A 111,507-nucleotide genomic window follows, 5' to 3' on the forward strand; every position below is an offset into this window, starting at 1 on the left:
GGATTCCAAAACAATGCTCCGCGCATTTTTATTTAATGCGCAAAAAATGCGCGCTGAAATGCTTCGGATAATTGTTTTGGGATTTTGTTACCGGGCTTTCGCAGTTCTCACTGCTGCTCCGTGGCAACCTCGAAAACATTACACGTCCCGGCGCACCCGTGCAAATCGGCGGGCGATGAGCCGGCGGCCGGCTCTCCCCGGGAAGACCAGTGGCCGGTCAAAGCGCCTCCGGTCGTACGCCCCGAGGCCGGGGGGCGCCGTCCTTTCTGGGGTAGGTTTTAGGCATACCTAGCCAACTGTTCTGAGGGGACAGCATGCCGCGATGCATTCCGGAGCGGCCCGAGTTCGGGCCGGAGAGGCACGCCGAACGGGACGTGTGGGAGGCGCTGGTGCGCCAGCTTCCCCCGGATGCCATCCTCATGCACTCGGTGAACCTGAACGAAAACGGGCGGGAACGCGAAATCGACCTGCTGGTGTTGTGGCCCCAGGTCGGGGTTGCGGCCATTGAGGTCAAGGGCGGGCGGGTCAGCTTCGAGGCCGGACGCTGGTACCAGCAAAGCAACGGAACCAAGCACCAACTCCAGGATCCGGTGACCCAGGTCCAGGACGCCCGGCACATGCTACAGCGATATCTCGGGGTCAATCTCGGACCGCGCAATGAAGGCCGTTTCGCCCATCTGCTGGCCTTCCCGTACACGCCGGTGCCGAGCGGCTGGGACATTCCCGGCTGCAGCCGCTCCATGATTATCGACCGCGACGATCTGGGCCGGGCCGCGGAAGCCATCCGCGGCGCCCTCAATGTCTACGGCGACGGCGAAGGCGACATCGACCAGGATGCACTGGACCGGATGGCGACCGAAGTTCTGCGGGATCTGCCCGGTGCCCTCGGACCGCAGGCGGTAGCCGCCGAACATGAAGCCCGCTCGGAGCAGCTAACCCGGGACCAGAGCAGGATCCTGGACCTGCTCCGCTACCAGAAGCGCGCCAAGATCATCGGTGGGGCGGGCAGCGGCAAGACGTGGCTGGCGCTGGAGTTGTCCCGGCGGCTGGCCGGACAGGGCAAGCGGGTGGCGCTGCTGTGCTTCGGCCGGGGCCTGGCCCGCTACTTCACCCAGGTCACCGGCAGTTGGAAGGCCAGCGAGCGTCCCGCGCACGTAGGCATGTTCCACGACCTGCCGCTTCGTTGGGGCGTCCACCATCCGCTGGACCCGCGCATGCTCACGGACGACTACTACAACCGCCGCCTGCCGCGCACCCTCATGCACCGTGCCCGCCGCCAGGACCGGTCCGAACTGTTCGACGTGATCGTGGTGGATGAGGGGCAGGACTTCGAGTCCATCTGGTGGGAAGCGATCCTGCTGTGCCTGAAGGACCCGGCGGAGGGCGGCCTCTTCGTCTTTTCCGATGACAGCCAGCGGATCTTCGACCGCAAGGGCAACCCGCCTATCGCCGCCGACCCGTTTGTGCTGGGCGAAAACATCCGCAATACCAAGCAGATCGCCGCCCTGTGCGGCTCCCTCTCCGAAGAACTGACCACACCCCGCGGGCTTTCCGGCGCCAAGGTACGCCTGGTCGAGGCCGCGGTGGCCGAGGTCATCGACCGCGCCGACGACGTCGTCGCGCACCTGACCGAGGCCGAAGGCTGGGCGCCGGGCCAGGTGGCGCTGCTGACCACCAAGCGCCGGCACCCCGAGCAGCTGCGGATCCTCGACCAGCGTGGCTGGGATGGCTACTGGAACTCCTACTTCAATGACGACGCCGTGATGTACGGCAACGTGCTCGGGTTCAAGGGGCTGGAACGTACCGTCGTGGTACTGGCGGTCAACGGCTTCGCGGACCCGGCACGCGCGCGCGAGGTGCTGTATGCCGGCCTGTCCCGGGCCCGCAGCCAGCTGGTGGTCGTTGGCCCGCGGCAGCTGCTCGAGGAGGTGGGCGGACCCGGCGTCGCCTACCGGCTGGACGAGGCCGAACGCTGGGATCCGCCCCGCCGCTAGGACAGGGCGGCCGGACCTCGCGTCAGGATGGGCCGCCGCGGAATGTTCAGCGGCCGGTGAACTCCGGCTTCTGCTTGGCCACAAATGCCTTGGTCCCGATCCGGGCGTCCTCGGTGCCCGCGGCGCGGCCGAAGGCCGCCCGTTCAACCAACAGGCCGTCCGGCGTCGGCAGTCCTGTGGCGGCATCAATCGTGCGCTTGGCGTTGGCGACGGCGGCCGGGGACTTGGCTGCGATCTCGCGGCAGGTGGCCGCGGCGGCGTCGAGCATGTCGTCCTTGCTCGCGAACACCGCGTTCACCAGGCCGATCCGGTGTGCCTCCCGGGCATCAACCGCGCGGCCGGTGTAGATCAGTTCCTTGGCCAGGCCCGGGCCCACCCGCTGCGGCAGCCGGACGGTGCCGCCGAAGCCGGGAATCAGCCCCAGCGAAACCTCGGGCAGGCCGAACCTGGCATTCTCCGTGGCATAGATGAAGTCGCAGGCCAGCGCCAGCTCCAGGCCGCCGCCGAGGGCGTAACCGTTCACGCAGCCGATGACCGGCAGGTCGAGGGTCTCCAGCGTGCGGGTGAAGTCCTGCATGGCCGCACTGTGCGCTTCGGCTTCCTCCGGCGTCATCTCCGCCAGTTCCCGGATGTCCGCGCCGGCCGCGAACGCCTTTTCCCCGGATCCGGTGATCAGGATGCTGCGCACCTCGGCGCCTTCGTCGGAACGCACATCGGCCACGAACTGCCACAGGTCGGCGATGACCTGCCGGTTCAGGGCGTTCAGCGCGTCCGGACGGTTGATGACCACCGTCGCCAGCTCGCCCAAGCATTCAAGGGTAATGGTCTCGTAGCTCTTCTCCACGGCTGCCCTCTCACGGTTCGGTCCTGAATTCCTCCATCATGCCATGGCGCGGCCCTGCAGCAGGGCGACGGCGTCGGCCACCTGCTGCCGGCCGCCGGCCACATACCAGTGGTAGCCGTTGACCGGAACGACGGCGGTGTCCCCGCCGGCCGCTTCCACCAGCGCCTTGCCGGGCAGCCAGTCCCATTCGGGCAGCCCCTGCTGGAACCAGACGCCGAAGATGCCCGCCGACGTCGCTGCCAGCTCGCAGGACGCCGAGCCCCAGCTGCGGTAGGTCGCCGCCCCCAGCACCGCGTTCTGGTAGGGCTCGGCTGCGACGGCGTCACGCAGGTAGGTGTGGTGCAGGTAGACGGAGGCGCAGCTCTGCGCCAGCGGAGCCGAGGCCGCCGGACCGGCAGGTTGCCCGTTCCGCGTGGTCGGCCGGCCCGGCCCGCCCAGCCAGAGCGCGTCCTCGGCCGGGTGGTACACGGCGCCCAGCAGCACGCCGTCGTCGTCCTTCAGGGCCAGGGCCGCGCACCAGTAGCTGCCGCCGGTAAGGAAGTTGTAGGTGCCGTCCACCGGATCGATCACCCAGGTCCGTCCCGAGGTGCCCGCGTGGCTGGAGCCCTCTTCGCCGAGAACCGAGTCCTCTGGACGCAGCCGGCGCAGGGTGTCTACCACGAGCCGCTCGGCAGCATGGTCGGCGGCGGTGACCACATCCGAAATGCTGGTCTTCTCCTCGAAGGTGGTGACATCGGCGCGCATCCGGGCAGCCGTCGTGCCGGCGGCACGGACGAGCCAGGCGGCCAGGTCGGCGTCGTCGAGGGTGTCCGGGGCGGTCTGGTCCGGGGCAATAGGGCTGGTCATGACCCCAGCCTAGCCGCCGAGGGACCCGGTCCGAGCTTGCGAGGTAAGAGAGCAGCAGGGGTCCCCGCGCGCGGAGCGTTGTGGGGCGGCTGCGAACGGGGAGGCGGCTTGGCGCTAACGTTCGCCGCCTGCCCCGCGCGCCGCCTGCCTACCGGCGGTGCTCGGGATTCGGATTCTCGGGGTTGGACAGATCCCAGTTGGTGGTGACGTTGCCGTAGGCCGGGATGCCCCCGGCGTCCTTGAGCCGGCGCGCGGTGTGGAGCATGTTCCAGGCGGCGAAGACGGTGTTACGGGTGGTCCAGTGGTTGGCCGCGCCGCGGTTGTCGTCCAGGTAGGACGGTCCCGGACCGGCCTCGCCGGTCCAGTACGAATCGGCCTGCGGCGGAATGGTGAACCCGATGTGGGAGAGCGCATAGAGCATCTGCGCCGCGCAATGTTTGCCGCCGTCCTCGTTGCCGGTGACCAGGACGCCCCCGACCTTGCCGTAATAGGACCATTGGCCGGCGGCATTGAGCTCGCCGGACCAGCCGTACAGGCGCTCGATCATCAGCCGGGTCATCGAGGCCTGGTCCCCGAGCCAGATCGGCGTGGCCAGCACCACGATGTCGGCGGGCTCGACCAGCATCCGGTAGATGTCCGGGAAATCGTCCCGCTCCCAGCCGTGGTCCCGCATGTCCGGATACACGCCCGGCGGGATCACATGGTCCACCGTGCGCACCACATCCACCCGCACTCCCACCCCGGCCATGACATGGCGGCTGATGTCGATCAGCCCTTCGGTGTGGCTGCGTTCGGGCGAGCGTTTCAACGTGCCGTTGAGGAACACCGCCCGCAGGTCCGAAAAACCCGTGGTGTTGGCTGCGATCTCGGCATCGATGAAGGCCTGGACGGACGGGGGAAGCATGCGGGGAGTCCTTTCCTGGCAGGGCCGCGGTAGCGGTGGCAGAACACTGCCGAGTCCATGGTCCTGCATCCGCAGAGGATGCGGTAGGGACGGTGCAGCCGGCGTGGCCATTCGCACAGTGCAGCCGGATCCCGGCAGTGTCACAGCACATACCGGGCCCGCCGGCGGCCCGATACGGTTCACCTAGGACCGGTCCCCAAGGGCGCGGCGTGCATCACGAAAGGCAGCATTCATGGAAACCCCCTGCTCCGAGGACTGGAACCTGCTCGCGGGAAGGCACGTCCAGATCCGGAAGGACGGCCACCTCATCCGCACCGGACGCGTCGATACCGTGACCCGGGCGGCCAATGCGCTCTGGCTGGAAGGCCACGGTGCCCAGCTGCGGACGCTATTCGAAAAGGCAGAGGGCTACACCGCGTGGCCGGTACCCGAGGAGCAGGAGCGTTCCGGCCGCTGACCGGCAGCCGGCCCGGCGAGCGGCCGGCGGACTTAGCCAACTCATAACCGGTCCACATCTTCCGCCCACACTCGGTCCCCAGACTGGCTGTGTGCCACCCGCCCGGCGGGTGGCATCCAACTGATGGCGAAGGGGCCCATTATGAAGGCACACAGCAAGCCACGCTTCCGGCATTCGGCACAGTTTCCCTGGTTTGTCCTGGCTGTGGCCATCGTCCTGGCCACCCTCGCCGCTGCCGTCGCGGTATGGTTCACCCGGATAGAACCGATGCCCCAACAGTTCCTCGGCAGGCTCTGAGGACCGGGACGGGGCCCTTGCGCCGCCGGCGTGCCACGCAAGGGCCCCGTCTGCCCGCTCCTGCGGGGCGCTCCCGCCGCGCGGGCCGCGCCGGTAGTATCGAGTCATCTGGCCTCCGGGCGGGTTCGCCGGACCGGGGGCCGGCCAACGCCAGCTTCGAGCCGTGAAAACGAGGCATTCGATGCAGAATGTCAGCGTCCCGCCCCCGCCCGCCAGGCCGCCGCGCCGGTGGGCGTCTCCTCGGCTGCGCCGTCCGGCCGGCTGGCCGCTGCGCACCAAGCTGCTGGTGGCAACCTTGGCCCTGCTGGCCGCCATGTCCGCCACCGTGGGCCTCGTCGGCTACGGAGCCATGCGGGTCTATCTGTCCGCGCAGCTGGACCAGCAGCTGCAGGAGGCCTCCAACCGGGCCATCCGCTTCGGCCTGGTGTACCGCGGCGCGGACCGGAGCTCCCCGGACCTGCTCGCGGCCCCGGCCCAGGGCGCCGGCACCCTCAACGCCCGGATCCAGGACGGCGAGGTGGACCGTGCCGGGCTGCTGACTCCCGAGGGCCGCCGGCAGGACCTGCCCGCCCGGGACCGGCAGCTGCTGAACGGCTTGACAGTGGGTGGACCGCCGATCGACCGCACGCTTTCCGTGGGTGTCTACCGGCTGATTGCCCGACTGGACGAGGATGACGAGGACACCATTGTCACCGGCCTCCCGCTGGCGGGAATGGACCGGACCCTGTCGTCGCTGACGACGACGACGGCGGCCGTTTCGCTGGCCGGGCTGGCTGCCACCGGGCTGCTGGGCATGGTCATCATCCGGCGGACGCTGCGTCCGCTGGAGGACCTGTCCGCGGTGGCCACCCGGGTCTCGCGGCTGCCCTTGGACCAGGGCGATGTCGCGCTGTCCGTGCGCGTCCCGCCTGCCACGGCCCTGCCTGCCACGGAAGTCGGCCGCCTCGGCCATGCCTTTAACCTCATGCTGGACAACGTGGCCGGGGCCCTCGCGGCCCGTCGGCAGATCGAGACCAGGCTCCGCCGGTTTGTCGCGGATGCCAGCCACGAACTCCGCACGCCGCTGGCCACGATCCGGGGGTACGCAGAGCTCATCAGGTTCACCCAGCCGCTGGCCCCGGACGGCCGGGTGTACCTGGAGCGGGTCGAGTCCGAGTCGCAGCGGATGACGGCGCTGGTGGAGGACCTGCTGCTGCTGGCGCGGCTGGACGAAGGACACCTGCCGCAGGAGGAGGACTTGGACCTAACCCAGCTGGTAGTCGAAACCGTCAGCGATGCCCAGGCTGCCGCGCCGACCCACACGTGGCGGGTGGAGTTGCCGGACGACCCGGTGACCGTACGGGGGGATGAAAGCCAGCTGCGGCAGGTGATGATCAATCTGCTGGCCAATGCCCACCGGCACACCGGCCCCGGAACCACGGTCCTGACGGCACTGCGTACGGAACCCGGCGCCGGCGCCGTCGTCACCGTAACCGATGACGGCCCGGGGATCCCGGCGGACCTGGTGGACCGGGTGTTCTCCCGCTTCACGCAGGCGGACCCGGCCCGCTCGGACAGCGGCACCCATGGGCTGGGGCTGTCCATCGCCGAGGCGATTGTAAGCGCCCACGGTGGCAGCATCGGCGTCAGCAGCAGACCCGGCCGCACCGAATTCACCGTCCAGCTGCCCGGCACCGAATCCGCGTGCCAGCCCGCGCCCGTGCCGGATACGCTATGAACACGAGGACCGCACCCTGGGCCCGGCGACCGGCCTCCCGACGGCGGAAGGAACGCACATGACCGAGCCTCCGGCACGTGCCTTGACCGATAACCTGCCCCGGCTGCGGCGTCCGGACGGCACGCCGATCCGCGCGCTGGTGGTGGACGACGAGCCCAAGCTGACCGAGCTGGTCAGCCTGGGCCTGCGGCTGGCCGGCTGGGAGGTGGCCACCGCCGCCGAGGGCGGCACGGCGCTGCAGCGGGCGCGCGATTTCCGCCCGGACGTCCTGGTGCTCGACATCATGATGCCCGGGATCGACGGCGTCGAGGTCCTGGGCCGGATCCGCTCGTTCGCGCCGAAGGTGCCCGCGCTCTTCCTCACGGCCAAGGACGCAGTCCCGGACCGCATCCTCGGCCTCTCGGCGGGGGCGGACGACTACGTCACCAAGCCCTTCAGCCTGGAGGAGGTCCTGCTGCGGCTGCACCGGCTGGTCCAGCGCTCCGGCGCCGCCGCGGAGTCCTCGGTGCTGATGGTCGGGGACCTGGTGCTGAATCCGGACACCCACGAAGTATCCCGCGGGGGAACCCCGGTCCAGCTGACCGCGACGCAGTTCGAACTGCTCAGGTACCTGATGGAGAACGAGCGCCACGTGCTCAGCAAGGCCCAGATCCTGGACCGGGTCTGGGCCTACGACTTCGGCGGGCAGTCCAACATCGTGGAGCTGTACATCTCCTACCTGCGCAAGAAGATCGACGCCGGCCGCGAGCCGATGATCCATACGGTCCGCGGGGCCGGCTACATCCTCAAGCCGGCCGACTGATCCCCCGGGCCGGGCATCGCTGTTGATCTTGGGCCGCAGCGGTGCCTATGGTCGAAATAGTCATCCGCTGCATTCGCACACCGCCGCGACTACAGGAGGCCGGCATGCCAGGCAAGAAGAATCCCAGCGTCAAGGACGAAGAACTCTACGAGAAGCTGCGCGACGAGGGCAATTCCAAGCAGAAATCCGCCCGGATCGCCAACGCTGCCGCACGGGACAGCCGCAGCGAGGTCGGCGAGCGGGGCGGCGAGTCCGGCAGCTACGAGGACTGGACCGTTGACGAACTGAAGAAGCGGGCCAAGGAGATCGGCCTGACCGGCTACTCGGATAAGAAGAAAAGCGAACTGATCGAGGCCCTGCGCAATTCCTGAGCCCCGGGCCGCTCGGCGCCGGGCAGGCGCGGATCAGCGGCGGCCGCGCCGCGGGCCGCGGCCCTTGGCGCCCCGCCCGGAGCTGCCCGGCTTTCCCTTTCCGGAAGCCGCGCCGCCGCGGCCTTGGCCGCCTTTCGCCGCGGCGCCCTTGCCCGGCCGGCCCGGAGCGGCGCCGTCGTTCCCGGCACGCTTGCCGCCCTTCTGCTGCTCCTGCTGCACCGAGGGCTGGCGGGAGCTGTGGGCGGTCCGGCCCCGGACGATGCCGATGAATTCCTCGATGGTCTCGTCGGTGCGCTCAGTCAGCCAGGCCAGGCCGATCTGTGTCTGCTCGGCCCCGGCCACCGGCTTGTAGACCACGTCCTTGCGGTTGTAGAGCCGGGCCACGGACATGGGCAGGATCATCACTCCGGCGCCGGAGGCCACCACCTCGATGCCCGTCTTGGCACCGCCCATGGCCTCGGGGTCCAGGAAGTTCTCCCCCGCCAACTCGGACAGCGGGACCTCGTCGTCATACAGGGCGACGTCGTGCTCCTTGGGCGCCACCACCACCGGCAGTTCCTTGTACAGCGGGATCAGGCTCAGGCCCTCGCGCTCTACCGGCAGGCGCACGAAGCTCAGGTCCGCCCGGCCGTCGCGCAGGACCTGCAGCTGTTCGGCCTCGGTGCACTGGAAGACCGTCAGCGGGATGTCCGGCAGCCGCTCCTCCCACCTCCGGGTCCATTTCCCGGGGGTGACGCCGGGGACAAATCCCACCGACAGGGACCGCGCCGTGCGATGTTCCTGGTCCATCAGTTCCTCCGGCTTCGGGTACCGGGCAGTTCACCGGCACGTCATCACCTTAACGCAGGCAGCCGGCGCCGGTGGGCTACCGGGTTCAGGGCGGGGCTCCCGGCAAGAGAGCAGCCCGAGGTCCCCCTGCTGAGCTTGCGAAGCACGGGGCAGGCGGCGACCGCTACGCTTGTTCCATGACAAGCGAGAAGTCCTCCCAGTCCATGAAGCCGGCCACGGCCGCCAAGAAGCTGGGCATTTACCTGCCTGCCGCTCCGCAGGAATTCCAGGACAATCCGGTCTCGCGTGCCGAATTCAACGAGCTGCAGTCCAACCCGCCGGCCTGGCTGTCCGAGCTGCGGCGCAACGGCCCGCACCCGCGTCCGGAGGTTGCGCGCAAGCTCAATGTCTCGATCGGCGGGCTCGCCCGCGGCGGTGTCAGCGAGGCGCTGACGACGGCGGAGATCACCGAACTGCTGCAGAACCCGCCGGAGTGGCTGGTCGCCGAGCGGGCCACCCAGGCCGCCGTGCGCGCCGAGGCCAAGCGTCTGAGGGACAAGGACAAGGCCGCTAAGAAGACCGCCCGGTAACCGCGGGCCGGCGGCGGTTCCGCGTCAGTCCTGGTGGAGCTGGACGAGGTTGCCGCAGCCGTCGTCGAGCACCGCGGCCACGGCCCCGGACGGATCCGGAGCCGGCTCGGCGGTGAACTTCACGCCCAGTCCGGACAGGCGCTCATACTCGGCCTGCACATCGGGGACCCCGAAGACAATGGCAGGCAGCCCGGCGTCGTACACGCCCTGCCGGTAGGCTTCGCCCAGCGGATTGTCGCTGGGCTCGAGCAGCAGGCCGGCCCCCGGTGCCTCGTCCGGGGACTTCACGATGTAAAGGTTGTAGTCGGGCATCGCCATCAGCTCCTCGAAGCCCAGGATCTGGGTATAGAAGGTGAAGGCTTCGGCGGGGTCCTTGACGTGGATGCTGCACATCTTGATTCGCATGCCTTGCACCCTACCGGGTGCCGCCGACTATTTATGCGGCATGTGCCGGAAACGCCGGAACAGCAGCGCGGCGGCGGTGAACAGGCACAGGGCCCACCAGATGATGACGATCCGGTAGGCGCCGTCCCCGCCGATGCCCATGATGGCCCAGCTGCCCAGGGACACGGCCAGCGCCAGCACCAGGTAGATGCGGGTGCGATGCAGCCAGACATACGGCAGGAAGTGGGCACCGCCCACGGCGGCGAAGGTGGCCGGCACCAGCGCGGGGTTCGACTGGTACATCATGATGGACGCGGGCAGGGCGACCATCTGCACCATCGCCAGCTGGACCGACAACGAGCGCAGCGGATGGTCGGCTGCCATCGGCCCGCTGCCCAGCCTGCGCTCCAGCGCGAACGCAATCGGCAGCGCGGCGCCACCCTGGAACAGCACGACGAGCACCGCAATCTCCAACGGCAGGAAGAAGGACAGCACCGCCGCGGCGGAGATGGTCAGCCCGAAGGCCAGCAGCCAGGCGCTTCCCAAGGCGGCGGTGCCGGATGCGGTAGTGCGGGCCTCGTCCACGGTCCAGTCCCGTGCAGTCTGTGTGGTCATCACAGGATTCAACCAAAAGAATGCATTGTTTTACAGGGCTGCGCCACAGTCCCGGCGTGATCTTGCCCACAGTTCCGGCCCGGTGCGGAAAGGTCCGCCCAGGGGTTCCCGTTTGATCCGTCCGACCTGGCGCGCCGGACCGGAGCCCGCACTGCTAGAGTGACTCCCGGTCGGCGGCTCCGCACGGCGCAGGACCGGAAGACGGGGGAAAACCCCCGCAGGAGCGGGGGTACACCGGATTCCGGCCGCCCCGGAACCACGGGAAGCTGAATCCATGACAACCATCCTTGCGCCCGGCACCCCCGGCACTGCCGCGCCGGCTCCCCCACTTCCGGCCTACCGCTTCCTGTCCGGCTTCTTCCAGCGGCGGACCTGGTCCGCCTTCCTCTACCACTGGTGTTCGCTGGTTCTGGCGTCCCTGGGGCTGGCCTACGCCGTCACCACCGTCTCGCTCGGGGCCTCGCTGGCCGTGACCGTGGTCGGCCTGGCTGTTCCGGCAGCCCTCATCGCCGGCGCCCGGTCCTGGGGAAGCCTGCAGCGTGCGCTGTGCCGGTCTCTGCTTGGCACCCCGGTGGCCGATCCGGTGCCCTTCCGGCGCCGGCCGGGATTCACCGGCTTCATCCGCAGCGGCCTGGCCGACGCGGCGGGCTGGCGCGCCATCGCCCATCAGGCTTTGTCCTTCGTGACCTCGGTGACCGGGGCGACCGTGAGCATTGCCTTCTTCTTCGCCGGCCTGGGTGCCATGACCCACTGGTTCTGGTACCAGTTCCTGCCCCCGCAGCAGGCTTCGGACGGCTCGTGGCACCGCGGCAGCCAGCTCGGGCCGGATGTCTTTGTCGACACCCCGCCGCTGCAGCTGGCCTACGCGGGCCTCGGCGCCCTGCTGTTCTTTTTCCTCTGGCCGGCCCTGAACCACGCCTTCGCCCGGCTCCAGGCGGCGCTGGCCGCCGGGCTGCTCGGACCCACCGCCGCCAGCCTGCGGGTCAGGGACCTGGAGCGCTCGCGCAGCCGCACCGTCGAGGAGTCCGACGCGAAGCTGCGCCGGATCGAGCGTGACCTGCACGACGGCACCCAGGCCCAGCTCGTCGCCATCGCGATGAAGGTCGGGGACGCCAAGGAACGCCTGGCCGGCGAGGCTGCGTCCCCGGCGGTCATGGCCCTGCTGGAAAGCGCCCACGGCACGGCCAAGGACGCCCTCGTGGACCTGCGCGACCTGGCCCGCGGCATCCATCCACCGGTGCTGAACGACGGGCTGGAGACCGCCTTGGAAACCCTGGCGGCCAACGCGGCCATCCGCACCTCGCTGATCTGCTCGCTGCCCGTGCGCCCGTCGCCCGCGGTGGAAGCCATCGCCTACTTCTGCGTCATGGAACTGGTGACCAACGCCGTCAAGCACGCCCACGCGCATCAGGTGCGGATCAGCGTGAAGTCCGATGGCGGCCGGCTGCGGGTGCGGGTCGGCGACGACGGGCGCGGCGGCGCCGCCGTTGCCACCGCGGTCGACGGCCACCGTTCCGGGCTGGCCGGACTCGCGGAGCGGGTGGCGGCGGTGGACGGCGCGCTGGCCATCGACTCGCCCCGCGGCGGCCCCACCACCGTGAGCATCGACCTGCCGCTGGCCATGGATCCGGCCGCATGAGGATTGCCATCGCCGAAGACTCGGCCATCCTGCGGGCCGGGCTGGTCGAACTGCTCACCGGCCGCGGGCACGACGTGACCGCGGCGGTGGGCGATGCGCCCTCCCTGCTCGCCGCGGTGACCGAGCAGGAACCCGAGGTGGTCATCCTGGACAACCGGATGCCTCCGACCCACACGAACGAGGGCGTCCGGGCCGCGCTCACACTCAGGCAGCGGCACCCGGACGTCAGCGTGCTGGTGTTCTCCCAGTATGTGGAGACGCGCTACGCCGCCGACCTGTTCGCCAACCACCCCGCCGGCGTCGGCTACCTGCTGAAGGACCGGGTAGCGGAGGTAGGCACCTTCGTGCAGGCGCTCGAGCGGGTACGGCAGGGCGAAACCGTACTGGATCCGGAGGTGGTCGCCCAGCTCATGGGGGCTTCCCGGCAGCGGGACGGTATCGCCGCACTGACGGCCCGCGAACGCGAGGTGCTGGAGCTGATGGCCCAGGGCCGGACCAATGCCGGTATCGCCGAAGCGCTGTTCCTTTCTCCCGGAGCGGTGGAGAAGAACGTGACCTCCATCTTTGCCAAGCTGCAGCTGGCCCCGGCGCCGAACGACCACCGGCGGGTGCTGGCAGTGCTGAAGTACCTCCAGGTATGAGGCGCGGGGCCGGAATATCGTCCCACCGGATGACGCGGCCCGCCGGTGCCGCTCCGTACAGTCGGTAGCGAGGGGTCCGGCGCACCAGCGCCACCTGCCCCAACAGGATCCAAGCCGCAGCGGAAGGAGGCCCCCGTGCCGTTGGACCATGTCTTCTGGCTCGGCGGAGCCGTGTTCGGAGCGGTGTTTGCACTGTTGCTGGCCTCCGGAAGCCTGGTGAGCATGCTCCGCAGCGACGGCCGCGGCCGCCGTGCCCGGGCGGCCTGGGCCGCCGTCATCGTCCTGCTTCCGGTCCTCGGGCCGGTGCTGTGGCTGGCCGTGGCCGGCGGCCGGGCGCCGTCCCCGGAGGCGGCGGACGGCGGCCCCGCCGACGCTCCTATAACACCGGGCATCCAACTGATGCAGTCCGTGGTTCCGGACTAAATCCGGCCGCGGTGGGTACCTGCCTCGTCGGAGGTTCCCGCAGAAGCGGCAGTCCGGGTTCCTGGCCGTGCGGTCCATGGTGGTACTTTCGGTTTACCTGCGCCGGCGCGGCTCGCCCGGATCCAAGCCGGTCGGCGCGGCCCATGAGGACCAACATTGGAGGGCAGAGGCAGCAATGTGCGGACGTTTCGTAATGGCCCGGGCGACGGCGGACCTCGTCTCGGCCTTCGGCGTCGACGACGTCGCCGGTCCGGAGGTACGCCCGTCCTGGAACATCGCCCCGACCCAGCGCGTGCGCCTGGTCACCGAGCGGCTGGATCCGGAAACCGGGGAACTGACCCGGCTGCTGGAGACCGCCCGCTGGGGCCTGGTCCCGGTCTGGGCCAAGTCCGCCTCCGTCGGGGCGCGGATGATCAACGCGCGCGTGGAAACCGTGACGGAGAAGCCGTCCTTCCGTGCCGCGGCGGTCAAGCGGCGGGCACTGGTGCCGGCCGAGGGCTACTACGAGTGGCAGAAGACCGGGGCGGGGAAGATCCCGCACTACCTGACCTCCGAGGACGGCAGCCTGCTCGCCTTCGCCGGCCTGTACGAGTTTTGGAAGGACCCGGAACTGCCCGAGGAGGCCGAGGAGCAGTGGTTGATGAGCTGCACGATCATCACCACCAGCGCCACGGACGCCCTAGGCCACATCCACGACCGCACCCCGCTGATCGTGCCGCCGGACCTGCAGGCTGACTGGCTGGACCCGCACCTGGCCGACAAGCACGACGTCCGGCAACTGCTCGATGCCATGCCCGAGCCGCGTCTGGTCCCCCGCATAGTCTCGGCCGCCGTCGGCTCGGTGCGTAACAACGGCCCGGAACTCATCGAGCCGGCCGGATAGATCCGGGACTGGTTTCCACCGCCGGCTGGATTCCTGCGGGACAACGAAAAAGGACCCCGACGATCCGTAGATCTCCGGGGTCCTGCTGCGTGCGCGAGGGGGGATTTGAACCCCCACGCCCTTTCGGACACTGGCACCTGAAGCCAGCGCGTCTGCCGTTCCGCCACTCGCGCATTCGTCCGTCCGATCGGTTTCCCTCTCGAACAGCGAGATCAATACTAGCCTTAAACCGCCCAAAAAACCTAAACGGGACCGAACCCCAAGGTGAACCGGTGGAAAATCCGCGGAATTCCGCGGTTTCCTGGGCATCGGGGCCGCAGCCGGAGTGGCCGTCCGGGCGGCGTTGCCGCTGTGACCTTTGCCACTTGCCGCCCGCGGCCGCAACTTTCCGCGGTGCGCAGGCGTTTCCGATTAGGGCCTTTTGGAGATCCCCCAAGTAGTATCGATAGGGACTTAACATCCCCGGCGCGTGCCTATCCATGCGCCGGAACCACGAAAGCCAGCGAGAGGAGGCAGCCGGTGGGCCTGTTGGATAACGTCGAACGCGGAATCGAGAAAATGGTCCGCAGCGCCTTCTCGGCCGGCGGCAAGGGACAGGTCCAGCCGGTGGAGATCGCCAGCCGCCTGCGCCGCGAACTGGACAATCGTTCCATGGCCCTGGACGAGGACCGCACCCTAGCCCCCAATGTCTTCACGGTCCGGCTGAGCGATTCCGACTACGCGCTGGCGGAGCAGTGGGGACCGACGCTGGCGGAGGAACTGTGCGACGTGGCCATCCGGCATGTCAACAGCCAGAAGTACACCCTCCAAGGGCCCGTACGCGTCTCCTTCGTGCGTGACAAGGACCTGCGCGGCGGCGAATTCGAACTGGACTCCTCCGTGGAAAAATCCGGCTCGCCGTCCCCGCGGACATCCCGCCCCGCCGCGCCGGCGCGCCAGCCGGTCCGGCTGACCCCGGTGCTGGAAATTGACGGCCAGCGCTACTCGCTCAATGCCCCCTCCATCATTCTGGGCCGTTCCTCCGAGGCGGACATCCTGATCGAGGATCCGGGCGTTTCCCGGCGCCATCTGGAGATCCGCACCGTCAACGGCATCACCAGCGCCGTCGACCTGGGTTCAACCAATGGAAGCTACGTCAACGGGGCACGGGTGGAAGGACAGGAAGAACTCCAGGATGGTTCAGTGATCACGATGGGCCGCACCCGCATTACATTCCGCCTGATGCCGCCGGCGAACGGCGGGCAGTAATGAGCGATCTTGTCGTCACGGCCCTGCGTTTCGGGTTCCTGATCCTGCTGTGGATCATGATCCTGGGCATTGTCACCGCCATGCGGCGGGACCTGGTGATCGGCAACCGGACCAAGACCGGAACCCCCAGCGCCCGGCAGGTGCGCCGGCATCCGGAACTGGCGGACGAGCAGCCGCCGGCCCAGCGCATCCAGGCCCGCAAGCTGGTGGTCGTCGAGGGTCCGCTGGCCGGCACCACTCTGGACCTGGCCGCGAGCCCGATCCTGCTCGGCCGCGCCCAGGAGGCCACCCTGGTCCTGGAAGACGACTATGCTTCCGGCCGGCATGCCCGCCTGTTTCCGCAGGGCAGCCGGTGGTTCATCGAGGACCTCGGGTCCACCAACGGGACCTTTCTGGGCGACACCCAGCTGACCCGCGCCCTGCCGGTGGAACCCGGCGCACCCATCCGGATCGGTAAGACGGTCATTGAGTTGAGGCCGTAGGGATGACATTGATCCTGCGCTACGCGGCGCGGTCGGATGTCGGCAAGGCACGTTCCAAAAATGATGATTCGGCCTATGCGGGGCAGCACCTTGCCGTCGTCGCCGACGGCATGGGGGGCCACGCCGGCGGCGACGTCGCCTCCGCGTCCACCGTGCTGGATCTGGTCCATCTGGACAAGCCCGAGCATGAGGATCCGGCCAACGTCCTGGCGGACGAAATCCAGGCGGCCAATTCCATCCTCTCCGAACTGGTCAAGACCAGCCCGAAGCTGGCCGGGATGGGCACCACGGTCACCGCGCTGCTGCTGCACGACGACGTCTTCGAATTCGCACACATCGGGGATTCCCGCGCCTACCGGCTGAAGAACGGCGTCTTCGAACAGGTCAGCCGGGACCACACGTTTGTCCAGCGCCTGATCGACGAGGGCCGCCTGCGCCCCGAAGAGGCCGCCGTCCATCCGCACCGCAATGTCTTGATGCGCGTGCTCGGCGATGTCGACGCCAGCCCGGAACTGGACCTGGCCACCCATCCCGCCGAGGAAGGCGAACGCTGGCTGCTCTGCTCGGACGGCCTGGACGCCGTTGTCCCCGACCATGTCATCGGACAGGTGATGCGCCACTCGGCCAGCCTGCAGGACACCGTGGACAAACTCGTGGAGCTGACCCTCAACGGCGGTGCCCCGGACAACGTCACGGTGGTGGCCATCGAGGTGGCCGAGGCGGAAGCAACGCCCACCACCGCCCCGGTCGCGGTGGCAGCGGAACCGGCCGAACCGGTCATCACCGCTTCCAAGCCTGCACCGGCAGCCACCGCAGCCCAGCGGGCGGATGGGGTGGTGCCTGCGGCCGCCGATCCAGTCTTGGTCGAGGCACCCGAGGAGTCCGAGGAGGAACAGTTCCGCGCGGCCGCCATCCGCGGCGACCTGTCTACCCGGCCGCACGTGCTCGTCGGCGCCGCCGCCCTGGCCACCGAGACCGGGCAGATTCCCATTGTCACCAAACGAACGAACGAACGCCGCGCCGCCGCCCTGCTCACCCACAAGGCCCCGGAACGGGAACCGGGCGAGGGCGAGGCTGCACCGGTTGCGCCGAGGCGCCGCCGCTGGCTGGTTCCGGCCTTCCTCGCGGTCATGGCGCTGCTGCTGGCGACGGTCATGTGGTTCGGCTACCTCTGGACGCAAACCCAGTACTACGTCAGCCAGGTGGACGGGCGCGTCGCGATCTTCAACGGCGTCTCGCAGAACCTCGGCCCTCTCCCGCTCTCACACGTCGACAAGGTATACAACATCCCACTGCAGAGCCTGCCCGCTTATACCCAGCAGCGCCTGACTTCCGGCTTGGCCGCGCGGGACCTGGGCCACGCCGAACAAATAGTGGAGGAACTGCGCGTCTCCAGCCAGGTCTGCCCGCCGTCGCCGACGGCAGCTCCCGGCACCGCCTCCGCAACAGCCAGCAAACCGGCCGCCACCGGCACGGCGCCGGCCACGGCCAAGCCCACGGCGACGGCCAAGCCCACGGCGACATCCAAGCCGACCGCGGCTGCCACGGCTACCGGCACCCGTCCGGCCACCCCCGGGCAGTCCGCCGCCGCCGTACCGCCCGAATGCCTAGGTGCTTCCAATGAGTGACATCCTGACCACCCCCAAGTCGCGCCGCAATGCGGAGCTGCTGCTGCTGATCCTGGCCCTTGCCGTAGGTGTGGGCGCCAATGCCCTGGCCGGCCTGGACCAGGACAAGGGCTTCAGCCGGGACTTCTATGTCCAGAGCCTGACCCTGGCCATCCTGGTTCTCGCAGTCCATGTGGTCCTGCGCTTCCGCGCGAAATATGCCGATCCGGTAATGCTTCCGATCGTGGCCGTGCTGAACGGCCTCGGGCTGGCCATGATCCAGCGGCTCGACGTCGCGATGGACCCGCCGACCACCGCGGCCGCCCGCCAGTTGATGTGGACCGGGATCGCCGCTGCCGTCGCCATCGCGGTGATTTTGCTGCTGAAGGACCACCGGGTACTGCGCCGGTTCACGTATATATCGCTGATCATCAGCGCGGCGCTGCTGATCCTGCCGCTGTTGCCCGGCGTCGGTATGGAGCTCAACGGGGCGCGGATCTGGGTAAACCTCGGCTTCGCCACCTTCCAGCCCGGCGAGATCGCCAAGATCACCCTCGCTATATTCTTTGCGGGGTATCTATCTACCAACCGGGACCTGATCCTGCTGGCAGGCAAGAAGATCGGCCCGCTGCAGCTGCCGCGCTGGCGCGACATGGGACCGATGCTGGCGGCCTGGCTGGTCAGCATCGGCGTGCTCATCTTCCAGCGCGACCTCGGCTCCGCCATCCTCTTCTTCGGCATGTTCATGGCCATGATCTACGTGGCCACCAGCCGGGTCAGCTGGGTGCTGATCGGCCTGGTCATGATCGCGGTCGGCGGCTTCATGGCGTTCAAGCTCTTCCCGCACGTGACCGCCCGGATCGACGGCTGGCTCAACGCCTTCGACCCCGACGTGTACAACCGGGCCGGTGGCAGCCACCAGATCGTCCAAGGCCTCTTCGGCCTGGCCAGCGGCGGGCTGACCGGTACCGGCCTCGGACAGGGCCGGCCGGACCTGGTCACGTTTGCCAACAGCGACATGATCATCACCGCGCTGGGCGAGGAACTGGGCCTGATCGGTGTTTCAGCCATCGTCCTGCTCTACCTGCTGCTGGTCTCGCGGGGCATCCGGACCGCGCTGGGCACCCGCGACGCCTTCGGCAAGCTGCTGGCGACCGGTCTGTCCTTCACCCTGGCCCTGCAGTGCTTCGTGGTGATCGGCGGGGTGACCCGCCTGATTCCGCTCACCGGCCTGACGACGCCGTTCATGGCCGCGGGTGGTTCCTCGCTGCTGGCCAACTGGCTGATCGTGGCCCTGCTGCTGCTGATTTCGCATGCGGCCCGGCGGCCCGCACCGCCGGCCGGCCTGGCCGGAACCCACCCGCCGGCCGGGCGGCCAGGCCGGCGGCGGGACAGCGAACAGGCGCGGCTGGCAGCCGGAGCAGGAGAGGGTGAACAGCGATGAACCAGGCAATCCGCAGCACCTGGATGGTGGCCGTGGCCATGTTTGCGCTGCTCTTTGGCGCGCTGACGGTGGTCCAGTTCTTCCAGGCCGACAACCTCAATGCCAACGACTGGAACAGCCGCACCCTCTACAAGGACTTCGACATCAACCGCGGCGCCATCCTGGTCGGCGGGGACCCGATCGCCGAGTCCGTGCCGTCCTCCGACGGCTTTGCGTTCCAGCGCAAATACACCGACGCCGAGCTGTACGCCCCGCTGACCGGCTTCTACTCCTTGGTCTACGGCGCCACCCAGCTCGAATCGGCGATGAACGACCAGCTCTCCGGCAGCGGCAACGAACTGCTCTACGACCGGATCGTCAGGCTCTTCTCCGGTGCGCAGGTCGAGGGTGCCTCCGTCGAGCTGACCATCGACCCCAAGCTGCAGCAGCTGGCCTGGGACCTGCTGCCGGACGGAGTCAAGGGATCCATCGTGGTGATGGAGCCGAAGACCGGAAACATCCTGGCCATGGTGTCCAAGCCCAGCTTCGATCCGAACAAGCTGGCGGGCCACAGTTCCGAAAAGGTCGTGTCCAACATGGCCAACCTCGAGGAGGTACCCGGGCTCTCCCCGTTCCTGAACCCGGCCACCGAGTCCCTGGTGGCACCGGGCTCGGTCTTCAAGCTGGTCGACACCGCGGCCGCCTTGGAATCGGGCAAGTACAACGCCGACAGCGTGCTGGACAATCCGGCGGAACTGAAGCTGCCGGGCACCAACGTATCGCTGCCCAACTATGTCAACGGCGGCTGCAGCGCCCGGACGAAGGCAGACTTCTCCTTCGCCCTGGAGCAGTCCTGCAACACCCCGTTCGCGCAGATTGCCTGGGACCTGGGCGAGGACGCCATCGCGAAGCAGGCGGAGAAGTTCGGCTTCGGCCAGTCCTTCAACATTCCAGTCAATGTGACCGCCAGCCAGTTCCCGACCGGCATGAGCAAGGACCTGCTGGCCCAGGCGGCGATCGGCCAGTACGACGTGCGGGTCACCCCGCTGCAGGTGGCGATGATGACCAGCGCCATCGCCAACGACGGCAAGCTGATGAAGCCGAACCTGATCCGCACCGTGCGGGCCCCGGACCTGCGCGTGCTGCAGAGCCCGAAGCCCGAGCAGCTGCAGCAGTCGCTGTCCGCTGACCATGCCCGGCAGATCTCCCAGTGGATGGTCAACGCTGTGGACCGCGGCATCGCGCGCAACGCGGCCATTCCGGGCGTGCAGGTGGCGGGCAAGACCGGCACCGCCGAACTGCTGGCCGGCAGTGCCGGCAACAACTCGTGGTTCACCGGCTTCGCGCCGGCCGATAACCCCCAAGCGGTGGTCTCCATCGTGATCCAGGATGTCGATCTTCCCACCGGCTCCCAACTGACCAGTCCGAACGCTAAGCAACTCCTGGAGGCGGTGTTGAATAAGTGAGGCCTACATCGGGTATCACATTAGGCGGCAGATACCAGCTCACCGACCGTATCGCCATCGGCGGCATGGGCGAGGTCTGGAAGGCCCGGGACCAGGTGCTGGGCCGCATCATCGCCATCAAGATCCTCAAGGAGGAGTACACCGGCGACCCGGGCTTCCTGAACCGCTTCCGTGCCGAAGCCCGCCACACGGCGCTGCTGAACCACAACGGCATCGCCAATGTCTTCGACTATGGCGAGGAAGCCGGCTCGGCCTACCTGGTCATGGAGCTGGTGCCGGGCCAGCCGCTCTCGGCGATTATCGAACGTGAACGCGTGCTGTCCCCGGACCGGACGATGTCGCTGGTCGCGCAGACCGCACGGGCGCTGGAAATCGCCCACCAGCAGGGACTGGTGCACCGTGACGTGAAGCCGGGGAACCTGCTGATTACCCCGGAGGGCCGGGTCAAGATCACCGACTTCGGCATTGCCCGGCTGGCGGACCAGGTGCCGCTGACGGCCACCGGACAGGTGATGGGCACCGCCCAGTACCTGGCGCCCGAGCAGGCCACCGGGCAGACGGCCACCGGGCAGAGCGATATCTACTCCCTGGGCGTCATTGCCTACGAGTGCCTCTCCGGTACCCGGCCGTTCTCGGGGGAGTCGCAGATCGCCATCGCCCTGGCCCAGGTCAACGACACCCCGCCGCCGCTGCCCGAGTCCCTGCCGCATTCGGTCCGTGCCCTGGTGATGTCCATGCTGTCCAAGGATCCGGCGGACCGCCCGGCCACGGCCGAGAAGCTGGCCGAGGCCGCCGATGCGATCCGCTCCGGCGACGTCCGGGCCGCCGAGGCGGCCGTCCCAGGCATGCTCCTGTTCGGCGGCGGTGAAGCGCCCACCGGGGCGATGACCGCCGTGACGCAAACCGTGCCGCGGGAGGAGCGCACGCAGGCCTTCGGCGCCCAGGCCACCGCCACCCGGGCCATGAGCCCCGGCACCTCCCAGCTGCCGCTGATCCCTGCCACGGACGACGACGGCGCCAAGTCGCTGGCCGCCGAGCGCGCCTGGAGCGATGACGACGTCGACGAAGCGCAGGCGCCCCCGCCGCGGCCGCCGGCCCAGCCGCGCCGCCGCGGCCGCAGCCCCTGGACCTGGCCGCTGGTCGGGCTCATCCTGCTCGTCGTCTTCGCCGTGCTGGGGGCCTGGCTGCTGCCCACCCTCATCCCGCTGGGCGGCAGCAATCCCGCCTCGACGCCGGCGCGCAGCACCAGCGCCTCGCCGCGCGCGACCTTCACGAGCTCCACCCCGGAGCAGACCCAAACCGCCGAACAGACCCCGCAGACCAAGACGATCGAACTGGCCGCCGCCACCTACCAGGGCCGGCCGTACAACGACGTCAAGGCCGAACTCGAGTCTCTGGGCTTCCAGGTCAAGGGCCGCGCGGTTCAGGACCAGGCCGCCGAAGGCCTGGTCCTGAACATCAACCCGCGGGGACAGGTCGAGGAGGGCGCGACCATTACCGTCACCTACTCCGAGGGTCCCGGCACGGTCACCGTCCCGGGCGGGCTCGTCGGCGCCAACGAAGGCCGCGTGCAGGCCGCCCTGTACAGGGCCGGGCTCCAGCCGCAGAACCTCGGCGCGGAACCCGACGATTCCCCGGTCGGCACGGTCATCCGGCTGGAACCGGGGGAGGGTAGCGAGGTTCAACCCGGCGCCACCGTGGGCTACGTTGTCTCGTCCGGACCGGAGGAGCAGTCAAGCACACCGCCGGCAGAACCGACGGCACCGGCCGAACCGACGCAGACCGGCAAGCCCACCGACGGCCCCGGCAAGACCCCGCCCGGCAACGGCTAACCAAGTAACGACATCGTGGAAGGAGCGCAGCCTGTGAACTCGCCGCAGGTCCTCAACGGGCGTTACGAAGTGGGCGAACTGATCGGCCGCGGTGGTATGGCCGATGTCTACCTCGGCCGTGACACCCGGCTAGGGCGGTCCGTGGCGATCAAGCAGCTGCGTCCGGATCTGGCCCGCGACCCAATGTTCCAGTCGCGCTTCCGCCGCGAAGCCCAGGCCGTGGCCGGGCTGAACCATCCGGCGATCGTGGCCGTCTACGACACCGGCGAGCACGAGGTCCCGGGCGGCTACGACATCACCGCGCCGTTCATCGTGATGGAATACGTCAGCGGCCACACGCTGCGTGAACTGATCCGGTCCGGCGACGTGACTGGCGACCAGGCGGTGGACTACGCGCTCGGGATCCTGTCCGCGCTCGAATACAGCCACCGCTCGGGCATCGTCCACCGGGACATCAAGCCCGCCAACGTGATGGTGACCCCGCGCGGGGACGTGAAGGTCATGGACTTCGGCATCGCCCGGGCACTGGCCGACTCGGCCGCCACGATGACCCAGACCCAGGCCATCCTGGGCACCGCCCAGTACCTCTCACCGGAACAGGCCCGGGGCGAGGCCGTGGACGCCCGCAGCGACCTGTATTCGGCCGCCTGCCTGCTGTACGAAATGCTGGCCGGCCGGCCCCCGTTCGTCGGCGACAGCCCGGTGTCGGTGGCCTACCAGCATGTGCGCGAACTGCCCGACCCGCCGAGCCGGCACAACCCCCAGGTCAGCTCCGCGCTGGATTCGGTGCTGGCCCGGGCCCTGCAGAAGGACAAGGCCGACCGGTTCCAGGACGCCGCGGCTTTCAGCTCGGCCCTGCGCGCCGCCCGCACCGGGATGCCGGTGCCGGACGCCGACGCCGGAGCAACCCAGGCGATGCCCGCCCAGCCGCCGGCCACCACGCCGCTCGGCACCTCCGGTCCCGCTGTCCTGGCGGCGTCCCGCCCCTGGAGCCCGGTGGCGGAGCAGACCCAGCCGGACGACTATGTGGACGGGGAGGATGACGAGGATCCCTACGCGGCCGCGACGGACCCGGAGACGGACACCGGCTCGCTGCAGCAGGCCTCGTTCCCCCGCAGCGGCGAGGACTTCGACGACGCCCGGCGGACCCGGCGGCGAGCCTGGATTGTGACGCTGATCGTGGCCCTGTTCCTGGTGCTCGGGGCGGGCGCCTTCTTCCTCGTCAATGTGATCCAGGCGAACGCCCGGCCGCAGCTGGTGGCAGTCCCGGCAGTGGCCGGGATGGACCAGACCCAGGCGTCCAATGCCATTTGGGACGCCGGACTGCGGCCGATGACCGTCCAGGAATACAGCGACGACGTCGACTCCGGCACGGCCATCCGTTCGCAGCCTGGCACCGGCGAGCAGGCTGCCGTGGGCAGCAACGTCAACATCTACATTTCGCGCGGACGCGAGTTCATCACCCTGCCCAAGGACCTCGGCGGCAAGACCGAGGGGGAGGTACGCGACCGGCTGCGCCAGCTCGGCCTGGTACCTGGCACCTCCGAGCCGGCCAACAGTGCCGACCTGCCCCCGGGCAGCGTCGTATCGCTCGATCCTGCACCCGGGCAGCAGGTCCGCACCGGATCCACCGTGGACCTGATGATCTCCAACGGCAAGGTCACCGTGCCGCAACTGCTGGACAAGTCCGAACAGGACGCCATCAAACTGCTGGAAGATCCTGCTGTGGCACTTCCGTACACGGTGCAGACGGTGGAAAATTCCGTGGTGGAACCCGGCACTGTGACCGCGCAAAGCCAGACCGCGGGAAGCGACGTCGAGCAGGGCACGCTGATTACCATCACGGTGGCAGTTGCGCCCGAGGAGAAGAAGGGCAAGAAGGAAAAGGCCAAGGATTCCCGCCCGACCTCCTCCACCTCGCCGTCACAGGGCGGCGGGGGCGACGGCGGCCAGTAACGACGCCGCCGCAGAGGGCTACTTGGTAATCAGCGGGCTCAGCTTGGCCGCCCGCTCCGCCACACCGGCCATTCCGAGGCTCTCCAGCCAGTTGCCCAGCATCAGGTAGCCACCCTCGGTCAGCACCGACTCCGGGTGGAACTGCACGCCCCACAACGGTGCGCTCCGGTGCTGCAGGCCCATGATCACGCCGCCGGCGGTCTCCGCGGTGATCTCCAGCTCTGCCGGAATGGTCTCCCGCACGGCGGCCAGCGAATGGTAGCGGGTGGCGGTGAAGGGGTTGGGAACGCCGTCGAAGACCTTTTCGCCGTGGTGGCTCACCAGCGAGGTTTTGCCGTGCATCAGCTCCGGGGCATGAGTCACGGTGCCGCCGTAAGCCTCGGCCAGGGCCTGATGGCCCAGGCAGACGCCGAGCATGGGTTTGGCATGTTCGCCGCACCAGCGGATCAGGTCAATGCAGATGCCCGCCTCCGCGGGGTTGCCCGGGCCGGGGGAGACGAGCACGCCGTCCCGCGCGGACGCCAGCTCAACCGCCTCGGCCAGCGTCACGTCGTCGTTGCGCACGACCGTGGTTTCGGCACCCAGCTGCTGCAGGTAGCCCACCAGCGTGTAGACGAAGCTGTCATAGTTGTCGACGACGAGGATACGGATGGAGTCGCTCATGGCTTGTCGATGGCACCAATCGGGAAGGGGATAAGTCCGGCCGGCGACGTCGCGGCCGCCGGATCCCGGGGCTGCGGCCATCAGGGCCTCATACAATCTTCCGCGCCGCGGCGGGTCCGGGCAAATGCGACAGGGCTATGGCAGATTCCGCCTTAGTGGCGCGGCCGGTGCCCGCGGCTGCGGTTGACTCCCACGTGGGCTCGGCGCGGGTCCCTCGGCGGATAGCGTCCACCCGCCTCCCCGTTCGCGGCCCACCCCAACACGCTTCGCGCGCCGGGGACCCCTGGCCGCTCTCTTGCCTCGCAAGCTCGGCGCGGGTCCCTCGGCGGATAGCGTCCACCCGCCTCCCACGCCTCGCAAGCTCGGCGCGGGTCCCTCGGCGGATAGACTGGCGGGGAGACAATGCCCCGTGCAAGGAGGACCAGTGCCCGAATCGAAGCCGCGCAAGAAGACCGAGCGCCGGCCGCAGGAGACGGTAGCCAAGGACTACAAGCCGAATCCGGTCTGGTACAAGCCGGTCATGTTCGGCCTGATGATCATTGGTCTGCTGTGGATCATCGTCTTCTACATCACGCAGGGCGTCTGGCCGCTTCCCGCTGCCGGTTCCTGGAACATCCTCATCGGCTTCGGCATCGCCATCGTCGGCTTCCTGATGACCACACGGTGGCGCTCCTAGGCGGCCGGCAGGCATGCATCGTACGCCCTGATCATCCCCGACGGCCCGCCGCGTCATAGCGGGTCATAAATCCGTTCTTCAGCCCGGGGAACCGACGACCCGGAGAGTGGGATCCTGGCGCGCATGCATTCCCGCCGCGGCACCAAGGCCGCGGCGGGAATGCCGCTCCCTACTTGGCGTCCGCCGCGGCGGCGATGACGGCCGCGGTGACCGCGGGGGCCACGCGCTCGTCCAGCGGGCTGGGAATGATGTAGTCCGGGCGCAGCCCGTCCTGCGCGGCGATGCCGGCGATTGCTTCGGCCGCGGCAACCTTCATCGCGGGGGTGATCCGCCGTGCCCCGGCGTCCAGGGCGCCGCGGAAGATGCCGGGGAACGCCAGCACATTGTTGATCTGGTTGGCAAAGTCGGACCGGCCGGTAGCCACGACCTTGGCGTATTTGTGCGCGATCTCCGGGTGGATTTCCGGGTCCGGGTTGGACAGCGCGAAGATCACCGCGTCCGCGGACATCTTTGCCAGCGTTTCTTCCGGAACGGTGCCCGAGGACACGCCAATGAATACGTCCGCCCCGTCCAGGGCCTGCGTGGTGCCGCCGGTGATCGAGCGCGGGTTGGTGCGTGCGGCGTAGGCGGCCTTGATCTCGGTCAGGTCGCCGCGGTCGGTGTGGATGATGCCGCGGGAATCGAGCAGGATCACGTCGGTGATGCCGGCGGCCAGCAGGATCTCGGCCACCGCGATGCCGGCGGCACCGGCGCCGGAGATGACCACCTTGAGCGAGGCCGCCTCGCGGCCGATGACCTTCGCGGCGTTGGTCAGCGCGGCCAGGACCACGACGGCGGTGCCGTGCTGGTCGTCGTGCATCACCGGCATGTCCAGGGCCTCGATCAGCTTCGCCTCGAGCTCGAAGCAGCGCGGGGCGGCGATATCCTCCAGGTTGACCGCCCCAAAGCTCGAGCGCAGCCGGACCAGGGTCTCGACGATCTCGTCCACGTCGGTGGTCTCGAGCACCAGCGGGATCGAGTCCAGCCCGCCGAACTTCTTGAACAGGGCTGCCTTGCCCTCCATCACCGGCAGCGACGCGGCGGCGCCGATGTTCCCCAGGCCCAGCACTGCGGTGCCGTCCGAAACCACCGCGACCAGGCGCGAGGCCCAGGTGTAGCGTTTGGCCAGCTCCGGGTCCAGGTTGATGGCCCGCGAGACCTGGGCAACCCCCGGGGTGTAGGCGATGGACAGATCGCGCTTGTCGTCCAGCGGTGCGGTCAGTCCGATCTGCAGCTTGCCGCCCTCATGCGCGGCGAAGATCTCCTCGTCGGTCAGTTCAATGGAGTTGGAATTGCCAGCTATGGCGGTCAAAGCATTCCTCATTTCAACATCGGGGCCCGTGGACAGGGCGTAGATACGGCCACGTAGCAGGAGAGGTCTTCTCCGCCCGGCAGCTGCAGGCTGTGCTGTTCAACAAAGGACCGGTCCGCGCACAATCAGGCCTGCTCGACCGCGGCGCGGCCAACCGGTGGCCATCCGACGTGCCCGGCTGGTCGAACCGGGTCCCGGACTCGTTAAATTACCGGACAATCCCTCCTCGCCGCAGGCATGTGTCCTGATCGGCGGCAATTGTGTCGCCCGGTTTGCGGACGCCGAACTTTGCACAGATGTTCACAGAGTTATCCACAGGTGTGTACAACTCGGAGTCGGAATCACGCAAAAACCCCTCGATCCCCGTGTTTCCGGACGAAGCACGATAAATCACACGCATGTAAGTTATCCACCCTGTGTATAAACACTGTGGATAACCCGACGTCCATGCGCCTGGCGGGCGTCCTCAACCGTCGGACCGCCGAAAAGGTGCGTTGAACCGGCCGTCAATCCGCGAAAACTCGTTCGCCGCTTCGCCCGGCCCACATCTGTCGGCCCCACACCGGCAACAGACGCAGCAAAGTCTGCAAATTGCCCGGGTCCACAGTTGTGCACACAGTTATCCACAGGCGTGGATAACTGTGTGTCTTTCACCGCACCAATCGCCGCCAGCATGCGGAAGTGCGTGGTCATGGGAGCGGATGACAGGCCTGTAAGTTTCCCACACTGTGCACAACCCCTGTGGAAAACCGGAGCCTTAATGTGAAACAGCCGCGAAAACTCGTGGTGAAAGGTTAAATAAAAGGCCGGTACCGGCCCGTCAACGGTGAACGGTTCCGGTCCCGGCCGGGACAGATTCTCCAGGGCCTGGGCCGCCGGCGGTTAGCCAGTAATGGAGACGAGCATGGAGCCGGCCCAGGTCAGCACGGCCAGCAGCACCGCGATCCCGCCCAGGCCAGCCCACTGGAGCTTCTGCTGGTTCCTTCCCCGGGGCGCATAGACAATCACTGCCGCAGCCAGCGCCCCCACCACGAGTCCGCCCAGGTGTGCCTGCCAGGAGATCCCCGGCATCAGGCTCACTGCCGCGTTGATGGCGATCAGCACAAGAATCCCACGCACGTCCTGCTTGCGCTGCAGCTGGATGATGAAGAGCGTGGCAAACAGGCCGAAGACGCCGCCGGAGGCACCGACCACGCCCTGGTTCCACTGGCCCAGCAGCAGTACCGCCACGGACCCGCCCCAGATCGACAGCAGGTAGACGGTGATGAACCGTGCCCTGCCCAGCAGGGGTTCAAGTACCTGGCCGAATACCCACAGGGCGTACATGTTGAAGGCGATGTGCAGCACAAAGCCCTGCGAATGCAGGAATCCCGCGGTAATCATCCGCCATGGCTCGAACGGCACACCGGGCAGCTGGGAGGTGTAGACGGGGGCGTAGATCAGATAGTCCGAGATGGCCGGCACCACCCACTGCAGGATGTAAAACACGACGCAGGTAATGATGATGCCGACGGTCACCACGGGCTGCCCGGACGTGGCGGCACCGAAGGCCGTCCGCGGCGTCTTGACTTTGGCAGCCAGCTCGTTCACACAGTCCACGCACTGGATGCCGACCGCGGCGCTGCGCTGGCATTCCGGGCAGGCAGGCCTGCCGCACCGCTGGCAGCGGACATAGGAGACTCGGTCCGGGTGCCGCGGGCACACGGGGGCTTCGGTGTGTGCAGGCTCTGCCGGAGCGCCGAACGACATCTGGATACTCCTGTGGATAGACAGATCCCCGCCCGGATGCCCGGGCGGGGATAGTGCTTGTGGCTAGAGCTGCTCGACGGTGATGCTCTGGATCACCACGTCCTCAAGCGGCTTGTCCCGCATGTCCGTGGCGACCGAATTGAGCTTGTCGACGACGGCGCGGGAGGCTTCGTCCGATACGTCGCCGAAGATCGTGTGCTTACCCTGGAGCCAGGTGGTGGGCGTCGTGGTGATAAAGAACTGGGAGCCGTTGGTGCCGCGGCCGCCGCGGATGCCGGCGTTGGCCATGGCCAGCTTGTACGGCTCGGTGAAGTCCAGATCCGGGTTGATTTCGTCGTCGAACTGGTAGCCCGGTCCGCCGATGCCCTGGCCCAGCGGGTCCCCGCCCTGGATCATGAAGTCCTTGATGATCCGGTGGAAGATGACCCCGTTGTACAGCGGCGCATTGGTCTCCTCGCCGGTTTCGGGGTGCTTCCAGGTGATTTCCCCGGTGGCCAGGCCCACAAAGTTCTTCACCGTCTTCGGCGCGTGGTTGCCGAAGAGGTTGACGACGATGTCGCCGTGGTTCGTATGGATGGTCGCTTTGGCGGTAGGAATTGCAGTCATGGCACCCATTGTTCCACGCAGCTGGGGCGGAAATGCCAGCCGCCGCCGGTTCCGCGCTCAGTGAAAATCGCGGATATTCGCGGACCGGCGTAGCAGCCCCCCGCCGCGCAAAGTAGGCTGAACCTGACTGTTGCCGTGCACGGGAGGTAGTTATGAAGAAGAATGAACGTCTGAACTACGACTTGGGAAACACGATGACCACAGCCAAGGACTGGGCGAGTCCCAAGGTGGAGGCGGCGTACCTGTGGGCGGAGAAGGGGATCGAGGCCGCGTCCCCGCGCGTTCAGGAGGCCGTCCGGCGGGCGTCCCACGAACTGTCGATGGGCGTGACCACGGTGACCCCGAAGATCCAGTTGGAACTGGAAAAGCTCGCCCCGAAAATCGCCCGTCTCATCGACGATGCCACCCCCAAGATCCAGGACACCTTGGACCGGGCGACACCGGCCCTTAATACGGCCAAGGAAAAGGTGGTGGGTGACTACATCCCCACGATTTCCACCAAGCTGGGGGCCACGGCCGAAACCGTCGCACGCAGCCTGGACAAGGCCACGGCCGCCGAGACCGCAGCGGCCGCCGCGGCGGCCGCCAAAGCACAGGCTGACGCTGCCCGCTCCGGCAAGAAGGGCAAGGGCTGGCTGATTGCCGGCATTGTCGGTGCCGCCGCCGCGGCCGGCGTAGCCGCCTGGCGAGCCTCCCGCCCCGTCGAGGACCCGTGGAAGACCCCGGTCCCGACGCCGGCCCCGGCCGCGGTCCCGACGCCGGCCGCAACCCCGACGTCCGCAGCCGGTCAGGCGTCTGCCGCTCCGGCAGCCGGGCAGGCAGCATCCCAGGTCTCGGGTGCCACACCGGCGGCGGAAGCCGCTGGCAAGGCCTCGGCCGAGTCAGCCACCGATGCCACCGCCCCCGATGCGCCCGGTACCGTCGGCAGCGGCAAGCACCTGGCCGGGGACACCGGCAAAGCCGGGGATGTGACGGCGGCGGAAGCCGCACTGGACGACGTTGCCCCGGAGAAGGCCGATGCGGAGAAGCCTGCCACGCGCAGGAACTCTCGCAAGGAGGGCCCGGCCGAAGACGCCGTCTGAGGACGATGAGGGGCGTTCCCGCCCCGCTGCCTTGAACCACGTGGGGGCCCGTCATCACGGGCCCCCACGTGTTTAACGGCTCGGCACCGTGCGTTAACGGTTCGGCCGCAAGCTGGCTGTTAGATTGAACCCGTGCAGCCTGCCATGCCAAGCGTCTCGATCGTGATTCCGGCCTACAACGAAGAGGCGGTCATCCGCCAGTGCATCCTTGCCGCCCTCTACCAGTCGGTGCCGGCCCTGGAAATCATCGTGGTGGACAACCGGTCCACTGACCGGACGGCGGAGCTGGTCGGCCTGATGCAGGAAGAATATCCGGAGGCACCGCTCGTCCTGCTCTCCCATGACGCCGAACAGGGCCTGATTCCCACCCGCAATTACGGACTGGATCATGCCACGGGAGATGTGCTGGGCAGGATCGATGCGGATTCGGTGCTGGAACCGGACTGGGTGGAGCAGGTCCAGCGCGGTTTCGCCGATCCCACGGTCATGGCAGCCACCGGCCCGGTGCTCTACTACGACATGCCGCTACGCCGCTTCGGGCTGCGGGCCGACGACCGGATTCGCCGCTTTGTGCTGAAGCTGGCCAGGAAGCAGTACCACTTCCTGTTCGGTTCCAACATGGCACTCCGCCGGGACGCCTGGGAGGCCATCCGGGCCGAGGTGTGCCGGGACGAGGCGGACGAGATGCACGAAGACCTCGACCTGTCGGTGCACCTGGCCGACCATGCGCTGAAGATCCTGTACCTTCCCGGCATGATCAGCGGCATGTCGGCGCGCCGGCTGGAGGACTCGCCCAAAGATTACCGGTACTACGTCACACGCTTTGACCGGACCTACCGGAACCACAAGATCCACCGGCGCGTACTGCGCGTGCCGATGCTGATCTTCATGGGCGTCTACTACCCGGCCAAGGTGCTGCGCAAGGTGCACCAGGTACGTACCGGACAGTTGATCCGCCGCGGCGGCATCTGAGCCGCGGCTCAGTCGGTGCCCAACGCCGCTTCGGCACCGCTGCCGCCGGTGTCCCGGCCACGGTTCTGGAACAGCACGACGACGGCGAGCCCGGCCAGGATCAAGGCCAGGCCCAGGTAGGTCACCCAGGGCAGGGTTTCGCCCAGGAACAAGGCGGCCAGCAACGCCGCGCCGGGGATCTCCAGCAGGATGATCATGGACACCACCAGCGGGCTGATCACCGCCAGCAGGTGGTTCAAGGCGGTATGCCCCACGAGCTGGGCCGCCAGGGTGACGCCCAGGATGCCGAGCCAGGCCTCCGTGGAGAAGCCCACCAGGGGCTGGCCAAAGCCCAGGCAGAGCACCAGCAGCAGGACGGCACACAGCCCGTAGCACAGGCCCGTGTAGCTCTGCGTGGACAGCGTGCGGCGCACCCGCCCGCCGGCCATGGTGTACAGCCCGGCGAGGGCCCCGCCCAGCAGCGCCAGGATGTCTCCGGTGACTGCGGCGGGGGACAGCCGCAGGTCGAATCCTGAGATCAGCATTGCGCCCATCAAGGCCAAGCCCAGCCCGGCCGCCACTGCCGGGGCGGTCCGGATCCCGCGCACACGGTTGAAGACGACAATCCAGGCAGACTGCAGGCAGACCAGGGCGGTCGCCGCGGCCACCGAGGTCAGCTGCAGCGCGGTGATGAAACAGGCGAAGTGCAGGGCCAGCGCCGTCGCGGCCACGGCGGTCCAGGTGCGGTCCGCCCTCGTCATCCGCTTCAGTTCCCCGCGCCGGGAAACCGCGGCCGGCACTCCCATCACGATGCCGCCCAGGCAGTTGCGCCAGAAGGCGATGGCCAGTGCGGGAGCGGCGGTGGCGGCCATGATCGGGCCAGATGCCGAGATCCCCAGTACTCCGGCGGTGGCGAGGACGAAGTTCACCAGCCCAGCCTAGCCGCCGAGGGCCCCGCCGCGAGCTTGCGAGCGGTGGGAGGCGGCTTGGCGCTAGCTGTACTGGTCCGGGAGGTTAGTGACACGGGGCGGGAAATGAGGCACTAAAGAGGACCTCCGGTGTTGTGTGGAGCTTGTCGAAGGCCTGCACACCCACCGGGAGGTCCCGTGTCCCACCCTAACTCTCCATTGTCCGAAACGGGCCGGCTGCGGCTGGCCCGATGCATCGTGAAGGATGGCTGGCCGCTGCGCCGGGCCGCCGAACGCTTCGGTGTCTCCACCGCCACTGCCGCGCGGTGGGCCCGGCGCTACCGGCAGCACGGCGAGGCCGGGATGGCCGGGCACAGCAGCAGGCCGCGTTCCTGCCCCCACCAAACCGGCAGGCGCACCGAACGCCGCGCTGTGGGGCTGCGCACCAGCAGGCGCTGGGGGCCGGCCAGGATTGCCTGGCACCTGCACCTGGCGCCCTCCACGGTCCGGCGGATCCTGGCCCGGTACGGCTGCCCGCCGCTGCGGTTCACCGACCCTGCCAGCGGCGCCCGGATCCGCTCCGGCCGCCAGGTGCGCCGGTACGAGTATCCGGCGCCCGGCGGGATGCTGCACGTGGACATCAAGAAGCTCGGGTCCATCCCCGACGGCGGCGGGCACAAGGTGCTGGGCAGGTCCGCAGGCGAACACAACCGCCGCAGCCGCAACCGGGCCCAGACCGGACGCCGCCTGCGCGGGCAGAAGCTCGGCTACGGATTCATCCACCACGCCCTCGACGACCACTCCCGCTACGCGTGTTCGGAGATCCTCGGGGACGAGACGAAGGAAACGGCCGCCGGATTCATGGCCCGCGCCTTGGCCCACTTCACGGCCCTGGGCGTGCGGGTCGAACGCGTCATGACCGACAACGGCTCCTGCTACCGCTCCCGGGACTTCGCCGCGGTGCTGCACGACGCAGGCGTCAGGCACTACCGCACCCGTCCCTACCGGCCCCAGACCAACGGCAAGGTCGAACGCTTCAACCGCATCCTGCTGGAGGAATGGGCCTACGCCCGGGCCTACGGCTCGGAAACCGAACGCCGGTCCCTCTACCCGGGCTTCCTGGAACACTACAATCAGCACAGGCCCCACACGGCACTGAAGGGAAAGGCGCCCGCCAGCCGTGTCACCAACCAACCGGCCTAGTACAGCTAGCGTTCGCCGCCTGCCCCGCACGGGAGGCGGTAGCATCGGTGCACCGGCTGCCGGGCCGGGGAAAGCGAGGCGGAAATGGATGCGCCGTTTCTGGGCGTCTACGTTGCGGCTGCCGGCATCGTCGTCAGTGCGGTGCTCAGCATCGTCGAAAGCCGCCGGCAGAGCCGCAGTGCGGCGGCCAGCGCCCTGCGGGCGGAGGCCGCCGGGCGGGTGAGCGACTACAACGCCCAGCGCATCATCTCCGCGCTGGAACGTCTTGCCGACAGCGCGGCAGGTTCGCGGCCGGCCGTCCTGTTTGAGCCGGTGCCGCGGGTGGTCTGGCAGTTGGCGCCGCGGGACGCCGGCTACGAACTCACCAATACCGGGACCGGGACCGCCGCCGACGTCCGTATCCGGCTGCCGGCGAGCCTGCCGGGCCGGACTCCGGCGGAGGCCCGTCCGGTGGCACCGGGGGAGTCCCTGGCCTTCACCGCTGCGCCGGACCGCCTCACCACCGATGCGACGGTAACCGTGGCCTGGCGTGACCCGGACGGCACCGACCGGGAATGGTTCTACCCGCTGCCACCGGCCGCCTGACCGGACCCCGGGCCGTGGCCGCCCAGGGCGGAAGAACCGTCAAGCACAGGTCTTCCGGCTACACAAGGCACGGATCGATTAAGCGCCGCCTTCCCAAGCTTTTCGCAAGAAGCAGTGGAAACACTGTGCCTGCATGGTGTTGTCACATCGGAAATCCCCCATCGGAAAAGAGCGTTCCATGACCGAGTCTGCGTCGTCCAACGCGGAGTTCCGCGGTTCGTGCACCCCTGCGAACGGCAGCGTCGGCCTGGATGAGTCCAGGACGGCCGTCACCGTGAAGAAACCGTGACCGCCGCTTCCACCACGGTTGAACCGTACTTCCGCCCCCGCGCGCCCGGCCCGCGCCGGGGGCCAGCCGTGGCAACCGTGGTCCTGGCGCTGTCGGCCTTCCTGGCCGGATGCTCGGCGCCCGCCGAATCCGGCCACCCGGGGCAGGATCCGATCGCCCGCACCGATGCGCCGGGCACTGGCACCCCGGCCTCGCGTCTGACGGCGGGCGCCGGCCTCTACAGTGCCTGCACCACCCCGGAAGCGGCAAAGGACGGCACGGGCCTTACCTCGGTTGCACTGGTCACCCAGGACGGACAGCTGGTCCTGGCCTTCACCTTCGTAAAACCGGTTGCCGGCAACCTGCGGCTCGAGTCGGCCTTCGGAGCCGGGCACGATCCGGCGGACACACCGGCCGCCGGGAAGTTCACCGTGCAGGTCAGTCTGGCGGACGGGCTGCCCAGCGAGGCTGTGGTCCGGACCCCCTCCGGCGCCTCAGTGGCGGCACGGACAGCGGACGTCGTCCACGTCGCCGGCAATCTGGTGCACGTCGACCTGCCCGGCGGGATCCTCACACCGTTGGGCGGCGAATGGCACTGGAGAGCCGCAGTCTCCAGCGCTACCGGAGCCGTCGCCTGCCCCGGGGCCGGCGACGGCTCCGGAGTCGTCACCGTTGGCTAGGCCTGCACAACCCGTGCCCCACGCCTTGGCCGGCGGGACAAATGCAAAAGCCGGTCTGCTGGATGGACCATCCAGCAGACCGGCTTCTTCCGGTGGAGGCAAGGGGACTCGAACCCCTAACCCCCTGCTTGCAAAGCAGGTGCGCTACCAATTGCGCCATGCCCCCGGGTTTGGTTCCGCGGTCCGGAGCGGACCTGCGGACTAGTCAACCATGTCGGTTGCCTTGCTCCAAGCGGATTTCTCCGCTTCAGATTCCTGCCACTTCTTGTAGATGGCCGCGCCGGCAACTACCGCAGCCAGTACGAGCAACTTCTTCACAATGTCCTCCTAGGACGTGTGGAAGACCGGGCAAGGAATTCCGTGGGCGTACCAGGACTTGAACCTGGGACCTCTTCGTTATCAGCGAAGCGCTCTAACCGCCTGAGCTATACGCCCCCTGCCCTGTTCGGGCCGAGATAAGACTCTACCGCACCGAGGGACCCATTTCAAAATCGGGCCTTCAAGGCAGGCGGTGCGCCCAAACACGGCCGTGACGCATATACAGGCAGGCCCCTCCTGCCGGTTGGCAGGAGGGGCCTGTGCCGCAACGAAGATCGGGGCAGGCTCCGGACTTTAGTCGTCCGTCAGGGTGACGCCGATGCCGCCGACAAGGGTGGCCGAGATGTTGTAGAGCACGGCGCACAGCATGGACAAGGCCGTCAGCAGGACCACGTTGACGACCGCAATGATGGTCGCGAAGGAGGCCACCTGTCCCAGCGAGGCGTAGCTGCGCAGGTCGAAGCCGCCGCCCTCGGAGCCGGCGATCTCGCTGAGCAGGTCGTTGACGCGGTTGAAGATGCCGGTGATGTCCAGCGTGGTCCACAGCACGATCGAGGCCACCACGGTCACGATGCCCAGGGCCACGGAGAGCAGGAAGGCCATCTTCAGCACGGACCAGGGGTCGACCTTGCTGATCAGCAGCCGGGCGCGGCGTGCCTTGGCTTTCGGGGCCGGCCTGACCAGGCCGGAGTTGCCGTTGGCCGGACGGGCGGCGGGACGCTGCCCCGGCTGCGCCGGCCGCTGGGCCGTCCCGTTCCGGGCCCCGGAACTGCCGGCCGTCGGCCGCTGGGTCGGTTTGGCCGGCGTGGCGGAGCGCTGCGTCCCGTTGCGCGGTGCCGTTGCCGGCTGCGGACGCGTACCCGATCGCGGTGTGTTGGGTGTACTCACTCGATACCTCCGTTATCCGGCGCCTGGGCCGCCGCCCCAGCCGGCTGCTGCGGTGCTGAAGACAACGGTACTTCATCGACCGGCTGCGGCGTAGGATCCTGGCCCGCCGCAGCCGCCCCGGCGTCGGGTTCGGCACCGCCGTCGGCGGTCTCCTCATCCTCCTCGCCCAGGTTGCGCTCGGTGTTCCGGGCGACGGCGATGATGCGGTCCTTCTTGTCCGGCTTGGCGAAGATGACGCCCATCGTGTCGCGGCCCTTGGCCGGGACACCGGCCACGGCGGACCGGACCACCTTGCCGCCTTCCATGACGACCAGGACCTCGTCCTCGTCCTGGACGATCAGGGCCCCGACCAGATGGCCGCGTTCCTCCTGGTACTTGCCGACCTTGATGCCCAGGCCGCCACGGCCCTGCACGCGGTACTCGTCCTCGGCGGTCCGCTTGGCGTAGCCGCCTTCGGTGACGATGAACACGAAGGATCCCTCGGTGACCACATCGGCGGCGAGCAACTCGTCGTCGTCGCGGAACTTCATGCCGGTCACGCCGGAGGTCGCCCGGCCCATCGGCCGCAGCGCCTCGTCCGTGGCGGTGAAGCGCAGCGACTGGCCGTGCCGGGAGACGAGCATCAGGTCGTCGGTCTCGGACACCAGCTGCGCGGAGACCAGTTCGTCGCCCTCGCGCAGGTTGATCGCGATCACGCCGGCGGAGCGGTTCGTGTCGTAGTCCTCCAGCCGGGTCTTCTTGACCAGGCCGTTGCGCGTGGCCAGCACCAGGTAGGGGGCCTGGTTGTAGTCGCGCAGGTCCAGCACCTGGGCGATGCGTTCGTCCGGCTGGAAGGCCAGCAGGTTGGCCACGTGCTGCCCCTTGGCGTCCCGGCCGGCTTCGGCCAGTTCGTACGCCTTGGCCCGGTAGACCCGGCCGAGGTTGGTGAAGAACAGCAGCCAATGGTGGGTGGTGGTGACGAAGAAGTGCTCGACGACGTCGTCACCGCGCAGCTGGGCACCCCTGATGCCCTTGCCGCCGCGCTGCTGGGACCGGTAGTTGTCGCTGCGGGTGCGCTTGACATAGCCGCCGCGCGTGATCGTGACGACCATTTCCTCTTCGGGGATGAGGTCCTCGACGCTCATGTCCCCGTCGTAGCCCATCATGATCTGGGTGCGGCGGTCGTCCCCGTACCGATCGGTGATCTCGGCGAGTTCCTCGCTGACAATGCCACGCTGGACTTCGTCCGAGGCCAGGATGCGGTTGTACTCGGCGATCTCGGTCTCAAGCTTGGCATGCTGGTCCTGGATCTTCTGCCGTTCCAGGGCGGCCAGCCGGCGCAGCTGCATGTCCAGGATGGCCTGGGCCTGGATCTCGTCGATGTCCAGCAGCTCGATCAACCCGTTGCGCGCATCCTCCACGGTGGGGGAGCGCCGGATCAGCGCGATGACCTCGTCCAGGGCGTCCAGCGCCTTGAGCAGGCCGCGCAGGATGTGCGCCGCTTCCTCGGCCTTGCGCAGCCGGTACCGGGTACGGCGGACGATGACGTCCAGCTGGTGGGTGACCCAGTGCCGCACGAAGGCGTCGAGGGTCAGGGTCCGAGGCACGCCGTCGACGAGGGCCAGCATGTTGGCCGCAAAGTTTTCCTGCAGCTGGGTGTGCTTGTAGAGGTTGTTCAGCACCACCTTGGCCACCGCGTCGCGCTTGAGCACGATCACCAGGCGCTGGCCGGTACGGCCGGAGGTCTCGTCGCGCATATCGGCGATGCCGCCGATCCTGCCGTCCTTGACCAGTTCGGCGATCTTGATGGCCAGATTGTCCGGGTTGGCCTGGTAGGGCAGCTCGGTCACCACCAGGCAGGTGCGGCCCTGGAGTTCCTCGACGTTGACCACCGCGCGCATCGTGATTGATCCGCGGCCGGTCCGGTAGGCGTCCTCGATGCCCTTGTGGCCGAGGATCTGGGCGCCGGTGGGGAAGTCCGGGCCCTTGATCCGCTGCAGCAGGGCCTCGAGCAGTTCCTCGCGGGTGGCCCCGGGGTTCTTCAGGTACCACTGGACGCCGTCGGCCACCTCGCGCAGGTTGTGCGGCGGAATGTTGGTGGCCATGCCGACGGCGATGCCGGAGGAGCCATTGACCAGAAGGTTCGGGAACCGGGCCGGCAGGACCGTGGGTTCCTGGTTCTTGCCGTCGTAGTTGTCCTGGAAATCGACGGTTTCCTCGTCGATGTCCCGGACCATCTCCATGGCCAGCGGGGCCATCTTGGTTTCGGTGTACCGCGGGGCCGCGGCGCCGTCGTTGCCGGGGGAGCCGAAGTTGCCCTGGCCCAGGGCCAGCGGGTAGCGCATGGTCCAGTCCTGGATCAGGCGCACCAGCGCATCGTAGATGGCCGAGTCGCCGTGCGGGTGGTACTGGCCCATGACCTCGCCGACCACGCGGGCGCACTTGTTGAAGGCCCGGTCCGGGCGGTAGCCGCCGTCGTACATCGCGTACAGCACGCGCCGGTGCACGGGCTTGAGCCCGTCGCGGATATCCGGCAGGGCGCGGCCTACGATCACGGCCATCGCGTAGTCCAGGTAGGACCGCTGCATCTCGGTCTGCAGGTCCACCTGCTCCACGCGGTCCGTCAGCACGCCGCCTTCCAGCACTGCGTCATCGGCCGGGTCCTCGGGCACCTCGGGCGTCTCTTCGTCGCTCATCGTTCAGTTCCTTCTAAATACGTCTTGGCCGATGCGGCCTGCGGCTGGCAGTGCGGGCTAGATGTCCAGGAAGCGGACATCCTTGGCATTCTGCTGGATGAACGTGCGGCGCGACTCCACGTCCTCGCCCATCAGCACGGAGAAGACCTGGTCCGCCGCGGCGGCGTCGTCCATGGTGACCTGCAGCAGGGTCCGGTTCTCCGGGTCCATGGTGGTGTCCCACAGTTCCGTGTAGTCCATCTCGCCCAGGCCCTTGTAGCGCTGGATGCCGTTTTCCTTGGGCAGGCGCTGGTTGTTGGCCAGGCCCTTGCGGATGACCTCGTCCCGTTCCCGGTCGCTGAACACGTAGTCATGGGCGTGGTTGGACCACTTGATCCGGTACAGCGGCGGCTGGGCGAGGTAGACGTAGCCGCTCTCGATCAGCGGGCGCATGTAACGGAAGAGCAGGGTCAGCAGCAGGGTGGTGATGTGCTGGCCGTCCACGTCGGCGTCGGCCATCAGCACGATCTTGTGGTACCGGGCCTTGTCGACGTCGAAATCCTCGCCGATGCCGGCGCCGAAGGCGGTGATCATGGCCTGGACCTCGGCGTTGCCCAGGGCGCGGTCCAGCCGCGCCCGCTCCACGTTCAGGATCTTGCCGCGCAGCGGCAGCACGGCCTGGGTCTCCGGGTTGCGCCCGCGCACCGCCGAACCGCCGGCCGAATCACCCTCCACGATGTAGATCTCGGACCGGGACGGGTCCTTGGAGGAGCAGTCCTTGAGCTTGCCGGGCATGCCGCCGGATTCCAGCAGCCCCTTGCGGCGGGTGGACTCGCGGGCCTTGCGGGCCGCCATCCGGGCCGCAGCGGCCTGGATGGACTTGCGGATCACGTCGCGGGCGGGGCCCGGGTTGCGCTCCAGCCAGTCGCCGAGCTCGTCGGTGACCACCCGCTGGACGAAGCCCTTGGCCTCGGAGTTGCCCAGCTTGGTCTTGGTCTGCCCCTCGAACTGGGGTTCGCCCAGCTTCATCGAGATCACCGCGGTCAGACCCTCGCGGATGTCCTCGCCGCTGAGGTTGTCCTCCTTGTCCTTCAGGAGGTTCTTGTCGCGCGCATACTTGTTGATCAACGTGGTCATGGCGGCGCGGAAGCCCTCTTCGTGGGTGCCGCCCTCATGGGTGTTGATGGTGTTGGCGTAGGTGTGGACGCTTTCCGAGTACGAGGTGGTCCACTGCAGCGCCACCTCCACCGAGAGCCGGCGTTCGCTGTCCTCGGACTCGAAGGCGATCACCTCGGGATGGACGACCTCCACCTTCTTGGAGGAGTTCAGGTGCTTGACGTAGTCGAGCAGGCCGTTGTCGTACTTGTAGACCACCCGGCGGTACTCCGGCGCGGGCTCCGCCTCGGGCGCGGGAGAGTCCAGGTCCTCGTCCTCGGTCTCCACCGGCCGGCGCTCGTCCGTCAGGATGATCTTCAGGCCCTTGTTCAGGAACGCCATCTGCTGGAAGCGGGCGCGCAGGGTCTCAAAGTCGAATTCGGTGGTCTCGAAGATCTCCGGGTCCGCCCAGAAGGTCTGGATGGTACCGGTGTCGCTGGTTTCGTCGCCGCGGCGCAGCTCGCCGACCGGATGGCCGCCGTTGGCGAAGGACTGGTACCAGGCGTAGCCCTGCCGGCGGACCTCGGTCTCGACCCGGCGGGACAGCGCGTTGACCACCGAAATGCCCACGCCGTGCAGGCCGCCGGAGACCGCGTAGCCGCTGCCGCCGAACTTGCCGCCGGCGTGCAGGATGGTCATGACCACCTCCACGGTGGGCTTGCCCTCGGTCGGGTGCAGGTCCACGGGGATGCCGCGGCCGTTGTCCGTCACCCGGACGCCACCGTCCGCCAGCAGGGTGACATCGATGGTGTCGCAGTACCCGGCCAGCGCCTCGTCGACCGAGTTGTCGACTACCTCGTAGACCAGGTGGTGCAGGCCGCGCGGGCCGGTGGACCCGATGTACATGCCGGGGCGCTTGCGGACGGCTTCAAGGCCTTCAAGGACCGTGATGTCGCCGGCGCCGTATTCCCCGCCAACCTTGCCGTTGCCGCGGGGGTCTCCACCGGCAGGTTCAAGCTCGTTGTCCATAGCCACAGTTGCCGCCGACTCCTCAATTCCGTGTTACATCCGAAGCGCCCTCCCGTCCGGACGAAGGCGCTGCGTGCTCAATTCTACCGTGCCGCGGGGCTCAATCCCGCCTGGACACCGCCTGACAGGCCAGAGAAGCATGGTTTCCGGCAATCACCGGGTACCGCATGGGACGCAGTATGTCCTCAGGCCTCCGCAGCGCCCTACGCGCCCTCTGCGCAGTCCGCCCCCGCGGCGCTAAGAGAAGCGCCAGGGGTCCCCGGCCCGAGCCTGCGAGGGACGGCGCAGGCGCTGAACGCTACCCGTAGGTATCCCGGGGACCGCGGCCGCCGGCGCTGCGCGGACCCTTGCGCCAGTTCGGCGCGGCCGGGGCGAGGACCTGGATTTTTGTGACCACCCCGCGGCCCAGGGCCTCGTCGAAGCGGGCCAGCAGGGCCGAGCTGAGCAGCCGCAGCTGGGTGGCCCAGGCGGTGGAATCGCAGCGGACCTGCACGGTGGTGTCCTGGAAGCTTTCCGGGCGGCAGTGCGCCGCGATGTCCGCACCGACCAGCTCGTCCCAGCGCGAAATCACCGAGCCGACCGCCACCGGCGAGTTCCAGCCGCGGTCCCGCACCAACCGGTTGAAGACCGTGCCCAGCCCCTGCGGATCCCGGCCGGAGTCGTATTTGGGCTGCGCCGCGCGGTTCCGGCCCCCGGCGCGGCCGTCGGCGGCCGGGGCACGACGCCGGCTGCCCGGCCGCAGGCGGACGTCGCCGCGCGCCGCGGCCGCTTCGCGCATCCGGTTGAGCATGGCCTGGGCGGCGTCGATGTCCTGGTCCTGGCCGGGTTCGGACTGGCCCGCTTCCTCTCCGGCCGGCTGCTCAGGCCGTTTGTCTGCCATCGCTGACGCCTCCGGGCACCACCGTGATCTGGCCGCCGCGCAGGCCGGCTGGAATGTCGTCGGCGACCGCCGCCGTGACCAGCACCTGCTCCGCCCCGGCAACGATGCCGGCGAGCTTGTCGCGGCGCTGGGTGTCCAGTTCGGCGAACACGTCGTCCAGGATCAGCACCGGGGTGGCGCCCGGTCCCTGCCCGTCCTCGCAGAGCACGTAGTACGAGGCCAGGCGCAGGGCCAGGGCCAGCGACCAGGTTTCCCCGTGCGAGGCGTAGCCCTTGGCCGGTGCCTGTCCGAGCCACAGCTCGAGCTCGTCCCGGTGCGGTCCCACCAGCGAAAGGCCGCGCTCCACTTCCCGCCGGCGCTGCCGGCGCAGCGCCTCGAGATACCGCTCCCGCAGCTGCTCCAGGTCCAGGTCCGCCAGCCCGCCGTCGCCGGGGGCTCCGGCCGCTTCCGGACCCTCCGGTTCGCCGTCGTCGGACAGTTGGCTCTCAAGCGTGGACCGGTAGACGGCTACGGCGGGCTTGGATCCGTCCGTCAGCGCCGCGTAGGCGCGGTCGATCCGCGGCTGGAGCAGCTGGACCAGCTCCAGCCGGGCCTTGACCAGGGCCGCTCCGGCCTGGGCCAGGTGGTGGTCCCAGACCTCGAGCGTGGCCTCGTGCGCGGAGGTGAACCGGCCGGCGGCCCGGGCCGACTTGAGCAGCGCGTTGCGCTGCTTGAGCACCCGCTCGTAGTCGCTGCGGGTCGCGGCGTGGTGCGGGATGAGGCTGGTCAGCAGTTCGTCCAGGAAGCGGCGCCGGCTGGAGGGGTCCCCCTTGACCAGGGCCAGGTCCTCCGGCGCGAACAGCACGGTGCGCAGGATGCCCAGGATTTCGCGGGCCCGCACCGGGTTGGCCCGGTTGATCCGGGCACGGTTGGCCTTGCCCGGGTTCAGTTCCAGTTCCAGCGAGGTGGTCTGCTGGCCGCGGACCACCCGTGCCCGGACCAGGGCCTGTCCGCTGCCGAAGCGCACCAGCGGTCCATCCGAACTGACCCGATGCGAGGACAGCGAGGCCAGGTAGCCGATGGCTTCGACAATGTTGGTCTTGCCGATCCCGTTGGCCCCGACGAAGACCGTGACGCCGGGACCCAGCGCGACATCCAGCTGCGGGTAAGTGCGGAAATCCGTCAGCGACAAATACTCGATAAACACCTGTGGTTACGCCGGACTTCCCTTAGCCCGCATGCCTGTCGACGGGCCGGCGCACCGCGTGGCCGCCGAACTGGTTGCGCAGCGCCGCCACCAGCTGCATCGCCGGGGAATCATCCTGCCGGGAACCGTAGCGGGCAAACAGCGCCGCGGTGATGACCGGCGCGGGCACCTCGTTGGCAATGGCCTCTTCCACGGTCCACCGGCCTTCGCCCGAGTCCTCGACGTAGCCGGCCACTTGGCTCAGGTCCGGATCCTCCTGCAGTGCCTTGACCGCCAGGTCCAGCAGCCAGGACCGGACGACGGTGCCTTTCTGCCAGGCCCGGAAAGTGCCGGGGACATCCTTGATGATGTCCTTGGCCTGGAGCAGTTCGTAGCCTTCGGCGTAGGCCTGCATCAGGCCGTATTCGATGCCGTTGTGGACCATTTTGGCGTAGTGCCCGGCCCCGACGTCGCCGACGTGGACGAAGCTTTCCTCCCGGGGCCCCTCCGGCCGCAGCGCGTCGAAGACCGGCAGGACGGCCTGGACGTGTTCCGCCGCTCCACCGGCCATCAGCCCGTATCCGTTGGCCAGGCCCCAGACACCGCCGGACACCCCGACGTCGATAAAACCGATGCCCCGGCCTGCAAGCAGGGCCTCGTGCCGCAGGTCCTCGGTGAACTTGGAGTTCCCGCCGTCGATCACCAGGTCCCCGGGCTGGAGCTTCCCGGCCAGTTCCGTGATGACCGAGTCCGTGGCGGCCCCGGCCGGGACCATCACCCAGACGATCCGGGGAGCCGGCAGTGCCGCGACGAATTCATCCAGCGAGGCGGCATCGCTGACCTCGGGGTTCCGGTCGAATCCGGTGACCTCGATGCCGGCGCTGCGCAGCCGCCCGCGCATGTTGAATCCCATCTTGCCCAACCCGATCAGGCCGATGTGCATCCGGACCACACCCTTCCACTGGTTCTCACGGCTGTTGGCAGGGACCGGATCCTACTGGTTGGGCAGGCGCACCGGCATCAGCAGGTAACGGTATTCGGGGCGGTCTTCACCGGTCAGGTCGTCCTGGCCGGTGAGCACCGCCGGCTTCGGCGGGGTGGTGAAGGAGAACCGCACGTACTTGGTGTCGAACGCGCTCAGGCCTTCGGAGAGGTAGTGCGGGTTGAAGGCGACGGTGATCTCGTCGCCGACCAGGGCCGCTTCCAGTGCTTCGGAGGCCTGGGCGTCTTCGCCGGTGCCGGCATCCAGGGTCAGCTGCCCGTCGGTGAAGGCCAGCCGGACCGGGGTGTTGCGCTCGGCCACCAGCGAGACACGGCGGACCGCCTCGACCAGCACCGAGGTTTCCACCGTCGCATGGATCGGCGTGTTTTCGGGGAACAGCGAACGGATCTTGGGGTAGTCCCCGTCCACCAGCAGGGAGGTGGTGCGCCGGCCGCCGCTTTCGAATCCGATCAGTTCGCTGTTCTCGGACAGGGCCAGGCTCAGTTCCCCGGACCCGCCGAGGGTCTTGGCCACTTCGCTCAGGGTCTTGGCCTTGACCAGCGCACTGGTGGAGATGCCCGGATTGCCCGGACGCCAGGGAAGCTCACGCAGCGCCAGCCGGTACCGGTCGGTGGACAGCAGCGTGATCAGCCCGTCCTCGATTTCCATCCGGACACCGGTCAGGATCGGCAGGGTGTCGTCCCGGCTGGCGGCAATGATGACCTGGCTGACGGCCTGGGCAAAGGCATCCCCGTCCACGACGCCGCTGGCTTCGGGCAGTGCCGGCAGCTCGGGATAGTCGGCCACCGGCATGGTGGCCAGATTGAAGCGGCTGCTGCGGCAGGTCAGGGTGACCTTGGATCCGTCGGTGCCGATTTCGACCGGTGCGGAGGGCAGGCTGCGGCAGATGTCGGCCAGGAGCCGGCCGGAGACCAGGATGGTGCCCTCCTCGGAGACGTCCGCGGCGATCTGCAGCCGGGCGGAGATCTCGTAATCAAAGCTGGCGATGCTGACCATGCCGCCTTCGGCCTTGATCAGCAGCCCGGAGAGCACCGGCACGGGTGGGCGAGGCGACAGGGACCGGGCTGTCCAGGTTACGGCTTCGGCCAGTACATCCCGGTCAACTCTGAACTTCACTGAAGGGTGCCGCCTTTCACAACGAACATGCCAAGGAAGGCCACCTGGGTCTTCAGCCGGCCCACCGCACGGCGTGCGGTGGGGCTGGTGAGTGCAGGTGACAACGATTCTTCCTGCAAGCTTAGCCGCCGTCAGGCGATTCTGACACCGGAACGCAGGCCGGGCGAGTGTTTGGGCCGGCGGACCGGAACGGGCCGTTTGTCCGAGGTTGGGTCTTGGACCTGATGTTATTTGGCAGGGTTCCAAGAATGGGATTCGTAGTGTTAATAACAGCTGTGGATTCTGTGGAAAACCTTCGCTCTTGCCGCCGCCGCGCGGAATCGGGCTGTTCACAAGCTGTGGGCTTTAAGCGGTTCCGCCGCCGCGGCCGTGTGGACAACTTTCCGGACAGTTTCGGCGATCCACAGGGGTACCCCCGTTTTCCTCCACAGGGTGCGGTTCTCCACTTAAGAATCCACAGAGTTATCCACACCTGTTAATTTTCCCGGCCCTGCGGTCCGGAAACGGCGGGCGGGCAGCACGGAAACAGGCAGCCCGTGGGCAAAGGAGGTGCCCCGGAGGGGGCGGAAGGGAAACCGGACGTCCGCCGCCGGCCGCGCGGCGTCAGTGTTCGCGCTGCTGCTGTTTGATCCGGTTGGTCAGCTCGGTGACCTGGTTGTAGATGGCACGCCGTTCGGCCATCAGCTCGCGGATCTTGCGGTCCGCGTGGATCACGGTGGTATGGTCCCGGCCGCCGAGCTCCTGGCCGATCTTGGGCAGCGACATGTCGGTCAGCTCGCGGCACAGGTACATGGCGATCTGGCGGGCGGTGACCAGGGTGCGGGTGCGGGACTTGCTCTTGAGTTCGTCCAGGCTCAGCTTGAAGTACGCGGCGGTCTGGCCCAGGATCGTCGCCGCCGTGATTTCCTCGGCGCCTTCGTCGGTGATCAGGTCCTTGAGCACTGTTTCGGCCAGCACCATGTCCACCGGCTGCCGGTTCAGGCTGGCGAAGGCGGTGACCCGGATCAGCGCGCCTTCGAGTTCGCGGATGTTGGTGGAGATTTTCGAAGCGATGTATTCCATCACCTCGTCCGGTACCAGCAGGCCTTCGTTCTGCGCCTTCTTGCGCAGGATGGCGATCCGGGTCTCCAGTTCCGGCGGCTGGATGTCGGTGAGCAGGCCCCATTCGAAGCGGGAGCGCATGCGTTCCTCGAAGCCGGAGAGCTGCTTGGGCGGCAGGTCCGAGGTGATGACCACCTGCTTGTTGTGGTTGTGCAGCGCGTTGAAGGTGTGGAAGAACTCCTCCTGCGTCGCATCCTTGTTGGCCAGGAACTGGATGTCGTCGATCAGCAGGATGTCCACATTGCGGTAGAGCTGCTTGAAGCTGGCGCCCTCGTCGTCGCGGATCGAGTTGATGAAGTCGTTGGTGAATTCCTCGGAATTGACGTACCGGACCCGGATGCCGTTGTACAGATGGCGGGCGTAGTGGCCGATGGCATGCAGCAGGTGGGTCTTGCCCAGCCCGGAGTCGCCGTAAATGAACAGCGGGTTGTAGGCCTTGGCCGGCGCCTCGGCGACCGCGACGGCGGCGGCGTGCGCGAAGCGGTTGGAGGAACCGATGACAAAGGTGTCGAAAACATACTTTGGATTCAGTCGGCCGAATTCCTGCGACGTGCTTGGCGGGGCGGGCTGGGGCCTGACATCGTGCCGGATTTCGGGCGGCGCGGGCACCGGCTCGGACACCGGCTCCTGCTCCACATGGGCAGCCAGGTCCGCATCCACGCTGAAGGCACAGAGGATCTCGTCCTGGTAGACCTCGCGCAGGGCATCCTGGAGCGGATCCTTCAGCTGCTGGGACTGGAAGACCTCGCGGGTGAGCTCGTTGGGCACGGCCACCAGAAGGGTGGTGCCGATCAGCCCCTTGGCCTGGGCCAGGACGAGGAAGCCCCGCTGGCGCGGGGTCACCCGGTCGTCGCGTTCGAGGGTTCGGACCACCTTGCGCCAGGAACTTCCGACGTCGTTAATCTGGTCCGTATCCACCAAAACCCCTCAATAGCTCTTGCAACCCTGGCTGAGCCAAGGACCGGGCGTGTTGCGGGCCCGATCATCTGTCTTCGTCCACAGAGTTATGCACAGTCCGTGGATAAAGTGCCCCTGCCAAGGGTAGAGGAAGAATCCCGGAGAATACAGCCGGGCGGCGGGCCGTGGGGCGTCCCGGCAGGCTACCGGAGTGTTAGTCTGGGCGAGGGTTGTCCACAGGAAATCTTCGGTTGTGGATGGCGTTTTTCCTTTGGCCGGTTTGACGGGCGACGTCGGTAGCCCCTACCGTTATGTAGTCCACCGTGTCTGCCTTGTGCATTCCTGCATGCCTGCAGGGGAATGAACGAATCCCCGTGGCCATGACCGGAACGTACCGGGCCGGCACCTCATAGAGCGTCCGCCTGTGCCTTCAGCAACGGGTTCAGGCGCATCTTTCGATCGTCTTGGAGTTACCACCGTGAGCAAGCGGACTTTTCAGCCGAATAACCGCCGTCGTGCCAAGAAGCACGGCTTCCGCCTTCGCATGCGCACCCGCGCCGGCCGTGCCATCCTGGCTGCCCGCCGCAGCAAGGGCCGTACCGAACTGTCGGCCTAGCCTGCCGGCCGTCTGCCTGGCCGCAGCCATGGGTTCCCGGCAGTGCCGCGGCTTCGCGGCGGATTCCCGCCACTAGCATGCTTTCCGGCCAGAACCGAATGCGCAGTTCGGCAGACTTCTCAACCACCGTACGTTCCGGTGCCCGTTCCGGGCGCCGGAACTTGGTGTTATATGCGGCCCCTGCCCCGCAGCGGCCGACGGTGTTCGGATTCATCGTCTCCAAGGCGGTAGGGAACGCAGTGACCCGCAATCTCGTTAAGCGCAGACTGCGGGAAATCGCTGCCCTGAGCCTGGCGGAGCACCCCGAGGGGCTTGCCGTGGTGGTTCGGGCGCTGCCTGCCGCCGCGACGGCGGACTTTGCGGGGCTGGGCAGCGATTACCGCAAGGCGTTTTCGGCAGCCGTGGCCCGCCTCCGGCCGGCCCGGCGCCTGGAGGAAGCCGGTACAGAGAAGGGACCCGACGAGTGAGCACATCCGCCCAGTCCTCCCTGCGTCCCGCGGCCGCGGTGCTGCACTTTCTCTGGACGCTGCCCCAGCAGACCCTGATCCTGCTGCTCAAGGGTTACCGGCGGCTCGTTTCCCCGCTGTACGGGCAGGTGTGCCGTTTCTTCCCGTCCTGCTCCGCCTACGCGCTGGAAGCGGTAACGGTGCACGGTGCCGTGAAGGGGACCTGCCTTGCGGTCCGCAGGCTGGCCCGCTGCCATCCGTGGAACGACGGCGGGGTGGACCACGTGCCGGCCTCGGACCGGTATGAACGGATGCTGCGTGAGAACCCCGCCAGGACCCCACGGATTTTGGTACTGAACCACCCGGTCATTCCAGCCGATGATGAAGGCCGCGCCGCGGCTTGAGGAGCTAAAGAGAGATCATGGACTTCTTCAACACGATACTGATGCCCTTTACCTGGGTGGTGTCCTGGATTATGTGGGCCTTCCACGAGGCCTTCAGCTGGCTCGGGATGGATCCCGCCAACGGCTGGACCTGGACACTGTCGATTATCGGGCTGGTGCTGGTGATCCGTGCGGCTCTCATCCCGGTCTTCGTCAAGCAGATCAAGGCCCAGCGCGGGATGCAGGCGCTGCAGCCGGACCTGCGCAAGCTCCAGCAGAAGTACAAGGGCAAGACGGACCAGCTCTCCCGCCAGGCCATGACGCAGGAGCAGATGGCCCTGTACAAGAAGCACGGGACCAACCCGTTCTCCGCGTGCCTGCCGATGCTGATCCAGATGCCGTTCTTCTTCGCGCTGTTCAACGTGCTGAACAACACGGCCAAGGCCAGCCAGGGCGGCCAGGGCATCGGCGCGCTGTCCGCGGACGATGTCGCGCAGTTCGACGCCTCCACCATTTTCGGCGCCCCGCTCTCCGCCTCGCTGCTGCACGGCGGCGCAGGGAACCCTTCCGTCGTCGTGCTCTCCATCCTGATGATCCTGGCCATGATCACCTCGCAGTTCATCACGCAGAAGCAGATCATGGCCAAGAACATGTCCGAGGAGGCGCTGCAGTCCCCGTTCATGAAGCAGCAGCAGATGATGCTCTACATCCTGCCGCTGGTCTTCGGCATCGGCGGCATCAACTTCCCCATCGGCGTGCTGATCTACTGGACCACCACCAACCTGTGGACCATGGCCCAGCAGTTCTTCGTGATCCGCCGCATGCCTACCCCGGGCTCGCCGGCCGCCAAGGCGCTGGCCGAGCGCCGCGCCCGCAAGGGCCTGCCGATGGTTCCGCTCCTGGGCGAACGCAAGTCCGAGGAAGAAGCCCTGCCCGCCCCCGCTGCGCCCAAGGGCCAGCGCCAGCAGCCCCAGCGCAAGAACAGGAAGAAAAAATGAGCACTGAGAGCGTATCCGATGTGAACATCGAGGGGCCGGACACGGCGCAGCCGGACGCCGCGGAGCCCGCCGCTTCCGTGAGCCGCCTGGAGGAAGAAGGCGACATCGCCGCGGACTACCTCGAGGAGCTGCTGGACATCGCCGATATCGACGGCGACATCGACATCGAGGTGCGGAACGGACGCACCTACATTTCCATCGTTTCCGAAGACGGGGAGAACGAAGCCCTCGCGGGCCTGGTCGGCCCCGGCGGCGAAGTCCTGGAAGCGCTTCAGGAGCTGGCCCGGCTGGCGGTGCTGGCGTCCACCGAGAACCGCTCCCGGCTGGTGCTGGACATCACCGGGTACCGCGAGGAGCGCGGCAAGGAACTGCAGCAGATTGCGCAGGACGCTGTGGCCCGGGCCAAGGAGACCGGCAAGCCGGTGGCCCTGGAACCGATGAGCGCCTACGAACGCAAGATCGTCCACGACGCCGTGGCGGACATGGGACTGGTCAGCGAATCCGACGGCGAAGGTTCCGGCCGGCACATCGTGGTGTTCCTCGAATCCTGAGCCGCACCGGCGGCGCACCGGCCCCGGACGATTTCCCAAGGTAGGACATGCTTGAAATATCGGCGGCCGAAAAGGCCGCGGCGGAGAAGATTTTTGGCGACCGCCTCGGCCTGGCCGAGCGCTACGTGGAGCACCTGGCCACCTCGGGGATGGAGCGCGGGCTGCTCGGTCCGCGCGAGGTGCCCCGCCTGTGGAGCCGGCATGTGCTCAATTGCGCCGTGGTGGCCGAGCTGATTGCCGAAGGGGCCCGCGTGGCCGATGTCGGCAGCGGCGCCGGGCTGCCGGGGCTGACCCTGGCACTGGCCCGGCAGGACCTGCAGCTGACCCTGATCGAACCGCTGGAGCGGCGCGTGATCTGGCTCAACGAGGTGGTCGATGACCTGGGGCTGGAGAATGTCACGGTGCTCAGGATGCGGGCCGAGCAGGCCGTCGGCCAAACGGCCGCCGACGTCGTCACCGCCCGGGCCGTTTCGGCCCTGAAGAACCTGGCCGGCCTCACCATCCCGCTGCTCGAAGGCCGCGGCGAGGTGCTGGCCATCAAGGGGCGCAGCGCCGCCGAGGAGATCGAGAAGGCGGCGAAGACCATCCGTAAGCTCGGCGGCACCGCTACGTCGGTGGTTACCGTGGGGGAGGGACTGCTGGAGGAGCCGACGACGGTGGTCCGGATCGTGGTGGGTTCCTAGCCCGGCAGTCGGTGTATTCCGGTGCGGCTGCCGTAACCGTCCGGAACGGACCTCCGCAACCGATAACCTATACATGCCGAAGCCGCGGGAATCGAAAGTGGAGGAACCGGCCGGGCAGGGGAGCGGGGCGCCGGGCGTCCCGCGGCCACAGCCGGCTGGAAGGGTTCCACGCTCGATGCCGGCCGACGGCAACCAACCTTTTCGGGTTGATTCCGGGAAGGCGGCATGGAGGTTTCACGTGAAACAACGAGTGGCGGCAAGGTCAGTATGAAAGTTGATGAAGAGGCTACGGTTCCGAACGTAATGGATACTATTGACGAGAGCACGCCCCTGGCAGCGGAGCTGGCGAATGAGAACCGCCGGCGCGAGCGGCTGCAGGGCAAAGAGTTGCCCAGGCCGGCCAAGACGCGCATCCTCACGGTCAGCAACCAGAAGGGCGGTGTCGGCAAGACAACCACCACGGTGAACCTGGCAGCGGCCCTGGGCGCTGCGGGTTTGAACGTCCTGGTCATCGACATCGATCCGCAGGGCAATGCCTCCACCGCGCTCGGTGTCGAGCACCATGCGGAGATCGAAAGCATCTACGACGTGCTGATCAACGACCTGCCGCTGAAGGAAGTCATCGCCCCGTGCGCCGACGTGCCGAACCTGATCTGCGCCCCGGCCACCATCCACCTGGCCGGCGCCGAGATCGAACTGGTGTCCCTCGTGGCCCGGGAGCAGCGGCTGCGCCGGGCGATCGACGTCTACGCCCGGGAACGCGAGAAGGCGGGACTGCCGCGGCTTGACTACATTTTCATCGACTGCCCGCCCAGCCTCGGCCTGCTGACCGTCAACGCGTTTGTCGCCGCGCACGAAGTGCTGATTCCGATCCAGTGCGAGTACTACGCCCTTGAGGGATTGAGCCAGCTGCTCAAGAACATCGAAATGATCCAGAAGCACCTGAACGCGGATCTGGTTGTTTCCACCATCCTGCTGACCATGTACGACGGCCGCACGAACCTCGCCGCGCAGGTCGCAGCGGAAGTGCGCGAGCACTTTCCCGAGCAGGTGCTCAGCGCCGTCGTGCCCCGCTCGGTCCGGATCTCCGAGGCCCCGAGCTACCAGCAGACGGTGATCACCTACGACCCGAATTCCAGCGGTGCCCTGTCCTATCAGGAAGCTGCGGCCGAAATCGCCGAACGCGCCGGGTAACTCCGGTCATCCTGAACGGCACCAGTAGAATGACCTCTGACTTGAAATGCACCGCCGGCACAGATGCAGTACGGAAGGAATCCCCAGATGAGTGAGAAGCGGCGCGGACTCGGAAGAGGACTGGGCGCACTGATCCCCAGCACACCCGCGGCGGCAACTCTGGAGGAGGACACGGCAGGGGATGCCGCCCGGAAAACCAGGCCCGTGGACCTGTTCTTCCCGGCGCCCCCGTCCCGCGGGGACGGGGCGGCCGAAGAGGGCACCGGGTCGTCGGCCGCGCACGTTGCCGAGGTACTGCGGGCACCCCGGAAGAAGGCCGCGCCGGCCCGCAGGACGCCGGCGAAGAAGCCTGCCGCCGCCGCTGCGTCCCGGGATGCGGACACCGAGGGGATGACGGCCGGGGAGGCGTCCGTGGCGGACAACCCGCCGGCGGGCGGGGGTAAGGGAGCCGACGGTCAGGGTGCCCTGGACCTTGGCGGCATTCAGGCCGCCGAGTATGCCGCAGAAGCCGTGGACAGTCCGGCTGCTGCCGACAGCGCCGACGCCGCGGACGGCTCCGACATTGACGTGCTGATGCCCGTGCCCGGTGCCGCCTTCGCCGAACTGCCGATCGAGTTGATCCATCCCAACCGGAAGCAGCCCAGGTCGGTCTTCGACGAAGAGGACATGGCGGAGCTGGTCCACTCGGTGCGCGAGATCGGCATCCTGCAGCCGGTTGTGGTGCGTCCCTCGAGCGAATCCGGCGACCACCAGTATGAACTTGTCATGGGTGAGCGCCGCTGGCGCGCCGCCCAGGCCGCCGGGCTCGAGGCGGTTCCGGCGATCATCCGCTCCACCGCGGATGATGACCTGCTCCGCGACGCCCTGCTGGAGAACCTGCACCGGAGCCAGCTGAATCCGCTGGAAGAAGCGGCCGCCTACCAGCAGCTGCTGGAGGATTTCGGCTGCACGCACGACGAGCTGGCGGAGCGGATCGGCCGGTCCCGGCCGCAGATTTCCAATACCATCCGGCTGATGAAGCTTCCGCCGCTGGTGCAGCGCCGGGTTGCCGCCGGTGTCCTGACTGCCGGACATGCCCGGGCCCTGCTGGGTCTGAGCGAGGTGGCCGAGATGGAGAAGCTGGCCCAGCGGATTGTGGCCGAGGGCATGTCCGTGCGCAGCACCGAGGAGGCAGTGGCGCTCAGCGGCGGCGCCTCGCGGCCGGCCCGGGAGAGCAAACCGAAGGACAGCGGCCGGCACGAGCGGCTGGACTATCTGGCCAATTCGCTGTCGGACCGGCTGGATACCAATGTGAAGATCACGCTGGGGGCACGCAAGGGCCGGGTCAGCATTGAGTTCGCCAGCGTGGAAGATCTCAACCGGATCATGGATGTGCTGAGCCCCGGCTCGGCGAACTAGGGGTTGCGGACCGGAGCACCTGTCCGGTCGGTTTCACGTGAAACAGGTAAGGGCCCGGCCGCTGGCCGGGCCCTTACCTGTTTCCAGGTGCTGAGCGGGACTGGCCCGATGCGTCAGCCGGCTGATCCGTGCCGCCGCCGTCCTGGCCGCAATCCCGAATGCCTGCGGTCCTGTGCTGCGCCGCGACGTTGTGGAAGTTTCACGTGAAACACCGGACGGGCGGAGGCTGGGGTGCTGGGGTTCCACGTGGAACATCGCCCCCGGGAGCCGGCGGCGGACCGGGGGGCGCTGCCGGCCGCCCGGGGTGCCGCGGAGCGGCCGGGCAGCATCGCGGTCCTTCCCACCGAACCCCCTGTGCACGCTCGGATGCTTACCGGGGTATCTGCGTTGTTGGACAGGTCAGCCCCTCAACCCTGAGCCGTGTCGAAACCGGGCATCGCAGGATGGCCCTTGACCAACTGGTGCCGATCGCCCGGGCACCGGACATTACCTGGATCGGCTCGTCGAGTCCGGTGAGGACGACGACGTGGTGAGCCGGCCCCAGGCCGAGCACACGCCGGGGTGACGACCTGGCCATTGACGCGCGCGCTCCACGGCGTCATCGTGGCCACGATGCGAATCACGCCGGAATGGACACCGGGCCCAGGGGAGCCGAGGGTGCACCCGGGTCACGAGTGGTTCACCGTCTTGTCCGGCACGGCCTGCCTGCCACTGGGGAGCGGACCATTTTGGCTCGGGCCGGGGCTGCGGCCGAGTTCCCGACCATGGTGCCGCACTTCATCGGCGCCCGGGACGGCCCCGTCGAGATCCTCGCCATCTTCGATCCGGACGGGAAGCGGGCCCACCTGCACGCCCGGATGCTGCCGTGTGAAACCCCGGCCGGTGGCGTTTCACGTGAAACGGAAGCTGCTCCCCGAACCAGGCCGGCGGTGCCGCGTGCCGATTTGTGCCGGTGCGGCCATCGCGGCCGCGCCGCAGGGCGGTGGTCGGCGGCCCGTTTCACGTGAAACGGCGGCGGCCCAGGGGAGGAGGCCGGCCGTCCGTTCCGGGCCGCGCGGAGGCCAAGGCCTCATTCCGCCTGGACAGGGTCGGGGACATAACGGTAGCCCATGCCCGGCTCGGTGACGAAGTAGCGCGGTGCCGCCGGATCCGGCTCCAGCTTCTTGCGTAATTGCCCGATATACAGCCTCAGGTAGCCGGTGTCCCTGGTGTGCCGGGGCCCCCAGACCTCCGCCAGCATGGTCTGCTGGGAGATCAGCTTGCCGGGATTGCTGACCAGCAGATCCAGCAGCCGCCATTCCGTGGGGGTCAGCCGGACGGGCCGTCCCTGCCGGATGACCTGCCGGGCCGACAGGTCGGCGGTAATGTCGGCGAAGGCGACGACCGGGTCATTGGCCGCGATGGGAGTGCGCCGTGTGAGCGCCCGGATCCGGGCGAGCAGTTCCTCGGTCGAGAAGGGTTTCGTGACGTAGTCGTCCGCCCCGAGATCCAGCGCGCGCACCTTGTCGGCGGAATCGGTTCGGCCGGAAATTACCAGGATCGGGATCCGGCTCCAGCCGCGCAGCCCCTCGATGACTTCGAAGCCGCTGAACCTCGGCATGCCCAAATCCAGCAGGACCAGGTCAGGGTGCAGGTCGGCGGACTTGCGCAGCGCCGAGGCGCCGTCGGCGGCGGTGACGACCTCGTAATCGTAGCCGGCCAGGGTGATGCGCAGGGCGCGCAGGATCTGCGGATCGTCGTCGGCGACCAGGATTCTCATTCGCGTACCTGCCCTGTCTGCGGTACCTGCACGGACTCGGACGCCGCCTGCCGCAGGGAGACGACCATGGTCAGGCCGCCGCCCGGCGTCTCTTCGATCTCCAGCGAGCCGCCCATGCCCTCCGCGAACCCCTTGGACAGCGCGAGGCCGAGGCCAAGCCCGGTCTGGTTGTCGGTGTCGCCCCGGCGTTGGAAGGGGAGGAACATGTCCTGATGGCGGTCCGCGGGAACGCCCGGCCCGTGGTCGATGATGCGGATTTCGCAGCTGCCGGCGAACTGGCTGGCCGCGATGACGGCCGGCCGATCGGGCGGCGAGTGCTGGAGGGCATTGGCCAGCAGATTGACGATGACGCGCCGGAGCAGGACCGCATCGGCCAGCACCGGTTGCAGGCTCTCCGGCAGGTCCAGGTCGACGTCGGCCGGTCCCACGCCGAGTTCCTCCAGGGCGGGCAGCACAACGTCCTCGACGTCGGTGGGTGCGAGTTCGACGGCGAGCACGCCGGCCTGCAGCCTGCTGGCGTCCAGCAGGTTGGTGACCAGGTCGGAGAGGCTGTTGAGGCTCTCTTCGGCGGTGGCCAGCAGGTCTTCGCGGTCCTTCTCGGACCAGGTGACATCGGTGGAGCGCAGGCCCGTGATGGCCGCGGTTGCCGCCGTCAGCGGCCGGCGCAGGTCGTGCCCGACGGCCTGGAGCAGGGCGCTGCGCACCCGGTCCGCTTCGGCCAGCGGTCCGATCTCGCGGGCGGCCTCCGACAGATCCCGGTAGTCCAGGGTGGCCTCGATCTGCGCGGCAATGGCCGCCAGCAGCCGGCTGTCGGCCGCCTCCAGGTCCCGGCCGTAGAGCTCCAAGGTCGCCCGGCTGCCGACCGGGAGGCTGGTGCGGTGTGCGGCGCCGTCGGTGTCGCCGTCGACGGCGAGCACGTCGTCGCCGGCCGACAGCCTGGCGCCGGAGAGGCCGAAGGCCTCGCGGGTGCGGCTGATGAGTGACTGGAGGGCATCCCCGCCGCGGAGCACGTTGCCGGCGACGGTCGCCAGCAGTTCCGATTCGGCTCCCGCCCGGGCGGCGGCCCGGCTGCGCCGGGCCGCCTGGTCCACCACGTAGCTGACCAGGACCGCGTTGATGACGTAGAGCACCAGGGCGGCGAAATGCGACGGCTCGTTGATGGTCACGCGGTGCAGCGGTTCGATGAAGAAGTAGTCGAGGGTCAGGCCGGAGAGCAGCGCGGCGAAGACGGCCGGCCCGAAGCCGCCGACCAGCGCGACGAGGACGACCAGCAGCTGGTAGCTGAGCACTTCCACGGTGATGGACTGCGGAGTCCTCAGGGCGGCCAGCAGCCAGGTCAGCAGCGGGCCGCCGGCTACGGCCAGGACCCAGCCGAGGAGGCGGCGCCGGAGCGTCAGTGCCCCGGCCAGCCGGGGCAGGGCGAAGCGTCCGCCGGCGGCGGAGTGGGTGACGATGTGGACGTCGATGTCGCCTGATTCGCGTACCACGGTGGCGCCGATGCCCGGGCCGCTGAGCAGGGAGGCCAGCCGGGTGCGCCGGCTGACCCCGATGACCAGCTGGGTGGCGTTGGCGGCCCGGGCGAAATCCACCAGTGCGCGGGGAACGTCGCCGCCGAGGATCTGGTGGTAGCTGCCGCCGAGGCGTTCGACCAGCAGTCGCTGGGCGGCCAGGGCACCCGGGTCGGGTTCGCGCAGGCCGTCCTGGGCGGTCACATGCACGGCAATCAGCTCGCCTCCGGCGGAACGCGCAGCGATGCGTGCTCCCCGGCGCAGCAGGGTTTCGCCTTCGGGGCCGCCGGTGAGGGCGACGACGACGCGTTCCCGGGCTTCCCACTTGGCGTCGATGCCGTGTTCGGTGCGGTATTTGTTCAGGGCGCTGTCCACCTCGTCGGCGAGCCAGAGCAGTGCGATTTCCCGCAGCGCGGTGAGGTTGCCCAGCCGGAAGTAGTTCGACAGGGCGGCGTCGATGCGGGACTGCGGATAGACCAGGCCGTCGCTGAGTCGTTCCCGGAGCGCCTGCGGGGTGAGGTCCACCAGTTCGATCTCGTCCGCGCCGCGCAGCACCGCGTCCGGAATGGTCTCCCGCTGCTGCACGCCGGTGATCTGCAGGACGACGTCATTGAGTGATTCGATGTGCTGGATATTGACCGTGGAGATGACGTTGATGCCGGCCTCGAGCAGCGTCTGGACATCCTGCCAGCGCTTCTCGTGGGCCAGGCCCGGCGCGTTGGTGTGGGCCAGCTCGTCGACCAGCGCGAATTCCGGCTTGCGGGCCAGGACCGCGGCCAGGTCCAGGTCGGTCAGCGTCACGCCGCGGTGCTCGACGGCCAGCCGCGGGATGGTCTCCAGGCCTTGGGCCATGGCCGCGGTGGCATCGCGGCCATGGTCTTCCATCAGCGCGACCACCACATCGTTGCCGTCCGCCCGGAGCCGGCGGCCCTCCTCGAGCATCGTGTAGGTTTTACCGACGCCCGGTGCCGCCCCCAGCAGGACGCGCAGCCGTCCCTGTGCCATAGCTCTAAGTGTCCATTCCCGCCAGCGCAATATTCAACTGCAGGACATTGACGGCCGGCTGGCCCAGATAGCCGGCGTCGCGGCCCTGGGTGTGCCGGGCCACCAGGGCGCGGACGGTTGCCTCGCTCAAGTGCCGCGCCGCGGCCACCCGCGGGACCTGGAGCAGGGCATACTGCGGGCTGATATGCGGGTCCAGGCCGGAGCCGGAAGCGGTGACCGCGTCGGCCGGGACGGCGGCTTCAGGCACCCCGTCCAGCCGGGCCACGGCGTGCTTCCGTTCGTTGACTGCGGCGATGAACTTTGGGTTCTCCGGACCCCAGTTGCTGCCGCCGGACGCGCCGGCATCGTACCCGTCCCCGGCCGCCGAGGGTCTGGACTGGAACCACTGCGGCAGTGGTTTTCCGGAGGCATCGGTGAAGGACTGTCCGATCAACGCCGACCCGACCGGCCGGCCGCCAACGCTGAGCCTGGAACCATTGGCCTGGAACGGGAAGGCGGCCTGCCCCAGGCCGGTGAGGACCAGGGGATAGGCGATGCCCAGGACGGCGGTCAGCACGAGCATGGCGCGCAGGGCCGCCAGGTAAGGCCGTGCCGAGCCGCGGGATGTTCTCATGGTGTATTCCTGTCGGGTAGTCCGTGGCGGTCCGGGTGCGCTCAGAAGCCGGGGATCAGCATGACCAGCAGGTCGATGAGCTTGATGCCGATGAACGGGGCGATGACCCCGCCGATCCCGTAGATCAGCAGGTTCCGGTTCAGGATCCGGGCGGCGGAGGCCGGGCGGTACTTCACCCCGCGCAAGGCCAGCGGGATCAGCAGGACGATGATGATGGCATTGAAGATCACCGCCGAGAGGATGGCGGAAGCCGGAGAATGCAGCTGCATCAGGTTCAGCGCCGCCAGGCCGGGAAACACCGCGGCGAACATGGCCGGGATAATGGCGAAGTATTTGGCGACGTCGTTGGCGATGGAGAAAGTGGTCAGGGCACCGCGGGTGATCAGCAGCTGCTTGCCGATCCGCACGATGTCGATCAGCTTGGTCGGATCGGAGTCGAGGTCGACCATGTTGCCGGCCTCCTTGGCCGCGGAGGTGCCGGTGTTCATGGCGACGCCGACGTCGGCCTGGGCCAGGGCGGGGGCGTCGTTGGTGCCGTCGCCGGTCATGGCCACCAGGTTGCCGCCTTCCTGTTCGCGGCGGATCAGGCGCATCTTGTCCTCGGGGGTGGCCTCGGCCAGGAAGTCGTCGACCCCGGCCTCGGCGGCGATGGCCCGGGCGGTCAGGGGGTTGTCGCCGGTGATCATCACGGTCCTGATGCCCATTGCACGGAGCTCGGCGAAGCGTTCCACCAGCCCGTCCTTGACCACGTCCTTGAGGTGGACGATGCCCAGGACCGAACCCCGTCCGGCAGCGGGCCGGGCGGCGACCACCAGCGGGGTGCCGCCGGTGCGGCCGATCCGTTCCATGACTTGGTCCATTTCCTGCCGGACGCCGTCGTCCATGCCGCCGTTGGCGTCCAGCCAGGCAGTGATGGCGGAGCCGGCGCCCTTGCGGATCCGGGCGCCGTCGGCATGGTCGATGCCGCTCATCCGGGTCTGGGCGGTGAATGGGACGGCCTCGCCGTCCGCGGAGCCGGCGGCCTCGAAGCCCTGCTGCCGGGCCAGGTCTACGATGGACTTGCCCTCCGGGGTGGAGTCGCTGAGCGAGGCCAGCGCCGCGGCCCGGACCAGCTCGGCCAGGCTGTGGCCGCCGACCGGGACGAACTCGCTGGCCTGGCGGTTGCCGTAGGTGATGGTGCCGGTCTTGTCCAGCAGCAGCGTGGTGACATCGCCGGCGGCCTCGACGGCGCGGCCGGACATGGCCAGGACGTTGCGCTGGACCAGCCGGTCCATGCCGGCGATGCCGATGGCCGAGAGCAGCGCGCCGATCGTCGTCGGGATGAGGCAGACGAGCAGGGCCACCAGGACCGGCACACTCACGGCGGCACCGGAGTAGCCGGCAATCGGGTCCAGGGACAGGACCACGACGACGAAGATGATGGACAGGGCCGCCAGCAGGATGTTCAGCGCGATCTCGTTGGGGGTTTTCTGCCGGGAGGCGCCCTCGACCAGGCGGATCATCCGGTCCACGAGCGACTCGCCCGGCTGGCTGGTCATCCGGACCACGATGCGGTCCGAGAGTACCTGGGTGCCGCCGGTGACGGCGGAGCGGTCGCCGCCGGATTCGCGGATCACCGGAGCGGATTCACCGGTGATGGCGGATTCATTCACCGAGGCGATGCCCCAGATAATCTCCCCGTCGCCGGGAATCAGTTCGCCGGCCGCGACGACGACGACGTCGCCGAGCCGCAGTTCCGACGACGGCACGTCGGTGGCCGGGACGCCGGTGGCCGCGCCGTCGCGTGCCGGGCTGTACGTGTCGAGGCGGTGGGCCATGGTGCTGGTCCGGGTCTTGCGCAGGCTGGCGGCCTGGGCCTTGCCGCGGCCTTCGGCCACGGATTCGGCCAGGTTGGCGAAGATGACGGTCAGCCACAGCCAGGCGGCAATGGCGGCGGTGAAGGAGGGCGGAACCGGCGCGGTACCGGAGGCCCGGCCGCCGCCAAGGAGCGGTTCGGCGATGGCCAGGGCCGTGGTCAGCGCGGCGCCGGTCTCGACGATGAACATGACGGGTGAATGCCACATCTGCCGAGGACCGAGCTTGCGCAGCGCCCCGGGAAGGGCGGCCGCCAGCTGTGGGAACGAGAAGGCATTCCGCTTGGTCCCGGGGGCGTGGCCGCCGGGGTGCCGGGCGGACTTTGACGGGGCAGGGGTCAGGGTGGACACGGTCTTACACCAATCCTTCGGCCAGAGGGCCCAGGGCGAGAACGGGGAAGAAGGTCAGGGCGGTGACGACAATCGTGACGCTGCCGAGCAGCGCGGCGAACTGCGGCCGGTGGGTGGGCAAGGTACCTGCCGTGGCCGGGACCTTGTCCTGGGCGGCCAGCGAGCCGGCCAGGGCGAGCACGAACACGATCGGCAGGAACCGGCCCAGCAGCATGGCAACGCCCAGCGCGGTGTTGAGCCAGGGGGTGTTGGCGGCCAGCCCGGCGAACGCCGAGCCGTTGTTGTTCGCCGCCGAGGTGAAGGCGTAGAGCACTTCGGAGAAGCCGTGCAGGCCCGGATTCCAGATGGAGGCCGACTGCACGCTTTCGCGGACGCCGGGCAGGGCGAAGCTCAACGCCGTCCCGGCCAGCACCAGGGTGGGGGTGGTCAGGATGTAGAGGCTGGCCAGCTTGATCTCCCGCGGACCGATCTTCTTGCCCAGGTACTCCGGCGTCCGGCCCACCAGCAGGCCGGCGATGAACACCGTGACCACGGCCAGCACCAGCATGCCGTAGAGCCCCGACCCGACGCCGCCGGGCGCCACCTCGCCGAGCATCATGTTCAGCAGCGGCATCATGCCGCCGAGGGCGGTGAAGCTGTCGTGCATGGAATTGACCGCGCCGCTGGAGGTCAGCGTGCTGGCGGAGCTGAACAAGGTGGACCCGTCGATCCCGAAGCGCACCTCCTTGCCCTCCATGGCTGCGCCCGCGGCCTGCGGCCCGGTGCCGGAACCTGCCGACTCCAGGGCTGTCAGCACAAGCGTGGAGACCAGGAAGAGCGCCGCCATCGCCCCCAGGATCGCGTAGCCCTGTTTCCGGTTGCCGACCAGGGTGCCGAAGGTCCGGGGCAGGCTGAACGGGATCGCGAGCATCAGCACGATTTCGAAGAGGCTGGTCCAGGCGGTGGGGTTCTCGAACGGGTGGGCCGAGTTGGCGTTGAAGAAGCCGCCGCCGTTGGTGCCCAGCAGCTTGATCGCCTCCTGGGAGGCGACCGGGCCGCCGGGGATGCTTTGCGCGGCTCCGGCCAGGGTGCTCACCCCGGTGGGCCCGGCAAGATTCTGGACCACGCCGCCGGCCAGCAGGACCATTGCCGCGAGCACGGCGCCCGGCAGCAGCAGGCGGAAGCACCCGCGGGTCAGGTCCACCCAGAAGTTGCCCACCGTTTCGCTGCGGCGCGCGGCGAAGCCCCGCACCAGGGCAACGGCCACGGCGATGCCGACGGCGGCGGAGACGAAGTTCTGCACCGCCAGCCCGGCCGCCTGCACCGTGTAGCCCATGGTCAGTTCGGGGGAGTAGGACTGCCAGTTCGTGTTGGTCACGAAGGACGCAGCCGTATTGAAGGCCAGTCCCGCCGGGACCGCCGGCAAACCCAGCGCATACGGCAGGAAGGACTGTAGCCGCTGCAAGGCGTACAGCAGCAGGACTGACACCGCGGAGAAGGCCAGCACGGCCCGCAGATAGTACTGCCAGGTCTGCGTCGAGCCCGGATCGACCCCCACCAGGCGGTAGATCCACCGTTCGAATTTCAGGTTCCTGGCCGAACTGTAGACGGCGGCCATGTAGTCGCCCAGCGGCCGGTACAGGATGGCAAGGACGGCACCGAGCGTGAGCAGCTGGGCAGCCGTGTACCAGGCTTCCATCAGAAACGCTCCGGCTTCACCAGGGCATAGAGCAGGTACGCGGTGGCTGCCAGGCCCAGCACCAGGGCCAGCAGGTCAAAGACGATCACAGTTTTTCGACCCATCGCGAGGCCAGGCCGAGGATCAGGAACACCGCGACGGTGGCGAGGATGAAGACGATGTCAAGCACTTGAACTCCCAAAGGTGGACCTCGAGCGGCCGGCCAAGGTGGCGCCGCTTCGGCGCTTACGTCACGATTAGACACCCGCGCAGGCCGGCTGCCGGCGGTCCTAACGGCTTCCTAACGTCCCGGGCTTGAACCTCTACGCGGCCCTTACACCAGGTCGCCGGCCGGAGCAGGGCGTCCGCTGGCCGCCATTGGCATGGCGGCCGGAAGGGCCTATCGTCACAGCCAAGGGCTGAGTGTCCGAAAGGAGGACCTGCCGTGGCCATTGTCGATAACGCCGTCTACGTGGACGGCCGCCGGACCGCGGATCCGGAGGGCCTGGACGAGACCTACTTCCTGCTGCGGCAGCGCCAGGGCATGGCCTGGATCGGGCTGTACCGGCCCGATGTGGCGGAGCTGCAATCCGTTGCCGGCGAATTCGGCCTCAGCGATCTCGCCGTGGAGGACGCGCTGGCCGGACATCAGCGGGCCAAGCTGGAACACTATGGCGACATGCTTTTCCTGGTGTTGCGCCCGGCCCGGTATCTCGACGATGTGGAAAAGGTGGAGTTCGGCGAGATCCATATTTTTGCCGGCCCGGATTTCGTCGTCACCGTCCGCCGTGCCGAATCGCCGGACCTGACCCGCGTGCGCCGGCGCATGGAATCCCAGCCGGAGTTCCTGGCCCTGGGACCGCATGCCGTGCTCTACGCGATTCTCGACCAGGTGGTCGATGAGTACGAGCCGGTTGCGGCGGGGCTGGAGAACGATGTCGACGAAATCGAGGACGGCCTCTTCGGCGGGGATCCCGACGTGTCCCGCCGGATCTATGACTTGTTGCGCGAGGTCATCATGTTCCAGCGGGCGACCGCTCCGCTGCCGGGAATCCTCCAGTCACTGATGGCCGGGGCGCCCGGGGAACGGCCGGACTCCCAGCTGCAGGACCATTTCCGCGACGTGCTGGACCATGTGTTGCGGATGGGCGACCGGGTCGCTGCTTTCCGCGCGCTGTTGCAGAACGCGCTGACGGTCAACGCCGCCCTGGTGGCCCAGCGCCAGAATGACGAGATGCGCCGGCTGACTGAGTCCAGCTATGCCCAGAACGAGCAGGTCAAGCGCATCTCCGCCTGGGCCGCCATCCTCTTTGCGCCCACCTTGATCGGCACTATCTACGGCATGAATTTCAGTAAGATGCCCGAACTCCATTGGGCGTTGGGCTACCCGATGGCATTAGGGCTGATGATCGGGATGGGCGTGGTCCTGTACGTAACCTTCAGGCACAACAAGTGGATCTAGGCACCACCGCGGTGCGTGTCAGGATCGCGTCAGGATCCGGCCCGGAGCCGTTAAGGATTCGTCAGGAAACGGTTACGGCGTTCTTTTCCGCGGTTCCATGGTGACAGGGGAGCGGCCGCGGGCCGCCTCCGGAAAGCGGCCGGCAGGAGGAGAAGGGCCGTCATGGAAACTGGCGTTTTCTGGGAAATGGTTCCGGTGTTCGTCGTCGGCGGGATCCTGCTCGGGTTCCTGATCCGCTCGCTGCTGCGTTACCGTGGCTGGTGGTCTTCGGCACTCAGTGGCCGGACCGGCCGGGCCGGACCCGGAACGGACCGGTAGGGCGCGGAGCAGTCCGGCCGGCTCGTTTCACGTGAAACGAGCCGGCCGGCCACCGGGGTTGTGGTTCGGCCGACGTCGTGGCTCAGCCGACGTGGATGCCCGGACGCTGCGCGGGGTCGGGTTCGTTCTCGCGGATGATCTCCCGGACCACCGGTGCGGTGTCACCCTGGCCGAGCAGCAGGTAGCGCATCAGGTGCGTCAGCGGATTGCCTTCGGACCATTCGAAATACGCTTGGGGGAGTACCCCGGTGGCATCGCGCAGTCCGAGGAGGATCGCCGCGATGGCGTTCGGCGCCGCCGCACTGCGGGCCCGGAGGATGCGGTGGCCGGCAATCTCGACGCCGGAAACCTTGAGGACGTGGCTGAACTCCGAGGGATCGCCCATCTCGATTTCGAGGAACATGACGTCCGCCGTGCCCGGGACCGGGTTGATGCCGCGGTGGAGATCCTCCTTGCGCCCGTATTCGGCCACGGAATCGTCAGCTTCGGGCTTGTGGGCCAGCAGGTTGATCCGGCCGTCGTAGATCAGGGTGTCGACGACGAAACGCCGGGCGGCGTCGTCGAACTCGATCCGGTCGGCACGCAGTTCGGTGGTGCGGGTGATGCGGGAAACCAGCGAAATCACCACGATGCTGGCGATGAAGAACACCGAGATCATCAGCCCGTCGGGCTTTTCGCGGATGTTCTCCACCAGCGCATAGACCAGGATCAGGGTCAGCACGGTGAAACCGATGCCGGCCGCGCGCTTCTTCCGCCGCGCGGTGGAAATGGCGACGGCGGCGGCCCCGGAGACCATCATGGCCAGGATCCCCGTCGCATAGGCGCCGGCCTGCGCATCGACGCCGGCCTGGAAGATAAGGGTGATCAGGATCGCGACGGCGGTGTAGACCAGGACCACCGGGCGCACCGCCCGGCTCCACTCCGGGGCCATGCCGTAGGAGGGCAGGTAGCGCGGCACGATGTTGATCAGCCCGGCCATGGCGGAGGCGCCGGCGAACCAGAGGATCAGGATGCTGCTGATGTCGTAGACGGTGCCGAAGGTGTTCCCGAGCCGTTCGTGGGCCAGATAGGCCAGCGCACGTCCGTTGGCCTCGCCGCCCGGCGCGAAGGCGTCGGCAGGGATCAGGATGGTGGTGACGATGCTGCTGCCGATCAGGAACACGCTCATGATCAGGGCGGCCGTGGTCAGCAGCTTGCGGGTATTGCGCACCCGGGCGGCCAGCCGCTCTGCGGGGTTGGCGCCCTTCGCGGCGACCAGCGGCATCATGCTCACGCCCGTTTCGAAGCCGGAGAGTCCGAGGACGAGCAGCGGGAAGGCGAGGATGGCCGGACCGAGGAGCTGCGCCGGACTGCCGAAGCTGGCCAGGCTGGCGGTCCACTGGCCCAGCACGCCGGGCTCGGTGAAGACATCGTAAAGGCCGGTCAGGATGACGACGGCGTTGAGCAGCAGGAAGACGGCCACCAGCGGGATGGCGACGGCGACCGCTTCGGTGAAGCCGAGCAGGAACACCCCGCCGAGGATGAGCAGCATCACGATCGTGACCGGCACGGCCTGTCCGTGCAGGAAGTCGGGAGCGTAGGGATTTTCCAGCAGGTGCACGGTGGCGTCGGCCGATGACAGGGTGATGGTGATGATCCAGGAGGTGGCGACGAAGCCGAGCAGGATCAGGACCAGGACCTTGCCCCGCCAGAAGGGCAGCAGTTTCTCCAGCATGGCTACCGAGCCCTGTCCGTGGGGGCTTTCGTGCGCCACCCGGCGGTACATCGGCAGCATGCCGAGCAGGGTCAGCGCCACGATCAGCAGGGTGGCCAGCGGGGAGAGCACGCCGGCGGCCAGCACGGCAATCGCGGGCAGATAGGACAGCGTGGAGAAGTAGTCCACGCCGGTCAGGCACATGACCTTCCACCACGGCTGCTGCTCGACGTGGTCTTCGGCGGCCTCCGGGCCCACGGGCTGGACACGGTGCTGCATCAGCCAGCGGCCGAAGTTGCCGCCGGGCTCTGTCTTGGGTGCCGGCCGGGGGATGCTGGCGGGCATGGAGAAGTGGGTGAAGGAGCTCACGTGCGTCTTTTCTCGGGCGGTCTGGGCAGGATGGAGGGCTGGTCCGTCCCGCCGGTTCGCTTGCTGCGGACTACGGGAGCGTAGCACCGGCCGGACCGGCGGGACGGTACGGAGGTGGAATTTTTAACGCATTCTTTATGTCCGTGTCCGGCCTGTCATTCCGCCGGGTCACCGGTGGAGAGCGGGAGCCGGACGACCATGGTCAGCCCGCCGCCGGGGGTCTGCTCGGCCAGCAGCCGGCCGCCCATGGTTTCGGTAAAGCCTTTGGCGACGGCCAGGCCCAGGCCGACGCCGGTGCCGGAAGAGACATCGTCCAGGCGCTGGAAGGGACGGAACATATCCACGACGTCGGCCGAGGGAACCCCCTGCCCGTGGTCGATGATCCGCAGCTCACTGGCCGGGCGCCCGTCCACGGTGGCCGTGCCCACGCCGCCGACACTGCCGACGATGACGATGTCCGAGCCGGGGGCGTACTTGAGCGCGTTCTCGACAACGTTCGCGATCACCCGTTCCAGCAGCCCGGCGTCCGCGTCCACCGGCGGCATATTCGGCGGCAGTTCCACCCGGATGCGGCCCGGCGGCAGGGAAGTCAGCGCTGCCTCGACGGCCTCCCGCCAGCTCAGCGGGTGCAGCAGCGGCTGGACGGACTCGGCGGTGATCCGGGACATGTCCAGCAGGTTGCCCACCAGCGAGTCGAGCCGGTCCGCGTAGGACTCGATGGTGGCGAGCAGTTCCTGTTCATCCTCGGGCGGGAGCCTGACGGTGTCCTGCCGCAGGCTGGAGACGGCGAGTTTGATCCCGGCCAGCGGGGTGCGCAGGTCATGCGAGACCGCGCGCAGCACCGAGGTGCGCATCTTGTTTCCTTCGGCCAGGCGCAGGTTGTCGCGGCGGCTGGCGGTGAGCTGCTCGTGCTGCTGGATGGCCAGCAGGTGCGAGGTGACGGCGGACAGCAGCTGGCGCTCGCGCTGGCTCAGGGCCCGTCCGTTCAGCGCGAGCAGATGGTCTTCATCGACCGGCTCCAGGGTGCCGGCATCGGCCGGATCGGCCGCGGCGGTGCCGCTCTTGGCGGCCAGCTCCCAGTCGCCGCGGCCATCCGGCCCGCGGACATAGAGGGCCGCGCCGTCGACCCGGAAGAGCTCGCGGACCTGGTCCAGGAAACCGGCCACCGAGTCTTCGGCGGCGAGGACGCCGCGGCTGACCTCGTCGAGGATGGCCGCCTCGGCGCGGACCCGGCCGGCTTCCTTGGCCAGGCGGGCGGAATAGCCGACCACGAGCGAGACGACGGCGGCGACGGCCAGGAACAGGAACAGGGTCAGGACATTCTCCGGCTTGCCGATGGCCAGCGTGCCGGTCGGGGGGACCGCGAAGAAGGTGACGGTCATGCTGGCCAGTGCCGCGGCCGCGAGGGCCGGCCACAGGCCTCCCAGCAGCGCAACGGCAATGGTCCCGCACAGCTGGATCAGCATGTCCGTGGCGAAGTTTTCGTTGGGGATGGCCGCGAGGATGAGCTGCAGCAGCGGCGGCAGGAGCAGGGCCATGGCGAGCCCGACCCGGATCCGGGTCAGGCCCAGGTCCTTGGGCGGTTTGAGTCCGGTGCCCTGGCCGCCGTGGGCATGCGAGACCATGTGGACGTCGATGTCCCCGGACTCCTGGACGACCCGGGCGCCGATGCCGCGTCCGCCGAAGAACCGCGCCACGGCGGTGCGGCGCGAGATGCCGACGACGATCTGTGTGGCGTTGATGCCGCGGGCGAACTCCAGCAGCGTCTCGGCAGGATCCTCGCCGGTGACGGCATGGTAGGTGCCGCCGAGTTCCTTGGTGAGCTGGCGCTGCTGTTCCAGCTCGCGCGGGGAGCCGGCGGCCAGCCCGTTGGCGGTGCTGACGTGGACCGCATGCAGTTCGCCGCCGGTGACGCGGGAGAGGATGCGGGCGGCCCGGCGCAGCAGCACCCGGCCTTCGGACCCGCCGCTGAGGCCCACGACCAGGCGTTCCCGGGCCGGCCAGGTGTCGCTGATGCCCTGCTGCGCCCGGTAGGCTTCCAGGCCTTCTTCGACCCGGTCCGCGAGCCAGAGCAGCGCCAGTTCCCGCAACGCGGTGAGGTTGCCCAGCCGGAAGTAGTCGGACAGGGCCGCGTCGGCCTGTTCCGCGGGGTAGACCTTGCCCAGGGACAGGCGCAGCCGGAGCATTTCGGGCGCGATGTCGACCAGTTCGATCTGGTCGGCCCGCCGGACGATGTCGTCGGGGATGGTTTCGTCCTCGTACCGGCCGGTGATCGTCGCGACCGCGTCGGAGAGCGAGCCCAGATGCCGGATGTCGATGGTGGAGATGACGTCGATGCCGGCGTCGAGCAGGTCCTCGATGTCCTGCCACCGTTTGCCGTGGCGGCTGCCGGGCAGGTTGCTGCGGGCGTAGCCGTCGACCAGCGCGACCTCGGGTGCCCGGGCAATCAGCGCGTCCACGTCCAGTTCCTCGGCCACGGCCCCACGGTGCTCCACCGTCCGCGGCGGCACGCTGTCCAGGCCCGCCTTCAGCGCGGCGGTTTCGGCGCGTCCGTGGTCCTCGGCCAGGCCGATGGCGGCGTCCCGGCCCTGCTCCCTGAGCTGGTGGGCTTCCTCGAGCATGGCGTAGGTTGTTCCGGCCCCCGGGGCGGCCCCCAGGTAGATGCGCAGTTTTCCGCGTTGCATGTTCCTATTGTTGTGTGAAAACAGGTGGGAGGACGTCATGACCGCACTGCTTGTCGTCGACGACGAGGCGCAGTTCCTGCGCGCGCTGCAGATCAACCTCACGGCCCACGGGTTCGACGTCGTCACCGCCGGCACCGGCACCGACGCCCTGCAGGCCGCGGCCCGGCACCAGCTGGACGCGGTGGTGCTGGACCTGGGCCTGCCGGATATGGACGGGATCGACGTGATCCGGGGCCTGCGGGGCTGGACCGACGTCCCGATCATCGTGCTCTCGGCCCGGCACGGCTCTGCCGACAAGGTCGAGGCCCTCGACTGCGGGGCCGACGACTACGTCACCAAACCATTCGGGCTGCCCGAGCTGTTGGCACGGCTGCGCGCGGCCGTGCGCCGGGGCCACCCCGGCGCCGGGACGCCGGTGCTGGAGACGGCGGATTTCACCATCGACGTGGCGGCCAAGAAGGTGCAGCGCGACGGGAAACCGGTCCGCCTCACCCCGACCGAATGGAAGCTGCTCGAGAGCCTGGTCCTCAATGCCGGGACGCTGGTGGGGCAGACCCGGCTGCTGCACGAGGTCTGGGGACCGGCCTACGGGACCGAAACCCAGTACCTGCGCGTCTACATCGCCCAGCTGCGCCGCAAGCTCGAACCCGATCCGGCCAATCCGCGCTACATCCTGACCGAACCGGGCATGGGCTACCGGTTCGAGCCGTGAGCCGGTCCGCCGGGGGAGTGGCCGGTTCCACGTGGAACGCGCGCGGTTCATGTAGCTGGTCCCACCGGCCGTCCGCCCGGAGCGTCCGGCCTGTACGGGCCACCCACCCTGGCCGGGTCCACGCCGGCGCACTACGATGGGTGCGTCCCTACCGGTAGTCGACACCGCGGCCGCACTCGAGGCGTGGACGTCAACCTGTCTGAACGGCGGTCCCCGCCATGCATGTCGCCGATGTCCGCCAGCTCTTCCCCGGACTCAAGGACACCGTTTACCTCAACACCGCCACCATAAACGTCGGCTGCGCCCCCGCCAGGGCGGCCTACGAGTTGGCGGTCGAGCGCTGGTCCGCGGGCCGGTTCGACTGGATGGAAGCCGAGCGGGCCGGGGAGGAGGCCCGCGCCATGTTCGCCGAGATCGTCGGCGCCACGGCCGGGGAGATCGCCATCGTTCCGGCCGTGAGCACGGCCGCGGGGATTGTGGCCGCCAACCTGCCGCCCGCGAAGCACGGCGAGAACATCGTGGTCGCCGAGAACGAATTCGCCTCCAACTACTATCCCTGGCTCCTGCTCCGGGAGCGCGGCTACGAGATCCGCGCCGTGGCACCGGGCGGTGACGGCGTGTCGGCCGAGGAGTTCGGCCGACACGCCGACGGCGGCACCCGCTTGATCGCCGTGAGCGCCGTGCATTCGTCCAACGGCTATCGGGTCGACCTGGCCGCGCTCAGCCGGGTCGCTGCCCGCTCCGGCGCCTGGTTCTTTGTTGATGCATGCCAGGCGGCCGGCGCGGTGCCGCTCGACGTGGTCCGCGACGGCGTCGATTTCCTGGCCGCGGCCAGCCACAAGTTCCTGCTCGGCTCGAGGGGCATGGGATACCTCTATGTCCGCCGTGAGCTGCTTGACCGGCTCCAACCCATCGTGCCCGGCTGGAAGGCCGCCCGAAAGCCGGCCGAGAGCTTTTACGGACCGGCAATGGACCTGTCGCCCACAGCGTCGAAGCTCGATGCCTCATTGGCATGGTTTCCCGCCCTGGCCGAGCAAGCGGCGCTCCGCATCTTCGGCCGGTTCGGGATCACCGCACTGCTCGAGCGCAACGCCCTGCTCGCCCGGCGCCTGCAGGACGCGCTGGCTGCACAGGGCTCTGCCTTCCATCCCTTCCCTGACCAGCACCGCTCTACCATCGTCTCCGTTCCGGTGACCGATACCGAGGCGGTCATGGCGCGGTTCCGCCAAGCCAACGTGGTGACGTCGGTCCGTACGGGCCGGATCCGACTGGCGGTACACTTCTACAATTTGGAGGATGAACTCGATCGGGTGGCCGAGCTGATTGGCGGCGCGTGAGCGGCCGGGGCCGGCCGGAACGTGGCTGTGGAGGAGACCGGGCGGGAGCCCTGCCGGGGATGACGGGCTCCTCCGCCGGCCGGCCTCCTGCATCGGTTTGCCGGCGGCTGCCTGAAGCGCCCCGAAGCGTCAGCTAACCCAACTCTGGACCGTTTCCCGCATCGGGGTGGTGGGCCGGCCGATCAGCCGGGACAGGTCGCCGGTTTCGATGAGCAGCGTGTTCTCTGCGGTGTTCTGGTCCAGACCGACCAGGAACCCGATGGTCATTTCGTCGAGCCCGGCCTGCTGCAGTGCCCGGCGGTGCTCGTCCGCGCTGACGTCCTGGTAGGTGACTGCGCGCCCGAGGGCGTCGCCGATCATTCCTGCGAGGTCGGCCATCGTCCACGCCGCGTCCCCGCCGAGCTCGTACACGGCGTTTTTGTGTCCCTCCTCCGTCAGCACCACGCCGGCGGCCGCGGCGAAGTCGGCGCGCGGTGCGCTGGAAATCCTGCCGCCGTGGGCGCTGCCGAGGATCGTCCCGGCCGCCTTCGCCTGGTCGAACGCCGGCCGGTAATTCTCCGAGTACCAGCCGTTGCGCAGGAACGTGAAGGGCAGCCCGCTGCCGCGGATGATGGCCTCGGTGGCGGCGTGCTCGGGGGCGAGGATCAGGGTGGTCTCGTCCGCCGAGGGGGCGCTAGTGTACACGATGCGGGCCGCACCGGCCCGGGCGGCGGCTTCAACGACGTTGCGGTGCTGCCCGATCCGCTGGCCGACCTCGCTGCCGGAGACCAGCAGCACCACGTCGCCCTGCCGGATCACACCGTCCGCCGGGGCGCCGAAGTCGAAGGCGGCGGTGCGCACGCCCCGGTCGGCGAGGTCCCGCAGGCGTTCGACGGCGCGGCCCGTGGCCGTGATTTCCGTGGATTCGACCCCGCGTTTGAGTAGATCCTTGACGACGAGGCGTCCGAACTGGCCGGTGGCCCCGGTGACAACGATGGACATGTGTGCTCCTTGGTGATTGAACGCTTCGGCCGGTGCGGCCGGTGCAGGTTCAGGGGCATGCAGTGCCCTGAGGGTGCCCGTCGGCGGGCAGGGCGCGGTGCGGTGTGCAGGCGTCTGTCAGCAGCGCCCGGCCGATCTCGGCCAGCTGACCGACCTGCTCGTCCGTGAGCCGGTCGAACACCATGGAGCGGACGGCCTCGACATGGCCCGGCGCGGCTTGCTCCACCTTGGCCATCCCGTGGTCGGTCAGGTGGGCGACGACGGCACGGCGGTCCTCAGCTGCCATCGTCCGGCTGACGAAGCCCTTCTGTTCCAGCCGGGACACGATGCGCGACAGGCGCGATTGCGAGGTGCTGGCCAGCGCGGCAAGGTCACTCATGCGCATCTGCCGGTCGCCGGTCTCGGACAACATGGCCAGCACCATGTAGTCAGCCATGCTCAGGTCTTCGTCGCGCTGCAGCTGCGAATCCAGGGCCGCGGGGAGGACAAACATCAACGCAGCGAGCGAAAGCCATGCCTCGCGTTCTTGTCCGTCCAGCCACCGGGGTTCACTCATGTAACCATCCTACGACATACTGTTGACACATCAATAGTTGCAGCTGCATGATTTGAGCACGCAACAAAATCTCCGCCATGGAGAATCACTCGCACCCACCCCGAAGGAACCCTGAAGATGAACATCGTCCTGTGGATTGTGGCCGGAATCCTGGCCCTGGCCTTCCTTGCGGCCGGCCTGATGAAGCTTGCCCAACCCCAGCAGAAGCTTGCAGCCTCCGGCATGGCCTGGGCCGGCGATGCCAACGCCGGCTCGGTCAAAGCCGTCGGCGCCGCCGAAGTCCTCGGCGCCCTCGGGCTGGTCCTGCCGGCCATTACCGGCACCGCGCCCGTGCTGGTGCCGCTCGCGGCCACCGGCCTCGCCGTCGTCATGATCGGCGCCGCCATCACCCACGCCAAGCGCGGTGAGAAGCAGATGATCGGCATCAACATCGTGCTGGCCGTGCTGGCCGCCTTCGTCGCCGTGGGCCGCTTCGGCGCCTGGGCCTTCTAGCCTCCTGTCACCGGGGCCACCGGCTACGCCGAGCCGGGGAAGGGCCAGGCCCAGAGCAACTTGGGCGGGATAGTTGCAGTTATCAGGCCTGATAACTGCAACTATCCCGCCCAAGTTGTGTGGTGTTGGTGGCTCGGGCTGGTGCGGGGCCGGGCGGTCCGGGCCATCCCCCGGCTTTTCCCAAGCTGGCTGGCATACGGTCTAGTCATGGCACCGGCCGCGGGTCGCACCGCGGGCCGCCGTGCCCACCCTCCCCCAGGGGGTGCATGGCCTGTCCCGGCAAGCCCCGTTCGGGACAGGCCATGCCAACTTCTGCGCAGCTGCTCGATTAGCTGACTGGCCTGGCTCCTCGACAGGCCGCGGACGGGCCTTGCGAAACTGGTTGTGCACCCAGCGTCAACGCCATGGCGCGCAAAGCCAAGACCCCGGCGGGCGGCCCGGGGCACAGTAGTGGCAGTACCGCCATTGCCGACCTCCAAGGAGTGGAACCATGACCGCCGAATCCACCATTCAGGACACGTTCGCCAGCGCCGCGGACCTGCTGGCCGTGATCCAGCCGGCCGCGGGCGGCCGCCAGATCAAGGATCCGGCCACCGGCGAGCTCGTTGGCCGGGTCGCCGAGCCCGGGGTGGCCGAACTGGACGCCGCCGTCGCCGCCGCCCGCGCCGCGCAGCCGGGGTGGGCCGCCCGCGGCGACGCAGAGCGCCGGGAGCTCCTCAACCGCGCCGCGGACGCGGTCGAGGCCAGCGCCGAGGCCCTGGCCGAGCTGCTCTCGCGCGAGCAGGGCAAGCCGCTCAACGGCCCGAACGCCCGCTTCGAGGTCGGCGCCTGCGCCGCCTGGCTGCGGGCCACGGCCTCGTTCGAGCTGGAGCCGGAGACCCTGGTGGACGAGGAGGGCACGCACGCCCAGCTGTTCTACCGCCCGCTCGGCGTGGTTGGCGCCATCGGCCCGTGGAACTGGCCGATGATGATTTCCATCTGGCAGCTGGCCCCGGCCCTGCGGATGGGCAACACCGTGGTCATGAAGCCCTCCGAGTACACCCCGCTGTCCGTGCTGGCCCTGGCCGAGGTGCTCAACTCGGTGTTCCCTGTGGATGTGCTGTCGGTGGTGCCCGGCGGCCGCGAGGTGGGCGAGCGCCTGGCTTCCCATCCGGAGATCGCCAAGGTGATGTTCACCGGGTCCACCGCCACCGGCAAGGCGATCATTCGTTCCTCGGCCGACACTGTGAAGCGGCTGACGCTGGAACTCGGCGGCAACGACGCCGGGATCGTGCTGCCCGATGCGGACCCGGCGGCGATCGCCGAGGGCCTGTTCTGGGGCGCCTTCATCAACACCGGGCAGACCTGCGCCGCGCTCAAGCGCCTGTACGTGCACGAGGACATCTACGCCGAGGTTTGCGAGGCCCTGACCGCGGTCGCGCAGCAGATGCCGATGGGTGTGGGCCTGAACGAGAACAACGTGCTCGGCCCGCTGCAGAACAAGGCCCAGTTCGACATCGTCGCCAACCTGGTCCAGGCCGCAAAGGATGCCGGCGCGAGGGTGCTCACCGGCGGGAACCCGGAGGAGAACCAGCCCGGCTACTTCTACCCGGCCACCCTGGTCGCCGACATCGACAACGACAACCCGCTGGTGGCCCAGGAGCAGTTCGGCCCGGCCCTGCCGATCATCAAGTACTCCACCATCGATGAGGCCGTTGAGATGGCCAATGCCCTGGAGGTGGGCCTGGGCGCCTCCGTCTGGTCCGCCGACCCGGCCGCCGCCCGCGAGGTCGCCGCCCGGATCGAGGCCGGCACGGTCTGGATCAACAAGCACGGGGCCGTCGACCCGCGCGTCCCCTTCGGCGGAGCCAAGCAGTCCGGCTACGGCCTGGAATTCGGCGCCGAAGGCCTGAAGCACCTCGCCCAGCCGCAGATCATCAACGGCTGATCCACCGGCAGCGCCAAGCGGCCCCGGCCACCCTCGCGGTGGCCGGGGCCGCCGCGTATCTGCCGGTCGGCCGTTTCACGTGGAACGACGGCGGCACCTGGCCGGCAGTTATCCAGCCCGCAGTGCCTGCCGCGGCGTGTCCCGGTACGGACGGGACCATGCCGAGGCTAATCATCGATCCCCGCGGCCAGCAGTTCCTGCAGGCCCAGCCGGAACCTGGCTTTGCCGCCGTGCGCGGGGTGCCGCACCTTGGGGGCGGTCCGGCCGCTCGCCCGAACGCTGCGGTCGGCCACGTTTCCGACAGCGACCACGGACTCCACGCCGAACAGTTCCGCCAGGGCCAGCCAGATTGGTTTACCGGTGGCGATTTCGGCGGCGGTTGGGGTGCGGTTGGACAGGGGCCGGCCCGGCAGGTGGGGGTGCAGCGGATAGGCGCTCCAGAGCAGGGGCAGGAAATCCAGTTCCGCCAGCACCTGCCACATGACGGTAGCGGTCGGTTCCGCCGCCAGCGCAGGAGCATCGGCGGGCAGGGCATAGCCCTTTCCGGACCCGAACAGCCCAAAATGGTTGCTCCGGCCGTGCAGCATGGCCGGGTTGGTAAACGGGACGCCGGTGACCGTCATGCCCCGATAGCCCGGCGCCTCGCCCAGGAGCAGCACCTTGGGCCGCCGCTCCAGCATCTCCTGCAGGTACAGTTCCAAATTACGTCGGCGCCCCAAGTTCCCGGGGCTGCTACCGTGCAGGAAATTGTCGCTGTCCGGTCCGGGCTTGGTACCGGCAACCCCCGCCAAGAATGCCTCGATGGACTGTGTGCCCATGGATCTCCTCCCCGGTCGGTGCAGGTCCTCTTCCTGAATGTGGCAGTGCGGCCCGCTGCCATGGCGGGTCTGGCCGACCGGCTCGATGGAACCGCAGGGGTGTGTTCGGCGCCTACGCCACCTCGGCCCGGACGGCTACCGCGGCCCGGTTCGCAGGGATATCGAGGCCGTCCAGGACCTCCGGCAGCGGCCTGGACGAGCACAACCGGCGCCTCGCCGCCGGCCTCCAGGCCGGCGGCGAGGCATTCATCGCGCCACCACCGTCGACGGCGCCGCGGCGCGCGTGGTCAACCCCCGCACCACGGTCACCGACGCCATCGCCCTGCTGGACATCATCCGGGACCAAGCGGGGCGCCCGGCATCCTGACCCGCCCTATCGCTCCGGGTTGAACCTGAGCACATCCTCCAGTGCCAGGGTGCCCGTCGGCTCGTCTTCCTCCTCGAGCAGGTAGAGCCGCTGGATGGCAATCACCACCGCATCGGCCATGATCTGCCGGATGATCGGGTCCGCCAGCAGCTGTGCGTCGGCGGCATTGCTCAGGTAGCCCAGGTCCAGATGCACCGAGGGAATGTTCGTCAGGCGCAGCACGTCCCAGCCGCGGCCGTGCACCCCGAGGTTGGGTGCGCCGGTCCGGGCGGTGATTTCCTTCAGGATCAGTTCCGCGGCGCGGTGGCCGATGGGGGAGCGGATCTCCCCGGTCTCCGGGCGTCCCCAGTAGAAGGCGGTGACGCCGCTGGCGGCCGGCTGCTCCAGCCAGTCACAGTGGATGGACACACACAGGCTGGCGCTGGACTCCCGGATCAGCCGGATCCGGTCGCCCGGCGGGGTTTCTTCGGCCGACTCGATGATCTTCACGTCGGCGCCGAGGCCGCCCAGGATCGTCTGGATCCGCCGCATCACGTCCGCGGCGACCAGCCGCTCGGTCAGCGCTCCGCCGCCGGCTTGGTCCGGCACCGTTGCGGCCCGGCCGGTGCCGCCGCCTGCGGCCAGGCAGATGGTCCGGCCAGCCAGCGCGGAGGTGGCTTGGCTCAGCCGCTCGTAGTCGCGCAGCGAGAAGGCCTGGCTGGAGCTGATGGAGCGGCTGACCCGCGCCATGGCATCGATCAGGGCAGCGTCGCAGACCCCGGTCACCTCCAGGCCCAGGTTCAGCTGCAGCTCGCGGACCGCCAGGTGGGTGCGCTGGCCGAAGTCGCCGTCGATATGGCCGTAGTAGAAGCCGAGGTAGGACAGCTGGCGCTGCAGCTCGGTCACATCGTCCCCGCGCAGCGGTTCGGATCCTTCGGCAGGCTGGGACAGGACCCTGTCGCCGAGCGTGTACTGGGCCTCGGCCAGGGCCCGTTCTGTCTCGGGCCCCACGGCGCCGTCCACCATCAGCCCGCGGGACTGCTGGAAGGTGCGCACGGCGGCATCCACGTGGTCGTCGAACCGCTCCGGGTCATTGACCTGGTCCGGTGCCAGGTATGCCATGGTGACGCCGGCGCGCAGCAGCCTTTCGCGCAAGGCCACCACGCGCCGGCCGTAATCCGAACGGTGCAGGCTGCCCCCTGCCGTGTCGTCCGTATGCATGGTGCTCAGCCGAGGAATTCGGCGAACTCCCGCTCGATGACCTGCTTCGGCTTGGCGCCGATCGAGGTGGCGGCCACCTCGCCGTTGTTGAAGACATACACGGCCGGAATGGACGTGATGCCGTACTTGGCGGCGGTTGCCGGGTTGTCATCGACGTTGAGCTTGACCACGTCGACCTTGCCGGCGTGCTCGGCTGCGATGTCGTCCAGGATCGGGGTGAGCATGCGGCACGGGCCGCACCATTCGGCCCAGAAATCCACGATGACGGGCTTGTCCGACTTCAGGACGTCCGCTTCGAAGCTGGCGTCGGTTACTTCTTTGGCAGTGCTCATGATGTGCTCTCTTTCGGAAGGAGGGAGTTAGACGGAGGCCGCTGCGGCCGCCGGAACGGCTGCATCGCCCAGGCCGGCCAGGTAGTGCTCGACGTCGATGGCGGCGACACAGCCAGAGCCCGAGGCGGTAATGGCCTGGCGGTAGGTCGGGTCCACCACGTCGCCGGCGGCGAAGACGCCCGGCAGCGAAGTCCTGGAGGAGCGGCCTTCGACGGCGATGGTGCCTTCGGGGGTCAGCTCCAGTTGGCCCTTGACCAGGTCCACGCGCGGGTCGTTGCCGATGGCCACGAAGACGCCGGTGACGGCCAGTTCGGATTCGGTGCCGTCCACGGTGTTGCGCAGCGTCAGCGCGGAGACCTTGTCCGTGCCGCTGATGCCGGCTACCTCGGCGTTCCAGGCGAAGCGGATCTTCTCGTTGGCCAGCGCCCGGTCCTGCATGATCTTGGAGGCGCGCAGGCTGTCGCGGCGGTGCACCACCGTGACGGACCGGGCGAACTTGGTCAGGAAGAGGGCCTCCTCCATGGCCGAGTCCCCGCCGCCGATGACGGCGATGTCCTGGTCGCGGAAGAAGAAGCCGTCGCAGGTGGCGCACCAGCTCACGCCGTGGCCGGACAGGCGCTTCTCGTCCTCCAGGCCCAGTTCGCGGTAGGCGGAACCGGTGGAGATGATGACGGCGCGGGCCAGGAACGTCTCCCCGGTGCCGATGGTGACCTTCTTGACGTCCCCCTCCAGTTCCACGGAGGTGACGTCCTCGAACAGGATCTCGGTACCGAAGCGCTCGGCCTGCTTCTGGAACTGCTCCATCAGCTCGGGTCCCAGGATGCCCTGCGGGAAGCCCGGGTAGTTCTCCACATCCGTGGTATTCATCAGTTCGCCGCCGGCCTGCACGGAGCTGGCGATCAGCAGCGGCTTCAGGTTGGCGCGCGCCGTGTAGACGGCAGCGGTGTACCCGGCAGGACCGGATCCGACAATGATCACGTCGCGCACGGACGCGGATGTTTCTGTGGTCACAGCCTGTGAACCTCTTCCTGTTTGTGTTGTACTGCCCGCAGTACTGGCGGGACTGCCCCGGCGGCAATCCGCGCCGTGCAGCAGCCTCCAGTCACAACGGGTTGCCCCACCAGCTTATTCCGGCGCCCCGCGCCGGGCGTAGCGGGGCGTCGCCCTGTGACGCCCGACGGGCCGCTGCTAGGAGACCTGGATTTCGGCCATCCGGACGCCGTACGGCGGGGCGCTGCCCGGGTTGGACAACTGCGGCAGCTGGGTGAAATTGATGATGACGTACTTGGCCTTCGGGGCCGCGCCGTCCTCCTCGGGTACCGGAATGGTGGTGTTCTGCGTGGTGAAGCTGCCCCGGGCCACCTGCTTGGCGCCGTCCAGGCTCGGTTCTTCATTGAGCATGACGGAGAACTGGCCGCCGCGGCCGCTGAGCTGGGTCATCCGGATGGAATTGATATCCGAGGATTCCTTCAGCTCGACCACCAGGGCGAGGTTCGAGGCGTACCCGCCGAACGTGTCGCTGGCGTACTGGTAGCTGGCCCAGTAGGTCGCCGGGTTGCCGTCGATCGCCTTGGGCAGGGAGCCGTCGTTCTCCTGGTCCAGTTCGGGCATGTCCGGCACCTGGCGGGTTAGGCCCGCAATCTCGGGCTTGACCACGGCCTCGGCCGCGTCCGTCTTGCTGCCGTCCGGCGTGGCGGCGGCCGACTGGCTCGCGGCAGGGGCGCTGCCGCCGTCGGCGGCCGGTGCGCCGCGGAAGACGTTGAGCTGGCTGACGGCGACGACGATCGCCACGATGACCAGCAGCGCAAGCACACCGCCGACCAGGAGCCGGGGCGAGCGGGGATTGTTTTCCTCATCCCGCTCGTAACCGTCGTCGTACTCGTAACCGTCGGATTCCTCCTGGGCTGCCCGGGCAGCGGCGGGGAACGTGGCGGCCCGGCGCACGTACTCGCCGGTGTCGCTGGGCGCGGGCCTGGCCACGATCTGGATCCCGCCGGTTTCCGGCTGGCTTTCCGTCCACAGGGACACCTTCGGCCGGGTGGCCGGAGGGGCCGGGATCACCGGCCGGGCGGCGGGGGGCGCCGCCGGCGGCGGCGCGGGGACGGCGCTGTAGTTTCCGGTGTCCGCGGCCGGGACGGCCTCATGGGGGCCGGTCTGCGGTCCGGCGGCGTCCGCACGCTGGCCGCGACCGAAGCGGGGCAGGTCGATGTGGCCCAGGCGTTCGCGCAGGGTGGGCCGGGACGCGTGCTCGTACGCCTCCGCTTCCCATTCCTCGTCGTCCTCGTTGTACTGCGGCTCGGTGGACCGGGCCTGGCCGAAAATCTCCGAGCCCAGGGTTTCGGTGAAGAACGGCTCCACGTAGGGGGCGTCCTGCTGGATGACCAGGTCCAGCAGGTCCGCGGCTTCGGCCTGGTTGGTGACCAGGTAGGTATGGCCCTCGGCGTTGCCCAGGTCCAGGACCTGGACATTGCCCTCGCGTTCCCCGGTGGCGATTTCGCGGGCGCTCATGGCCACCTGGCTGGCGTTGTCCGGGGAGGCCACCAGGATACTGACCGGGCGGTTGAGGACCTGGTCCACGCCGTCCAGCACGAGGTCTTGTTCGGCGGACGCGAGTATGTGGGCCGTTACCTTGTAGCGGCCCCCCAGCAACGTCCCCACATCGACTGGCTGCGGCACAAGTTCCTCCCGGAGGGATTTCGGGGCGCGGCGCGTCCCATTAGGTATTTTGTTTACATGCTACCGGCTGGCGATGACGAAACGGCGTCGCTGGCAGGCCGCCCACCAACCTTCCGGGCGCATATGGCTAGGCCTTGCGCCCGGGCAGCCGCCGCATGATCGGGCCCAGCAGGTCCTCCAGTTCACGCACCCGCATCGCCCGCAGCAGCAGCAGGTAGACCGCGGCCATCACGCTGCCCACGACGGCGATGCAGACCATCGCGCTGAAGATCGAACGCATCGCGAAGCCGCCGTCGTCGTACCCGCCCAGCAGCCACAGCACGGCGGCGCCGGCGGCACCGGAGCCCAGTGCCGCGTAGCCGAGGCGGATATAGGTGTCCGCCACCTCGCCGGCGCCGTAGTCGCCGAGCCGGCGCCGGGTGAAGCGGTGGGCCAGCAGCGCGGAGAATACATGGAACACCGCGTAGAGCACGGCCAGCCCGTACACCACCTGGGTGGCCGGGACCAGCCGGGCCATGGCCAGGGCCAGGACCACGCAGGTACCGGAGAGGATCGACTGCATGACCAGCGGCGTGCGCGCGTCCTCCTCGGCATAGAAGACCCGGCCCAGGAAGAAGTAGATGCTCATGAACGGCATGCCGGCGGCCAGGATGGTGAGCACCTGGCCCATGGTGGCTGCCGAGGCCGCCGCGGAGGCCCCGGAGCCGGCAAACAGCCGGCCCAGCGGCCCGCCGAGGACCACCAGGGCCGCGGCGCCGAAGACCGTGGCCACGCCGATCGTGCGCAGGCCCGAGCTGATCGTGTAACGGACCTCCTCGAGGTCGTCGGCGGCCTGGGCCCGCGAGAGCTGGTTGAACAGCACGGTGGCGATCGAGAGCACAAACACCGAGTGCGGCAGCATGGCGATCAGCTGGGCGGTATTGAGCGCATATTCGCCCGGTACAGCCGCCCCGCCGCTACCCATCGCCAGACGGCCCGCGGTGGCGCTGGAGGCAATGGTGCCGTAGAGCAGGTAGGCGGAATTGCCCACCACCATGGTGCCCAGGGTCCACAGCGCCACCTTGCCCGTCCGGCCGAAGCCCATGCCGCGCCAGCCGAATTTCGGCCGCAGGCCCAGGCCCAGGTGCTTCAACGGCCAGAGCAGGATCAGCGCCTGCAGCACGATGCCCAGCGTGGTGCCGCCAGCCAGCACCACGGTCTGCGCCCCGGTCCACTGCGACGGGTCGCCGCGGGCGGGTGTGTAGGCGCCGAACATGGCAATGTACAGCCCCAGCGTGGCGATGGCCACCACGTTGTTCAGCACCGGCGCCCACATGTACCAGCCGAATCGGCCGTGCGCGTTCAGTACCTGGCCCACTACGGCGTACAACCCGTAGAAGAAGATCTGCGGCAGGCACCAGAGCGCGAAGACGGTGCCCAGCTCGAGCATCGGCCCGGTCCACTCCCGGGTCAGCAGGTGGATGATCGGACCGGCCAGCGCCACCACCACCAGGGTGAGGCCGCCGAGCACCAGCAGGGTCAGGCTCAGCAGCCGGCTGACGAAGTCCGATCCGCCGTCGCGGTTGTCGCTGGCCCGGATGATCTGCGGCACCAGGACCACATTGAAAATGCCCCCGGCCAGCAGCAGGTAGATGATGTTCGGGATGGTGTTCGCTTTTTCGAAGATGTCGCCCATGGTCGTGTTGGCGCCAATGGCGACGGCGAGCAGCGAGGTGCGCACGAATCCGAGCACGCGGGAAACCATGGTGCCGGCGGCCATGATGGCGCTGGACCTGGCGGTGCTGGGCGCTTTCGTTTCGGTCATCGCCATCTATCGTCTCATTTAACCGCGGGGAATCAGATCCGCGCCGTCCGGCGGAGCCGGGTCAGAGGAATTCCGGCAGCACTTCGCGGGCCAGATCCACGATCCGCCGTTCGTTGGGGAAGGACAGCCGCTTGCCCAGCTCGGCCAGCGGCACCCAGGCCACGTCCACGGCCTCGTGGTCCGGGTCGTTCTCGATGGTCAGTTCCCCGCCGGTGGCGGTGAGCAGGAAGTGGTGCACGGTCTTGTGCACCCGGTGCCCGCTGACCGTGAACCAGTAGTCGATGCTGCCCAGGGTGGCCAGCACCTTGCCCTGGATCCCGGTCTCCTCCTCGATCTCCCGGACCGCTGCCTGCTCGTTGGTCTCGTCGTTCTCCGGGTGGCCCTTGGGCAGGCACCACTCGAGCCGGCCGCCGCGGTTGAAGCGGGCGATGATGGCAACGTTCAGGCCCGGGCTGGCGGCATCCACCACGACGCCGCCGGCGGAAACCTCCTCCACGGTGGGCAGGGCATGGTGTCCGGACGGCGCGGCGCTGCCCACTGACGCTGTCAGCGGGGTGCGCTTCGGGGCGCTCGGGACCGGATATGCCATGCAGTCCACTCTAACGATATTTAATCGCTCCGAGGCGGGTTGCGGGTGCCGCCGGAGTGTTTGGTGCCGGCGGGGTGCCGCAACGTGCGCGGCTTTCTGGCACCCTTAAGGGACTATGGTTCACCTTTTTGACTCAGCTTCGCAGCCGCAGCTGTCCCCGCAAGCACTTCCGGACGTTGTCATCGAACTGGGTCAGCTCTTTGTCGACGCCGGCCACGAGCTTTCCCTGGTGGGCGGGCCGGTCCGGGACCTGTTCCTGGGCCGGGTGTCGCCGGACCTGGACTTCACCACCGACGCGGATCCGGATGCGACCATCGCAGTCATCAAACGGTGGGCCGACCACTACTGGGAAATCGGCCGGGACTTCGGCACGATCGGCCTGCGCAAGGACCAGCACATCATCGAGGTGACCACCTACCGGGCGGAGGCCTATGATCCGGAGTCCCGCAAGCCGGCGGTAGCCTTCGGCCGCTCGCTGGAGGACGACCTGTTCCGCCGGGACTTCACCATGAATGCCATGGCCCTGCGCCTGCCCTCGCTGGAGCTGGTGGACCCGTACGGCGGGATCCGGGACCTGCACGCCGGCGTGCTGCGCACGCCAGGCGAGCCCTCGGCGTCGTTCTCGGATGATCCGCTGCGGATGATGCGCGCGGCGCGCTTCGCCTCCCAGCTGCAGGTGGAGGTGGCGGACGAGGTGGCCCAGGCCATGGAGGACATGGCCGGGCGGATCGAGATCATTTCCGCCGAGCGGGTACGGGACGAACTCATCAAGCTGGTCAACGGCAAGGATCCGCGCGCCGGCGTGGACCTGCTGGTGGACACCGGGCTGGCCGACCATGTGCTGCCCGAGGTCGCCGCGCTGCGGCTGGAGATCGACGAACACCACCGGCACAAGGACGTCTACCAGCATTCGCTGACGGTGCTGGAGCAGGCCTGCGGCCTGGAGACCGGCGACGACGGGCCGGTGCCCGGCCCGGATTTCGTCCTGCGGTTCGCGGCGCTGATGCACGACGTCGGCAAGCCCTCCACGCGCCGGTTCGAACCCTCCGGCGCGGTCAGCTTCCGCCACCATGACATGGTCGGCTCGAAGCTGACCGCCAAGCGGATGAAGAAGCTGCGCTTCGACAACGACACGATCAAGGCGGTCTCCCGGCTGGTGGAGCTGCACATGCGGTTCTACGGCTACGGGGACGCGGGCTGGACGGACTCGGCGGTGCGCCGATACGTGACCGACGCCGGACCGCTGCTGGAGCGGCTGCACCGGCTGACCCGGTCCGACGTGACCACCCGGAACAAGCGCAAGGCCGAGCGGCTGGCTTTCGCCTACGACGACCTGGAAGAGCGGATCGCCGCGCTGCGCGAGCAGGAGGAGCTGGACGCGGTGCGGCCGGACCTGGACGGGCAGCAGATCATGGCGCTGCTGGGGGTCAGGCCCGGACCGCTGGTGGGGCGGGCCTACAAGTTCCTGCTCGACCAGCGGCTGGAGCACGGCCCGCTGGACCAGGCGGCGGCCGAGGCGGAGCTGCTGGACTGGTGGCAGGCACAGCCCGAGTCTCAGCAGTCCGCAGAGCCGGACCGGGAAGGCTGACGGCCATGGACGATTCCGCGGTGGAGGCCGCCGGCCTGCCGGCCGGGCACGATTTTCCGACCCTGTGGCTGATGCGCCACGGTGAGACCGAGTGGTCCCGCAGCGGCCAGTACACCGGCCTGACGGACCTGGAGCTGACCCCGGCGGGGGAGCAGCAGGCGGTCGCGGCGGGCCGGAAGCTGGCGGGTATCAGCTTCGACACTGTGCTGACGTCCCCGCTTCGCCGGGCCCGGCGGAGCGCCGAGCTGGCCGGCTTTCCCGGTGCCGAGGTGGTTCCGTTCGCCCACGAGTGGGACTACGGGGATTATGAGGGCATCAGCAGCGCGGCGATCCGGGCGAAGGACCCGTCCTACCTGATCTGGACGCACGGCGTCCCCGGCGGCGAGACCATCGCGCAGGTCGCCGGCCGGGCGGACCGGGTCATTGCCAGGGTGCTGGAGGGTTCCTCCGGCCCGCGCCCGGCGGCCCCGGAGGGCGCGGCCGCCGCCCCGCCGGATCCGTCCGTACCCGGCTCGGCGCCCGCGCCGCAGCAGCGCAACGTGCTGCTTGTGGCGCACGGGCATTTCCTGCGCATCCTGGCCGCCCGCTGGCTGCGGCTGGAACCGGTGGAAGGCCGGCATTTCGTCCTGGGCACGGCGGCGGTCTGCTCGCTGGGCTGGGACAAGCGTACGCCGGCGATCACGGGTTGGAACGTCTAAGCAACCATTGTGTTCGCCCCCGGCGGCCGGTAGCCTCGGAGCCGGATTTCCGTACCGAAGGGGGCAGGTATGAACCGGTTCACCGTTCTGTTGGCAGCGATGCTGGCCTTTGCCGGGACCGTGCCGGCAGCGGCCGTGGCGGCACCGGCCGACTACGACATCGACACGGCCTCGAGCCTGCAGGTGGTGGTCAACAAGCAGCGCCCGCTGAATCCGGCCACCTATGTTCCTTCGTCGCTGGTCCGGGTGACCGGCCTCAAGGTCCGCTCCGAGGCCGCCGATGCGTTCAAGAGGCTGGCCCGGGCCGCCAAGGCCGACGGCGTGACCGTCACCTTGGTCAGCGGCTACCGATCCTACGCCCAGCAGGAAAGCCTGTACAACGACTATGTCCGGCAGTACGGCCAGGCGACGGCGGATACCCTGTCCGCCCGGCCGGGCTTCAGCGAGCACCAGACCGGGCTGGCCGTGGACATCGGCAACCCCAACGGTGCCTGTGCCCTGGCGGCCTGCTTCGCCAGCACGCCCGCCGGCCGCTGGGCCGCTGACCATGCCGATGAGTACGGGTTCGTCATCCGCTATCCGGAAGGATCCGGCGGGATCACCGGCTACACCTACGAACCGTGGCACCTGCGCTACGTGGGAACGGCGGCCCTGGCCGCCGAGATCGAGGCCGCGGCCACGATGGAGCAGTACTTCGGCCTGCCGCCGGCCCCGGACTATAACTGACCGGGCCGGAACAGTGTCCGGATCCAGCGCCCACAATGCCGCCGGGGGCTGGTAGCTTGTCCCTAGGCGGCCGGAAGCACGCCGCCCAGGCCGGGCCAGCAGCCCACGGAGGAGGACAAGGATGTCTGAGCCAGCACCCCTGACAGATCTGGAAATAGCCCGCCGTGCCACGCTGCAGCCGATCGCCGAGATTGCCCGGGCCGCCGGCATCCCCGAGGAAGCGGTGGACTTCTACGGCCGCTACAAGGCCAAAATCGATCCGGCCCGGCTGGCCCCGGAACAGTCCGAACCACGCGGCAAAGTGGTCCTGGTCAGCGCGATGTCCCCGACCCCGGCGGGGGAGGGCAAGTCCACGGTGACCGTCGGCCTGGGCGACGCGCTGGCCCGGGCCGGGCACCGCACCATGATCGCGCTGCGCGAGCCGTCCCTGGGCCCGATCCTGGGCATGAAGGGCGGTGCCACCGGCGGCGGCTACTCCCAGGTGCTGCCGATGGACGAGATCAACCTGCATTTCACCGGCGACTTCCACGCGATCACCTCGGCCAACAACGCGCTGATGGCGCTGGTGGACAACCACCTCTACCAGGGCAACGAGCTGGGCATCGACCCGCGCCGGATCACGTTCAAGCGCGTCATCGACATGAACGACCGCGCCCTGCGGCAGATCGTGCTCGGCCTGGGCGGACCCGCGCAGGGCGTGCCGCGCGAGAGCGGCTTCGACATCACCGTTGCCTCCGAGATCATGGCGGTCTTCTGCCTGGCCCGGGACCTGAAGGACCTGAAGCAGCGGATCGCGCGGATCACGTTCGGCTACACCTACGGCCGCCGGCCCGTCACGGTCGGCGAACTCGGCGTCGAGGGTGCGCTGACGATGCTGCTCAAGGACGCGATCCGGCCGAACCTGGTCCAGACCATCGCCGGCACCCCGGCCCTGGTGCACGGCGGGCCGTTCGCGAACATCGCGCACGGCTGCAACTCCGTGATCGCCACCCAGACGGCGCGGCGGCTGGCGGACATCGTGGTCACCGAGGCGGGTTTCGGATCCGACCTGGGCGCGGAAAAATTCATGGACATCAAGGCTCGGTCGGCAGGCTTCGCGCCGTCGGCCATCGTCATTGTCGCCACTGTCCGGGCGCTGAAGATGCACGGCGGGGTGCCCAAGGACCGCCTCGCCGAACCGGACCTGGCTGCCCTGCAGGCGGGGGCGGCGAACCTGGAGCGGCACGTGCACAATGCGGCCAAGTTCGGCCTGGCCCCGGTGGTGGCGGTGAACAGGTTCGCCACGGACACCCGGCAGGAGCTGGACTGGGTGCTGGCGTGGTGCCAGGACCGGGGGATCGAGGCCGCGGTGACGGATGTGTGGGCCCACGGCGGGGGAGGGCCCGGCGGCGACGAGCTGGCCGCCAAGGTGGCCGCCGTGATCGAAGGGCCGCAGCACTTTGCCCCGCTGTACGATCTGGACCTGACGGTGGAAAAGAAGATCGAGACCATTGCGCAGCAGATCTACGGGGCGGACCATGTCGAATTCTCCGCTCCGGCCCGGAAGCAGCTGGCGGAGATCGAGGCCAACGGCCTGAACCGGCTGCCGGTGTGCATGGCCAAGACGCAGTACTCCTTCACCGACGACGCCGCCGTGCTGGGCGCACCGAGCGGTTTCACCATCCGGGTGCGCGAACTGATCCCCAGGACCGGGGCCGGGTTCATCGTGGCCCTGACCGGAGCGGTCATGACCATGCCGGGGCTGCCGAAGGAACCGGCGGCGATGCGGATGGACGTGGACGACGACGGGCAGATCACCGGCCTGTTCTGACCGGCCCGCCTGCTCCGCCCGTCCGGTTACTTTGCCCGCCACGCTTCTCTCGCAGAGGTATGCGGGGGATCAGGAGGGGTGCGCGGGCCGGGTCAGGGAATGGGTGCGGTGACCGGCTGCGTGTTCCTGCGGGCCAGGCTGCGGGCGGTCAGGAAGAGCGCCGCCGAGCTGGTCAGGATCAGCGCCGCGGCGAAGGCCAGCGTGGCCGGCTCCTCGGAGAGCAGCAGCGGAATCCTGCGGCCGGGGACCAGCGCGGCGAAGGCGAAGGCAATGACCGTGCCGATATAGGCGCCCACCATGTTGCCGCGGTGGCTGTCGATCCGGCGCCGGATGGCCGAGACGAGGCCGAGGGTGACGGTGAGCAGCGTGAAGACGGAGAGCCCGTGCAGCCAGGTGAAGCCGCCGTCGCCCTGGATCCAGAAACTGGTGAGGCACAGGTAGTACATCGCGCCCACCCAGGTGTAGCCGACGATCTTGTGGGCCCGGTCCCGTTTCCGCCGGAAGATGTTCGCCGGGCCCAGCACGACGACGTATCCGGCGGCGATGGCGTGGGTGGCGATCAGCCAGTTCCAATGCTCCATACGGATAGGATAGTGTAACTATCCCATATGGTCCATGTTGTCGACGGGCCGCGGAACGCGAGGAGGCGGCCGTGCAGCTGAAGGAACTGAGCAGCCGCAGCGGCGTGTCCGGCGCGAGCATCAAGTTCTATCTGCGCGAAGGGCTGCTGCCGCCGGGCAGTACGGCCGCATCGCCGCGCGCCGACTACGGCGAGGGGCACCTGCGGCGGCTGGAACTGATCAAGACGCTGCGCAAGGTGGTCAGGCTGGGGCTGGACCAGATCAAGGCCGTCACTGCCGGCATCGAGGATCCCGGGCTGGACGACGTGGCGCTGATGGGCCGGGTCCAGGCCCTGGTGCTGGACCTGGCGGAGGAACCGGTCCCGGACCACCCGCTGCTGGCCGGGCTGGTTGGCAGCGGACGGTGGACGGACGCGCCCTCCCAGGCGCGCAACTCGCTGAACCTGCTGCTGTACCGGATGGACGAACTCGGCGTGCCCGCCGACGCCGCGGTGCTGGCCGCCTACGCGCAGGCGGTGGACCAGGTGGCGGCGCTGGACATCGGCAGCGTGGAGCAGGCCGGCAGCCGGGACGACCTGGCGGCGGCCGTGGCGGTGGGCACGCACCTGTACAGCCAGCTGCTGCTGAAGATGCTCGCCGTGGCGCAGGCCTCCCGGGCGATGCGCGGCTAGTGGAAGGAACGCGCTCCCTGCCCGCCACCGGGTTTAGGCCGCAGCCATCGGGGACAGACTGCCCGTTGCAGATGCCGTTGGACATGACGGGATCCGGATTCTCCTTGGTGGGACTCCAGTACGGTTTTGACCGGATCGCATGGTCAGGTTTGGCCTGCCCAGAACGACTCTGCCAGATTTACCGCCGCGGGCTGAACTCCGCCGTTGTTGCGGTACGCAGGGCCAGGATGGTGTTGATTCTCACCGCTCCGCAAGTTGCCGCCGGGGGCGCGGCGTGCGATTTTGGAATGGAGCCCCATTAGGGGTTCCCGGACGAGGGTGCCGTACCCGGTGTGCGACAAGACGGCATTCAGGAGATCGTCATGTCGTGGGTTGTTCTTGTTGTTTCCGGTGTCCTTGAGGCCGTGTGGGCCACGGCCTTGGGCAAGTCCGAGGGCTTCAGCCGCCTGGCCCCATCCATCGTTTTCGTCGTCGCGCTGATCGCAAGCATGGGCGGCCTCGCCTACGCGATGCGGGAGCTTCCCCTCGGCACCTCATATGCGGTGTGGGTCGGTATCGGAGCCGTCCTGACCGTCCTGTACGCCATGGCCACCGGTACAGAATCCGTATCCGTGCTGAAGATCCTGTTCCTGGCCATGATCGTTGGTGGCGTCGTCGGACTGAAGGCACTGCATTAGAGACAGTGCGTCCTCTGCTCCACGGGGCGTACCGGTGCAGCCTGGGTCCGTGCGGGCCGGCCGCTTTGTGGAAGGGGCGCGGGGGCGGCGCCGGAGATTCAGGCCGCGAAGTTTTCAGTGACGGCCAGTCCGCTCGGCGCGAGTTTATGCCGGCGCATGTCCTGCTCCGCCTGCCGCACCCGGTCCGGCCGGTGGGAGCGGAAGTCGGCGTGCTGGACCCGGCGGAGGAGGCGCAGGGCCTGGCGTGCCGTCACGCGCTCCGACGGATCTACTGCCGTCATGGCCCCGATAAGGGCAGCCCATCGCCGGCCCAGATCGGCCGGAATATGGGGGCGGCGAAGGGTGCGCGCGAGCATCGACTGGATCGCGCCTCCGGGAAACGGCCTGGCACCGGCCAGGCTCTCCAGGAGCACAAGTCCGAGCGCGTAAATGTCTCCTGCCGCTCCCGCGGTGCCGCCGGCCGCCTGCTCCGGGCTCATGTAGTGGGCCGTCCCGTAGCCGGATGATGTGCAGGGGAGAGCGCGGCTGCTGGCGATGCCGAAATCGGTCAGTTTCGCGTGCGTCGCAATCCGGCCCTTCGGACCGTGCGGGATCAGGATGTTCGAGGGCTTGATGTCGTGGTGCACGATTCCCCGGCTGTGAATATGTGCCAGGGACATCAGCAGGCTCTCGGCCCAGGCGGCGACAAGCCGTGGTTCGGCAGGGCCGGAAGACAGGATGTTCTTGAGGGTGGCACCTTCCACGAGCTCCAGGACCGCATAGTCAGGCGCGTCCCCCGCGCCGGTATGGTCCGCATAATCCTGGAGGGCCACAATGCCGCTGTGGCGGATCCTGCGCTGGATCAGGACTTCACGGCGCTCTCCGCCTTCGTTCCACGGCTTGCGGAAGACTTTGAGGGCAACCGGCCTTCCGCCGCGGTTGTCGGCAGCCCGGTAAACGATCGCCTCGGAGCCGCTTCCCAGGACACCTTCCAGCTGGAATCGTCCGTCAACGACGGCACCTAGTGCCGGCAGCGTTGTCCTTGCTGATCCTGTCGCCACGCCATACTCCTCTGCGTTTCGATCGATGAAAATGTCCGGATCTGTACCCGGATGACTGCGGTGCGCCGGGGAACTGGGCGGCCGCCGCAACGACCCCGGCGGGCCGATCGGATACATGCGCTCGGGCCGCACATCCGGGTCAACGGTAAACCAGGTGCATGCATATGCATTTATACTAGCTTATTTAGTTGAGACGTCAACTTTATTGGCGCCCGGCGAAGGTGGCATCTGGGCGTCATGCCCGACATGCACAGCTAGGGAAGCGCGGGTAAGTGCAGAAGTGCTGACGCTGCCGGTTCGACTTCAATACGGCAGCGTCAAGACCGGGGTTGCGAAAAATAGGCAGCTTCTCGACATCCGCGACGGTGTGAGGATTCCCTTGGCCGGAGCCGCGGGGCGGTCAGGGCTTCTTGTTCAGTGCCAGATTCTCCGATGCCCATTGCCCCAGCTGCTGGAGCACCGGCAGGAGCTGTTCACCGCTTGAGGTGAGCGCGTATGTGACCGTCACGGGCGGCCCGGGATCCACGCTGCGCGAGAGCAGCATCGCGTCGGTCAGTTCGGCGAGCCGATCCGAGAGCACGGCGTCGCTGATGCCCCCCACGGTGCGGCGCAGGGCGGTGAAGGACGCCGGGCCACCGCCGAGCGCGTCGATGATCATCCCGTTCCACCGCTTGCCCAGGATCGAGAAGGCAAGGCTGACCGCGGCGTCGCATGCGTGCGGCTCGTGCTGCCCTGTACTCATGCATCGATTCTACCGTGCTAGAGTCTGCATAGTCGCTCGGAAAATAAGAGTGACTCTTGAAAATTGATTGGAGTTGACGTGACACTGTTCCGCCTGGATGCCAGCATCCTCCCCGCGACGTCTGCCAGCCGTGCCCTCGGCGACCTCGTCGAGGAGGAATGGACGACCGCCCATCCCGATTCGGCCGTGACGCGCCGCGACCTTGCGGCGGATCCCGTCCCGTCCGCAGCGTGGCAGAACGCGGTCACCGCAGGCTTTGCCGCCGAGCCGGACCGCACCGACGCCCAGCGCGATGCGGTCGCGCTGGCCGCCGCCCTCGCCGATGAACTCGTGAATGCAGACGCGCTGCTGTTTACGGTTCCGCTGTACAACTTCGGGGTGTCCCAGCACTTCAAGACCTGGTTCGACCTCGCCTTCACCGATCCGCGCACCAATCCCGAGGGCACGGCGCTGCGCGGCAAGCCCGCCACCCTGGTCACCGTGCTGGGCGGAAACTACGATGCCGGCACCCCCAAGGAGGGCTGGGACCACTCGACCGCGTGGCTTCGCCGCGTGCTCGAGGACGTGTGGGGGCTCGACCTTCGCGTCGTCCAGCGCCCGTTCACGCTCGTCGGCGTGAACCCTGCCCTCGATGCATTCAGGGACATGGCCGCAGCGCTCAAGGACGAAGCCGAGGCGGCCGCCCGCCGGTCCGGGCGGGAGATGGCGGAGCTCCGCAGCAAGCAGCCCGCGGCCTGACCATCGCTTCCACAAGGAGCGGCAACGGCGCCCACCACCAGCGGTGATGGGCGCCGTTGCCACGTCCGGCCGGTTCCTTGAAGAGATCCTGGAGGGGAACAAGCACGCCGCCGCCGGGTTCCGGAGATGGGCCCGGGCCTGTTTCCGACGTAACCGCTGTTGTGCGGGTGACCTCCACCGCCGCCTCGACGGTCGAGGTCACCAACTGAAATGCTCAGGCGTCATCCTGCCGCCGGGCCGCTTCGCGTCCGGCCAGGTAGCCGAACACCAGCCCGAGCGAGATGGTCTCTCCGGCGCCTCCGTAGAACCCCTTCGTGGGCGCGCCGCCTGCGTTGCCGGCGGCGTACAGGCCCGGAATGACCTTGCCCTCGGTGTTCAGTGCGTGCCCGAGTGCGTCGGTCCTGGGACCGCCGACAGTGCCGAGCGCGCTGGCCTCGACCTTGAGCGCGTAGTAGGGCGCAGTGTTGACCGGCCCCAGCACGCTCGACTTCGGGCTCTTCAGCACGGGTCGGATGATCTTCGCCAGGGGCCCGACCACCACGGAACGCAGGCGCTCGGGGTCGTTCTTCTTCGCCACCCGTCCCGCGAGCTTGCTCACGATCGGACCGATTGCCGCGGCGATGCGCAGCCTGGCCTTTGCGGTGGCGGCGGGGAACCGCGCGTCGGGCGAGTTCCTGCCCAGCCGGGGATAGAAGGCGCCGAAGTAGCGGTCGAACATCGTCTCCCCGCGGTTGAACTGCGGGTCGCGGCCTCGTGCGGCCTCGGGGTTGAACCGGTCGACGGTGCGGAGCAGCCCCACCTCGTCGACACCGATCTTGGCCGCCAGCTCCGACAGCGTGCCGGCGCGGTGGAGGTAGTCGGGCACCTCTCCGCCCGGCGTGACGCCGAAGATCCCGAACTTCTCCCAGTAGTTCTGGTCGAAGATCAGCCACGCCGTGGCATTGGGCATAATGCCCGTCGCCGGGTCGACCTCGCGCATGATCTGTCCGAACTGGTCGTAGGCCAGGGCCTCGTTGGCGAAGCGCTCGCCCTTGCTGTTCACCATGATGCTGTGCGGCAGGGCCCGCTCGCCCAGGAATACACGGCTGAGCGGCTGGCCCTCCAACTCCTCACCGGGCAGCTGCACCCCGGGCATCCACCAGGCGTCCTCCATCCCGGTGAGGTCAGCGCCCACCTCCTGGGCCAGCTGCACCGCGATGCCGTCATGGCCCTTGGGCGAGACCTGCACACCGAAGGGTGCGTCGAGATGGGCCGTGGCGACCTCGGCCGAGCTCTCGAACCCGCCGCTGGCCAGCAGGACGCCCTTGGCGGCGCGCACCGTGTGCTCCACGCCGTCGGCCCGGACCACGATCCCGCGCACCTCCGAGCCGTCCGTGACGAGCCGGACCGCCGGCGTTTCGACACGTACGTCGACGCCGCTGCGCAGGCTGCCCTCGAGCAGGGCTCCGACCAGCGCCGGGCCGGCGAGCCAGACGTCGTCGATGCCGATTCCACCCAGCAGCCAGAACGGAAGCGGGTTCTTGGCCATGCCCGTGGTCAGGGCGGGCCGTACGTATTTCGCGGCCTCCCCAAGCCCCTCGGGGGAGTAGGGGCCGGGGAACAGCGACCGGCCGACGGAGGCGCCGTCGATGTCGGAGCGGTAGTCCGGCCAGATCGTCGGGATCCACCCGAAGGCGGTGTTCTCTTCAATGAAGCGGGCGACCCGCGGTCCGGTCTCCAGGAACTTCTCCACCAGCTTGTGGTCCAGCACCCGGTCGCGGCCTTGGCCGTAGATGTAGCGCCGGGCCTGGTCCAGGTCGTCCTTCACGTTCAGATCCTTGGCCGAGAAGCCGTGGTTGGGGATCCAGGCGGCACCCGCGGAGATGCCGGTGGCGCCTCCGACGAGTTCCCGGGACTCGACGACGAGAACCCGTGCGCCCTCCTTGGCGGCGGTCAGCGCCGCCGTCAGGCCTGCTCCACCGGAGCCGACGATCACCACGTCCACCTCGTCGGGGATGCCCTTTTCGGACACGGTCCCGATGGAGCCGGTGTGACGGTTCGAGCTGTCAATCATGATTTTCTCCTTGCAGACGGTTGCGCAATGTCCTTGCCCCGCGGCCTCAGCGGTACTACCGCCTCGATGTTCCGCGGCTCAACAGGCGCATGCACCCATTTGGTGCGTCAAATATTTCGTGCTCGGCCCGTTTTGATTGGCATCAGACAGCCGCCTTGGAGTCGCCGTCGATGGGGAACATCTGGCCGGAGATTGTGCGGGCGTGGGGGCCGGCGAGGAAGAGGACCAGTTGGGCGATGTCGTTCGGGTTGATGAACTGCTTGACCGACTGGTTGGCCATCGCGCTGTCGATCTCTTCCCGGACGGTGCGTCCGGAGACGGCGGCGCGGCCTTCGAAGACGCTCATGATGCGCGGACCGTCCACGGCGCCCGGATGGATGGTGTTCGAGGTGATGCCGTACTGGCCCAGTTCCATTGCCAGGGTCTTGGCGAAACCGACCAGGCCCCACTTGGTGGTGGAGTAGCCCACACGGTTGGGGTAGCCGAAACGGCCGGCCAGTGAGGACATGGTGATGATGGATCCGGCCTCGGATGCCTTCAGCAGCGGAATGGCGCGCTGGGTGATGTTGAAGGTGCCCTGCAGGTTGACCCCGACGACGGCGGCGAAGGCACCGGCGTCGTAATCCTCCACCGGAGCGGTGGGGCCGGCGATGCCGGCGTTGTTGACCAGCACGTCGAGTCCGCCCAGTTGCCCGCGGATGTCGTGGAACAGTTTCTCGACGTCCGAGGCCTTGCTGATGTCGCCGACGGTGCCGGTGATGTTGGCATGTTCCGCCGTGACCGCGGTGACCGCGTCGGCGTTGATGTCCGCGATGTGCACGCGTGCACCGGTGGCCGCGAAAGCCTTGGCAATGGCCAGGCCGATTCCGTTTGCTCCGGCCGTAACCAGAACCCGCTGTGACATTGTCTTCTCCTTGTGGTGCCAGGCGGGGACAGGGGCGGTGGGCCGGTGCCCGCTCGTCGGTGTCCGAGGTTCGCATATTATATGCTTATGCATTTACCTTTGACCCAAAAGGTTGAAATGTCAACTAATGTGAGGTGGTAGACATGCGGCGGCTGCCTCCCGAGGCGCTTTGCCCGAAGGCAGCGACGTCTCACCTGCCCGGCGGCGGGTGGGTACTGGTGGCCCGGCGTATTGATGGCCGGCCAATAGCGGCTGCAGTGGCTTAGGCTTGCCGCTTGGCAGGGGTGCAGACGGTCCGGGTCCTGCCGGACTGCATGATGTGCTGTTCCGGGATGCCGGTGCTGCGTCCCGGACTATGGGTGGGCACCGGCTACGACCTGGTGGGGGTGGGGCCGTTCCATGCACCCACGAGGGGAATGCGATGCCGCCGGGGACCTGCTTCCGACAAATGGGGCCGGAACATACAGATCAGACGCAGTGACTTCTCGCGTATTGCGCGAGACTTTCGCATCAAGTGCGAATCGGCCCCACGGTTCCCCGTAACAGTGCGCCCCCAGCGCGCGTCCCACTGCTCCGGATCGGCGGCCACCGCACGGTTCCATGGTTTCGGGAAGAGGTCCCGCAACCGCAAAACCGCCGGACAACCGGGCAGGGGCAGGCGAACGCGGGCTTCCCGTACCAAAATCCGTCGAATTCGCATCGGATGGTACTCGCCGGGTTCAACATCGGTGCCAAAGGCCGCGAACGCCATGGGCAGGATATAAAGGCGCCTTCGATGAGGCCATGGATCACGACTTACCGTCTCGACCGGGCCCGCCTTTGCAGGTTCCTATTCGTCGGAAACGCGTGTCAGGTGCCAGTCGTCCCGGCCCGGAGGCTGGCGCAGTTCCAAGGTGCGCAGCGGCGACGTCGAGGTCGCCCGGACCTGGACCCGCCAGCACTCGATCTGCACGATATTGCCGTGGCCGGGCCCGGCCGGCAAATCCGACTCCCACCAGTTCTACCGGTCGAACCAGTGCAGCGGTTCGGCCGCGACCGGCCAGAGCCGGCCGCGCCACCGTACCGCTAACGGCTGGCCGCCGGGGGCGAACCTGATGCAGGCCGGCTCACTAAGAGCTTGCGGTGCCGTCTGTTCCCGTGGAACTGCCGTCATGGCCCGTCCTTTCTCCCTGCGCTGTCTTCCGTTGCCCGTCAGTCCACCACTGCACGACGGAGGGTCCACACCCAGGTCGTGCGCCAGATGCCGGCGCCGGTCCAGGCGATCTGTACCGCCCATGCGGTCTAGGCAAACGCCTCCCCACGCACTAGTCCCGCCGCGGCCGGGAAGCGGATCCATGCTCACACCGGAGCCCAAGGACGGTGCGCGTGGCCAAAATCGAATATCAGTATTAGGTATCTGCTTGGCTGAAGTAGGCTGGGTATGGCCGATTTGTCCCCGCAGATGCCGCATGCGGGGGTGGACTACCCGAAGACGTTCGGGCACTTCCACGAATGATTCAGCACGGACGAAGCCTGCTTCGAGTACCTGGCGGGGCTGCGTTGGCCGGAGGGGTTCGTCTGCCTGAAGTGCGGCGGCAGGGACTGCTGGCGCACGGGTGCGGGGCTGTGGATGTGCAAGGCGTGCTCGCGGCGGACGTCGGTGACGGCCGGAACGATCTTCAACCGCACCCGCACCCCGCTGAGGACGTGGGTCGCGGCGGCCCTGGCAGCAGGCTAAGCGCGCGGCTCCGCGAGCGTGAGCGCGAACCGTCCGGCGGCGTCGGTCCATTGGCCGACGACGGCGAAGCCCGCCTCGGCAAGTTCGGCCGCGAACCCCTCGGGGCGGAACTTGGCGGAGATCTCGGTACGCAGGTCCTCGCCGGCGGCGAAGTCCACCTCGAGGCCGACGGCGGGCAGCCGGACGTGCATCGGCCGCGTCGCGCGCAGCCACATCTCGACCCACTCCTGGCGCTCGTTCCACACGGCGACGTGCTCGAACGCGTCCACGTCGAAGTCGGCACCGAGTTCGGCGTTGAGCACGCGCAGAACGTTTCGGTTGAACTCGGCAGTGACGCCCCCGGCATCATCGTACGCGGGGAGCAGGACGGAGGGCGCTTTCACCATGTCGGTGCCGATGAGCAGCGTGCCTTCGCCCGGGCCGAGGTGTCCGCGGATCGAGCGGAGGAACTCCCGGCGGGCTTCGGGCTCGAAGTTCCCGATCGTGCCGCCGAGGAACGCGATCATGCGGCGACCCTCGTGCGGCAGGAGGTGCATCTGGTGCTCAAAGTCCGCGGCGACGGCCTGGAGGTCCAGCGCCGGGTACAGCTCGGTGAGCTCTTCCCGCGCCGCGAGCAGTGCGCTGTCGCTCACGTCGACTGCGACGTAGCGGCGCAGCGGCCCCGCGGCGGCGAGGGCGTCGAGGAGGAGCGGGGTCTTGCGGGACGAGCCCGAGCCGAGCTCCATGAGCGTTTCGGCGGGGGCCGCGGCGGCGATTTCCGCGGCGTGGAGCTCGAGCGCTTCGCGTTCGGCGCGGGTCGGATAATACTCCTGGAGCAACGTGATGCGCTCAAAGAGTTCGCTCCCGCGCTGGTCGTAGAACCACTTGGGCGGAAGCGTCTTCGGTGCGGAGCCGAGGCCCGCGAGGACGTCCCGCCGCAGGCTTTTGGCCAGGAAGTCCGGCGGAAGGTAGTGGGTGATGTCGTCGGGGGTGAATGCGGTGCTCACGGTGCGGCGGTCTCCTTCCGGGCGGGGTGGATGGGCTCGATGTCGACCCGGCCGCGCGTTGCGACGAGGACGGTCCGGTCGGGGGCCTGGTTCCAGTCGGGCAGGTCGTCGGCGGGCTCGCTTGCGACGATTGTCCCATGCGGGCGGACGGTCCAGAAGAGCGTGTCACCCCACGCCGTCGCAGCGATCCGCTCGCCGTCCGTGAGGAGGAAGTTGTAGCGCCCGGGTGCGGCGGCCGAGGCGTCGGCGGCGACGGACCCGAGCGCAGGCGCGGGGGCCTCCCCGCCGTCGAGGCGGGCCAGGACGAGGGCCCAAAGGAGGGCGGAGTCCACGGTCGATTCGAGCGTGAGGAGCCGGCTGACCGGCAGCGCTGCGGCCAGCCCCTCGAGGCTCGCGGTGCCGCCGTCGACCGCGCCGTTGTGGCTGAAGAGCCAGCGTCCCGAGGCAAACGGCGCCGCGGCGGACTCGTCGGGTGGCATGCCCGGTGTCGCCGAGCGGACGGTGGCGAGGAGGCAGCGCGTGCGCGTCACGCGGGCGATGTCGGCGAACGAGCGGTCGGCCCACATGGGCACGGCGCGCCGGTAGCGGGCGGGGGCGCCGTCGTCCGGGTACCAGCCCACGCCGAAGCCGTCGGCGTTGACGGTCCCATAGCGCTGGAGCCGTGGGGCCCAGGCCTGCCGGTAGAGTCCGCGCACGGGCTCGATCACCACGGACGCGATCGCGGCCTCGTTGCCGAGGTACGCGAGGTGGCGGCACATCAGGCGGCCTCCGCCGTCGTCGCGTTGCGCGCTGTGCGGAAGCCGGCGAAGATCTGTCGGCGGATGGGGTAGTCCCAGTTGCGGAAGGTTCCGCGGCAGGCCACCTCGTCGGCGGCCCACGAGCCGCCCCGCAGCACCTTGTAGCCGGGCCCGAAGAAGACCTCACTGTACTCGCTGTAGGGGAACGCCCGGAAGCCGGGGTACGGCTGGAAGTCGCTCGACGTCCACTCCCACACGTCACCGATGAGTTGCCGGATGCCGAGCGCCGAGGCCCCCTCAGGGTAGGAGCCCGCAGGCGATGGCCGGAGCGCACCTCCCCCAAGGTTCGCCCTCCCGGGGGTGGGGTCGTCGTCACCCCACGGGTAGCGGCGGGAGCGCCGTGTGGCGGGGTCGAAGCGTGCGGCCTTCTCCCATTCCGCCTCCGTCGGCAGACGCCGGCCTGCCCAGCGCGCGTAGGCATCGGCCTCGTACCAGCACACATGCTGGACCGGCTCGTCCGCTGGCACGGCCTCGACGACGCCGAAGCGGCGCCGCAGCCACCCGCCCCCGTCGCGCTGCCAGAACAGCGGCGCCTCGAGCCCCGCGTTCTGCCGGTGGTCCCAGCCGGCCGGGCTCCACCAGCGCGGGTCCTGATACCCGCCGGCGTCGATGAACCGCCCGTAGTCGCCACTGGTCACGGGGACGGTGTCGATCCAGAACGGATCGAGGACAACGGGGTGTGACGGCCGTTCATTGTCGAGGGCCCAGGGCTCGATCGACGTGCCCATCGTGGACTCGCCGCCTGGCACAAGCACCTCGGACGGCAGGCCCTCGCGGGTCCCGATCACGCTCCGCGGCAGCGGCTCAGGGGTGAGGACCGGTTCCCCCTTGCGCAGCTGGTGGGTCGCGAGCATGGTCTCGCTGTGCTGCTGCTCGTGCTGGACGATCATGCCGAACGCGAAGCCCTGGTCCACGAGTTCGCTCCCCTCGAGCGGGGATGAGTCGAGCACGTCGAGCGCCTTGTCGCGGACCTCGGCGATGTAGCGGCGCGCCTCGTCCGGGCCAAGCAGCGGGAGGGTCGGGCGTGCGGCCCGCGGGTGCTGGAACGCGTCGTAGAGTGCGTCGAGGTCGCAGCGCAGCGGCACTCGGTGGCCGACGTCGCGCACGAGCCAGATCTCCTCCTGGCTCCCGACGTGGGCGAGATCCCACACGAGGGGGGACATCAGTGGCGAATGCTGGGCAAGCAGCTCGCCGTCATCGCACGCCGTGAGCGAATGGGTGCGCCGCCGTGCGCGATCGAGGCGCCCGGCGATGGCGGTGCGCAGCTGCTCGATCGGCAGCGGCTCGCGGGCCAAGGCCTCACCGATGCCGTGCGCCTCGTGGTGGTCGCTCATGACCCCTCCTCGCATTCCGGGTCTTCTGCAGTCCGGGCGCTGTGCCCGGGGTACAGCTCGCCCGTGCGCCGCCAGTGCTCGAGCCGCGCGTCCGCCGGGCAGCGGCCGCGTAGCGGGTACGCCTCTGCGAACGCCTTGACCCGGCGTTGCCCCGTCGCATCGAGCCCCCAGCGCGGGAGCGCGTCAAGCACCGCGCCCGCGCACTCCTCGGCCATGGCCGCAAGCGCGGGATGGTCGAGGCCGAGCCGTGCGGCGTCGTCGAGCGTTGGCGCCTTCGGGCCGAGGCGCCCGCACGCGGCGTCGGCGGCTGCGGCAGCACCGGCGTCGTCCATGAGCGCCCAGACGACGACGGCGGCAGCCTCCCAGTCCGCGCCGGCCTGGGCGTCGAAGGCGCGCAGCTCAAGGAAGCCGCGGGGCCGGACCGGCGGGAAGAGCGTCGTGAGGTGGTAGGCGACATCGGCCCGCGTCGCGGGGCGGGGCCTCCGGGTTTGAAGCCATGCGCGGAGCGTGAGGCCGGGCGGGGCGTCCCACCCGCCGTCGTCAGCGGGGAGGCACAGCAGGGGGGCGTCGAGCGCGTAGCGGGCCCAGGCCTCGGCAGGGTCGACGCCGGGGTGGCGCGCGGGGACGGCTTCAGTGCGCGCGGCCTCGATGCGGGACCAGACGCGCTGACGCGTGCTCTTCCAGCCCGTGGACCGGCCGTGCTGGAACGGGGAGTTCGCGAACATCGCGACGAGGACCGGAAGGAGGCGGTGCGCCCGCTCCCACCGCTTGCGCGCCTGCTGCGGGTCCGGGCCGGCTTCGAGGCAGACCTGGAGTGAGGCGGTCGAACACATCATGGTCCGCCCCGACGGGCCCGCCGCGTCGAAATGCCGCTGCATGGCGGCGTAGCGCGGAAGATCGAGGGAGCGGCGTGGGGGCCGGAGAGGATCGAGGGCCAAGGGGCCGGGCGCGAGGCCTGCTTCCTCGAGGAGACGGTCGACGGCGGCGAGGTCGGCGCGCACGTCGGGGAGGAGATCGCGGGGATGGTTGGCGCAGGCGCTGCTCACCTCGACTTGGCCCCCGGGCTCGAAACTCAGTGCTCCGCCGCCGGGCAGGCGGTTGCCGAGCGGGGCGAGGACAGCGCGGAGGTCTGGCACTGTGACGGGTCTGCCTGCGTCGGTGCGCGCATGGACGAGGCGTTCGGCTTCGATTCCGACGGCCCCGGGCGGGCCAGCCCTGAAGCAGACAGAGGCAACGTAGGCCTCGGCGTCTTCCTCCGACACCGGCTCTGCCTCCACGGAGGGCCGGGCGTCTGCTTCCTCGGTCATCCCCCGGGGTCCTTTCGGTTCGTGGTGACTGGCGGCAGGGGCCGCCGTCGGCATGGTCAAGCGCTGAGTGGCTCGGCTGCGGGCAGGTCAGGCTCGGTGTGGGCGTAGTGGCTTATGTAATCGGTGTAGAGGTTGTCCGCGAGGTGGGCGAAGGCCTCGGCCAGCTCCGTGTCGCTCCAGCCGGCGTCAAGAGCGGCCTGCCAGACCACCTCGGGGACGTTGCCCGTGTCCGCGGCGCGGGCGACCTCGGTGATCGCCGCCAGGCGGTCGTCGAAGCCAACCTCCCCGGCACACACGGTCAGGATCTGCTCGTTCGTGAGATCGGCCTTGCGTGCCGAGAGGGTGTAGGCGGCCCGGCAGTAGTCGCGGCCGTTCTGGTTGCCCACGGCCGGGACGATCGCCTTGCGGGTGCGGGCGTCGAAGGTGCCGTGCTCGGCGATGGCCTGGGAGATGCCCCGGTAGGCGGCGATCACGACCGGGCAGTGGGCCACCTCGGCGTGGATGTTAAGCAGCCGCCCCGTCTTCCGCTCCGGACGGGCCACATGGGCCCTTGACTCCTCGGGGGTGTGGACGGGAATGCGAGGCACGATTGCCTCCTTCGCTCATGCCGGGCCTGGGCTCAGCAGTCAAGGGTCGTTCCGTGGTCGACGGTAAACCTAGCCTGCCGCCAAACGTTCTGTGTACTCGCGCATAGTGTACGCGCTCAGAGCCGGGCACGGTGGCGGACCCTCCGGCCGGCGGCAGTGCGTAGATCCTGATGCACCGCCACCATACTGGTGAGCCGGCGTATTGATACCCGGCGAGTAGTGGTGAAAATGGTTCAGAATTGCCGCTCGTTGGAGGCGTAGCTGGTCTCGGTTCTGTTGGACTGCATGGCGTGCTGTTCGGGGATGCCGGTGCTGCGTCCCGGACTACGGGTGGCCACCGGCTGCGGCCTGGTGGGGATGGGGCCGTTCCATGCACCCACGAGGGGAATGCGATGCCGCCGGGGGACTGCTTCCGACAAATGGGGCCGGAGCGTGCAGATCAGACGCAGCGACTTCTCGAGTATTGCGCGACACTTTCCCATCAAGTGCGAATCGGCTCCATGGTTCCCCGTAACAGCGCGCCTCCGGCGTGTCTCACTGCTCCGGATCGGCGGCCATTGCACGGTTCCGTGGTTTCGGGAAGGGGTCCCGCAACCGCAAGACCGCCGGACAACCGGCAGGGGCAGGAGAACGCGGGCTTCCCGTATCAACATCCGTCGAATTCGCACCCAATGCGATTCACCGGCTTCCAGCTGACGTATGCGCCGTTATCGGCACGGGGAGTATTTGATGCTGGTCGGTTTACCTCTGGGCCAGGCCGCCCGGGGCTATCCGCGAATCGAAGGCGCCCCTGGCGCTCGGGATGGTGTGTCAGGGCCTGACGGCGGGTGGCTGCGAAACGCGGCCACCCGCCGTCGTATGGCAAGGAAGGGTTACTCGGTGACTTCGAAGGTGATCGTCTCGGTGAATTCCCGGCCGTGAACGTCGGTTGCGGTGACGGCGGCGGTGTGCTCGCCGACGGCCAGGTCGGCCGGCAGCTGGAGGCGCCATAGGTGGGAGGTGCGGTCGTGGAGGCCGCCGCCGTGCACCAGCTGCTCGAGCGCGGCGGCCGGATCGGTGTACTCGGCGCCGATCAGCGGGACGTCGTCGGCGGTCATCGACTGGGTACGCGTGGCCTCGGTAGTCTCGCCGCCGTCGATGGACACGTTCACGGTGGAGCCGGTGGCACCCATCCAGAAGTTGGTGGTCAGCCAGGTCGCACCGAGTTCGCCCTGGGCCACGGCGTTCGGGTTCTTCGGGGCCGGAGCCTTGCCACGCTGGTTCTTGTACTCGTCGAACCAGGCACGGTAGGCGGGGGAGTTGATGCCCAGGGCCATCTGGTCGGAACCGTCATCGCCGGTGGCGGTGAAACGCTCGCGGATCTCGGTGTTCTTGATATCCAGGGTCAGCACGCCGGGAGGGGTACCGTCGCGCTGCACCGACGTGGGGTATCCCTCCTCGAGCACCCGGCCGTTGTACCACTGGCCGGACACTGCCGGGGCGGTCAGGTGGGTGAACGGCAGGCCGTCCTCGCCGAGTGTGTCGATCCAGCCGGCCATCAGGTCGCCCTGGCGAAGGTTCTCGGACATGTGGGTGTGCCCGGCGACGGAGACCACCTCACGGCCTTCGAGGATCTTATTGATCTCCTCGATCTGGGCGTGGGTGTAGCTGCTGGAGTAGTAGAACTCGTGCAGCGGCGCGTGGGAGGCGATCACGATCGCCCGGTCCTTGGGCACAGACGCGATGTCCTGGCGCAGCCACTCAAGCTGGCGCTCTCCCAGACCGTACGCGTAGTTGCTCTTCTTCGCCGGGATCTGGGTGGGGTACTGGATGTTGCTTAGCGCCACGACGTGGGCCTTGCCGGCGTCGTAGGAGTAGTACTCCGGGCCGAACTGGGCGCGGAAGGTGTCGAATTCGTGCTCGCCGTCGAGGGCGTCGAAGTCGAGGTCGTGGTTGCCGGGCAGGAAGCGGGCCGGGCCGTTGAGCATGGAGGTCAGCTCGCGGGTCTGCGGGTAGAGGGACAGGTCGTCGCCCACGATGTCGCCAATGAACAGGGCACCACAGCCGGCGTAGTCGGTGCGGGCGGTCAGATCGGCGAAGACACCGTTGCGTGCGAACTCGACCTCTTTGTGGTTGTAGGTCTGGACGTCGGCGCCAATCAGGCAGTGCTGCTCCGGGGACCGGGTGAGCTTGCTCTTGGTCAGGGGGAAGTTCACCTTGTCAGGCAGCGCTCCGGTAGGTGCGATGCCGCCGTACTTCAACTCGGGGGAGCCTTCGGGCAGGTGATGGTAGAAGAACTGGGCGACATTGTCCTCGTCCACCGGCACCTGGTAGCCGCGCGGCTGGGTAACGAAGACAGTCATGTTGTCGAAGGCCGGCAGCTCATAGCGGCCCTGGCCGTCCGTGGTAACGACCTCGCGGCCGTTGGAGACCGTCACCCCGGCCATGCCCGGTTCACCGGAATCCTGGGTGGAGTTCCTGTTCTTATCATCGAAAACGATGCCATCGAGACTCTGCTGGTCGGCCTCCGTAGCGCTAACGACTTCGACACCTCCTCGGTAGGCAGAGGCGGCCCAGCCGGTTTCGGCCGGAGCGGCGGTGGCGGCGGTGGCGGCGGGGCCAACCATGGCCCCGGTGGCCAGCAGAGCCAGGGCGCCGGCGGTCAGGCACAGGGGCCGGGACAACCGGCGTGTTTGGGGAGTAGGGGACGGGTGCACGAAATTGAACCTCCGGTTGAGTGACTGCCGCCCGTTGGGGGTGGGCGGCCCTGTCAACTCTTTCCCGGGCGAATGAACGGGAGCCGAAGAGGAAGCGATGTACGCGCCATCTGCCGGTAGCGCTGTTCCAGCCAGGAGTTAACCGTTTCGTGAATCAAACGGATCTGGTTCGAGGGACCTGCCGGCCCTGCCAGTTATCCGCTGGGACGCTGGTCGCACCTGCCCGAAAGAACCAATGTAAGCGCGACCAGCTGGCCGAGCGGACCCGGGCCGGTATGGCCGCGGCCGCCGAGCACGGGCGCCGGGCCGGACGGCGGGAAGTCACCGCACAGGATCGGAAGGTCAGGCCCTGAGCTGAAGGCCCAGGGCCTGAAGCCGGCGGACATCGGCAGGATCATCGGCGCCAGCCGCGCCACCGTCTACCGCTGCCTCGCTTTGATCGCCGACTGACGAGAGACTTCTCTGCGATTCCTTGGACGAGCGGTGAACGCGTCTTCATCGCGCAAATTTTGCGGGCCGGGCAGTGTCAATTGAGGCGTTGCATGTCGGCGGAACGGGTGGCGGGTGTGGGAGGGCATGTGCTCCTGCCTGTCATGGGCGTTTGCTGGCGTGCTTCCTGCCGATCAGTGGCTGGGTTGGGTTCGCCGAACGAACCGAACCGGTCTTCCGCTTCGGGAGAGGCTCCTGCTCCGGTTTGAGGTGGAGTAGGAACGCACAACGGAGAAAAGGATCGAGGTGAAGCGACGGATCTCTTTGGCGGGGAACGGGACCACGAGTGGGACGAGGAGCATGACGTTTCGCCAGGTCAACGGCGACGGTGGCCTGGCAGCTGGGCCGACGATTGGGCGGGCCGGGTAAATGACGAGTGCTGCTTCCACAGCACTTTCACACTTTCGCCACAGTACGGGCTTACGGCCGGGCCCGACAGTGGAGATATGACAAGCAACCTTCATCATGGAACCCACCGTTTCCACCGTAGTGAAGTAGCAACTCCGGCGGCCGGAGCCACTGCGCAATCCGCCGCCGCCGGGTCAGCCATGCCTTCACCAACCCATTTCTCCACCACAACCCCCGCCGACGAGCAAACAGGGGATATGATCTCCCCCGGGCATTGGATCATGTTTGTCGTCGTGTTCATCGGCCCGTTACTCGTGTTCGGCATCTACGCGTTCTTCCGCCTTCAGCCGTAAATCACCCAGATCACCGAAGGGTGCGGAGCCAATGGCATTCGGCTCTTTTGACGCGCAATTAATGCGAGGAATGGCCGGGTTCCCCCTCGGCAGGGCGGCCACGGTTAAGCAGCGGTAAACGGTGGCGCGGCCGGGCCCCATTGATCTTTGGGATCGGCTGAAGCCATTCCGCTTTACCGGCCCAGCCCAGGCGCCGCCATCCGACGAGGGCAGCGCCGAGTAGCAGCGGCCCTACTCCGCCGGAGGCGCGATTACGATTCTGCAAGCAGTACCGAAACAGGGCTCGGCCAGCCCGCAGATCCCCTGGGTGCTGAAGGTGACCGCTTCAGCACCCAGGGGAACGGGCCATGCCGCCTTGGTGGAGGGTCTACCCGCCGTGGTGGTGCAGGAACGCGACCGAGGGAACCACGAGCGAGAACCAGGCCATGGCGGCAAAGACGAGAGCAGCGAGGATGAAGACCGCGGTCAGCACGAGCCAGGGCCGCATTTCCCGGTCCGTGATCAGGGATCGCCATTTATCGTCCACGAGGGATCCTTTCTCGTGTGCTGCACCGATCATGCCACTGCGGCAGGCCTGGCGTATGTAATGCGTCCCGGATCGGAAATTTACTTCCTGGCCAGTTTCCGGCCGACCAGGAAGGCCCCGGCCGCGACGGCGGCGATTAGGATGATTCCCCCGATGATCAGCGGCGACCTGAATGGGGAGGAGTTCGCAGCATTCCTTCAAGCAATGGGAGAGAAAGTCAGCTGGCCCGAGCACTGACTTCGCATTCCGGGAACATCGAAGAGAAACCGCCGATGCAGATCAATTGCCCTGTCTGCCGGCAGCCACCCTTGTCTGTACTGATTGGGTACCTTCAAGAGGAATCATTGCGGGCGGGGCATGCGCGAATCCGAAAAGCCCGGGAATTCACTCCTCGTAACTGTCCAACTCCTTGAGGAGGAGCGGTGCGCTGGGGGACCGGCTTGCGCGACAGGTCGAGCCGATCTGCCGACCCACGCCCCTCGGCCAGCATCGACGAACCAGACATCGGTCTCCGCGGAGATCACCAGATGACGGCGGTCGAGTCGGTGGACGGAGAAGCCCGCGGGGGGTAAGGCAAATACCTCTTGTGCCCCCGTTATCGACCGGTACAGGCGATCCGGCTATGGGGCGACAGGATAGTGGCTGCGGACGGCGATGCGGTTCCAGGCGTTCATGGCGATCGCCAGCCAGCTGATCGCGGAGACCTGCTCATCGTTCAGTGAGCCGTTGTCCCACTCGCCGCGTTCCGGGACCGACAGACGGGTGACTTCCTCTGCGAGGGCAAGCGCGGACTGTTCCTGCTCGGTGAAGTACTGCGACTCCCACCAAGCCGCAACGACTGCGAGGCGGTCGCTTGTCTCGCCCTTGGCGATCGCGTCACGTGTGTGCATGCGCAAGCAGAACGCACATCCGTTCAGCTGCGACACACGGATTTTCACCAGTTCTCCGAGCCTGGGTTCGAGCCCGGCCCGTGCAACCGCTTCATCGGCCTCCTGGCTCAGTGCCATGACGCTCTTGTAGGCGGTGGGGTGCTGCTTGCTGAGATTGACGTGCCGCATTATTCGAACCTTTCCAGCGATGAAGGTGTCTGCCCGACGACGGGTCTCAGGTGATCCGGGGTTTCGCATAATGGTCAGGCCGGTCTTTGACGGGAAGCGGTCGTGCATTCCTGCCCGAGGGCAACTTTGACATGGTTTTAGCCTACCGCCCGCCTGTGTGGCCGCCGGTGCCAAGGATGGGACTGTGCAAATTTAGACAGTTCAGCACATGGTATATTCGGCGGTTCGTTGCCAGTCTGGGATGACGGTTCAATCGCCAATCAGTCCTATTACCCTCGACGAGGCTAAAACACCCGCCGCCCATTGATGAGGAACATAAGGGAACCTGCCTGTTTGGCACTTTGAGCTGGAACCCAAGCCGCCCCGGCACAATCCGTAGGTCAGTAGACCAGCAGCGACTCGATCTCTCGAGCCGCCGTGCGAAGCTGCTCGAGCAGTGCGGCCTCCTCGCTGTTGATGACACCGTCGCCCGTAGGATTGATCCGCGAGAGCGGCGCCGCCAGCGACAGGGCGCACACGGGAGGGCCGTCCGGCCGCCTAATCGGAACCGCGATCGCATACATGTCGAACTCGGACTCTCCGAGGTTCGTCGCGTAGCCCACCTGTTCGACATGGCGCAGCTCGTCCCAGAGCGCCTCGCGATCTTCGATTGTCAGATCGGTGGCCTGTCCGAGTGACTCATCTGGATAGAGCTCGAGGAAAGCTTCGCGCGACAGGCTTGCGAGCAGCACTTTGCCCGCACCGGTGCTGTGGGCCGGCGGGCGCTCACCGACCCGGGTCGTCACGCGGACGACTGCGTTGGACTCGACGGCGCTCAAGAAGAAGGTCTCCGCGCCGCGCACGATCGAGAGGTGAACCGTCTCCCTGGAGATGTCCCGGAGCCGTCGCATGACCGGCGCGGACACCTCCGCGCAGTGCTCGATAGCGGAGGCCGACCCGAGCATCTCACGGCCGAGCTCGTACTTGCGGCCTCCACGCTGCTGGACGAAGCCTTCCGCCGCCAGTGTAGCGAGGAGCCGGTGCGCAGTAGACACCCCGACTCCCAGCTCGGCGGCGACCTCGCTCACCCCGATGGATGGGGTGCGGCGCAGTAGCTTGAGCGTTAGCAACGCGTGCGTCACTGACTGCAGTTTTTCTGCCATGGATCCACCTCTTTCCGCTAAAGTGAATTGTACAATGAAGTATTCCTCATAGCGGAAAAAATCTTTACATAACTGTTAACGCAGTCTTAAGGAGACAATCTATGCTCGTCGAGCAGCGTACCTACGTGCTCCATACCGGAGCGCAGCTCTCGGAGTACCTCGAGTCCTACGAGACGATCGGACTCCCCGTGCAGCGCCGTATCCTCGGTGGCTTCCTCGGCTACTTCGTGTCGGAAATCGGCACACTCAATCAGCTGATGCACCTGTGGGCATACGACAGCCTCGACGAGCGCGACCGACGTCGGACGGCACTCGCGGCCGACCCAGAGTGGCAGCGGTGCCTGTCGATCATCCGACCAATGATCATGACCATGGAGAACACCATCTTCAAGCCCACGAGTTTCTCGCCCATCCGCACACTCCCGGTCGCGAGCGACGACTTCGGCACGGCGTTCATGAGCGGCAAGCAGTAACATCGCCCCGCCAGTTCACAGCCTGCGCAAAGGCCGGCACCGCGGTCGCGGTGCCGGCCTTTGCGTCTACTCGTGCTCGCCGAACGCCTTCGCGCGCACGCGCTCGATGACGGCTTCGTGCGCGGGCTGGTCGCCCAGCTGGACCGCGGGCACCGCGCCGAGGTCACCGATCAGCAGACCCGCATCCTTGAAGAGCAGCGGGTAGTGGAAGTTGTCGAAATTTACGCTCATCCAGCTCTGTCCGCTCGAGACGCTGACGACCTCGAGGAACTGCTGGGCGTTGATGCCGTGCTCGATCGCAAGTTCGAGCATCGCCGCGGTGGCGAGGGCGTTGTAGGCGCCCAGCGTGTTGTTGAGCAGCTTCAGCAGCGCCGGCTGGCCGTACCTGGGCGTCCAGAACAGCGTGCCGGACATGTCGGCGAATCGCTGCTCGTCCTCGACGCTGGGCTCCGGTCCGGCGAGCATCAGCGTCATCGTGCCTGCCAGGGCGCCCTGCGGGCCGCCCGAGAGCGGTGCTTCGAACACCCGCCACCCCGCAGGGGTGCCCGAGAGGATGCGCTGGGCGTCGCTGGGCGCGAGCGTCGTGAGGACGATTACGGTGACGTCGGCCCTCGCGTGCTCACGCAGCATCGCGATCACCTGCTCGAGCTGCGATGCGAGCCGCACGGCGATATGCACCGCGCCGACGTCGGCCCAGGCGACGCCGGCGGCGGACGACACGACGTCGACGCCGTTCGCCTGCGACCACTCCTTCGCTCTCGCGGGGTCGAGCTCGAAGCCCACGACGGAGCGTCCGCGCTCGAGGAGCCGTTCGCCGACGCTCGCTCCGATCGGGCCGAGCCCGACGATCAGTTCTGCTGCCATTGGTCAGTATCCCTTGGACTGGCCGCCGTCGACGGTGATGACGGTGCCGATGATGTGCCCGGCTTCGGGCGAGAGGAGGAAGGCGATGAGCGCGGCGACCTCGTCGGGCGACGTCGGCCGTCCGGTCGGCATGGTGGAGCGCATCCGCTCGTCCGCCTCCTCGACCGAGATGGAGTCCCGATCAGCCGCGGCCTGGACGAGCGAATCCCAGCGGCCCGTCTGCGTGGGTCCGGGGGCGATCGCGTTCACGGCGATGCCCTCGGCGGCGAGCTGGGTCGCGGCGGCACGAGTCATCGCAAGCATCGCGCCGTTCGCAGCGCCGGCGACCGCCATCGCGGCGCCCGGCTCCTTGCCGGCCGAACCCGCGACATTGACGATGCGGCCTGCGGAGGACTGCCGGAGGTAAGGGAGCGCCGCCTGCATGACGCGCACGGCGCCGATGACCTTGGAGTCGAGTGCTGCCGCCCAGTCTGCGGACGGCACGGCGTCGAAGGTGCCGGACGGTGCCGACCCGACGCAGTTCACGACCGCGTCCAGAGCGCCGAGACGGGCGACGACCGCTTCGACGGCAGCCGCCGCCGAAGCGTCGTCGCCCGCGTCGAGCGGCACCGTGACGACCGAAGCGTCCGCGGCGACCTCGGCCAGGGCGGCTTCGGCCTCGCGGGCGCGATCAGCGCTTCTTCCACCGATCGCGACCGCGAAGCCGTCACGCACGAGGCGCTTGGCGGCCGCGAGGCCGATGCCGCTCGTGCCGCCGGCGATGAGCACGACGCGCCGGGACATCTCAGTCACGGTAGTCGATCTCGATGTCGGCGATGTCCTCGGGGTCGAGGTTGACGACGATGTTGTCAGGGGTGCGCGTGGTGAGCCAGATCAGCTCCTGCGTCTTCGAGGCGTTGCCTTCGATGTGCGGGACGAACGGCGGCACGTACACGAAGTCGCCCTCCTCGAGGTAGACGATCTCCTCGTAGCGCTCACCAAAGCGGATGAAGCCGCGGCCCTTGAGCACATGGCCGCCGGTCTCGGCCTCGCCGTGATGGTGGGCGTCGCTGATCTCGCCAGGACCGGTGTGGACGCGGCCGAACCAGAGGCCGTCGACCTCGGAGTTCTCGGGGCTCACGCCCGAGATACGGATCGCGTTCTTCGTCTGGCCGGGGGCCTCGATGAGGTCCGCACGGCGGTTCACCTTGAGGGTCTTGAGCTTCGGAGTGGTTTCGGACATGGTCGCTCCTTTCACGCAGCGGTTGAGTGGTCGTCGTCCTCGACGATCGGATTCGAGAGTGTGCCGATCCCATTGATCGACACCTCCACGCGGTCACCCGGGAACATCCACAGCTTCGGCTCGCGCGCGGCACCGATGCCGCCGGGCGTTCCGGTGGCGATGACATCGCCGGGGCGCAGCGTCGTCCAAGTGGAGATCCGGGAGATGAGGTCGGCCACGCCGAAGACCAGCTGGCCGAGGTCGGAGTCCTGCACGACTTCGCCGTTGAGGGTCGTAGTGATGCGGTGTCCCGAGAGGTCGCCCAGCTCATCAGGCGTGGCGATGGCCGGCCCGAAGGCTCCGCTGGCGTCGAAGTTCTTGCCGGGCGTGAACTGGTGTGTCTGGTGCTGGAACTCGCGGATCGAGCCGTCGTTGAGGATGCTGTAGCCGAGCACGTGGTCAAGTGCGGCCTCGACAGGGATCCGCCGTCCTTCCTTGCCGATCACGACTGCAAGCTCGCCCTCGAAATCGAAGGTGACGCTCTCCCGCGGGGCGATCAGCGGCGCGTGGTCGCCGACGAGCGAGTCGGCGAAGCGCGTGAAGATGACCGGATGTGACGGCTTGTCCCGGCCGGTCTCGGCGATGTGGTCGGCGTAGTTGAGGCCGACGCAGATGACCTTCTCGGCGTCCGGGATCGGCGGCAACGCAGTCACGGCGCCCGGGTCGATCGGCTCGGTCGCCTGCGACAGCACCGCGGTGCCGTGTTCACGCAGGGCGCCGCGCAGCGACGGCAGAGATGCCGGCGCCGCGAGGATGCGGTTGCCGTCAACGACGCCCCAACGCGGTGCTCCGCTGTGCAGGAACGAGACGAGCTTCATGGGTGTGCCTCCTGGCCTTCGGTTGACAACAGTGTGTCTTCGGATTGGTCAGCATCGTGCACTCGCCGACGCCGTCGTCCCGCCCAACGGTACACTAGAGTTTCCGTGATGCGGAAGAACTTGTGGAGTATTCC

At 68.3% G+C, this 111,507-nt stretch carries 105 protein-coding genes, 3 tRNA genes, 2 pseudogenes and 1 riboswitch; of the genes and pseudogenes, 49 read left to right on the forward strand and 61 right to left on the reverse strand.

Annotation, left to right across the window (positions count from 1 at the left end; genetic code table 11):
* The first annotated feature begins 314 nt into the window (after positions 1-314).
* Complete coding sequence (locus LVY72_RS16910; protein WP_237823036.1) at positions 315-1,994, forward strand: nuclease-related domain-containing DEAD/DEAH box helicase; 1,680 nt, start codon at positions 315-317, stop codon at positions 1,992-1,994.
* Positions 1,995-2,040: 46 nt separating this feature from the next.
* Here LVY72_RS16910 and LVY72_RS16915 read toward each other — a convergent pair whose 3' ends face one another.
* The 3 genes from LVY72_RS16915 to LVY72_RS16925 form a co-directional block, all read right to left on the reverse strand.
* Positions 2,041-2,838, reverse strand: coding sequence for an enoyl-CoA hydratase/isomerase family protein (locus tag LVY72_RS16915; RefSeq protein ID WP_237823038.1), 798 nt, complete (start codon positions 2,836-2,838; stop codon positions 2,041-2,043).
* Between the two features lie 36 nt (positions 2,839-2,874).
* The gene (locus tag LVY72_RS16920; RefSeq protein WP_237823040.1) at positions 2,875-3,684 is read right to left on the reverse strand and encodes an inositol monophosphatase family protein; all 810 of its coding nucleotides are present in this window, start codon (positions 3,682-3,684) and stop codon (positions 2,875-2,877) included.
* Positions 3,685-3,832: 148 nt separating this feature from the next.
* On the reverse strand, positions 3,833-4,588 hold the full coding sequence (locus LVY72_RS16925; protein ID WP_237823042.1) for a flavodoxin family protein: 756 nt from the start codon (positions 4,586-4,588) through the stop codon (positions 3,833-3,835).
* A 232-nt stretch (positions 4,589-4,820) separates the two neighbouring features.
* Between LVY72_RS16925 and LVY72_RS16930 the strand changes: the two genes are divergently transcribed.
* From LVY72_RS16930 to LVY72_RS16950, 5 genes are all read left to right on the forward strand, one after another.
* Positions 4,821-5,045, forward strand: a complete 225-nt coding sequence (locus LVY72_RS16930) for a hypothetical protein (protein ID WP_237823044.1) — start codon at positions 4,821-4,823, stop codon at positions 5,043-5,045.
* A gap of 141 nt (positions 5,046-5,186) precedes the next feature.
* Positions 5,187-5,342, forward strand: coding sequence for a hypothetical protein (locus LVY72_RS16935; RefSeq protein ID WP_237823045.1), 156 nt, complete (start codon positions 5,187-5,189; stop codon positions 5,340-5,342).
* A 163-nt stretch (positions 5,343-5,505) separates the two neighbouring features.
* The gene (locus LVY72_RS16940; protein WP_308190835.1) at positions 5,506-7,059 is read left to right on the forward strand and encodes a sensor histidine kinase; all 1,554 of its coding nucleotides are present in this window, start codon (positions 5,506-5,508) and stop codon (positions 7,057-7,059) included.
* A 58-nt stretch (positions 7,060-7,117) separates the two neighbouring features.
* Positions 7,118-7,861: a response regulator transcription factor gene (locus tag LVY72_RS16945; RefSeq protein ID WP_308190836.1), complete on the forward strand. Its 744-nt coding sequence runs from the start codon at positions 7,118-7,120 to the stop codon at positions 7,859-7,861.
* A 104-nt stretch (positions 7,862-7,965) separates the two neighbouring features.
* Positions 7,966-8,232: a DUF7218 family protein gene (locus tag LVY72_RS16950; RefSeq protein ID WP_237823046.1), complete on the forward strand. Its 267-nt coding sequence runs from the start codon at positions 7,966-7,968 to the stop codon at positions 8,230-8,232.
* A 33-nt stretch (positions 8,233-8,265) separates the two neighbouring features.
* On the opposite strand, the gene LVY72_RS16955 is transcribed toward LVY72_RS16950, so the two are convergent.
* Positions 8,266-9,021: a LysR family substrate-binding domain-containing protein gene (locus LVY72_RS16955; protein ID WP_237823047.1), complete on the reverse strand. Its 756-nt coding sequence runs from the start codon at positions 9,019-9,021 to the stop codon at positions 8,266-8,268.
* 176 nt (positions 9,022-9,197) lie between these two features.
* On the opposite strand from LVY72_RS16955, the gene LVY72_RS16960 reads away from it, so the two are divergent.
* Positions 9,198-9,590: a DUF5997 family protein gene (locus LVY72_RS16960; protein ID WP_237823048.1), complete on the forward strand. Its 393-nt coding sequence runs from the start codon at positions 9,198-9,200 to the stop codon at positions 9,588-9,590.
* A 24-nt stretch (positions 9,591-9,614) separates the two neighbouring features.
* On the opposite strand, the gene LVY72_RS16965 is transcribed toward LVY72_RS16960, so the two are convergent.
* Positions 9,615-9,995: a VOC family protein gene (locus LVY72_RS16965; RefSeq protein WP_237823049.1), complete on the reverse strand. Its 381-nt coding sequence runs from the start codon at positions 9,993-9,995 to the stop codon at positions 9,615-9,617.
* 27 nt (positions 9,996-10,022) lie between these two features.
* Positions 10,023-10,589 (reverse strand): DUF7010 family protein, encoded by a 567-nt coding sequence (locus tag LVY72_RS16970; RefSeq protein WP_237823050.1) that lies wholly within the window; start codon positions 10,587-10,589, stop codon positions 10,023-10,025.
* A gap of 274 nt (positions 10,590-10,863) precedes the next feature.
* Between LVY72_RS16970 and LVY72_RS16975 the strand changes: the two genes are divergently transcribed.
* From LVY72_RS16975 to LVY72_RS16990, 5 genes and pseudogenes are all read left to right on the forward strand, one after another.
* Complete coding sequence (locus LVY72_RS16975; RefSeq protein ID WP_237823051.1) at positions 10,864-12,228, forward strand: sensor histidine kinase; 1,365 nt, start codon at positions 10,864-10,866, stop codon at positions 12,226-12,228.
* Positions 12,225-12,869, forward strand: a complete 645-nt coding sequence (locus tag LVY72_RS16980) for a response regulator transcription factor (protein ID WP_237823052.1) — start codon at positions 12,225-12,227, stop codon at positions 12,867-12,869. The genes LVY72_RS16975 and LVY72_RS16980 overlap by 4 nt, the downstream gene beginning before the upstream one ends.
* 135 nt (positions 12,870-13,004) lie before the next feature.
* Positions 13,005-13,292 carry a PLDc N-terminal domain-containing protein gene (locus tag LVY72_RS16985; RefSeq protein WP_237823053.1) on the forward strand — a complete coding sequence of 96 codons (288 nt, stop codon included), beginning with the start codon at positions 13,005-13,007 and terminating at the stop codon, positions 13,290-13,292.
* Positions 13,293-13,311: 19 nt separating this feature from the next.
* Positions 13,312-13,431: pseudogene (locus tag LVY72_RS24940) on the forward strand (DUF6766 family protein); the annotation flags it as partial.
* Positions 13,432-13,467: 36 nt separating this feature from the next.
* Positions 13,468-14,175 (forward strand): SOS response-associated peptidase, encoded by a 708-nt coding sequence (locus tag LVY72_RS16990; protein ID WP_269092629.1) that lies wholly within the window; start codon positions 13,468-13,470, stop codon positions 14,173-14,175.
* 90 nt (positions 14,176-14,265) lie between these two features.
* On the opposite strand, the gene LVY72_RS16995 is transcribed toward LVY72_RS16990, so the two are convergent.
* Positions 14,266-14,348, reverse strand: a tRNA-Leu gene (locus tag LVY72_RS16995).
* 346 nt (positions 14,349-14,694) lie between these two features.
* Here LVY72_RS16995 and LVY72_RS17000 point away from each other — a divergent pair.
* The 7 genes from LVY72_RS17000 to pknB are packed head-to-tail and all read left to right on the forward strand — an operon-like array spanning position 14,695 to position 24,189.
* Positions 14,695-15,423, forward strand: a complete 729-nt coding sequence (locus LVY72_RS17000) for an FHA domain-containing protein (protein WP_237823055.1) — start codon at positions 14,695-14,697, stop codon at positions 15,421-15,423.
* A complete protein-coding gene (locus LVY72_RS17005; RefSeq protein ID WP_237823056.1) occupies positions 15,423-15,905 on the forward strand; it encodes an FHA domain-containing protein FhaB/FipA in 483 nt (160 codons plus the stop codon). Before LVY72_RS17000 ends, LVY72_RS17005 begins: the two co-directional genes overlap by 1 nt.
* Positions 15,906-15,907: 2 nt before the next feature.
* Positions 15,908-17,533: a PP2C family protein-serine/threonine phosphatase gene (locus LVY72_RS17010; RefSeq protein ID WP_237823057.1), complete on the forward strand. Its 1,626-nt coding sequence runs from the start codon at positions 15,908-15,910 to the stop codon at positions 17,531-17,533.
* Positions 17,526-18,956 (forward strand): FtsW/RodA/SpoVE family cell cycle protein, encoded by a 1,431-nt coding sequence (locus LVY72_RS17015; protein WP_237823058.1) that lies wholly within the window; start codon positions 17,526-17,528, stop codon positions 18,954-18,956. The genes LVY72_RS17010 and LVY72_RS17015 overlap by 8 nt, the downstream gene beginning before the upstream one ends.
* Positions 18,953-20,401: a peptidoglycan D,D-transpeptidase FtsI family protein gene (locus LVY72_RS17020; RefSeq protein ID WP_237823059.1), complete on the forward strand. Its 1,449-nt coding sequence runs from the start codon at positions 18,953-18,955 to the stop codon at positions 20,399-20,401. Before LVY72_RS17015 ends, LVY72_RS17020 begins: the two co-directional genes overlap by 4 nt.
* On the forward strand, positions 20,398-22,233 hold the full coding sequence (locus LVY72_RS17025) for a protein kinase domain-containing protein (RefSeq protein WP_237823085.1): 1,836 nt from the start codon (positions 20,398-20,400) through the stop codon (positions 22,231-22,233). The genes LVY72_RS17020 and LVY72_RS17025 overlap by 4 nt, the downstream gene beginning before the upstream one ends.
* Before the next feature lie 33 nt (positions 22,234-22,266).
* Positions 22,267-24,189 (forward strand): Stk1 family PASTA domain-containing Ser/Thr kinase, encoded by a 1,923-nt coding sequence (gene pknB, locus LVY72_RS17030; RefSeq protein WP_237823088.1) that lies wholly within the window; start codon positions 22,267-22,269, stop codon positions 24,187-24,189.
* Between the two features lie 18 nt (positions 24,190-24,207).
* Here the strand turns inward: pknB and LVY72_RS17035 are convergent, their stop codons facing one another.
* Positions 24,208-24,852, reverse strand: coding sequence for an aminodeoxychorismate/anthranilate synthase component II (locus tag LVY72_RS17035; RefSeq protein WP_237823091.1), 645 nt, complete (start codon positions 24,850-24,852; stop codon positions 24,208-24,210).
* Positions 24,853-25,276: 424 nt separating this feature from the next.
* On the opposite strand from LVY72_RS17035, the gene LVY72_RS17040 reads away from it, so the two are divergent.
* Entirely contained in the window at positions 25,277-25,528 is a 252-nt protein-coding gene (locus LVY72_RS17040) for a cell division protein CrgA (protein ID WP_237823095.1), read from the forward strand.
* A gap of 169 nt (positions 25,529-25,697) precedes the next feature.
* Here the strand turns inward: LVY72_RS17040 and LVY72_RS17045 are convergent, their stop codons facing one another.
* The 3 genes from LVY72_RS17045 to LVY72_RS17055 form a co-directional block, all read right to left on the reverse strand.
* On the reverse strand, positions 25,698-26,891 hold the full coding sequence (locus tag LVY72_RS17045) for an NAD(P)-dependent malic enzyme (protein ID WP_237823099.1): 1,194 nt from the start codon (positions 26,889-26,891) through the stop codon (positions 25,698-25,700).
* A gap of 870 nt (positions 26,892-27,761) precedes the next feature.
* Entirely contained in the window at positions 27,762-28,478 is a 717-nt protein-coding gene (locus tag LVY72_RS17050) for a rhomboid family intramembrane serine protease (protein WP_308190837.1), read from the reverse strand.
* 213 nt (positions 28,479-28,691) lie between these two features.
* Positions 28,692-29,234: a peptidylprolyl isomerase gene (locus LVY72_RS17055; protein ID WP_237823105.1), complete on the reverse strand. Its 543-nt coding sequence runs from the start codon at positions 29,232-29,234 to the stop codon at positions 28,692-28,694.
* Positions 29,235-29,386: 152 nt separating this feature from the next.
* Here LVY72_RS17055 and LVY72_RS17060 point away from each other — a divergent pair, with 152 nt between their 5' ends.
* The gene (locus LVY72_RS17060; RefSeq protein ID WP_237823108.1) at positions 29,387-30,316 is read left to right on the forward strand and encodes a hypothetical protein; all 930 of its coding nucleotides are present in this window, start codon (positions 29,387-29,389) and stop codon (positions 30,314-30,316) included.
* Between the two features lie 144 nt (positions 30,317-30,460).
* The gene (locus tag LVY72_RS17065; RefSeq protein ID WP_237823347.1) at positions 30,461-31,288 is read left to right on the forward strand and encodes a glycosyltransferase family 2 protein; all 828 of its coding nucleotides are present in this window, start codon (positions 30,461-30,463) and stop codon (positions 31,286-31,288) included.
* An 8-nt stretch (positions 31,289-31,296) separates the two neighbouring features.
* Here the strand turns inward: LVY72_RS17065 and LVY72_RS17070 are convergent, their stop codons facing one another.
* Positions 31,297-32,196, reverse strand: coding sequence for a DMT family transporter (locus LVY72_RS17070; protein WP_237823111.1), 900 nt, complete (start codon positions 32,194-32,196; stop codon positions 31,297-31,299).
* Between the two features lie 177 nt (positions 32,197-32,373).
* On the opposite strand from LVY72_RS17070, the gene LVY72_RS17075 reads away from it, so the two are divergent.
* From LVY72_RS17075 to LVY72_RS17085, 3 genes are all read left to right on the forward strand, one after another.
* Entirely contained in the window at positions 32,374-33,378 is a 1,005-nt protein-coding gene (locus LVY72_RS17075) for an IS481 family transposase (RefSeq protein WP_237823114.1), read from the forward strand.
* 84 nt (positions 33,379-33,462) lie between these two features.
* Positions 33,463-33,963, forward strand: coding sequence for a hypothetical protein (locus LVY72_RS17080; RefSeq protein WP_237823117.1), 501 nt, complete (start codon positions 33,463-33,465; stop codon positions 33,961-33,963).
* 357 nt (positions 33,964-34,320) lie between these two features.
* The gene (locus LVY72_RS17085) at positions 34,321-34,911 is read left to right on the forward strand and encodes a hypothetical protein (protein ID WP_237823120.1); all 591 of its coding nucleotides are present in this window, start codon (positions 34,321-34,323) and stop codon (positions 34,909-34,911) included.
* A gap of 93 nt (positions 34,912-35,004) precedes the next feature.
* Here the strand turns inward: LVY72_RS17085 and LVY72_RS17090 are convergent.
* The 11 genes from LVY72_RS17090 to dnaA form a co-directional block, all read right to left on the reverse strand.
* A tRNA-Ala gene (locus tag LVY72_RS17090) sits at positions 35,005-35,077 on the reverse strand.
* 35 nt (positions 35,078-35,112) lie between these two features.
* Positions 35,113-35,229 (reverse strand): DLW-39 family protein, encoded by a 117-nt coding sequence (locus LVY72_RS17095; RefSeq protein WP_237823122.1) that lies wholly within the window; start codon positions 35,227-35,229, stop codon positions 35,113-35,115.
* A gap of 43 nt (positions 35,230-35,272) precedes the next feature.
* A tRNA-Ile gene (locus LVY72_RS17100) sits at positions 35,273-35,346 on the reverse strand.
* Positions 35,347-35,523: 177 nt separating this feature from the next.
* A complete protein-coding gene (locus LVY72_RS17105) occupies positions 35,524-36,117 on the reverse strand; it encodes a DUF3566 domain-containing protein (protein WP_237823125.1) in 594 nt (197 codons plus the stop codon).
* A complete protein-coding gene (gyrA, locus tag LVY72_RS17110; protein WP_237823128.1) occupies positions 36,114-38,792 on the reverse strand; it encodes a DNA gyrase subunit A in 2,679 nt (892 codons plus the stop codon). The genes LVY72_RS17105 and gyrA overlap by 4 nt, the downstream gene beginning before the upstream one ends.
* Before the next feature lie 57 nt (positions 38,793-38,849).
* The gene (gyrB, locus tag LVY72_RS17115) at positions 38,850-40,895 is read right to left on the reverse strand and encodes a DNA topoisomerase (ATP-hydrolyzing) subunit B (protein WP_237823131.1); all 2,046 of its coding nucleotides are present in this window, start codon (positions 40,893-40,895) and stop codon (positions 38,850-38,852) included.
* A gap of 298 nt (positions 40,896-41,193) precedes the next feature.
* The gene (locus tag LVY72_RS17120; RefSeq protein ID WP_237823134.1) at positions 41,194-41,775 is read right to left on the reverse strand and encodes a DciA family protein; all 582 of its coding nucleotides are present in this window, start codon (positions 41,773-41,775) and stop codon (positions 41,194-41,196) included.
* Positions 41,756-42,961 carry a DNA replication/repair protein RecF gene (gene recF / locus LVY72_RS17125; RefSeq protein WP_237823137.1) on the reverse strand — a complete coding sequence of 402 codons (1,206 nt, stop codon included), beginning with the start codon at positions 42,959-42,961 and terminating at the stop codon, positions 41,756-41,758. Before recF ends, LVY72_RS17120 begins: the two co-directional genes overlap by 20 nt.
* Positions 42,962-42,983: 22 nt before the next feature.
* A complete protein-coding gene (gene gnd / locus LVY72_RS17130) occupies positions 42,984-43,892 on the reverse strand; it encodes a phosphogluconate dehydrogenase (NAD(+)-dependent, decarboxylating) (RefSeq protein ID WP_308190838.1) in 909 nt (302 codons plus the stop codon).
* 42 nt (positions 43,893-43,934) lie between these two features.
* Positions 43,935-45,059: a DNA polymerase III subunit beta gene (dnaN, locus tag LVY72_RS17135; protein ID WP_237823142.1), complete on the reverse strand. Its 1,125-nt coding sequence runs from the start codon at positions 45,057-45,059 to the stop codon at positions 43,935-43,937.
* A 603-nt stretch (positions 45,060-45,662) separates the two neighbouring features.
* On the reverse strand, positions 45,663-47,078 hold the full coding sequence (gene dnaA, locus LVY72_RS17140) for a chromosomal replication initiator protein DnaA (RefSeq protein WP_237823145.1): 1,416 nt from the start codon (positions 47,076-47,078) through the stop codon (positions 45,663-45,665).
* Positions 47,079-47,535: 457 nt separating this feature from the next.
* Between dnaA and rpmH the strand changes: the two genes are divergently transcribed.
* The 8 genes from rpmH to LVY72_RS17180 all read left to right on the forward strand — a co-directional run bounded on the left by rpmH (position 47,536) and on the right by LVY72_RS17180 (position 53,326).
* Entirely contained in the window at positions 47,536-47,673 is a 138-nt protein-coding gene (rpmH, locus tag LVY72_RS17145) for a 50S ribosomal protein L34 (protein ID WP_127513203.1), read from the forward strand.
* Between the two features lie 77 nt (positions 47,674-47,750).
* Positions 47,751-48,140: a ribonuclease P protein component gene (gene rnpA, locus LVY72_RS17150; RefSeq protein WP_237823148.1), complete on the forward strand. Its 390-nt coding sequence runs from the start codon at positions 47,751-47,753 to the stop codon at positions 48,138-48,140.
* On the forward strand, positions 48,137-48,523 hold the full coding sequence (gene yidD / locus LVY72_RS17155) for a membrane protein insertion efficiency factor YidD (protein WP_237823151.1): 387 nt from the start codon (positions 48,137-48,139) through the stop codon (positions 48,521-48,523). Before rnpA ends, yidD begins: the two co-directional genes overlap by 4 nt.
* A 17-nt stretch (positions 48,524-48,540) precedes the next feature.
* Complete coding sequence (gene yidC, locus LVY72_RS17160) at positions 48,541-49,500, forward strand: membrane protein insertase YidC (protein ID WP_237823154.1); 960 nt, start codon at positions 48,541-48,543, stop codon at positions 49,498-49,500.
* Positions 49,497-50,051 carry a Jag family protein gene (locus LVY72_RS17165; RefSeq protein WP_237823158.1) on the forward strand — a complete coding sequence of 185 codons (555 nt, stop codon included), beginning with the start codon at positions 49,497-49,499 and terminating at the stop codon, positions 50,049-50,051. The genes yidC and LVY72_RS17165 overlap by 4 nt, the downstream gene beginning before the upstream one ends.
* Before the next feature lie 47 nt (positions 50,052-50,098).
* Positions 50,099-50,734, forward strand: coding sequence for a 16S rRNA (guanine(527)-N(7))-methyltransferase RsmG (gene rsmG / locus LVY72_RS17170; RefSeq protein WP_237823161.1), 636 nt, complete (start codon positions 50,099-50,101; stop codon positions 50,732-50,734).
* Between the two features lie 225 nt (positions 50,735-50,959).
* A complete protein-coding gene (locus LVY72_RS17175; protein ID WP_372463726.1) occupies positions 50,960-51,928 on the forward strand; it encodes a ParA family protein in 969 nt (322 codons plus the stop codon).
* An 87-nt stretch (positions 51,929-52,015) separates the two neighbouring features.
* Complete coding sequence (locus LVY72_RS17180) at positions 52,016-53,326, forward strand: ParB/RepB/Spo0J family partition protein (RefSeq protein ID WP_237823167.1); 1,311 nt, start codon at positions 52,016-52,018, stop codon at positions 53,324-53,326.
* Positions 53,327-54,395: 1,069 nt separating this feature from the next.
* Here the strand turns inward: LVY72_RS17180 and LVY72_RS17190 are convergent.
* From LVY72_RS17190 to LVY72_RS17215, 6 genes are read right to left on the reverse strand one after another with little or no spacing between them, the layout of a single operon-like run.
* Complete coding sequence (locus LVY72_RS17190; protein ID WP_237823170.1) at positions 54,396-55,085, reverse strand: response regulator; 690 nt, start codon at positions 55,083-55,085, stop codon at positions 54,396-54,398.
* Positions 55,082-57,598 carry a sensor histidine kinase gene (locus tag LVY72_RS17195; protein WP_237823173.1) on the reverse strand — a complete coding sequence of 839 codons (2,517 nt, stop codon included), beginning with the start codon at positions 57,596-57,598 and terminating at the stop codon, positions 55,082-55,084. The genes LVY72_RS17190 and LVY72_RS17195 overlap by 4 nt, the downstream gene beginning before the upstream one ends.
* Positions 57,599-57,602: 4 nt before the next feature.
* Positions 57,603-58,211 (reverse strand): potassium-transporting ATPase subunit KdpC, encoded by a 609-nt coding sequence (gene kdpC / locus LVY72_RS17200; protein WP_237823176.1) that lies wholly within the window; start codon positions 58,209-58,211, stop codon positions 57,603-57,605.
* A gap of 41 nt (positions 58,212-58,252) precedes the next feature.
* Positions 58,253-60,415: a potassium-transporting ATPase subunit KdpB gene (gene kdpB / locus LVY72_RS17205; RefSeq protein ID WP_372463727.1), complete on the reverse strand. Its 2,163-nt coding sequence runs from the start codon at positions 60,413-60,415 to the stop codon at positions 58,253-58,255.
* Between the two features lie 4 nt (positions 60,416-60,419).
* Complete coding sequence (kdpA, locus tag LVY72_RS17210; RefSeq protein WP_237823179.1) at positions 60,420-62,093, reverse strand: potassium-transporting ATPase subunit KdpA; 1,674 nt, start codon at positions 62,091-62,093, stop codon at positions 60,420-60,422.
* Positions 62,093-62,197: a potassium-transporting ATPase subunit F gene (locus LVY72_RS17215; protein WP_237823182.1), complete on the reverse strand. Its 105-nt coding sequence runs from the start codon at positions 62,195-62,197 to the stop codon at positions 62,093-62,095. Before LVY72_RS17215 ends, kdpA begins: the two co-directional genes overlap by 1 nt.
* Before the next feature lie 320 nt (positions 62,198-62,517).
* Between LVY72_RS17215 and LVY72_RS17220 the strand changes: the two genes are divergently transcribed.
* Positions 62,518-63,534 carry a magnesium and cobalt transport protein CorA gene (locus LVY72_RS17220; protein ID WP_237823185.1) on the forward strand — a complete coding sequence of 339 codons (1,017 nt, stop codon included), beginning with the start codon at positions 62,518-62,520 and terminating at the stop codon, positions 63,532-63,534.
* A gap of 162 nt (positions 63,535-63,696) precedes the next feature.
* Positions 63,697-63,852, forward strand: coding sequence for a hypothetical protein (locus tag LVY72_RS17225; RefSeq protein WP_237823188.1), 156 nt, complete (start codon positions 63,697-63,699; stop codon positions 63,850-63,852).
* An 82-nt stretch (positions 63,853-63,934) separates the two neighbouring features.
* Here LVY72_RS17225 and LVY72_RS17230 read toward each other — a convergent pair whose 3' ends face one another.
* Together LVY72_RS17230 and LVY72_RS17235 are read right to left on the reverse strand one after the other, a co-directional pair.
* A complete protein-coding gene (locus LVY72_RS17230) occupies positions 63,935-65,890 on the reverse strand; it encodes an APC family permease (RefSeq protein WP_269092642.1) in 1,956 nt (651 codons plus the stop codon).
* A 179-nt stretch (positions 65,891-66,069) separates the two neighbouring features.
* Positions 66,070-68,598: an ATP-binding protein gene (locus LVY72_RS17235; RefSeq protein ID WP_237823193.1), complete on the reverse strand. Its 2,529-nt coding sequence runs from the start codon at positions 68,596-68,598 to the stop codon at positions 66,070-66,072.
* Between the two features lie 37 nt (positions 68,599-68,635).
* Between LVY72_RS17235 and LVY72_RS17240 the strand changes: the two genes are divergently transcribed.
* Both LVY72_RS17240 and LVY72_RS17245 read left to right on the forward strand, forming a co-directional pair.
* Positions 68,636-69,310, forward strand: coding sequence for a response regulator (locus LVY72_RS17240; protein ID WP_237823196.1), 675 nt, complete (start codon positions 68,636-68,638; stop codon positions 69,308-69,310).
* A gap of 218 nt (positions 69,311-69,528) precedes the next feature.
* Entirely contained in the window at positions 69,529-70,647 is a 1,119-nt protein-coding gene (locus LVY72_RS17245) for an aminotransferase class V-fold PLP-dependent enzyme (protein WP_237823200.1), read from the forward strand.
* A 129-nt stretch (positions 70,648-70,776) separates the two neighbouring features.
* Here LVY72_RS17245 and LVY72_RS17250 read toward each other — a convergent pair whose 3' ends face one another.
* Both LVY72_RS17250 and LVY72_RS17255 read right to left on the reverse strand, forming a co-directional pair.
* Positions 70,777-71,628: an NAD(P)H-binding protein gene (locus tag LVY72_RS17250; RefSeq protein WP_237823202.1), complete on the reverse strand. Its 852-nt coding sequence runs from the start codon at positions 71,626-71,628 to the stop codon at positions 70,777-70,779.
* 49 nt (positions 71,629-71,677) lie between these two features.
* Positions 71,678-72,184, reverse strand: coding sequence for a MarR family winged helix-turn-helix transcriptional regulator (locus LVY72_RS17255; protein WP_237823204.1), 507 nt, complete (start codon positions 72,182-72,184; stop codon positions 71,678-71,680).
* A gap of 117 nt (positions 72,185-72,301) precedes the next feature.
* Here LVY72_RS17255 and LVY72_RS17260 point away from each other — a divergent pair, with 117 nt between their 5' ends.
* The gene (locus tag LVY72_RS17260) at positions 72,302-72,676 is read left to right on the forward strand and encodes a DoxX family protein (protein WP_237823206.1); all 375 of its coding nucleotides are present in this window, start codon (positions 72,302-72,304) and stop codon (positions 72,674-72,676) included.
* A gap of 490 nt (positions 72,677-73,166) precedes the next feature.
* Positions 73,167-74,603 (forward strand): aldehyde dehydrogenase family protein, encoded by a 1,437-nt coding sequence (locus LVY72_RS17265; RefSeq protein WP_237823208.1) that lies wholly within the window; start codon positions 73,167-73,169, stop codon positions 74,601-74,603.
* 167 nt (positions 74,604-74,770) lie between these two features.
* Here the strand turns inward: LVY72_RS17265 and LVY72_RS17270 are convergent, their stop codons facing one another.
* From LVY72_RS17270 to LVY72_RS17300, 7 genes are all read right to left on the reverse strand, one after another.
* The gene (locus tag LVY72_RS17270; protein ID WP_237823211.1) at positions 74,771-75,421 is read right to left on the reverse strand and encodes a uracil-DNA glycosylase; all 651 of its coding nucleotides are present in this window, start codon (positions 75,419-75,421) and stop codon (positions 74,771-74,773) included.
* 373 nt (positions 75,422-75,794) lie between these two features.
* Positions 75,795-76,988 carry an N-acetylmuramoyl-L-alanine amidase gene (locus tag LVY72_RS17275; RefSeq protein WP_237823213.1) on the reverse strand — a complete coding sequence of 398 codons (1,194 nt, stop codon included), beginning with the start codon at positions 76,986-76,988 and terminating at the stop codon, positions 75,795-75,797.
* Positions 76,989-76,993: 5 nt separating this feature from the next.
* Positions 76,994-77,320, reverse strand: a complete 327-nt coding sequence (gene trxA, locus LVY72_RS17280; protein WP_237823215.1) for a thioredoxin — start codon at positions 77,318-77,320, stop codon at positions 76,994-76,996.
* A 27-nt stretch (positions 77,321-77,347) separates the two neighbouring features.
* On the reverse strand, positions 77,348-78,331 hold the full coding sequence (gene trxB, locus LVY72_RS17285; protein WP_237823217.1) for a thioredoxin-disulfide reductase: 984 nt from the start codon (positions 78,329-78,331) through the stop codon (positions 77,348-77,350).
* 177 nt (positions 78,332-78,508) lie between these two features.
* Positions 78,509-79,996 (reverse strand): discoidin/SUN/FTP domain-containing protein, encoded by a 1,488-nt coding sequence (locus tag LVY72_RS17290; RefSeq protein WP_237823219.1) that lies wholly within the window; start codon positions 79,994-79,996, stop codon positions 78,509-78,511.
* A 127-nt stretch (positions 79,997-80,123) separates the two neighbouring features.
* Positions 80,124-81,806, reverse strand: coding sequence for a murein biosynthesis integral membrane protein MurJ (murJ, locus tag LVY72_RS17295; protein ID WP_237823221.1), 1,683 nt, complete (start codon positions 81,804-81,806; stop codon positions 80,124-80,126).
* Positions 81,807-81,861: 55 nt separating this feature from the next.
* A complete protein-coding gene (locus LVY72_RS17300) occupies positions 81,862-82,389 on the reverse strand; it encodes an NUDIX hydrolase (protein WP_237823223.1) in 528 nt (175 codons plus the stop codon).
* A gap of 115 nt (positions 82,390-82,504) precedes the next feature.
* Here LVY72_RS17300 and LVY72_RS17305 point away from each other — a divergent pair, with 115 nt between their 5' ends.
* The 4 genes from LVY72_RS17305 to LVY72_RS17320 all read left to right on the forward strand — a co-directional run bounded on the left by LVY72_RS17305 (position 82,505) and on the right by LVY72_RS17320 (position 87,211).
* Complete coding sequence (locus LVY72_RS17305; protein WP_237823226.1) at positions 82,505-83,977, forward strand: CCA tRNA nucleotidyltransferase; 1,473 nt, start codon at positions 82,505-82,507, stop codon at positions 83,975-83,977.
* A gap of 5 nt (positions 83,978-83,982) precedes the next feature.
* Positions 83,983-84,675: a histidine phosphatase family protein gene (locus tag LVY72_RS17310; protein ID WP_237823229.1), complete on the forward strand. Its 693-nt coding sequence runs from the start codon at positions 83,983-83,985 to the stop codon at positions 84,673-84,675.
* A 69-nt stretch (positions 84,676-84,744) separates the two neighbouring features.
* Positions 84,745-85,401: a M15 family metallopeptidase gene (locus tag LVY72_RS17315; protein ID WP_237823233.1), complete on the forward strand. Its 657-nt coding sequence runs from the start codon at positions 84,745-84,747 to the stop codon at positions 85,399-85,401.
* A 121-nt stretch (positions 85,402-85,522) separates the two neighbouring features.
* Positions 85,523-87,211 (forward strand): formate--tetrahydrofolate ligase, encoded by a 1,689-nt coding sequence (locus LVY72_RS17320; RefSeq protein ID WP_237823236.1) that lies wholly within the window; start codon positions 85,523-85,525, stop codon positions 87,209-87,211.
* Positions 87,212-87,303: 92 nt separating this feature from the next.
* On the opposite strand, the gene LVY72_RS17325 is transcribed toward LVY72_RS17320, so the two are convergent.
* The gene (locus LVY72_RS17325; RefSeq protein WP_237823239.1) at positions 87,304-87,792 is read right to left on the reverse strand and encodes a DUF2306 domain-containing protein; all 489 of its coding nucleotides are present in this window, start codon (positions 87,790-87,792) and stop codon (positions 87,304-87,306) included.
* A 71-nt stretch (positions 87,793-87,863) separates the two neighbouring features.
* Here LVY72_RS17325 and LVY72_RS17330 point away from each other — a divergent pair, with 71 nt between their 5' ends.
* Both LVY72_RS17330 and LVY72_RS17335 read left to right on the forward strand, forming a co-directional pair.
* On the forward strand, positions 87,864-88,463 hold the full coding sequence (locus LVY72_RS17330) for a MerR family transcriptional regulator (RefSeq protein WP_237823242.1): 600 nt from the start codon (positions 87,864-87,866) through the stop codon (positions 88,461-88,463).
* Positions 88,464-88,750: 287 nt separating this feature from the next.
* Positions 88,751-88,815: riboswitch (guanidine-III (ykkC-III) riboswitch) on the forward strand.
* 10 nt (positions 88,816-88,825) lie between these two features.
* The gene (locus LVY72_RS17335; RefSeq protein ID WP_237823245.1) at positions 88,826-89,140 is read left to right on the forward strand and encodes a DMT family transporter; all 315 of its coding nucleotides are present in this window, start codon (positions 88,826-88,828) and stop codon (positions 89,138-89,140) included.
* Positions 89,141-89,238: 98 nt separating this feature from the next.
* Here the strand turns inward: LVY72_RS17335 and LVY72_RS17340 are convergent, their stop codons facing one another.
* Both LVY72_RS17340 and LVY72_RS17345 read right to left on the reverse strand, forming a co-directional pair.
* Positions 89,239-90,180, reverse strand: coding sequence for a serine/threonine-protein kinase (locus LVY72_RS17340; protein ID WP_237823248.1), 942 nt, complete (start codon positions 90,178-90,180; stop codon positions 89,239-89,241).
* A 400-nt stretch (positions 90,181-90,580) separates the two neighbouring features.
* Positions 90,581-90,922: a winged helix-turn-helix transcriptional regulator gene (locus tag LVY72_RS17345; RefSeq protein ID WP_237823251.1), complete on the reverse strand. Its 342-nt coding sequence runs from the start codon at positions 90,920-90,922 to the stop codon at positions 90,581-90,583.
* A 78-nt stretch (positions 90,923-91,000) separates the two neighbouring features.
* Here LVY72_RS17345 and LVY72_RS17350 point away from each other — a divergent pair, with 78 nt between their 5' ends.
* Positions 91,001-91,660, forward strand: a complete 660-nt coding sequence (locus LVY72_RS17350; RefSeq protein WP_237823254.1) for an FMN-dependent NADH-azoreductase — start codon at positions 91,001-91,003, stop codon at positions 91,658-91,660.
* Positions 91,661-91,874: 214 nt separating this feature from the next.
* On the opposite strand, the gene LVY72_RS17355 is transcribed toward LVY72_RS17350, so the two are convergent.
* From LVY72_RS17355 to LVY72_RS24775, 4 genes are all read right to left on the reverse strand, one after another.
* On the reverse strand, positions 91,875-93,713 hold the full coding sequence (locus LVY72_RS17355; RefSeq protein ID WP_237823256.1) for an FAD-dependent oxidoreductase: 1,839 nt from the start codon (positions 93,711-93,713) through the stop codon (positions 91,875-91,877).
* 142 nt (positions 93,714-93,855) lie between these two features.
* On the reverse strand, positions 93,856-94,617 hold the full coding sequence (locus LVY72_RS17360; RefSeq protein ID WP_237823259.1) for an SDR family oxidoreductase: 762 nt from the start codon (positions 94,615-94,617) through the stop codon (positions 93,856-93,858).
* A gap of 829 nt (positions 94,618-95,446) precedes the next feature.
* The gene (locus tag LVY72_RS24770; protein ID WP_308190839.1) at positions 95,447-95,599 is read right to left on the reverse strand and encodes a hypothetical protein; all 153 of its coding nucleotides are present in this window, start codon (positions 95,597-95,599) and stop codon (positions 95,447-95,449) included.
* Between the two features lie 18 nt (positions 95,600-95,617).
* Complete coding sequence (locus tag LVY72_RS24775) at positions 95,618-95,770, reverse strand: hypothetical protein (protein WP_308190840.1); 153 nt, start codon at positions 95,768-95,770, stop codon at positions 95,618-95,620.
* A 360-nt stretch (positions 95,771-96,130) separates the two neighbouring features.
* On the opposite strand from LVY72_RS24775, the pseudogene LVY72_RS17370 reads away from it, so the two are divergent.
* Positions 96,131-96,334 (forward strand): annotated as a pseudogene (locus LVY72_RS17370) (transposase); the annotation flags it as partial.
* Here LVY72_RS17370 and egtD read toward each other — a convergent pair.
* The 7 genes from egtD to LVY72_RS17405 form a co-directional block, all read right to left on the reverse strand.
* The gene (gene egtD, locus LVY72_RS17375) at positions 96,331-97,320 is read right to left on the reverse strand and encodes an L-histidine N(alpha)-methyltransferase (RefSeq protein ID WP_237823262.1); all 990 of its coding nucleotides are present in this window, start codon (positions 97,318-97,320) and stop codon (positions 96,331-96,333) included. The pseudogene LVY72_RS17370 and the gene egtD overlap by 4 nt on opposite strands.
* Entirely contained in the window at positions 97,317-98,078 is a 762-nt protein-coding gene (gene egtC / locus LVY72_RS17380; RefSeq protein ID WP_237823266.1) for an ergothioneine biosynthesis protein EgtC, read from the reverse strand. The genes egtD and egtC overlap by 4 nt, the downstream gene beginning before the upstream one ends.
* Positions 98,078-99,451, reverse strand: a complete 1,374-nt coding sequence (gene egtB / locus LVY72_RS17385; protein WP_372463728.1) for an ergothioneine biosynthesis protein EgtB — start codon at positions 99,449-99,451, stop codon at positions 98,078-98,080. The genes egtC and egtB overlap by 1 nt, the downstream gene beginning before the upstream one ends.
* The gene (locus LVY72_RS17390; protein ID WP_237823269.1) at positions 99,448-100,758 is read right to left on the reverse strand and encodes a glutamate-cysteine ligase family protein; all 1,311 of its coding nucleotides are present in this window, start codon (positions 100,756-100,758) and stop codon (positions 99,448-99,450) included. Before LVY72_RS17390 ends, egtB begins: the two co-directional genes overlap by 4 nt.
* Positions 100,759-100,814: 56 nt before the next feature.
* Complete coding sequence (locus LVY72_RS17395) at positions 100,815-101,345, reverse strand: carboxymuconolactone decarboxylase family protein (protein ID WP_237823272.1); 531 nt, start codon at positions 101,343-101,345, stop codon at positions 100,815-100,817.
* 233 nt (positions 101,346-101,578) lie between these two features.
* Positions 101,579-101,725 carry a hypothetical protein gene (locus tag LVY72_RS17400; RefSeq protein ID WP_237823275.1) on the reverse strand — a complete coding sequence of 49 codons (147 nt, stop codon included), beginning with the start codon at positions 101,723-101,725 and terminating at the stop codon, positions 101,579-101,581.
* A gap of 492 nt (positions 101,726-102,217) precedes the next feature.
* On the reverse strand, positions 102,218-103,951 hold the full coding sequence (locus tag LVY72_RS17405; RefSeq protein WP_237823356.1) for a calcineurin-like phosphoesterase C-terminal domain-containing protein: 1,734 nt from the start codon (positions 103,949-103,951) through the stop codon (positions 102,218-102,220).
* A gap of 1,025 nt (positions 103,952-104,976) precedes the next feature.
* Between LVY72_RS17405 and LVY72_RS17410 the strand changes: the two genes are divergently transcribed.
* Positions 104,977-105,231, forward strand: coding sequence for a hypothetical protein (locus tag LVY72_RS17410; RefSeq protein ID WP_237823277.1), 255 nt, complete (start codon positions 104,977-104,979; stop codon positions 105,229-105,231).
* A gap of 367 nt (positions 105,232-105,598) precedes the next feature.
* Here the strand turns inward: LVY72_RS17410 and LVY72_RS17415 are convergent, their stop codons facing one another.
* The 3 genes from LVY72_RS17415 to LVY72_RS17425 all read right to left on the reverse strand — a co-directional run bounded on the left by LVY72_RS17415 (position 105,599) and on the right by LVY72_RS17425 (position 107,957).
* Positions 105,599-105,757 carry a hypothetical protein gene (locus LVY72_RS17415; RefSeq protein ID WP_237823280.1) on the reverse strand — a complete coding sequence of 53 codons (159 nt, stop codon included), beginning with the start codon at positions 105,755-105,757 and terminating at the stop codon, positions 105,599-105,601.
* Positions 105,758-106,377: 620 nt separating this feature from the next.
* Positions 106,378-106,815 (reverse strand): carboxymuconolactone decarboxylase family protein, encoded by a 438-nt coding sequence (locus LVY72_RS17420; RefSeq protein WP_237823283.1) that lies wholly within the window; start codon positions 106,813-106,815, stop codon positions 106,378-106,380.
* Positions 106,816-107,195: 380 nt separating this feature from the next.
* Entirely contained in the window at positions 107,196-107,957 is a 762-nt protein-coding gene (locus tag LVY72_RS17425) for an IclR family transcriptional regulator (protein WP_237823286.1), read from the reverse strand.
* A 101-nt stretch (positions 107,958-108,058) separates the two neighbouring features.
* Between LVY72_RS17425 and LVY72_RS17430 the strand changes: the two genes are divergently transcribed.
* A complete protein-coding gene (locus LVY72_RS17430) occupies positions 108,059-108,430 on the forward strand; it encodes an NIPSNAP family protein (RefSeq protein WP_237823289.1) in 372 nt (123 codons plus the stop codon).
* Positions 108,431-108,496: 66 nt separating this feature from the next.
* Here LVY72_RS17430 and LVY72_RS17435 read toward each other — a convergent pair whose 3' ends face one another.
* From LVY72_RS17435 to LVY72_RS17450, 4 genes are read right to left on the reverse strand one after another with little or no spacing between them, the layout of a single operon-like run.
* On the reverse strand, positions 108,497-109,294 hold the full coding sequence (locus LVY72_RS17435; protein WP_237823291.1) for an NAD(P)-binding domain-containing protein: 798 nt from the start codon (positions 109,292-109,294) through the stop codon (positions 108,497-108,499).
* A 3-nt stretch (positions 109,295-109,297) separates the two neighbouring features.
* Complete coding sequence (locus LVY72_RS17440) at positions 109,298-110,077, reverse strand: SDR family oxidoreductase (protein ID WP_237823294.1); 780 nt, start codon at positions 110,075-110,077, stop codon at positions 109,298-109,300.
* A gap of 1 nt (position 110,078) precedes the next feature.
* The gene (locus tag LVY72_RS17445; protein ID WP_237823297.1) at positions 110,079-110,531 is read right to left on the reverse strand and encodes a cupin domain-containing protein; all 453 of its coding nucleotides are present in this window, start codon (positions 110,529-110,531) and stop codon (positions 110,079-110,081) included.
* Positions 110,528-111,373, reverse strand: a complete 846-nt coding sequence (locus LVY72_RS17450; RefSeq protein WP_237823300.1) for a fumarylacetoacetate hydrolase family protein — start codon at positions 111,371-111,373, stop codon at positions 110,528-110,530. Before LVY72_RS17450 ends, LVY72_RS17445 begins: the two co-directional genes overlap by 4 nt.
* Between the last annotated feature and the right edge of the window lie 134 nt (positions 111,374-111,507).

It is taken from the genome of Arthrobacter hankyongi, from assembly GCF_022012395.1.
Taxonomy (GTDB): domain Bacteria; phylum Actinomycetota; class Actinomycetes; order Actinomycetales; family Micrococcaceae; genus Crystallibacter; species Crystallibacter hankyongi.

What these genes read in the sequence shown, in the direction of transcription:
- LVY72_RS16910 (WP_237823036.1), top strand. Translation starts at nt 315, where the DNA reads ATGCCGCGATGCATTCCGGAGCGGCCCGAGTTCGGGCCGGAGAGGCAC.
- LVY72_RS16920 (WP_237823040.1), bottom strand. Translation starts at nt 3,684, where the DNA reads ATGACCAGCCCTATTGCCCCGGACCAGACCGCCCCGGACACCCTCGAC.
- LVY72_RS16925 (WP_237823042.1), bottom strand. Translation starts at nt 4,588, where the DNA reads ATGCTTCCCCCGTCCGTCCAGGCCTTCATCGATGCCGAGATCGCAGCC.
- LVY72_RS16930 (WP_237823044.1), top strand. Translation starts at nt 4,821, where the DNA reads ATGGAAACCCCCTGCTCCGAGGACTGGAACCTGCTCGCGGGAAGGCAC.
- LVY72_RS16935 (WP_237823045.1), top strand. Translation starts at nt 5,187, where the DNA reads ATGAAGGCACACAGCAAGCCACGCTTCCGGCATTCGGCACAGTTTCCC.
- LVY72_RS16945 (WP_308190836.1), top strand. Translation starts at nt 7,118, where the DNA reads ATGACCGAGCCTCCGGCACGTGCCTTGACCGATAACCTGCCCCGGCTG.
- LVY72_RS16950 (WP_237823046.1), top strand. Translation starts at nt 7,966, where the DNA reads ATGCCAGGCAAGAAGAATCCCAGCGTCAAGGACGAAGAACTCTACGAG.
- LVY72_RS16955 (WP_237823047.1), bottom strand. Translation starts at nt 9,021, where the DNA reads ATGGACCAGGAACATCGCACGGCGCGGTCCCTGTCGGTGGGATTTGTC.
- LVY72_RS16960 (WP_237823048.1), top strand. Translation starts at nt 9,198, where the DNA reads ATGACAAGCGAGAAGTCCTCCCAGTCCATGAAGCCGGCCACGGCCGCC.
- LVY72_RS16965 (WP_237823049.1), bottom strand. Translation starts at nt 9,995, where the DNA reads ATGCGAATCAAGATGTGCAGCATCCACGTCAAGGACCCCGCCGAAGCC.
- LVY72_RS16970 (WP_237823050.1), bottom strand. Translation starts at nt 10,589, where the DNA reads ATGACCACACAGACTGCACGGGACTGGACCGTGGACGAGGCCCGCACT.
- LVY72_RS16975 (WP_237823051.1), top strand. Translation starts at nt 10,864, where the DNA reads ATGACAACCATCCTTGCGCCCGGCACCCCCGGCACTGCCGCGCCGGCT.
- LVY72_RS16980 (WP_237823052.1), top strand. Translation starts at nt 12,225, where the DNA reads ATGAGGATTGCCATCGCCGAAGACTCGGCCATCCTGCGGGCCGGGCTG.
- LVY72_RS16990 (WP_269092629.1), top strand. Translation starts at nt 13,468, where the DNA reads ATGTGCGGACGTTTCGTAATGGCCCGGGCGACGGCGGACCTCGTCTCG.
- LVY72_RS17005 (WP_237823056.1), top strand. Translation starts at nt 15,423, where the DNA reads ATGAGCGATCTTGTCGTCACGGCCCTGCGTTTCGGGTTCCTGATCCTG.
- LVY72_RS17010 (WP_237823057.1), top strand. Translation starts at nt 15,908, where the DNA reads ATGACATTGATCCTGCGCTACGCGGCGCGGTCGGATGTCGGCAAGGCA.
- LVY72_RS17015 (WP_237823058.1), top strand. Translation starts at nt 17,526, where the DNA reads ATGAGTGACATCCTGACCACCCCCAAGTCGCGCCGCAATGCGGAGCTG.
- LVY72_RS17020 (WP_237823059.1), top strand. Translation starts at nt 18,953, where the DNA reads ATGAACCAGGCAATCCGCAGCACCTGGATGGTGGCCGTGGCCATGTTT.
- LVY72_RS17035 (WP_237823091.1), bottom strand. Translation starts at nt 24,852, where the DNA reads ATGAGCGACTCCATCCGTATCCTCGTCGTCGACAACTATGACAGCTTC.
- LVY72_RS17045 (WP_237823099.1), bottom strand. Translation starts at nt 26,891, where the DNA reads ATGAGGAATGCTTTGACCGCCATAGCTGGCAATTCCAACTCCATTGAA.
- LVY72_RS17055 (WP_237823105.1), bottom strand. Translation starts at nt 29,234, where the DNA reads ATGACTGCAATTCCTACCGCCAAAGCGACCATCCATACGAACCACGGC.
- LVY72_RS17060 (WP_237823108.1), top strand. Translation starts at nt 29,387, where the DNA reads ATGAAGAAGAATGAACGTCTGAACTACGACTTGGGAAACACGATGACC.
- LVY72_RS17065 (WP_237823347.1), top strand. Translation starts at nt 30,461, where the DNA reads ATGCCAAGCGTCTCGATCGTGATTCCGGCCTACAACGAAGAGGCGGTC.
- LVY72_RS17080 (WP_237823117.1), top strand. Translation starts at nt 33,463, where the DNA reads ATGGATGCGCCGTTTCTGGGCGTCTACGTTGCGGCTGCCGGCATCGTC.
- gyrA (WP_237823128.1), bottom strand. Translation starts at nt 38,792, where the DNA reads ATGAGCGACGAAGAGACGCCCGAGGTGCCCGAGGACCCGGCCGATGAC.
- gyrB (WP_237823131.1), bottom strand. Translation starts at nt 40,895, where the DNA reads ATGGACAACGAGCTTGAACCTGCCGGTGGAGACCCCCGCGGCAACGGC.
- LVY72_RS17120 (WP_237823134.1), bottom strand. Translation starts at nt 41,775, where the DNA reads ATGGCAGACAAACGGCCTGAGCAGCCGGCCGGAGAGGAAGCGGGCCAG.
- rnpA (WP_237823148.1), top strand. Translation starts at nt 47,751, where the DNA reads ATGCTTTCCGGCCAGAACCGAATGCGCAGTTCGGCAGACTTCTCAACC.
- yidC (WP_237823154.1), top strand. Translation starts at nt 48,541, where the DNA reads ATGGACTTCTTCAACACGATACTGATGCCCTTTACCTGGGTGGTGTCC.
- LVY72_RS17165 (WP_237823158.1), top strand. Translation starts at nt 49,497, where the DNA reads ATGAGCACTGAGAGCGTATCCGATGTGAACATCGAGGGGCCGGACACG.
- rsmG (WP_237823161.1), top strand. Translation starts at nt 50,099, where the DNA reads ATGCTTGAAATATCGGCGGCCGAAAAGGCCGCGGCGGAGAAGATTTTT.
- LVY72_RS17175 (WP_372463726.1), top strand. Translation starts at nt 50,960, where the DNA reads ATGGAGGTTTCACGTGAAACAACGAGTGGCGGCAAGGTCAGTATGAAA.
- LVY72_RS17180 (WP_237823167.1), top strand. Translation starts at nt 52,016, where the DNA reads ATGAGTGAGAAGCGGCGCGGACTCGGAAGAGGACTGGGCGCACTGATC.
- LVY72_RS17190 (WP_237823170.1), bottom strand. Translation starts at nt 55,085, where the DNA reads ATGAGAATCCTGGTCGCCGACGACGATCCGCAGATCCTGCGCGCCCTG.
- LVY72_RS17195 (WP_237823173.1), bottom strand. Translation starts at nt 57,598, where the DNA reads ATGGCACAGGGACGGCTGCGCGTCCTGCTGGGGGCGGCACCGGGCGTC.
- kdpC (WP_237823176.1), bottom strand. Translation starts at nt 58,211, where the DNA reads ATGAGAACATCCCGCGGCTCGGCACGGCCTTACCTGGCGGCCCTGCGC.
- kdpA (WP_237823179.1), bottom strand. Translation starts at nt 62,093, where the DNA reads ATGGAAGCCTGGTACACGGCTGCCCAGCTGCTCACGCTCGGTGCCGTC.
- LVY72_RS17215 (WP_237823182.1), bottom strand. Translation starts at nt 62,197, where the DNA reads ATGGGTCGAAAAACTGTGATCGTCTTTGACCTGCTGGCCCTGGTGCTG.
- LVY72_RS17225 (WP_237823188.1), top strand. Translation starts at nt 63,697, where the DNA reads ATGGAAACTGGCGTTTTCTGGGAAATGGTTCCGGTGTTCGTCGTCGGC.
- LVY72_RS17230 (WP_269092642.1), bottom strand. Translation starts at nt 65,890, where the DNA reads ATGCCCGCCAGCATCCCCCGGCCGGCACCCAAGACAGAGCCCGGCGGC.
- LVY72_RS17235 (WP_237823193.1), bottom strand. Translation starts at nt 68,598, where the DNA reads ATGCAACGCGGAAAACTGCGCATCTACCTGGGGGCCGCCCCGGGGGCC.
- LVY72_RS17240 (WP_237823196.1), top strand. Translation starts at nt 68,636, where the DNA reads ATGACCGCACTGCTTGTCGTCGACGACGAGGCGCAGTTCCTGCGCGCG.
- LVY72_RS17245 (WP_237823200.1), top strand. Translation starts at nt 69,529, where the DNA reads ATGCATGTCGCCGATGTCCGCCAGCTCTTCCCCGGACTCAAGGACACC.
- LVY72_RS17250 (WP_237823202.1), bottom strand. Translation starts at nt 71,628, where the DNA reads ATGTCCATCGTTGTCACCGGGGCCACCGGCCAGTTCGGACGCCTCGTC.
- LVY72_RS17255 (WP_237823204.1), bottom strand. Translation starts at nt 72,184, where the DNA reads ATGAGTGAACCCCGGTGGCTGGACGGACAAGAACGCGAGGCATGGCTT.
- LVY72_RS17260 (WP_237823206.1), top strand. Translation starts at nt 72,302, where the DNA reads ATGAACATCGTCCTGTGGATTGTGGCCGGAATCCTGGCCCTGGCCTTC.
- LVY72_RS17265 (WP_237823208.1), top strand. Translation starts at nt 73,167, where the DNA reads ATGACCGCCGAATCCACCATTCAGGACACGTTCGCCAGCGCCGCGGAC.
- LVY72_RS17270 (WP_237823211.1), bottom strand. Translation starts at nt 75,421, where the DNA reads ATGGGCACACAGTCCATCGAGGCATTCTTGGCGGGGGTTGCCGGTACC.
- LVY72_RS17275 (WP_237823213.1), bottom strand. Translation starts at nt 76,988, where the DNA reads ATGCATACGGACGACACGGCAGGGGGCAGCCTGCACCGTTCGGATTAC.
- trxA (WP_237823215.1), bottom strand. Translation starts at nt 77,320, where the DNA reads ATGAGCACTGCCAAAGAAGTAACCGACGCCAGCTTCGAAGCGGACGTC.
- murJ (WP_237823221.1), bottom strand. Translation starts at nt 81,806, where the DNA reads ATGGCGATGACCGAAACGAAAGCGCCCAGCACCGCCAGGTCCAGCGCC.
- LVY72_RS17300 (WP_237823223.1), bottom strand. Translation starts at nt 82,389, where the DNA reads ATGGCATATCCGGTCCCGAGCGCCCCGAAGCGCACCCCGCTGACAGCG.
- LVY72_RS17305 (WP_237823226.1), top strand. Translation starts at nt 82,505, where the DNA reads ATGGTTCACCTTTTTGACTCAGCTTCGCAGCCGCAGCTGTCCCCGCAA.
- LVY72_RS17310 (WP_237823229.1), top strand. Translation starts at nt 83,983, where the DNA reads ATGGACGATTCCGCGGTGGAGGCCGCCGGCCTGCCGGCCGGGCACGAT.
- LVY72_RS17315 (WP_237823233.1), top strand. Translation starts at nt 84,745, where the DNA reads ATGAACCGGTTCACCGTTCTGTTGGCAGCGATGCTGGCCTTTGCCGGG.
- LVY72_RS17320 (WP_237823236.1), top strand. Translation starts at nt 85,523, where the DNA reads ATGTCTGAGCCAGCACCCCTGACAGATCTGGAAATAGCCCGCCGTGCC.
- LVY72_RS17325 (WP_237823239.1), bottom strand. Translation starts at nt 87,792, where the DNA reads ATGGAGCATTGGAACTGGCTGATCGCCACCCACGCCATCGCCGCCGGA.
- LVY72_RS17335 (WP_237823245.1), top strand. Translation starts at nt 88,826, where the DNA reads ATGTCGTGGGTTGTTCTTGTTGTTTCCGGTGTCCTTGAGGCCGTGTGG.
- LVY72_RS17345 (WP_237823251.1), bottom strand. Translation starts at nt 90,922, where the DNA reads ATGAGTACAGGGCAGCACGAGCCGCACGCATGCGACGCCGCGGTCAGC.
- LVY72_RS17355 (WP_237823256.1), bottom strand. Translation starts at nt 93,713, where the DNA reads ATGATTGACAGCTCGAACCGTCACACCGGCTCCATCGGGACCGTGTCC.
- LVY72_RS17360 (WP_237823259.1), bottom strand. Translation starts at nt 94,617, where the DNA reads ATGTCACAGCGGGTTCTGGTTACGGCCGGAGCAAACGGAATCGGCCTG.
- LVY72_RS24775 (WP_308190840.1), bottom strand. Translation starts at nt 95,770, where the DNA reads ATGACGGCAGTTCCACGGGAACAGACGGCACCGCAAGCTCTTAGTGAG.
- egtC (WP_237823266.1), bottom strand. Translation starts at nt 98,078, where the DNA reads ATGTGCCGCCACCTCGCGTACCTCGGCAACGAGGCCGCGATCGCGTCC.
- egtB (WP_372463728.1), bottom strand. Translation starts at nt 99,451, where the DNA reads ATGAGCGACCACCACGAGGCGCACGGCATCGGTGAGGCCTTGGCCCGC.
- LVY72_RS17390 (WP_237823269.1), bottom strand. Translation starts at nt 100,758, where the DNA reads ATGACCGAGGAAGCAGACGCCCGGCCCTCCGTGGAGGCAGAGCCGGTG.
- LVY72_RS17405 (WP_237823356.1), bottom strand. Translation starts at nt 103,951, where the DNA reads ATGGTTGGCCCCGCCGCCACCGCCGCCACCGCCGCTCCGGCCGAAACC.
- LVY72_RS17410 (WP_237823277.1), top strand. Translation starts at nt 104,977, where the DNA reads ATGACAAGCAACCTTCATCATGGAACCCACCGTTTCCACCGTAGTGAA.
- LVY72_RS17420 (WP_237823283.1), bottom strand. Translation starts at nt 106,815, where the DNA reads ATGCGGCACGTCAATCTCAGCAAGCAGCACCCCACCGCCTACAAGAGC.
- LVY72_RS17425 (WP_237823286.1), bottom strand. Translation starts at nt 107,957, where the DNA reads ATGGCAGAAAAACTGCAGTCAGTGACGCACGCGTTGCTAACGCTCAAG.
- LVY72_RS17430 (WP_237823289.1), top strand. Translation starts at nt 108,059, where the DNA reads ATGCTCGTCGAGCAGCGTACCTACGTGCTCCATACCGGAGCGCAGCTC.
- LVY72_RS17435 (WP_237823291.1), bottom strand. Translation starts at nt 109,294, where the DNA reads ATGGCAGCAGAACTGATCGTCGGGCTCGGCCCGATCGGAGCGAGCGTC.
- LVY72_RS17440 (WP_237823294.1), bottom strand. Translation starts at nt 110,077, where the DNA reads ATGTCCCGGCGCGTCGTGCTCATCGCCGGCGGCACGAGCGGCATCGGC.
- LVY72_RS17450 (WP_237823300.1), bottom strand. Translation starts at nt 111,373, where the DNA reads ATGAAGCTCGTCTCGTTCCTGCACAGCGGAGCACCGCGTTGGGGCGTC.